Raw genomic sequence first — 85,419 nt, 5'->3', positions numbered from 1 at the left:
TTTGCCGGGCCGCAGGCGCAGCACCCCCTCGGGGGGCAGCGCATTACACGAAGTCGAAGACGCAGTGAAAAGCGTGGGGGCTCAATTACTCAGAGCGGGTTTGTGTAATGGAGGCTGCCGCCAGCAGCTGGGTCCTCACACCCACGGCAAGCTGCTTGAACAGCGGCATGGAAGCCGCGGCGACCGGGATGGCCTCGCTTTGTTTGGCGATCATCATCGGGTCCTGGTGCACGCCGTTGACGCGGAATTCAAAATGCAGGTGCGGGCCGGTGGCCCAGCCAGTGCTGCCGACCAGGCCTATGGTCTGGCCCTGGCTCACGTTCTGGCCTTTTTGCACCATGAGTTTGCTCAGGTGGGCATAGACGGTTTCGTGGCCGTTGCGGTGCCGGACGAAAACCACGTTGCCATAGCCGTTCTGCACGCCGGAGAATTCGACCACGCCGTCGCCGACGGTGCGCGCGGGCGTGCCGGTGGGAGACGCGAAATCGGTGCCCAGGTGGGCGCGCCACTTTTGCAGGATGGGGTGAAAGCGCATCGAAAAGCCGCTGCTGATGCGCGAGAACTCGACCGGCGAGCTCAGGTAGGCACGGCGCAGGCTCTGGCCGTCGAGCGTGTAATAGCCGCCCTTGTGGGCGGCGCCGTTGGCGTCCAGCCCCGGGGGCTGGAACCACATGGCCTGGTAGGGCCTGCCGGCGTTGACGAATTCGGCCGACAGCACGCGGCCGGTACGCAGCGGCTCGCCGTCGGCTTCCAGGGACTCATAGACCACGTTGAAGCGGTCGCCCTTGCGCAGCGCGCGGCGGAAATCGATGTCGCTGGAGAAAATTTCGGCGATCTGCACGGCCACGCCGTCGGGGATGCGGGCATCGTCGGTGGCGGCGAACAGCGAGGTCTGGATGCTGCCGCTGGACAGGCGCGCGGTGGCGACGTACGGCGCGGTTTCAACGCGGGAGGTAAAGCCGGTGGCGCCGCGCTCGACGACCAGGCGCTTGAACGTCGTTTCGTCGTCGGTGGGCCAGCGCATGCTGAGCTTGAGCAGTTGCTGGCTGTCGCTGGCTTCGGCCGTCACGTTCTTGCCGGCGCGGCCCGACAGCAGCAGGCGCGCATTGGCGTCGCTGCGCAGGAAGGCGGCGGCCGCGCTGTCGTCGATGTTCAGGCGCTTGAGCAGGGAGTCGGCGGTGTCGCTGCTGCGCGTGCTCTCGGTGCGGAACAGCTTGAAGCGGAAATCGGTCAGGGAATCGGTCTGGACCTGTGTGGGCAGGGACTCCACCGCTTCGAGCACCTGGCGCACCGGCAGGTCGGCGGCGTCGGGTGCCATGGGCGCCACACCGAAGGCCGTGACGCCCGTGCCCAGCAACAGGACTGCGAGGCTGGCGGCAACACGCTTGGGGTGGCGGCGAAGGCTGTGGGCGGCGGGAAGCAGTATCTGGGAAGGGGTTGGCAGTTTCAAGACAAAATTCCCAACAAAAATGCATCGGGCGCTGCGGAGCGCCGGACTGCTGTATAAAACAATGGAGAGCTTTGATGGCCAGCCCTGGATTGAAGGGGTGGGGCCTGAGCCATCCAGACGATGTGGTTCCTGATCAGCAATTTGCAGGCCAACTAAAATGGCGCGCTGGATGCAGGAGAGCCGCCAGTATATCTGTCGGACAATCCCCCGACATGTGAAAAACCCTTATGAATCAAGCGCTTGTTACAAAATACCCCATCACCGACCGTGTAAAGATGGGCCTCGCAACCACCCTGAGAGGCTGCGAAGAACTGATCCCGGAAAACGATTGGATACAAAAACTGGCCAAATCCGAGGCCACCGGGGTTCCGCTGCGCATCAAGCTGGGCCTGGATCCGACCGCGCCTGACATTCATGTCGGCCACACCGTGGTGCTGAACAAAATGCGTCAGCTCCAGGATTTGGGCCATACAGTCATTTTTCTTATAGGCGACTTCACCAGCCTGATCGGCGACCCTTCGGGCCGCAACAGCACGCGCCCGCCGCTCACGCCCGAACAGATCAAGGTCAATGCCGAGACCTACTACCGCCAGGCCAGCCTGGTTCTGGACCCGGCCAAAACCGAAATCCGCTACAACAGCGAATGGAGCGAGCCGCTGGGCGCCACCGGCATGATCCAGCTGGCCTCGCGCTACACCGTGGCCCGCATGATGGAGCGCAACGACTTCCATGACCGCTTCAAGGCCGGCACGCCCATCAGCGTGCATGAGTTTTTGTACCCGCTGATGCAGGGCTACGACTCGGTGGCGCTCAAGAGCGACCTCGAGCTCGGCGGCACCGACCAGAAGTTCAACCTCCTGATGGGCCGCCACCTGCAGCAGGAATACGGGCAGGAGCCGCAGTGCATCCTGACCATGCCCTTGCTCGAAGGCCTGGACGGCATTGAAAAAATGTCCAAGAGCAAGAACAACTACATCGGCATCAGCGAGGACGCCAACACCATGTTCGCCAAGGTGCTGTCGATCTCCGACGTGCTGATGTGGAAGTGGTACACGCTGCTGTCCTTCAAGAGCGAAGCCGACATCGCGGCCCTCAAGGCCGAGGTCGACGGCGGGCGCAACCCCAAGGACGCCAAGGTCGCGCTGGCCAAGGAAATCACCGCGCGCTTTCATTCAACCGCCTCGGCCGAGGCCGCCGAGCAGGACTTCATCAACCGCAGCAAGGGCGGTGTGCCCGACGAGATTCCCGAGGTGTCGCTGACCGGCGCACCCATGGGCATTGGGGCGCTGCTGAAAGCCGCGGGCCTGGCGCCTTCGGGCAGCGAAGCTACGCGCCTGATCGACGGCGGCGGCGTGCGCGTGGACTCCAGCGTGGTCAGCGACAAGGCGCTCAAGCTGGCGGCCGGCACCTATGTGCTGCAGGTCGGCAAGCGCAAGTTCGCGCGCGTGACGCTGGGTTGATTGAGCCCGGCGGGCGGGCGCACTGGAGGAGAGCGAAAATCGCCTGCCCGCTAATTGGGCCGCCCAGGTTTTTCCTTGATTTCATCGCTTTCGGCAATCGGGGGGACAACCGTCTCCTTGAGAGCCACGCATTCCGGAATCGGCTGTAAGCCAGCTTGACCCAGCTCAACAAAGCCTTTCTCTATAGAGGCCGCCGGGGCGGTTATAGAAACGCAGGTATTGACGCCAAATACCTCTTTCGCCGCCAGGTACAGGGTGCGCCCAGACTCTGTGTGGATCACGTATTGGCTGTGGGCGGCTGTTCCCATCAGGTCGGCCAACAGCAAACCAAAAAGCCCGCCCATGGCTTGGGTGTAGTCCTGGTTGATCACAAAGCGGGACTGCTTTGCCACGTCGTTACGTTCAGCGATCCGTCCTGTCACGGTTGCTGCGGACTCTTGAGCCCCAGCGTCAGCAGAGTAGATCCATGCTGCGACCAGCATGCCCATCACGACGGCGCCAACGCCCGTTTTTTTACGGATCTGCGTCGGGTCCATCAGCGAACCTCGATGGTGACGCGCCGGTTGCGCGGCTCGTCGACCTCATCGGCCGTCGGCACGGCAAGCTCGCGCTCACCCCGGCCCGCGGCCTCAATGCGCGCCGCCGGGAACTGGCGATCAGCCAGCATCTGGCGCACCTGCTGCGCGCGCTGGGCCGAGAGGGCGTCGTTGCTGGCGCCCGAGCCCACGGTGTCGGTATGGCCGGTGATCACCATGTCACCGCCGCTGCGGGCCAGCGCCGCGGCCAGCACCTGTTCCAGCACCAGTTGCGATTCGGCCGTGAGCACCGTGCCGCCGGCGTCGAAATACAGCGTGTAGCGCTGCGGCCGGGGCGGCGCCATGTCGAACAGCGAGCGGTGTTCGGCCAGTACCTTGGCCGGGTCGGCCTGATCCAGCCGCGGCGCACCGCCGGCGCCCGATGCCGCGGTGGCGCGCTGGTAGGGCTGGGACACGGTGGTCTCGGCGCCGGCGCCCGCCTTGGCGCGCACCACCACGGCGGACGGCGCACCGCCTTCCTGCGGCAGCAGCACAACGCGGGTGCTGGGAGCCGAACAGGCCGCCAGCAGCAAGGCGAGCGTGACGGGGATCAAAAGGCCAGGACGGCCGCTCATGGCTGCTCGTCCGCCTGCACGATGAAGTCCGTCCCGCGCACGCCGACAAAGGCGAATTGCGTCTCGATGCGCACCGCTTCCGGGTGCGACTTGCCGAGCAGGCCGGTGATCATGCGCAGCGAGCCCTTGAGCAGCGAGGCCAGCAAGTTGCCTTCATGGGTGGTGGCGTCAAAGCTGAAGGCCGTGAGCTCCATTTGCGAAGACGGCCCGAGCACCAGCGTGCTGCCGTCGCGCAGCACCACGCTGGCGGCGGAGTCGGGGCCGGTCGTGATGCGCCCGCCGGGCAGCAGCGCGTCGCCGGCCTGCGCCGCCCGCGCCGCCTCGCCCGGCGCTTGCAGTAACTGAACGCCGCCTTTGAGCGTCTTGAGGAAGCCGGCTTGCCGGATGGCGGCTTCAACAGGGGCGGCCGGGACGGCCGCAATACCTGGGGGTTCGGTGATGGGGGATGAGGTGCTTGCCGACGGGGCCTGCGCGTGCGCGCCGGCCGCAGCCAGCGCCAGCGCGGTGGCTGCGATCAGATGCGGATAGGACATTGTTGTTTTTACTCCGGCGGCCATTGTCGCATTGGCGACCGGAGCTTGCGGCGCCCGGGCGGCGCCGCCTGCCGCGCGGGCTCAGGGTGCGGGCGAGGCCAGCGGCTTGCCTTTTTCGACGACGTAAACGCCGACCAGCTTGATGGGCGCATTGGTGGTGTTGTGGGCATCGTGCACCACACCGGCCGGAATGACGAAGGACTCGCCCGCCTTGACCTGGCGCGGCGGCTGGCCGTCGATCAGCAGGGTGGCCTCGCCTTCGAGCACATAGCTGATTTCGTCGCCGGGATGGGTGTGGCGGCCGGCCTTGGCGCCGGGCGCCACGTCGACGCGAGCCACCACGGCCTCACGCCCGGGCACGGACACGTCGGCTTTGCCGACAAGCGTGCGCGTCAGGCCCGAGGCCTGCGCGAACAAGGCGCCGGCCGACATGGCCAGCACGGTGCCCAGCACCAGGGCGACGCTGCGTTTCTGGATCTTCATGGGTGTTTCCTCAGGAGTGGTTCATTGTGTTTGATCACGCGCGGCAATTGCGGCGCGCACCCATGCTAGCGGCCGCGCCGGGTGCCGGCCTTGGGAACAACCCTTGGCGCCATCACCCTCGTACACAATAGCGCCATGAACTCGACCACCTTCCAGGCCCTGACGCCGCAGCGCATGCTGCTGGCCTCGGTGGCCGTCGCGGTGCTCACCATCGCGCTGAAGACCACGGCCTGGTACATCACCGGCTCGGTGGGGCTGTTGTCGGATGCGATGGAGTCCTTCGTCAACCTGGCCAGCGCACTGTTCGGCCTGGCCATGGTCACCATCGCGCAGCGGCCCGCCGACGACGACCACCCCTACGGCCACCACAAGGCCGAGTATTTTTCCTCCGGCTTTGAAGGCGCGCTGATCATAGGCGCGGCGGCGGCCATCATCTGGGCCGCGGCCCACCGCATCCTGAACCCGCAGCCGCTCGAAAAAATGGGCTGGGGCCTGGCGCTGGCTGTGGGCAGCTCGGCCCTCAACGGCCTGCTGGCCTGGGTGATGTTCCGCGTGGCCAGGGCGCACCGCTCGATCGCGCTGGAGGCCGACGCCAAACACCTGGTGACCGACGTCTGGACCTCGGCGGGCGTGGTGGTCGGCATAGGCGCGGTGATCGCGACGGGCTGGCTCTGGCTGGACGCCGTGGTCGCGATAGGCGTGGCCATCAACATTCTGTGGGAAGGCTGCCAGCTGGTGTGGCGCTCTTCTCAAGGCCTGATGGACGAAGCCGTGGAGCCCGAGGTGATGGCCGAGATCCAGAAAGTGCTGCAAGACTTCGGCCATCCCACCATCCGCTTTGACCACCTCAGCACGCGCCGCGCCGGCCAGCGGCGTTTTGTCGATCTGCACATGCACATGCCGGCCAGCTGGTCGCTGGGACGGGCCGCGGCGGTACGCGCCAGCGTCGAGCAGGCCCTGATGAGCGCTGTGCCCGGCCTGCGCGCCACCATCCAGTTGCTGCCCAGCGACGTGGAAGCGCATTTTGACGACGAGGCCGATCTGATCTAAAGGCCGGCATCTGCCTCGATAATTTCCCAGCCCTTTTTCGCCCAGGAGCTTTCATGAAACGCATCTTGCTTCCCGCCCAAGCCCTTGCCTGCGCTCTGTTGACCTTCACAGCGCACGCAGCGGACATCGCAGTCCTCAGTGCCGGCGCCATCGAGCCGGGCCTGAAGGCCGCGGCCGCCGCGTTTGAAAAGCAGACCGGCCACGGCGTGAAGATCACCTTCAACACCGCGCCCGAACTCAGAAAACGCATGGAATCCAACCCGGCCTTTGACGTGGTGATCGCGCCGCCCGCCGTGATCGGCGAATTCGCGTCGGCCAGCAAGCTGGCCGAAACACGCGCCAACGTCGGCCGTGTCGGCATGGGCGTCGCCGTGCGCGAAGGCGCGACCGCGCCCGACATCAGCAGCGCCGAGGCGCTGAAGCGCTCGGTGCTGGCCGCCGATTCGCTGGTGTTCAACCGCGCGTCCACCGGCCTGTACCTCGAAGGCCTGCTCAAAAAGATGGACGTCTATGCGCAGGTCGAGGGCAAAACCACGCGCTATCCCGATGGCGCCGCCGTGATGGAACACGTCATCAAGGGCAAGGGCCAGGAGATCGGCTTCGGCGCGATCACTGAAATTCTGCTCTACCAGGGCAAGGGCCTGAAGTTCGTCGGCCCGGTGCCGGCCGAGGTGCAGAACTACACCTCTTACACCGCCGCGCCGCTGGCATCCGGCAAGCAGCAGGAACTGGCCCAGCAGTTCGTGAGTTTTCTCGCGGGGCCGGTGGGCAAGCCGCTGTTCGTCGCGGCCGGCGTGGGCGACTGATGAAAGCCTTGCTGCAGCGTGTGGCCGAGGCCCGCGTGGTGATTGAAGGCGAGACCGTCGGCCGGATCGGGCCCGGGCTGCTGGTGCTGGTATGCGCCGAGCGCGGCGATGGCGAAGCGCAGGCCGACAAGCTGCTGGCCAAGATACTCAAGCTGCGCATCTTTTCCGACGAGGCCGGAAAAATGAACCTGTCGGTGCAGGACGTCCAGGGCGGCCTGCTCGTCGTCAGCCAGTTCACGCTGGCGGCCGACGCCTCGGGCGGCAACCGGCCCAGCTTCACCGGCGCGGCGGCGCCCGAAGAGGGCCGCCGGCTCTACGACCATTTTGTGGCACAGGCGCTGGCACTGCACCCCGAGGTGCAAACCGGGCGGTTTGCCGCCGACATGAAGGTGCACCTGGTCAATGACGGGCCGGTGACCATTCCACTTCAGATTGACCCGGCCGCCTGACAAGGAAAGGCTGAGGTATAAACCGGCAAGTGAATCCGGCGGCAGCTAATGTCTCGCGGCCGACTCAGCTCGCACACTCTTTAGGCTGCCCATGATCCGTTTTGTCGTCGCCACGCGCTCCAGTTTTGACAACTTCTTCACTGAAACCGCGCTGGGCCGCTCGCTGGCCCTCTATTACCCGCTGGGCGGCATACAGGTGCGGGTATTTGAAAGCAATACCGCCGGCCTGCCCTCCGTCTACAACCAGGCCATCGAGGAGGCGCGGGAGCAGCCGGCATTGCTGGTTTTTTGCCATGACGACCTGCACCTTTGCGACTTTTTCTGGGCCGACCGCTTGCGGGAAGGCATCCAGAAATACAACATTGTCGGCCTAGCCGGCAATTTGCGCCGCGTGCCGCGCCAGCCAGGCTGGGCCTTTATTGATGAAAAACTCACCTGGGATGCACGCGAAAACCTGAGCGGCGTGGTGGGCCACGGCGATGGCTTCCCCTCCTCCAACCTCAGCGTCTTTGGCCCGTCGGGCCAGCCGGTCAAGCTGCTGGACGGTTTGTGGCTGGCCTGCGAGAGCCAGCTGCTGATCGACAAAGGCCTGCGCTTTGACGAGCGTTTCAATTTCCATTTTTACGACCTCGACTTTTGCCGTGAAGCCGAGAAGCTGGGGCTCAGCATGGGCACCTGGCCGATTTCCGTGGTGCACCAGAGCAGTGGCGTCTTCGGCACCCCGTCCTGGCGCGCCGGTTACGCGGCCTATATGGACAAGTGGAAGTCCTGAGAATCTGTTCGCGGCCTCAACGGGGCCGGAACCTCAGCGATAGGGGTTCTTGAAACCCAGCCCCGCGAGGATGCGGATTTCCTCCGCCTCCATGGCTTCGGCGTCTTGCTCGCCGGTCTCATGGTCCCAGCCCTGGGCGTGCAAGGTGCCGTGCACCAGCAAATGGGCGTAGTGGGCCTGCAGCGTCTTGCCGTTGTCTTTCGCCTCTTTGGCCACCACGGGCGCGCACAGCACCAGGTCGGCCGTCACGACGGGCGCCTGTGTGTAGTCAAAGGTCAGCACATTGGTGGCGTAGTCGCGCCGGCGGTAGCCGCGGTTCAGCGCCTGGCCTTCCTCGGCATCCACGATGCGCACGGTGATCTCGCCGTCATGCGCGAGCGCATGGCGTATCCAGCGGGCCACGCTGTGGCGCGGCAGGGCCGCGCGATGGCGCGCGGCATTCTTCAGCTCGCCGAACTGCAGCGACAGGCTTAATTGCTTAAGAGCCATTACGGCTCCTTGCGCTGGCGCGGCGGGCCGGCGCCGCCACCGGTTCAGCGACGCCCTCCTCCGCGAGGGCCGGCCGACCCGGTGATTTGTCATACGCATCGACGATGCGCGCCACCAGCGGGTGACGTACCACGTCGGAACTGGTCAGGCGGGTAATGGCAATGCCCTTGACGCGCCTGAGCACGCGCTCGGCATCCACCAGGCCGCTGAGCTGGGTGCGCGGCAAGTCGACCTGGCTCACATCGCCCGTCACCACCGCCTTGCTGCCGAAGCCTATCCGCGTGAGGAACATCTTCATCTGCTCGGGCGTGGTGTTTTGCGCCTCATCGAGGATGACAAAGGCGTGGTTCAGCGTGCGGCCGCGCATAAAGGCCAGCGGCGCGATCTCGATCTGCTGGCGCTCAAACGCCTTTTGCACGCGCTCAAACCCCATCAACTCGTGCAGCGCGTCGTACAGGGGGCGCAGGTAGGGGTCGACCTTCTGGCTCAGGTCGCCCGGCAAAAATCCCAGGCGCTCGCCGGCCTCGACCGCGGGGCGCGTCAGCACGATGCGCTGCACGGTGCTGCGTTCCAGCGCATCGACCGCGCAGGCCACGGCCAGGTAGGTCTTGCCGGTGCCGGCCGGGCCGATGCCGAAGGTGATGTCGTGCGTGGCGATGTTTTCCAGGTAGGTGCCCTGGTTGTTGGTGCGGGCGCGCAGGTCGGCGCGCCGGGTCGACAGCGTGATTCCGCCGTCGGGCGCGGTGCTCAGGGCCGTGTCGCCGGCCAGCATCAGCTGCACGGTTTCGGGCTCTATGGGCCGCTGGGCGATTTCGTACAGGGCCTGGAGCACCTCCAGCGCCAAAGTCGCCTTGACTTTGGTGCCGTCGATCTTGAACTGCTCAAAGCGGTGCGCGATCGTGACATCCAGCGCCGCCTCTATGGTGCGGATATGGCTGTCCATGGGTCCGCACAAGTGACCCATGCGGGTGTTGTTGGGCGGCGTGAAGGTGTGGCGAAGGATCAAGGCGGTGGATTTCCTGAAAAACTCAAAACACCGGCGCCGGGCACCGGTCAAAACCTAATTGTCCGCCCAAACGGACGCCCGCGCCTGACTGATAAGATTTGCCCATGATTGGAAGACTCTCAGGCCAGCTGGCCGAAAAAAATCCCCCGGAGATCCTGGTGGACTGCAACGGCGTCGGCTATGAGGTGCTGGTGCCCATGAGCACCTTCTACAACCTGCCCGGCCTGGGCGAAAAAGTCAGCCTGCTGACGCACTTCGTGGTGCGCGAAGACGCGCAAATCCTCTACGGCTTCGGCAGCGCCACCGAACGCGCCGCCTTCCGCCAGCTGATCAAGATCTCCGGCGTGGGCCCGCGCACCGCGCTCAGCGTGCTCAGCGGCATGAGCGTCGAGGAACTCTCGCAGGCGGTGACCCAGCAGGAAGCCGGACGCATCATCAAGGTGCCCGGCATCGGCAAAAAAACCGCCGAGCGCCTGCTGCTCGAACTCAAGGGCAAGCTGGGCGCCGATATCGGCGTGCAGGTCAGCGTGGCCAACGACGCCCAATCCGACATCCTGCAGGCCCTGGTGGCGCTGGGCTACAGCGACCGCGACGCCGCGCTGGCGCTCAAGGCCCTGCCCAAGGACATCGGCGTGAGCGACGGCATCAAGCTGGCGCTGAAGGCATTGGCGAAATAGTCCCGGTAAGCCAGCATGACCATTCAGACAGACGACTTCTCCTCCGGCGACTTTCCGCCGCCCAAGCGCGTGATGTCGGCCGCGCCGGCCTCGCCCGGCGAGGAGGCCATAGAACGCGCCTTGCGCCCCAAGCTGTTTGACGAGTACGTGGGCCAGTCCAAGGTGCGCGACCAGCTCGAAATCTTCATAGGCGCGGCCAAAAAACGCAGCGAGGCGCTGGACCATGTGCTGCTGTTCGGCCCGCCCGGCCTGGGCAAGACCACGCTGTCCCACATCATTGCGCACGAACTCGGTGTGAACCTGCGGCAGACCTCGGGCCCGGTGCTGGAAAAACCCAAGGACCTCGCGGCACTGCTGACCAACCTCGAAAAGAACGACGTCCTGTTCATCGACGAGATCCACCGCCTGAGCCCCGTGGTGGAGGAAATCCTCTATCCCGCGCTGGAGGACTACCAGATCGACATCATGATCGGCGAAGGCCCGGCGGCGCGCAGCATCAAACTCGATCTGCAGCCTTTCACCCTGGTGGGCGCCACCACGCGCGCCGGCATGCTGACCAACCCGCTGCGCGACCGCTTCGGCATCGTCGCGCGGCTGGAGTTCTACACGCCCGACGAGCTGGCCCGCATCGTGCGGCGCAGCGCCAAGCTGCTCAACGCGCCCATGGACGAGGAAGGCGGCTTTGAGATCGCCCGCCGCTCGCGCGGCACGCCGCGCATCGCCAACCGCCTGCTGCGCCGCGTGCGCGACTATGCCGACGTCAAGGGCAGCGGCCACATCTCGCTGGACATCGCCAACAAGGCGCTGGCCATGCTGGACGTGGACCCGCAGGGCTTTGACGTGATGGACAGGAAGCTGCTCGAAGCCGTGATCCACCGCTTCGACGGCGGACCGGTGGGCCTGGACAACATCGCCGCCAGCATAGGCGAGGAGCGCGACACGATTGAAGACGTGATCGAGCCCTATCTGATCCAGCAGGGCTATTTGCAGCGCACGCCGCGCGGGCGTATCGCCACGTTGGCCGCCTACCGCCACCTGGGCGTGGCGCCGCCGGCCAGCGGCAACGACATGTTTAACGCCTGAACATGGGGCGGTGGGTGGCCTTGTCCGCGGCTGCGGATCCCAAGGCGGCCTGGACGAAGGCCAGCGCCGAACAGCGCTTCTTCAATTCAACGGGGCTGGGCCTGACGGTGGCCGTGCTGCTGGCCTATGCCTTGGGTGGCGTGGTGTTCGGCTACCTGCCGGTGTTTGTGCTGGAGGGCTTCGCCGTGCTGCAGGGAATGGCCGCATGGCTTGGCGCGGCCGGGACCACCATCCTGGCAGCGGGATGGGCCGCGCACCTGGTGCAACGCCACTGGTCGAGTGCCTCGCCGACCGCCTGCACGACGTTTCGCCATATCTGCTATGTCGCCGTGGCCACCTGCGTGTGCGTCATCGTCCTGGCGGAGGTGTCGGGCGGCGCCCTCTCCGGGCTGCGGTGGGGCGGGCTGGCACCCGCGTCCGAATGGCTGCTTGCGCCTTTGCCCTGGGTATGGCGCGAACTGCTGCCGCTGGGTTCGCCCAAAGTGACGGGAAAGCTTTTTCTCACGGGCGGCGCGGCCTTTGCGCTGGCATTGCTCTTCCTCAAAGGCTTCAAGTGGCCGAGGGCATTTATGTTTTTCCTTGGGGCGACGGCCTGCATCGCGGGATTTTATTTTCTCGGCGATGCCGCGCTTGACTACGGCGCGGCACGTGGCCTGCCCGGCGCGTCGCCGGACTATGCCAAGGAACTGAAAGCCAACCCGGGCCGCTACAACGCCTGGAACTTTCTGACCTGGCTGGGAGCGCTTGCCTGCCTGGCCTATGGGGTGCTCATGGTGTCCATATCCCTTGCCATCCCGGCCCGTGACTTCGAAGCCATGGCCGCACGATCATGACTCTGCGGTTTTGTTTCAGGCTTTGTTGCCAGATCCCGGGCCGCACGCCTGCCCCTCAGCGGATGGCGGCTGCCGCCCTTCTGGGCCTGTGCTGCATGCTGGCGGGCTGCTCAGCCCCCGGCAACCCGCCCACACCGCGCACGCCCAACCCGGCCGTGCCACTGGCCGCCACCTCCAGCCTGCCGGAATTCCCCGAGCTGTTCAAGCAGATGAGCAAGCTCTACGCCGACCACCCGCAGGCGCCCAGGATGCAGGACGGCGACGGCATGGGGCAGAAGATTTCCGTCGCGCGCGTGCGCAAGCCGGGCACACTGGATGCGCTGCGGGCTTACCGCGAGCAGGGCCTGCACGGCCGCGTCGTGGTGGTTGCGCTGCTGGATGCCGAGGGCAAGCTGCTCGATGCGCGCGTGCTGTCATCCACACATGCCGAGCTCAATGAGGCGGTGCTGCAGTCGGCGCGCGAGGCCGAGTACCGCGGCGGGCGCGTCAACGGCGCGGCTGCGCCCATGTATGCCGTTTACGGCGTGAATTTCTAGCGAAAAACCGGCGGCTCAGGTCAGCGCGCCGCGCGCGTCGACCCGGAAGATACGCTGCACGGTGCCGTTGCGCAGGCCGCCCGTCACACCAATCATGAAGTCGTGCAGGTTCACGGTCGGGTCGCAGTGCCCCGGGATCAGCCACAGCATGCGGCCCAGGCCGGGCAGGCGCTTGCTGTCGCCGGCAGGCCGCAGGATGCCGTGCTCGTCGCCGCCGTTGAAAAACTCGAGTTCGCTCTCGGTGTCGAAGGCATGGACCAGCGGCAGGCCGGAGTCGATCGCGTGGCTCTTGTGGCCGGCGTCGCACACCGCGTGGCCGCCATGCGTGCTGACGACCTGGGTCTTGACGAAAAGCGCGTGCTCAAACTGCGGCTGGGCCGGGTCTCGCTCGTTCTTCGCGTAGTCGGCATCCATGAACATGAAGGAGCCGGCCTGCAGCTCGCCGTAGACGCCGCTGGCCGCTTCCAGCATCAGGCTGCCGGTGCCGGCGCCGGTCACCAGGTCCACCGTGATGCCCTGGGCTTCGACCAGCTTGCGCGTGAGCACCACGGCCTCGACGGCCTTGGCGATGGCGTCGCGCCTTTCGTGCGCGCTGCGCATGTGCTGGGCCTTGCCGTGGTAGGCCTGCAGGCCGGCAAAACGCAGGGCCGGGTGCTTGCGGATTTCCAGCACCAGCGTGACGGCGGCGGCGCCGGGCTCGACACCGCAGCGGCCCTGGCCGACGTCGATTTCGACAAACACGTCGATCACGGTGGCCACGCCGGTGGCGCTGCGCGCCTCGGTCATGGCCTGCGCCAGGCGGATCACGCCCTCGGTGCTGTCGACCGCGATGGCCAGGTGGCCGCCCTGGGCCGCAAGCTTTTGCGCGAGCGCCGCCACGCGCGCCAGCTTGGCCGGGGCGATGACCTCATTGCTGATGTAGATGTCGGTGACGCCGCCGGCCGCCATGATTTCAGCCTCCGAGGTCTTCTGCACGCAGACGCCGACCGCGCCGGCGCGTACTTGCATCTTGGCCAGCGAGGCGCTCTTGTGCAGCTTGGCATGCGGGCGCCAGCGGACGTTGTGTTTTTTTGCGAATTCGGCCATGCGCGCGAGATTGCGTTTCATCGCGTCCATGTCGATGACCAGGGCGGGGGTATCGATATCGTTGACCGGCTTGCCTATCAGTTCGGCCAGGCGGGAGGGCATGGTACTCATGAGGTGCGTCTTATCTCTTCTGATATTTGTGATTGCGCGCTCAGCGGGTCCAGCGAGCCGCCGGCAATTGCGCTGTCGTCCAGTGTGCCATCGTCCAGGTGCTGGGTGTCGGCCCAGCCGACGAGCGTAAAGCCTTCGGGTGTCCAAAGGAGGCGGTTGATGGCTGCATTGCCGAGTTCCCAGGTGCGCGGCGCCTGGATGTCCAGCCGCGTCGCGGCGCGGTACAGCACGTCCATCACGCCGCCATGGCCGACCAGTGCGATCAGCTCGCCCGGATGCGCGGCCGCCAGGCGCTCGGCGGTGGCAACCACGCGGCTGCGCAGGGCGATCAGCGATTCGCCGCCGGCGGGCGCGAATTCGGGGTCGCGCTTGCGCCAGCGCATGGACTGGTCGGGCAGCAAGGCCTCGATCTCGGCAAAGGTCTTGCCCTCGAAGTCGCCAAAGCCGCGCTCGCGCAGGCCTTCCTCGCGCGTCACGTCAATGTCCTGGACGCGGGCCAGGTACTGCGCGGTTTCCCACGCGCGGGTCAGGTCGCTCGCGTAGATGGCGCTGATGGGCTCGTCGGCCAGCGCCCGCGCCATGCGCTCGGCCTGCCTGCGGCCGGTTTCGTTGAGCGGGATGTCCAGGTGGCCCTGGATGCGGGTGTCCACATTCCATGTCGTTTCACCGTGACGAATGGCGATGATGCGCGTTGGTTCCATGCTCACCTGGGTATTTCAACGTTGATGCGGCGTGTGCCGGCGGGTGGTTGCGGGAACCCGCGCAGGGCCGAGTCCAGCATGGCGGGCAGCACGGCCAGCGTGTCGCCCCAGACGCCGTCGTGCAGGGCGCGTGTTTCAAAGCTGACCTGGTTGGTGCGCAAATCGCGCATCACGATGCTCAGCTCGCGCTTGAAATAAGGCGGCTCGGCAATCCCGCCGCCGATCGGAAACGACAGGCCGACCGAAGCCCCGCGGCTGCCGCCGCCCACAAACACACCGCTTCCGAAGCCAAAGCCGCCGTAGGGGCTGTAGCCATAAGGCCCGCGGTCGACGATCTGGGTGCTGGCCGTGATCTGCACGCTATAGCGCGCGGCGGGCGGGTTGAGCTCCATCCCCACCTTGGCCAGGGCGGTGCGCGCCAGGCCTTCCACATGGTCCTGCTGGCTGCCCGCGGCCTGCTGCGAGGGCAGGCGCTCAAAGCGATACGGCGTGGCCGGTGCGGGGGGCGGGCCGTTCCAGTTGTAGAAGGCGGTGACATCGCTGTCGACCACGCGCACGGTGGAGCAGCCCGCCATCAGCAAGGCCATGGCGGCGATGGAAAAGATCACTGCGAATGGGCGTTTCATAAGCTTCCCGGAATCAGCGGTTGAAGGAACACTCCCTCAGCGCGAAGTGATGCCCACGACGGACAGCCCCGGCAGCGCCGGCTCGCGGAACTCCTCGGGGTCAAAGGCCTTGTCGCCGTCGGCATCGGCCACGCCGGTGGCCTTGATGGCCTTGAAGTCGTGGCGCTTGTTGTCCATCAGGTGCGAGGGCACGATGTTCTGCAGCGAGGCGAACATGTTCTCGAGCCGGCCGGGGAATTTTTTCTCCCATTCGCGCAGCATGTTGCCGACCTGCTTGCGCTGCAGGTTTTCCTGGCTGCCGCACAGCGTGCACGGGATGATGGGGAATTCGCGCACCTGGGCCCAGCGCGTGAGGTCTTTTTCGGTGACGTAGGCCATGGGGCGTATCACCACGTTCTTGCCGTCGTCGCTGACCAGCTTGGGCGGCATGCCCTTGAGCTTGGCCGCGAAGAACATATTCAGGAAAAAGGTCTGCAGCATGTCGTCGCGGTGGTGGCCCAGCGCGACCTTGGTGCAGCCGAGCTCGCCGGCGACGCGGTACAGGATGCCGCGGCGCAGCCGCGAGCACAGCGAGCACAGCGTCTTGCCCTCGGGGATGACGCGCTTGACGATGCTGTAGGTGTCCTGGTTTTCGATGTGGAAGGGCACACCCAGCTTGCTCAAATATTCGGGCAGAACATGCTCGGGAAAACCGGGCTGCTTCTGGTCGAGGTTCACTGCCACCAGCTCGAAGTTGATGGGCGCGCGCTTTTGCAGCTTGAGCAGGATGTCGAGCATGGCATAGCTGTCCTTGCCGCCCGAGACGCAGACCATGACCTTGTCGCCCTCTTCAATCATGTTGAAGTCGACGATCGCGCGGCCGACCTCGCGGCACAGGCGTTTTTCAAGCTTGTGGTCCTCGCGCTCTATCTTCATGCTGTTCTGCACGCGCGCCGAGCTTTCCTGCTGCTCGTATTCCGCCACGGCTTCTTCCCAGACTGCGCTCATGTCGTTCGCTTCCATATCGTTCACCACTGTCCCGTCTCGATGCGAATGGCCACTTCGCAGTCGTCAAAAATTTCAAGCTTGGCGATCTTCACGCGCACGCCGAGCACGCCGGGCAGCTGCATCAGCCGGTGCGCCAGCTTGCCGATCAGGCTCTCCAGCAGGTTCATGTGCTCGGCCGTGCACTCGCTGATGATGATCTGGCGCACCTTGCGGTAGTCCAGCACATGGTGGATGTCGTCGTCATGCGGCAGCAGCGGCTGCGTGCCCAGGTTCAACTCGGCATCGACCTGGATGGGCTGCGGTGCGGTTTTTTCATGGTCCAGAATGCCCAGGTTGGCGTCAAAACGCAAGCCGCTGAGGTTCAGGGTCTGGGTTCCGCGGGTGTTGTACATGGCGCCAGTCTGTGATGTGTGGGTGGGGCAAGCGGCGGCTGCGGCTTACATCAGCGAAAAATCGCGCTCGAACTTCATCAGGTGCTGGCCGCCGTCCACCAGCAGCGTGGTGCCGGTGATGGAGCGGTTTTCCAGCGCGAATTTAACCGCGGCCGCGACGTCGGCGGGGGTGGAAGAGCGGCCCAGCGGCGACAGCTTGTGCCTGGCCTGGAACTGCTCGTCGCTCAGCAGATGGCTGGTCAGCGTGAGGCCCGGCGCCACGCCGACCACGCGCACCAGGGGCGCGAGCGCCAGCGCCAGCATGGTGCCGGCCGCTTCGAGTGCGGCTTTGGAGAGGGTATAGCTGAAAAAATCCGGGTTCTGGTTCCACAGCTTCTGGTCCAGCAGGTTGACCACGGCGCCTTGGGCACCCTCTCCGCCGCGCGCCGCGATGTGGGCGTGCAGCGCCTGCGCCAGCAACACGGCGGCGCCGGTGTTGCTGTGCAGGTGCTTGTCCAGGGCCGCAAAGCCGAAGCTGGCGGCGCTGTCCTCTTCAAAGGTCGAGGCGTTGTTGACCACCGCATCGACCCGGCCCATACGCGCGGCCACGGCCGGCAGCAGGGCGCGCACAGCGGCCTCGTCGCCCAGGTCGGCCTGGAAAGCCGCCGAGTCGCCCGACAGCCTGGCGCAGTCGGCAACGGTTGCCATGGCTTCGGTTTCGGAGGCGCGGTAATGCACCGCCACCTGCCAGCCGCTGGCCGCCAGCGCCAGCGCGATCTCGCGCCCCAGCCGCCGCGAGGCGCCGGTCACGAGGACCACGGGTGGGGAGGACGGAGCTGGGTTCATGGGTGGGCGTCGGGACTCAAAAGGAAGCAAAAAAAGGGGGTTGGAGCGCGGGGTGAAGAGGCTGTGGGGATCGCCGACAATGGCGGCTGGTGCCCCATGACCCCGACGACCGATACCCCTATTTTACCGACCGGCCTCGCCGCCCACATTGCCAAGGCCATTGAGGCCGCCGGCGGCTGGCTGGGTTTTGACGAATTCATGGCCCTGGCCCTCTACACCCCGGGCCTGGGCTACTACGCCAACGATTCGCGCAAATTTGGCCTGATGCCGGGCAGCGGCAGCGATTTTGTCACCGCGCCCGAGCTCTCGCCGCGTTTCGGCCAGGCCCTGGCGCGCCAGGCGGCCCAGGCCCTGGAGGCCACCGGCACGGCCGAGGTCTGGGAGTTCGGCGCGGGCACGGGCGCGCTGGCGCAGCAGGTGCTGCAGGCACTGGGGCCCAAACTGGGGCGCTACACCATCGTGGACCTCTCGGGCAGCCTGCAGGCGCGCCAGCGCGAACGGCTGGCCGCCTATGGCGACAAGGTGCAATGGGCGGCGGAATTGCCGCCCAGGATGCGCGGTGTGGTGCTGGGCAACGAAGTGCTGGACGCCATGCCGGTCAAGCTGCTGGCGCGGCTGCAGGGCAGCTGGCATGAACGCGGCGTGGTGGTGCACAAGGGCGGCTTTGCCTATGCCGACCGGCGCACCGCGCTGCGGCCGCCCGTCGAGGTGGAGGGCACGCATGACTACCTCACCGAAATCCACCCCCAGGCCGAGGGTTTTGTCGCCACCCTGGCCGACCGGCTGGAGGCCGGTGCGGTTTTCCTGCTCGACTACGGCTTTCCCGAGCACGAGTACTACCACCCGCAGCGCAGCATGGGCACCGTGATGTGCCACCGCGGCCACCTGGCGGACGCCGATGCGCTGGCCGATGTGGGCGGCAAGGACATCACCGCCCACGTCAACTTCACCGGCATCGCCCTGGCCGGCCAGGAGGCCGGACTGGAAGTACTGGGTTACACCAGCCAGGGGCGCTTTTTGCTGAACTGCGGCCTGGTTGATGGCATGGAGGGCGCGCCGCTGGAGCAGCGCGCCATGGTGCAAAAACTGGTCGCCGAGCACGAGATGGGCGAGCTGTTCAAGGTGATCGCCTTCGGGGCCAAAGGCCATCCGGTCTGGGAGCCTATCGGCTTTGCCGCCGGCGACCGCATGCATACGCTCTAAACTGCCTTCATGATCCGCTGGTTTATCGTCATCTTTCTGGCCCTGATGCTGATCAGCTGGTTCAGCCCGCTGCTGCAGAAGCTGGGTTTCGGCAAGCTGCCCGGCGACCTGCGTTTTCGCCTGTTCGGGCGTGAATGGTTCATTCCGCTCACCACCACCATCCTGCTGAGCTTTATCGCCAGCCTGGTTGCCAAAATTCTTTGAGGAAGCACTGCCCACCATGAAAGCCTGCGTCGACCTGGGAGGCACCAAGATCGCGGTCAGCCTGATAGAAGCCGCGCAGGACATCAGCCTGGCCCAGGCCTCGCTGGCCCTGCAGTCCCGTCGCGTGGAGCCCACCGAAAAAGCCGGCCCGCCCGACACCGTCGCGCGCCAGGTGCTGCGCATGCTGGACCAGGCTTGCGAGGCCGCCGGCGTCCGCGAGCAGGACATCACGGCCGTCGGCGTGTCGTCCTGCGGTCCCTTTGTCGCCGTGGACGGCATGCTGGAGATTTCCAATCCCAACATCTGCGGCGGCATGGCTGGCCCGGCGCGCGGCCTGCCCAACGACTGGGTCAGCGTGCCGCTGGAAGCGCCGCTGCGCGGCCGCTTCGCCGAAAGACTCCGCCTCGAAAACGACGGCATTGGTGCCCTGCAGGCCGAGCGCCGCTGGGGCGCGCTGCAAGGCTACAGCCACTGCGCCTACGTGACCTGGAGCACCGGCATAGGCTTCGGCCTCTGCGTGGACGGCCGCATCCTGCGCGGCAAGCACGGCAACGCCGGCCACGCGGGCCACACCTTTGTCAGCGACCACAGCGACGCGCTGTGCGGCTGCGGCAACAGGGGCGACCTGGAAGGCGTGGTGGCCGGCAACGCGATCGCAAGGCGCTTCGCCGGCGCGGGCTACCCCGGCGCCTCCGCGCTGTTCGCCGCCGCGCAAGCCGGCGACACGGCCGCGCAGGCCATCGTCGACGAGCTGTGCCGCGTGCTGGGCCGCGGCCTCTACAACATGGTCGCCACCCTGGACCTGGAACGCATCAGCCTGGGCGGCGGCGTATTCTGGAACCACCGCGAGTACTTGCTGCCTCGCCTGAGCGCGCAGATCCATGGCAAGCTGCCCGCGCTGACGGATGCGTTTGAGTTGGTGGAGGCTGGTTTGGGGGAGAGGGTTGGGGATTTTGGGGCGCTGGCCTTGGTGAGCTGAGTTGGCCGGGTCCTGCTCCGGCGGGCGCGCTCTTCTGTTCTCTAATTTCCCCGGTTCTCTTGCTGAGGGCGGCTGGCCGGGAGTGGCCCGGCCAAAACTACCCTTGTCCCGAAGCCTCGGAAGCTTCAGCCTTCTTCACCACCCTCACCTGCGGCGAGAGCTGCCAGAAGATTCCCGCCGATGCCAGGGTGATCAGCCCCATCGCGGCAAAGGTCGCCTGAAAGGCGTGCAGGGTTTGCTGCGCTTCGCCGGCGCCGAAAAAGCCCGTGAAGGCGGCCAGTACCGCGCCGGCGGCGGCCACGCCCATGCTCATGGCCAACATTTGCACCATGGACAGCAGGCTGTTGCCGCTGCTGGCCATGCCGCTGTCGAGGTCGCGCAGGGTGACCGTGTTCATCGCGGTGAACTGCATGGAATTGACAGCGCCGAAGCAGGCCAGCTGCAGGATGTGCAGCCACAGCGGCTGGGCCGGCGTGACGAGCGCGAAACTTGCCATGGTGAAGCCCACCAGCGCGGTGTTGGTCACCAACACCCGACGGTAGCCGTAGCGTGTGATCAGCGGCGTGGTGACGCGCTTGACCAGCATGCTGGCCACGGCGACGGGCACCATCATCATGCCGGCCTGCAGCGGCGAATAGTCCAGGCTGACCTGCAACAGCAGCGGCACCAGAAAAGGCATGCATGAGCTGCCCAGGCGCGAGAACAGATTGCCCAGCAGGCCTATGCTGAGCGTGGGGACGGAAAACAGCTTGGGCGAAAACAGCGGATCGGGCCGCCTGGCCGCGTGCAACCAGTAGGCTGTGAGACTGGCCAGGCCGAACACCAGCAGCACCAGCACGCCGGCCTGCTTCAGGCCCAGGCCCGACAGCCCATCGACCGCGAGCGAGACGGCCACCATGCCGAAGGCCAGGAACAGGTAGCCCGGCAGGTCAAAGCGCGGCACATGCGGCCGCGGGTTGTCCTGCATGTAGAACACCGTCGCCACCGCGCCCAGCAGACCCACCGGGATATTGATCAGGAACACCCAGTGCCAGGTGGCTACCTCGACCAGCCAGCCGCCCAGGGTAGGGCCGATCAGCGGGCCGACCAGGCCTGGAATCGCGATAAAACTCATGGCCTGCAAAAAACGCTCGCGCGGAAAGGCGCGCAGCACGGCCAGCCGGCCCACCGGCAGCAGCAGCGCGCCGCCCATGCCCTGCACCACGCGCGCGACCACCAGCTGCATCAGGTTGCCAGACAGCGCGCAGGCGATGGAGCCGAGGACAAACAAGGAAATCGCCCCCACGTATACGCGGCGCGTGCCGAAACGGTCGGCGATCCAGCCGGATGCGGGAATCAGCATGGCCATGGTGAGGGAATAGGCCACCACCACCGACTGCATGCGCAAGGGGCTTTCGCCGAAGCTGCGAGCCATCGCCGGCAACGTGGTGTTGACGATGGTGGCGTCCAGGGTCTGCATGAAGAAGCCTATGGCCACCAGCCAGAGCAGCACGCGCAATGATTTTTCTTCTGCCTGCATGGATGAGAGATGGGAAATGGCGGACTTGGTTCACCGCATGGAACAAGGCAAGGAAATCGCCGGGCAGCAAAAAGCCGCCTCGAGGGCGGCTTTTAAAGCGGGAGCGTGGGAAGCGCCTCAGGCCGAGAAACTGGAGCCGCAGCCGCAGGTGCTGGTGGCGTTGGGGTTCTTGATGACGAACTGGGCGCCTTCAAGGTCGTCCTTGTAGTCGATCTCGGCGCCCACCAGGTACTGGTAGCTCATGGCGTCGATCAGCAGGGACACACCGTTCTTGGTCATGGTGGTGTCGTCTTCGTTGGTGATTTCATCGAAGGTGAAACCATACTGGAAGCCGGAGCAGCCGCCGCCCTGCACGAACACACGCAGCTTCAGGTCGGGATTGCCTTCCTCGGCGATCAGCTCGGCCACCTTGGACGCGGCGCTGTCGGTGAAGACAAAGGGCGCGGGCATGTCGGTCTGGATATTTTCGGCTACGGCACTCATGGGGACTCCAATTGATCATCAGGGCGAACAGCGTTCGCGATTCAGGGCTCAGGCTCTGGCGGCGCTGATGGGCAAATAGTACAGCAATTCAATCAACCATAACGCCCATGCGTGTTAGGCCGCACCGCCCTACTTGTGAGCGCTTACTCGCCAAACTGGGCCCACTGGCTCAGATATTGTTGGCTGCCAGCTTGAGCGTGGGTTTTTCTTCCAGCTCGGGGTGCGTGGTGGGGCGCAACTGTCCAAAGATGACGGCGCCCTGGTGCATTTCAAGCGCCTTGTACGAAACGTCGCCCTCGATCCTGGCCTTGGGCTGCAGCTCCAGCAGCTCGGAAGCATGGACGGGTCCCATGACGCGGCCGTTGATGATGACGTGGTCGGCGTGGATGTAGCCGGTCACGGTGGCGGATTCGCTGATCACCAGGATGCTGGAGCCGCCCTCGGCGGCGCGGATGTCGCCTATGACCTCGCCGTCTATGCGCAGGCCGTCGGTGAATTTCAGGTTGCCTTCAATACAGCTGCCCTGGGCAATCAGGCTTTTGATGGGCGGCTGTTTCTTTTTTCCAAACATACAAAGATTCCTGTGCTGGGTCGGTGTGGCGGTGGGTGAAATGGCGGGGGGAATTCAAAGCTTAAAGGTCTGGGCAGATCTGACTGTTGTTCCTTCAATGACCTTAGCTGTAACAGTTTGTACCACGGCTTGGGGGGGCAAGTCGAGGACACCCTCCACACGTCGGTACTGTTTGAACTGTAAAGTTTGCGGACCTCCGGGCAAAGTCATGCTCCAGGGCTTGCCGGCCTGGGTTCCATGGACGGTCAGGTCCAGTTTTCCATTGAAATTCGGGGCGGATTTTTCGGCCTGGATCACCAGCACCTGCCACCTGAGCTGGGTGTCCGACAGCTTTTCGGCCTGCAGACTGCGAATGGTGGCGACTTCGGCGCTACCGGCCGGCAGCAGCTTTTCAAAAAAGCCGAGATCGTCGCGCAGGCCGCGGTTGTCGGCCTCCAGCTGCCGGATCTGGCTCATCATTTTTTCCTGGGCGGCTTTTTCGGCGGTCAGCAGGCTGCCCGAGGTGTTGGCGATGGACTGGGCCTTGTCGCGGTCCGCGCGCAGATTGGCCACCTCCCGCCGCAGCAGGAGCAGTTCCTCCTTGGTGCCGTTGTCCGTCCCGGTGATGTCCTTGCCGAACTCAAAGGCCCACAACGCGATGGCGCCCGAAAATCCCAGCATCAGGGCGCCGGCGATCCAGCGCAAAGGCCAGGGAAGCGAGCTGCGCACCGACATGCGCGGAGAACTGATGGTCAGGCGGCGGCGAAACAGGCGAAATTTCAAAAAAGGCCCTGCAGTTTTCGGTTCGGGGGGAATGCATTGTGCACGCAGACAGGGCCCGCATCGAGTATTAACCCGGCAAACCGAGGTAAGGGTTTGCATCCGGGTGTTTTGCCCGTCCACACGCCTTAACGGCAAGCGGACAGATGAAACAGCCCCAAAAACCGCTTGGGCCATAAAAAAAGCCGCCTGGCGCAAACCAGGCGGCTTTTTCGGGGATGAAGCGGATTAGCGTTTGCTGAACTGCTTGCGGCGGCGAGCAGAACGGAAACCGACTTTTTTACGTTCGACTTCACGTGCATCGCGCGTCACAAAGCCGGCCTGGCTCAGAGCCGGCTTCAGCGTTGCGTCGTAATCGATCAGCGCACGGGTGATGCCGTGGCGCACCGCGCCGGCCTGGCCGGACTCGCCGCCGCCGTGGACGTTGACCATGATGTCAAACGTCTCGACGTGGTTCGTCAGAAACAGGGGCTGGCGGCAGATCATGATCGAGGTTTCACGACCGAAGAACACCTGGATGTCACGATCATTGATCGTGATCTTGCCGGTGCCTTTTTTGATAAACACACGGGCGACGCTGGATTTGCGACGGCCGGTGCCATTGTTCCATTCACCAATCATCAATGGCTCCTTAGATGTCCAGCACTTTGGGCTGTTGGGCGGTATGCGGGTGCTCTGCACCACCGTACACCTTGAGTTTCTTGATCATGGCGTAGCCGAGCGGGCCCTTGGGCAGCATGCCCTTGACGGCTTTTTCCAAAGCGCGGCCGGGGTGCTTGGCTTGCATGTCGCGGAAGTTGGTGGCGGTGATGCCGCCTGGATATCCGGAATGGCGATAGTAGATCTTGTCGGTCGACTTGGCGCCGGTGACGCGCAGCTGGGCTGCGTTGATGATGACGATGAAGTCACCGGTATCGACGTGAGGCGTGTAAATGGCCTTGTGTTTGCCGCGCAAACGGAGAGCAACTTCGCTGGCTACTCGTCCGAGGACCTTGTCGGTCGCGTCAATCACAAACCACTCGTGCGTCACGTCAGCGGGTTTTGCGCTGAACGTTTTCATGAGTTTTCTTTCGAAAAAATGGTTTGTCGGGTTCTTTTCTGCGGTCGGTGTTCTTCTGGTGAGAACCTCTTAGGCAGTATTTGCTAGCCCTGCCGCGGAACCACTAGGCGCTGCAGAGCCCACGATTATATGAAAAATCAAGGACTTGCGTCAATATTCGGCTGGTTTTAGGGCATTTCCCCCCGTCAAGAAGGTAGGATAGGCCATGTTTTCCTATCGCCACGCCTTTCACGCAGGCAACCACGCCGACGTGCTCAAGCACACCACGCTGATCGCGTTGATGAAGTACCTGACCCAGAAGGACACGGCGCTGACCGTGATCGACACCCACGCGGGCGCGGGCCTGTACCGGCTGGACGGCGATTACACCGAAACCAGCGGCGAAGCCCAGGAAGGCATTTTCCGCCTGCTGTCCGAGCCCAAAGCGGCTCCAGCCCCCGCCAAAAAAGCGCCAGCCGCTCCTAAAACCGTAGCGCCCGCAGCCCCTGCCTGGGCGCCGGCGCTGCAGGACTATATAGACCTGCTGCGCGGCCTGAACCCGCAGTTCGCCGAAACCGGCGATATCGCCCACCTCAAGATCTACCCGGGCTCACCTTTTATCGAGCAGCAATTCCTGAGCGGCCGCGACAAGCTCAAGCTGTTCGAGCTGCATCCCACCGATTTCAAGTCGCTTTCCGGCAACATCGAGCAGCTGGGCGTGGGCCGCCAGGTTGCCGTTGCCCGCGAAGACGGCTTTGAGGCCCTGAAAACCTTTTTACCGCCGCCGGCCCGCCGCGCCATGGTGCTGTGCGACCCCAGCTATGAAATGAAAAGCGACTACGGGCGCGTGACGGCCTGCATGGCCGACGCTCTCAAGCGTTTTGCCACCGGCACCTATGTGGTCTGGTACCCCATCATCCCGCGGCCCGAAGCGCACGATTTGCCGCGCAAACTCAAAACCCTGGCGGTCAAAAGCAGCCGCAGCTGGCTGAATGTCACTTTAACGGTGAAATCAAGCAAATTAACGACAGATACAAGCGGCGAAGTCGTTCGCCCCGGGCTTCCCGCGAGCGGCATGTTTGTCATCAACCCGCCGCACACGCTCAAGGCCGGGCTGCAGGCCGCCCTGCCGCAAATGGTCGCCTTGCTGGGCCAGGACCGCAACGCGGGCTTCACGCTCGAGCACGGCGGCTGAGGCCCCCAGGAAAACGGCCCGCGCGCCGCCTAGCCGGTTTGCGCCATGCGGCGCGCATGTTTTCCTGTCTTTACCGCCGCAATGAGTTGTGGCAAGGTTGGCCGTACCCCTGCCCCGCATTCCAGCTATCCCCACCGACCCAATTTCCCACCGGCGCTTCGCGATCTTCCATGCCCGCCCAGGCCCATCCAAGCTCATCCGCCACCACGGCCGCACCCGGCCGCGGGCGAAGCGTGCAGAAAGAGGATGACGTGGAAGCCGAGATCGAGCGCCGGGTCGCGCTGCGCACGCGTGAGCTGAGCGCCTCGCTGGCGCGCTACCAGACCATGGTCGACCTGGCGACCGAAAACATCTGCGTCGGCCAGGACGGCCTGCTGCGCTTTGCCAATCCGCCCTGCCTGGCCCTGCTGGGCACGCAGGCCGAGACCATGGCCGACCGGCCCATGATCGAGTTCATCCATCCGCAAGACCGCGACTTTGTTTCCGGCAAGCACAAGCTGCGCGCGGCCGGCAACGTCGTTCCGGCCTTTGAGGCGCGGTTCCAGCGCGACGACGGCACCGTCTCCTGGGTGGAAATCAACGGCGTGCTGGTGGACTGGGAGGGTGCGCCAGCGGATCTCTTTTTCCTGAAGGATGTCACCGAACGCAAGAGGCTGGAGGCCCTGACGCGCTCGGCCGCCGAGCGCTACCGCGCCGTGGTGGAAAACGTCAACGACACCATCCTGGTGGTGCAAAAAGGCATAGTCCGCTTCGCCAACGCCAGCGCGCAGTCGCTGTTCGGCGGCCTGCTCATAGGCCTGCCTTCCATGCACCTGATCCATCCCGACGACCGCCTGATGGTGCAGCAGCGGCGCGAGCTCATGCAGTCGGGCACCATGGTCAATGCCTATGAGGCCCGCTTCATCACCCCGCCGCGCGAGACCATGGCGCCCTCGCTGCGCACCGGCTGGGCCAGCATCTACGGCACGCGCATCGAATGGGACGGCGAGCCGGCCCTGCTGGTGCTGATGTCCGACATCAGCGAACGCCGCCGCCTCGACGAGGAACTCAAAAGCGCGCTGGTGCAGCGCGAGGCCATCCTGGAAACCACCGCCGTCGGCGTCACCTTCCTGAAGGCGCGGCGCCACCAGTGGCTCAACCGCACGCTGGCCGCCATGCTGGGCTACAGCCCGGCCGAACTGCTGGGCCAGGAAACCCGGGTGCACTACCCGAGCGACGAGGACTTCGAACACCTGGGCGCGCTGGCCTACGCGCAGATCACGCAGACCGGCTTGTTCTCGGCCGAGGCGCGCATGCGGCGCAAGAACGGCGAGCTGATCTGGGTGCAGCTGGACGGCTCGGCGCTGGACCGCAGCCGGCCCGAGGAGGGCTCCGTCTGGACCTATGTGGACATCACGCGCCGCAAGGAGGCCGACGAGGAAACCCGGCGCGCGCTGGTGCGCGAGCGCGAACTCGGCGAACTCAAGACCCGCTTCGTCTCGATGGCCTCGCACGAATTCCGCACGCCGCTGGCCACGATTCTTTCCTCGGCCGAACTCATCGAGCATTACGGCGAAAAAATCACGCACCGCGAGCGCCAGGACATCATGGCCGACCTGGTTGTGGCGGTAAAGCGCATGCAGGGCATGCTTGAGGACATGCTGACCGTCGGCCAGGCCGATGCCGGCAAGCTCAGGCTCAACGTGCGACCGCTGGACATCGCGGCACTGTGCCGCAAGCTGGTGACCGAGGTGCACACCAGCGATGCCGGGCAGCACGCCATCGAATTCGAGGCGCCGGTCGGCCACGATGCGTTTTCGCAGCTGGTCATGCTCGACGAGCGGTTGGTGCGCCACATCTGCACCAACCTGCTGACCAACGCCTGCAAGTATTCGGCCCCCGGCAGCGTGGTGGTGCTGACGCTGGACCGCCGGCAAAACCCCTCCGGCGACGAGCTGATCCTGCAGGTCGGCGACGAGGGCATAGGCATACCGGCGTCGGACCTTCCGCGCCTGTTCGAGAGCTTCCACCGGGGCTCCAACGTGGGCAACCGGCAGGGTTCCGGCCTGGGCCTGGCCATCGTGAAACATGCGGTCGACCTGCACCACGGCAAAATCGAGGTGGCGAGTACGCCAGGCGCGGGCACCCGGTTCACGGTCAGCCTGCCCATCTCCTGAGGATAGACATGACCCTGATCCTGATCGTTGAAGACGACGACGCCATCCGCAGCAACATCGTGCGCCTGCTCAAGCTCGAAGGCTTTGAGACCGCCTCCGCGCCCGACGGCCTGCAAGGCCTGGCGCTGGCGCGCGCCAGCCGGCCCGACCTGATCATCTCCGACGTCGGCATGCCCGGCATGAACGGCTTCGAACTGCTGGCCACCGTGCGCGCCGACCGCGAACTGGCCAACACGCCCTTCATGCTGCTCACCGCGCTCGACGACCGCGACAGCATGCGCCGCGGCATGACGGCCGGCGCCGACGACTACCTGTCCAAGCCCTTCAGCCGCGCCGAGCTGCTGGACGCGGTGAACGCCCAGTTCAAGAAAAAAGCGCGTGTGCGCGAAGCCATAGATTCCGAGGTGGCGGCCGGCGAACAGCGCTTGCGCGCGGCCTTTTCCCACCGCATCAGCGGCGACCAGCCCGACTCCATCCCCATGGACATCCCGGCCACGGCGCAGACCGAGGAGCTCTCCAGCGCCACCGTGCTGGTCGCCAGCATACGCAACTTCACCTCCATCGCCGAAAAACTCAGCGCCGCCGAAGTCTCGCAACTCCTCACGGAGTACTTCGAGCGCGTCTCCGAACCCGTGCTCAAAAACAGCGGCCGCCACATCAAGTTCATAGGCGACGGCCTGATGGCGGTGTTTTCCGACAGCATGACCGGCTCGCCGCTGCCGGCCCCGCGGCGCGCGATTTCCGCCGCCCTGGCCATGGCGCTGGCCACGCATGAATTCCGCGACTGGCTCGACGAACGCTTCGGCGCGCGCGCCCTGCCGCCCTTTGCCATGGGCGTGGGCATCCACAGCGGTGCCGTCACGCTGTGCCAGCTCGGTACGCAGCAGAACAAGGAAGTCACGCCGGTCGGCGAAACCGTGACCCTGGCCGCGCGCCTGGAAAGCGCGTCCGAGGAAATGGGCTGGACGGTGATGGCCAGCGAGGAGGCCCTGGCTCTCGCCGGGACCGGCATACAGACGGGAACCCATACCTCGCTGGTGGTACCGGGCAAGAACCTCGCCATCGACGTGGCCGAAGTCACGGGCCTGGTCACCACCATGGAAGACAAGATCCACGGCATGGCCAGCCTGACCGAGCGCGCGCGCGAGATCAGCGACGCGGTGCGCGCCAATTCCGACATCACCGCGCGCGCCGTCAAGGGCGCGCTGGACTCCAAGCTCTCGGCGCTCAAGGATTTGCGTTTCGACGCCGGCAGCGAGCCGGTGCGCCTCAAGGGCTACCGCATCACGCGCAAGATAGGCGCGGGCGGCATGACCGAGGTCTACCTCAGCGAGCGCGAATCCGACGGCCTGCCCATCGTGCTCAAGGTGCTGGATTCGCGCGGCAAGGAGGCTTCCGAGCACCTGGTGCGCTTCATCCAGGAATACGCCCTGCTCTGCAAGATAGACCATCCGCATGTCATCAAGATCTATGACCAGGGTTTTACCGACGAGCACGCCTACATCGCGATGGAATACTTCGAGCGCGGCGACCTGCGCAGCCTGTTCGGCCCCAGCCTGATGCGCCCGCAGGCGCTGACGGTCGCGCGCGAGGTCGCCCAGGCCCTGTCGGCCATCCACGCGCACGGCATCGTGCACCGCGACATCAAGCCCGAAAACGTCATGCTGCGCGCCGACGGCAGCGTGGCGCTGGCCGATTTCGGCATCGCCAAGTCCATCATGCAGTCGCAAAGCATGGGGCTGACGCAAACCCACCACGGCGACGTGGTGGGCACCCCTTACTACATGAGCCCCGAGCAGGCCACCGGCCGCAAGGTGACGGCACAGTCCGACCTCTACAGCCTGGGCGTGATGCTGTTCGAAATGCTGGCCCACCGCAGGCCTTACATCGCCGAGTCGCTCGAGTTGCTGCTGGCCAAACACCTGAACGCCGAAACGCCCCCGCTGCCGGCCGAACACGCCATACTGCAAGGCGTCGTCAACAAGCTGATGGCCAAGAACCCCGAACAGCGCTACGAATCGGCCGAGGCCTTTTTACTGGAGCTGGAATCCATAGCCCCCGCGCCCGAGATCAGCCTCTAAACAACGACTGAAGGGAGAGCCTCTTCACCAGCAGGGGCCGCGGAACCGGCTTTGCCGGGCCGCAGGCGCAGCGCCCCCATACGTGAGGAAAGGGGCAGCGCGCCGCAGGCTCGCAGTGGGGAGCGTGGGGGCTCAATACTTCAAAGCGGTGCTCTTGCCCCAGAACACGCGATAGGCAAATACCGTGTAGCCGATGATCATGGGCAACACCACCGCCGCCCCGGCCAGGATCACGCCCATGGCTTCCGGCGCGGCAGCCGCTTTCCAGATGTCCAGGCTGTCTATCACCAGCCATGGGAACAGGCTGTAGGCCAGGCCGTAGAAGGCCAGCAAAAACACGCCCACCGTGGCGCCGAAGGGCACCCAGGCGCCGTATTCATTGCCCTGCGCCAGGCGCACCGGCAGGCGCTGCAGGCTGCGGTAAATCACACCGAACAGCACCAGCGTGGCGGCGGGAATCGGCAGCAGCAGCACGATGTTGGGGAAAGAGAACCACTTGTTAAAAATGCTGTGGCTGACCAGCGGCGTGGCGATGGAGATCGCCGCCACCCCGGCCATGGTGAACCACAGGCTGGCGCGCGCCCAGCGCACCGCACGCAGCTGCAGCTCGCCCTCGGACTTGATGATGAGCCAGCCCGCGCCCAGCAGGCAATAGGCCGCGACCAGCGCCAGGCCTATGACCGCGTTGAACAAGATGGTCCACCAGGTGGCGGCAAAGCCGGTGATCAGCGAGCCCAGCATATAGCCCTGCGACCAGCTTGCGAGCAGCGAGCCGGTATAGAACATGCGGTTCCACAGCGGCTTGTGGCTGGCGCGCGCCTTCACGCGAAAGTCAAAGGCCACGCCGCGCAGCGTGAGGCCTATCAGCATGAAGGCCACCGGCAGGTACAGCGCGCCCAGAATGACGCCGTGCGCCAGCGGGAACACCGTGAGCAGAATGCCCACGCCCAGCACCAGCCAGGTTTCGTTGGCGTCCCAGAAGGGGCCTATGCTGGCGATCATGGTGTCCTTGTCGTCGTCACTGGCGCGGCGCATCAGCACGCCCACGCCCAGGTCGTAGCCGTCCAGGATCACATAGGCCAGCATCGCCAGCCCCATCACCACCAGGAAGACGATGGGCATCCAGCCGGCGGCTTGCGTCAGGTCGGGGGCAAGGTCAAGCATGGGGAGCTCCTTCCTTTTCGGGATAGTTCACGACATTGAGTTCCTTCTCGGTCTCGCCCGCGCTGTGGTCCTCGCCAAAGGGCTTGTCCGCATGCTTTTTGTGACGCGCCAGGTAGAACACCACCGACACATAAGATGCCAGCAGCACCGCATACAGCGCGAGGTAGAGGGACAAGGTCAGCGCGATGCGCGGCGCCGGCACTTTGGAGGCCGCGTCGGCCGCCGTCAGCACGCCCGTCACCAGCCAGGGCTGGCGGCCGATTTCGGTCACATACCAGCCGGCGACCAGGGCAATCCAGCCCGCGAAGGTCATGGCCACCAGCACGCGCGCGTGCCAGACCGTCAGCGTGCGCGCCGGGTCTTTCTTCCAGGGCGCCAGCTGCAGCACGCTGGCCCAGCTGACCAGCAGCATCAGCACGCCCACGCCGACCATGATGCGGAAGGTCCAGAACACCGGCGCCACGGGCGGGTGTTTGCCCTCGAACTGGTCCAGGCCCTTGACCTCGCCGTCCAGCGAATGCGTGAGGTAGAGCGAGGCCAGCTTCGGGATCGCGATCTCGTAGCGGTTTTCCCTGGCCTTTTCGTCCGGCAGGGCGAACAGGATCGCGGGCACGCCTTTTTCGGTTTTCCAGATGCCTTCCATCGCCGCCAGCTTGGCCGGCTGGTGCTCCAGCGTGTTCAGGCCGTGCTGGTCGCCCGCGACGATTTGCAGCGGGATCAGCATCGCGGCCATATAAATGCCGGTCTTCAGCCCGGCCATTACCTCGGCCCCGCGGTCCTCGCGCAGCCAGCGGTAGGCCGACACGCCCGCCACCAGGAAGGCCACCGTGAGCCCCGAGGCCAGCAGCATGTGTACGAGGCGATAGGGGAAAGACGGGTTGAAGATGACTTGCAGCCAGCTCACGACATGCGCCTGGCCGTTGATCATTTCAAAGCCCGCGGGCGTCTGCATCCAGGAGTTGAGCGCCAGGATCCAGAAGGCCGACAGCGTCGTGCCGCCCGCCACCAGCAGGGTGGCCACGGTGTGCATGGTTTCGCTGACGCGTTCGCGCGCGAACAGCATCACGCCCAGCATGGTGGCCTCCAGGAAGAAGGCCGTCAGCACCTCATAGGCCAGCAAGGGCCCGGCGATGTTGCCGACCTTCTGCATATAGCCCGGCCAGTTGGTGCCGAACTGGAAGCTCATGGTGATGCCGCTGACCACACCCAGCGCGAAGGTCAGCGCGAAAATCTTCACCCAGAACTGGTAGGCGTCCATCCAGAATTGGTCCTGGCTTTTGACGAAGCGCAGCTTGAAATACAGCAGCACCCAGCCCAGCGAGATGCTGATGGTCGGGAACAGGATGTGGAAAGTGATGTTGGCCGCGAACTGCATGCGGGCCAACAGGAATGCGTCAAGTCCGTCCATCGTCAACTCCTGGTGTCATCGGGAAGGTTGGCGGGCAGTGCCGCAGGTTCGGCGCGGGGAGGTTCCGTCGCCACTGTGGGGGATGCGGCCCGGCCTGTCAAACCGGCCTTCATGCTGCCGGCGACCTTGTTTTTCATCTCCAGCAGCTTCTGCACCTTGGCGCCCATCTTCATGAGGCTCACCAGCGTGGCCGAGTCCATTTTCTGCACGTCGGCCAGCCAGCCCGTCATGAGCTCGATCAGGTCGTGCATCTGCTTCATGCGCGCCTGGGCGTGGATGTCGTCCGCGTGCGAGGGGTGCTCCATCAGAGCATCGCGCAGCATGGACAGCGTCGGGTCGATCTCGCGCTTGCGGCGCTCCTCGGCCAGGGTGCGGAAGATGGCCCAGACGTCTTCGGGCGCCTGGAAGTACTCGCGCCGGTCGCCCGGCAAGTGCTGCAGGCGCACCAGGTTCCACGACTGCAGCTCCTTGAGCCCCATGCTGACGTTGGAGCGCGAGAACGCCAGCGCCTCACCGATCTCATCGGCATTCAGGGCCCGCGGGGACACATAAAGAAGGGCATAAATCTGCCCCACGGTGCGGTTGATGCCCCAGCGGCTGCCCATTTCACCGAAATGCAGGACAAAGCGCTGGGTCAAGGGAGGAAGATTCATGGCACTGGGCCTCTTTGATTTATTGAATTTTCAGGAATTACTGAAATTCTAATAAATTGAAACCCCTTTTGCGGGCGCCGCTGCTGATTAACCCTGCGAGCTGGTCGGCCGGACCCGGCTTATGACAGGTTCAGCGCCGGCTGGCGGGCGAAGCGCGGCGCGGCTTGCGCACCGGCTTTCGGGCCGGCGGCGGTATCACCGCCACCTCGGGCGTGGACTCCGGCACCATCAGCACCACCTCCTTGAAGCCCAGGCCCAGCATGCCCAGCTCTTCGGCCGCGGCGCGGCTCAGGTCGATGATGCGGTTGCCGGCATAGGGGCCGCGGTCGGTGATGCGCACGTCCACCTCGCGGCCGTTGACCAGGCTGTGCACGCGCACCAGGGTGCCGAAGGGCAGCGTGCGATGGGCGGCGGTGAACTCGCGCATGTCAAAACGTTCGCCGCTGGCGGTGCGCCTGCCGTTGAAGCGCGGGCCGTACCAGGAGGCGGTGCCGCGTTGGAATTCGCGCGGCACCTCGCCGCCCAGCAGTTCGGGGCGGGGCCGCTCGGTGAGGGGGACGGTCGCCGGCACTTCATCGACGGCCTGGCCGGGCGCGTCATGCTGTGGCGCCGGGGCGGGCCGGGACGCAGCCGCGCGGGGGCCGGACGGCGCGGTCGGCGCCGTCGTACAGGCCGCCAGCATGGCGATCAGGGCTGCCGCACCGGCGACACGAGCACTGCGGATCACACCCTCGCGCATGGGTGGCCGGGCTCAGGCCCGCTGCAGCCGCCCGATGATGTCGGTCGTCGCCGCGGCCTGGTTCATCGTGTAGAAGTGGATGCCGGGCACGCCCGCGGCGTAGAGCTGCTCGCACAGGCCGGTGACCACATCCAGGCCGAAGCTCTTGATGGAGGCGGTGTCGTCACCAAAGCCCTGCAGGCGCAGGCGTATCCAGCGCGGGATCTCGGCGCCGCAGGCGTCGGAAAAGCGCATGAGCTGCGTGGAACTGATGACGGGCATGATGCCCGGCACGATGGGCAGGTCCACGCCCAGGGCTTGCGCATCGTCGACGAAACGGAAATAGGCGTCGGCGTTGAAGAAATACTGCGTGATCGCCGAATCGGCGCCGGCCTTGACCTTTTTGACAAAGGCCTGCAGGTCGGCGTCGGCCGAGCGGGCCTGGGGATGGACTTCGGGGTAGGCCGCCACCTCGATGTGGAAGGCGTCGCCGGTTTCCTCGCGGATAAAGGCCACCAGGTCGCTCGCGTAATGGAACTCGCCGCCGGCGCCGTAGCCGCTGGGCAGGTCGCCGCGCAGCGCCACCAGGCGCTTGACGCCCATGGCCCGCAGCTCGGCCAGCTGTTTGCGCACCGTGGCCTTGGTCGCGCCCACGCAGGAGAAATGGCAGGCCGCGGCGACGCCTTCGTCCAGGATTTCCTTCACGGTGCCAAAGGTGCCCTCTTGCGTGGAGCCGCCGGCGCCGAAGGTGACCGAGCAGAACTCGGGCTTGTGCGCATACAGCGCCTGGCGCGCCACACGCAGCTTGGCCGCGCCTTCCGGCGTCTTGGGGGGGAAGAATTCAAAACTCAGGGGCAGGTTCATCGCTGATCTCACTCGTCGTTGATTCGTCGTTACTCGTCGGTATCGGTTTTCTTGTCGCGCCGCTTGCCGCGCGCCGGTCCGGGCTGGCCGGCATGCGCAAGTTCGGAGTCTTCGTGCGGCGCGCGGGAGGCACGCAGTTCGGCACGCGGCACGCGCTTGGCGACCTTGCGCTGCGGCGCGGCCGGCAGCGGCTGGTCTTCGCCGGCCACGTCGCGGCCCTTGACGGCCTGGATAAAAAACTCGCGGTTGCCGTCGCCGCCTTCAATCGGCGAGTCCAGCCAGGCTTTGACCTCCAGCCCCAGGGCCACGCAGGCATCACGCAAGCGCTTTTCCACAAACGCGAAATGCGCCGGGTCGCGCACGATGCCGCCCTTGCCCACCTGGCCGGGCTGCAGCTCGAACTGCGGCTTGACCAGCATCAGCAGATCGCCGCCGGGCTTGAGCAGGCGCACCACGGCGGGCAGCACCAGCGTGAGCGAGATAAAGGACAGGTCGCCGGTCAGGAAGTCGAAGTTCGCTTCAATGGCCGGGGCCTCTTCGCCATCTTCGCCCTCATCTTCATCATCGAAGTCATCAGCAAAGTCCATGTCGCCGCTGTCGCCCGCATGGCCGGCCACCAGGTCGGCGGCCGTCATGGAACGCGCATTGAGGCCTTCGATGCAGACCACGCGCGGGTCACCCCGCAGGCTGGCATGCAGCTGGCCGTGGCCCACGTCCACACCCACCACCTGCACGGCGCCGTGCTGCAGCAGGCAGTCGGTGAAGCCGCCGGTGGACTGGCCTATGTCCAGGCAGCGCAGGCCGGCCACCTTCAGGCCGGTGGCCTTGAGCGCGCCTTCAAGCTTGAGCCCGCCGCGCGAGATGTACTTGGCTTCGGTGGTGTCCAGCAGTTGCAGCTCGGCGCCTTCGGGAATCTCGTCGCCGTTCTTGGCGACTTTTTTCCAGGGGGCGTCCGCCTCCGCGCGCCACTGCACGCCCGAGGCAATCAGGCGCTGGGCCTGGGAGCGGGTGGCGGCATGGCCGTGGTCGACGAGGAATAGGTCAGCGCGCATGGTGCTCCGTGGAATGGGCCTCTCGCCTGAAACCATCCAGGCGGAGTCCTTGTCTTGTTCCCTCTCCCAGCGGGAGAGGGAGGAATACCGCCGCTACTAATTAATAGCGGTAGGTATTTGCCTTGTACGGGCCTGCCTTGCTGACACCGATGTACGCGGCCTGCTCGTCGCTCAGCTCGGTCAGCACCGCGCCGACCTTCTTGAGGTGCAAACGCGCGACCTTCTCGTCGAGGTGCTTGGGCAGCACATAGACCTTGCCGACTTCGTAAGCCTCTTTCTTGGTGAAGAGCTCGATCTGCGCGATCGTCTGGTTGGCGAAGCTCGACGACATCACGAAGCTCGGGTGGCCGGTTCCGCAGCCGAGGTTCACGAGGCGGCCCTTGGCCAGCAGGATGATGCGCTTGCCGTCCGGGAAGATCACGTGGTCGACTTGCGGCTTGATCTCTTCCCAGGTGCACTTCTCGAGCGAGGCGACGTCGATTTCGTTATCGAAGTGGCCGATGTTGCAGACGATGGCCTGGTCTTTCATCGCGGCCATGTGAGCGTAGGTGATGACGTTCTTGTTGCCGGTAGCGGACACAAAGATGTCGGCCTTGTCGGCGGCGTATTCCATGGTCACGACCTTGTAGCCTTCCATCGCGGCCTGCAGGGCGTTGATCGGGTCGATCTCGGTCACCCACACCTGGGCGCTCAGCGCGCGCAAGGCCTGGGCCGAGCCCTTGCCCACGTCGCCGTAGCCGGCCACCACGGCGACCTTGCCGGCCACCATCACGTCGGTGGCGCGCTTGATCGCGTCGACCAGGGATTCGCGGCAGCCGTACAGGTTGTCGAACTTGGACTTGGTCACCGAGTCGTTGACGTTGATGGCGCGCAGGGCCAGCGTGCCCTTGGCCGACATCTCATTGAGGCGCAGCACGCCGGTGGTGGTTTCCTCGGTCACACCGATGATGTTCTTCAGGCGGCGGCTGTACCAGGTCGGGTCTTGCGCGAGCTTGGCCTTGATCGAGTTGAACAGGCAGGTTTCTTCTTCGCTGGTGGGCTTGGAGATCAGGCTGGCGTCTTTTTCGGCCTTGCTGCCCAGGTGCATCAGCAGCGTTGCGTCGCCGCCGTCGTCCAGGATCATGTTGGGGCCTTCTTCAGGCGTGCCCTTGGCGCCCTTGAATTCAAAGATGCGGTGGGTGTAATCCCAGTAGTCGGCCAGGGTTTCGCCCTTGATGGCAAACACCGGTGTGCCCGCGGCGGCGATCGCCGCGGCGGCGTGGTCCTGCGTGGAGAAGATGTTGCACGAAGCCCAGCGCACGTCGGCGCCCAGGGCCTGCAGGGTCTCGATCAGCACGCCGGTCTGGATCGTCATGTGCAGCGAGCCGGTGATGCGCGCGCCCTTCAGCGGCTGCGCCTTGGCGAACTCTTCGCGGATGGCCATCAGGCCGGGCATTTCGGTCTGGGCGATGTTGAGTTCCTTGCGGCCCCAGGCGGCAAGCGAGATGTCGGCAATGATGTGGTCGGTGGAAGGCTTCAGGACGGCGCTCATACGGTTCTCCAAAAATCAAACGTAGTAACTGGGCAAAATCGCCACGGGCACGGCATTCAAGGTGAGGGGGAATTCAGTCATTCACCCGGCTTGAGAAAGCACATGCGGGTGAGCGTGGTTGCAATGAAGTCCTGAGCCTGGTCCACGTGGTGTGGCTTGCAACGCTCCTCAGGAAGCCGCCATTGTACCCAAGCTGTCCGGGGCTGCCCAGTCCTGGAAAATCCCCGGCCAGGGCCATGCGAAAATTTCACCATGCAAGAATCCACAGCGCGCCGTCTCCGAGACCCTTTCGTCAGTGCATTCCCGGGTCCCGGAGCCAGGTGATGCGGCGCCGTTTTTTTCGCGTGTGCTGTGCCCTCTCGCTGATTGGCGGCATCGGGCTGAGCGTCGACTTTGCACTGAAGGCTTTTCGGGCCTGGCAAACCCTCGATTGGGAAGAAGGCAGCGCCGAGATGCTTTCTTCCGGCGCGGGAGCCCCAGACGGCCCGCGATCCAGGTGTTATCCGCCGCGTGCCGCCTACAGCTACAGCGCGGAAGGCAAGCAGTTCACCGGCCAGCGCGTCCGCCCAACAGACAGCTGCATGTCGGGAAATGAGCTCAGGGAGTTCCAGGCTGAGTTCAAGAAAGGCGAGACGGTGGACGTGTATTACGATCCTGCACGCCCTTCCGAAGCCGTGCTCCAACCCGGAAGGCTCTGGTACAACGATTGGGTTCAGGCCTGCTTCGGCCTGCTCCTCATGGGCTTTGGCATCGTGACGGGCATCAGAATCCTCAGAAAGCAACGATGAAAGACCTCCTATCCTGGCCGCTCACCGAGCGTGCACAGATCACCGGCCTCTTCACCGACATCGACGACACCCTGACCACGGAAGGCGAAATCACCGCCGATGCGCTGACGGCCTTGGGGGAATTGAAAGCCGCCGGGCTGAAAGTGGTAGCCATCACCGGCCGCCCAGTCGGCTGGAGCGAACCCTTCGCGGGGCGCTGGCCGGTCGATGCCATCGTGGCGGAAAACGGTGCGGTGGCGCTGCTGCCGGATGCCGGAAGCGCCGCGCCGCGGCCCTTGTCAAAGATTTACCAGCAGGATGCGGCCACGCGCGACGCCAACTTCGCGCGCATGCAGGCGGTGCTGGCGCGCATAGAGCGCGAACTGCCGGGCGTGACGCGCGCCACCGATTCGCCGGGCCGCGAGACCGACATCGCCATCGACCACAGCGAGTTCACCCGGCTCAGCGACGCGCAGATCGCCGCCGTGGTGGCGCTCATGAAAAGCGAGGGCATGCATGCCACCGTGAGCAGTATCCATATCAACGGCTGGTACGGCGACCACAACAAGCTCGAAGGCGCGCGCTGGATCGTGCGTGAGCTCTGGCAGCGCGACCTGGATGCCGAAATGAACCAATGGGTCTATGTGGGCGATTCGACCAACGACCAGCTGATGTTCAAGACCTTTGCCAACAGCGTGGGCGTGGCCAACATCGCGCGCTTTGTGCCGCAGCTGGCGCACCTGCCGCGTTATGTGACGCGCGGCGAGCGCGGCGCGGGTTTCAACGAAGTGGTCCGCTCCCTGCTGGATTAATTGACAGCCGGTGCACCCGCGCGGCGCACCGAGCCCCAACGCAGCCAGGCACCCAACGCGGCCACGGCCAGCACCAGCGTGGCATAAGCTTCCACTGTGGCCGGCAGGCCCAGCGGCGCGATCAAGCGGCCGGCCAGCATGGCCGGCACGCTGAAGGCCAGGTAGCTGACGGCATACAGCGCAGAAAACAACTCCGCCCGCTGGTGTGGCTGTGCTATCGGCGCCAGCGTCTGCACCTGCGCGGAGAAGGCCGAGCCGCCACCGAAACCTGCCAGTGCCGTTCCCACAAAAAACAGCGCCACGGAACGGGTTGCCAGCGACATAGCCACCAGGCCCGCGCCCACGGCGAGCAAGCTCATCCCGATGGCGCTCATGCGCACCGGCGACAGTTTTTTCAGCAAGGTTGGCGAGGCCGCGCCCAGGCCGAAAAAGGTGGCAATCGCCAGGCCGTTGACGATGCCGTCATGGATGCCGAAGATTTGCTGCAGCACAGAAGGCACCAGCGACAGGTACAGGCCCGCCAGCGACCACACCGCCAGCATCGTCGGCACGCCGCGCACGAATTCAGAGCGCGCCTGCACCGGCACCGAGACGCGCGGCACCAGTGAAGCCAGTGCGCCGGGGCGCGGCGTGACGCTTTCGGGCAGGAACAGCGTGGCCACCGCACCCACGACGCAGATGGCGGCCAGCACACCGAACACCAGCGGCACCGGGTGCAAGGCGAACTTGACGGCGATACCGGTGAGCACCGCGCCCACGGCCAGTCCCGCCAGCGGCGAGACGCTGCCTATCATCGCGCCCAGGCGTTTTTGCGCGGCCGGGGCGGCTTCCACCACCGCTGCCGTCAGCGCGCCGCCGACCATGCCGGTCGCGATGCCCTGCACAACGCGCGCGGCAATGATGCCGTTGATGCCCTCGGCCAGCAGAAAAGTCAGCATCGCGCCGGCCTGCAGCAGCAAGGCGACAAACACCACCGGGCGCCGGCCTATGTGGTCGGACAGCGAGCCCGCCACCAGCAGCGAGGCCAGCAGCGCAATCGCGTAAATCGCAAACGCCACCGTCAGCAGCGCCGGCGAAAAACCCCACTGCTGCTGGAACACCACAAACAGCGGCGAGGGCGCGCTGCCCGCCACAAAAAACGCGAACAGCAGGACGGCCAGCAGCGGGAAGGCGGCCGCGGGCGGCAGTTGCCAACGCGGCGCCGTCGTGGCGGAAGAGGCGTGCAAAGAGGAGGCGGCGGGAGTGCTCATGGGAAACGCTCAACTTTCTTAAAGCAAATTTATTTGCGTTTGAGAATTCTACGCCGACATTTAAATTAACGCAAATATCATTGCTTTAAGCTAGAATCGTGCCATGAACACCCCTCTTCCCAGTCAGGCCAAGCGCCCCGGTGGCCGCAGCGCCCAGGTGCAGGCCGTGGTGCGCAAGGCGCTCGAAGAACTGATTGCCCAGGAAGGCCGCGACAAGGTCACCGTACCGGCCGTGGCCGAGCGCGCCGGCGTCAGCGCCTCCAGCATTTACCGGCGCTGGGGCGACGTGAATGGCCTGCTCGATGAAACCGCCACGCACCGGCTGGACCCCAACCGGCCCCTGCCTGAAACCGGGGATTTGAAAGCCGAACTCACGGCTTGGGCGCTGGAGCTGATCAACCACCTCAACAAGCCCGGCAACGCCTCCCTGCTGAAGGCCGCGGCCGCGCTGGCCGGCACCGAAGAAACCAACTGCCTGAAAAACCGCCGTAACGAAGCCACCGTGCTGGTCAAGCGCGCCCAGGCGCGCGGCGACACCACACCCACTGTGCAACAGGTGCTGGACCACATGATGGCCCCCATCATTTACCGATTGATTTTCGGCGCCGGCGTCGAGCCAGCGCTGGCGGAACAACTCGCCGACGAGCTCTTCGTACTAGCCGGCGTCCAGCCCGCTAGTTGGGTTTAGCTAAGCCTAGCTTGTCGATCAAGGCTTTTTCGCGCACCACCGTGTCCTGCGCAAACTTCGTGTAGTCGGCCGAACTCAGGTAGTTGGGCAGCATGTCGTAACGGCCCAGCGCCGCCACATAACTCGGCTCTTCCATGGCCTTCTTGAAGGCGTCGTGCAGGCGCTTGACCACCTCGGGCGGCGTGCCCTTGGGCGCACCTATGCCAAAGGGCGAGTTCTGCACGATGTCATAGCCCAGCTCTTTCAGCGTGGGCGCGTTCGGGAATTTGTCGAGGCGCTTCTCGCCCCAGGTATTGAGCACGCGCAGCTTGCCGGCCTCGACCTGCGGCGCAAAGCCGGTGCTGTCGGCGCCGGCCATCAACTGGCCGCTGACCAGCGCCAGCATCAAATCGGCGCTGCCTTTGTAAGGCACATGCTGCAATTCAATCCCGGCTTTCTGCGCAACGAGTTCCGTCGTCAGGTGCGGGCTGGTCAGCGTGCCGGTGGAGCCGTAGGTCAGCTTGCCGGGGTTGGCCTTGGCATAAGCCACAAAGTCGGCCCAGGTCTTGAACGGGCTGTCGGCCGGCACCACGATGCCGAAGGCGTAACCCGTCACATTGATCACATAGCTGATGTCCTTGACCGGGTCCCAATTGATCTTGGTCGTGTAGCCCAGGCGGAACACGCCCAGCGGGATCTGCGCCAGCGTGTAGCCGTCGGCCGGTGCGCTTTGCAACTGCTGGGCCGGCAGGGTGCCGCCCGCGCCGGGCTTGTTCTCCACGATCACCGCCTGGCCCAGGATTTTCGAGGCGTTGTCGGCCAGCGAACGCATGGTGATGTCGGTGGGCCCGCCGGCCGGAAACGCGATCACCAGCTTGATGGGTTTGGCCGGAAAGGTCTGCGCCTGGGCCGGCATGGCGCCCGCGGCGATCAAGGCCAGGGCGGCGGCGGTGTGCAGAAAGGGTCGGCGTTGCATGGGGTGTCTCCTGGTCGGTTGGCGGGCAGCCCACATCATGCGTGCCGCCGGCGCCCGCCGCATCAGGGCAACACCTGAAGGGCTGTCGCGCTGGCGTCAGCGCCCGAATGTTCCATTTCTTCGTCGAATGCAAATATTCGACGAATAATTGGAACAAATTCGACTCATATTCACACCCGGGTCAATACGCTTTTCAAGGCCTTCCCGGTATGCGTCCCCAGCTTGACCACGGCCTCCGGGGGCGCGGACGCCACCACACGCCCGCCGGCATTGCCGCCGTCCGGGCCCAGGTCAATCACCCAGTCGGCTTCGGCGATGACGTCCAGGTCGTGCTCGATCACCACCACGCTGTGGCCGCCGTTGACCAGGCGATGCAGCACGTGGATCAGCTTTTCGACGTCGGCCATGTGCAGGCCCACCGTGGGCTCGTCCAGCACATAAAGCGTGTGCGGCGCCTTCTGGCCGCGGCGCGTGATGTCGTCGCGCACCTTGCTGAGTTCCGTCACCAGCTTGATGCGCTGCGCCTCGCCGCCCGACAGCGTGGGTGACGGCTGGCCCAGCGTGAGGTAGCCCAGGCCCACGTCTTTCAGCAGCTGCAGCGGATGGCTGATGTTGGGCATGGAGGCGAAGAAGTCCACCGCCTCGTCCACTTCCATTTTCAGCACGTCGCCGATGTTCTTGCCGCGCCAGGTCACGGCCTGGGTTTCGGGGTTGAAGCGCGCGCCGTGGCAGGTTTCGCAGAGCACCTTCACGTCGGGCAGAAAGCTCATGCCTATGGTGCGCACGCCCGCGCCTTCGCAGGTCGGGCAGCGGCCCTCGCCGGTGTTGAAGGAAAACCGCCCGGCGCCGTAACCGCGCGCGCGGGCCTCCAGCGTGTCGGCAAACAGCTTGCGTATGGTGTCCCAGAAGCCGATGTAGGTGGCCGGGCAGGAGCGCGGCGTCTTGCCGATGGGCGTCTGGTCGACTTCCAGCACGCGGTCCACCGCGGCATACCCTTCGATGCGTTCGCAGCCGGTCCAGTCGGGCGTCTTGCCCTTGTCGTCGGCGTCGCGCCCCGACTTGGTGGAGCGCTGCGTCACGCCCGCATGCACATTGGTCAGCAGCACGTCGCGCGCCAGCGTGGACTTGCCGGAGCCCGACACGCCCGTCACCGCCACCAGGCGGTACAGCGGCACGGTGACCGAGACGTCCTTGAGGTTGTGCAGGTCGGCATTGACCACCGTGAGCCAGGAAGTGAAAGGCCCTGCCGCCACCGGCGCCGCGTTGTGCAGCGCACTCGCGCTGGCCGCGGCGGCTTTCAGGGCCGCGGCCTTGAGCGTGGCCGCCTTCTGTTTGCTCACGGGCCTGGCATCAGCAACAACGGTGGGCTCCTTCACCGCGGCCGCCTGCGCCGCGCCCTTGCGCGTTTCGCGCCGCGCATGCAGCGGGTGTATCAACGGGTTCGCCAGGTAGCGGCCGGTCAGCGATTCCGGCACGGCCGACAGCTGCGCCGCCGTGCCCTGCGCCACCAGCGTGCCGCCGCGCTTGCCCGCGCCCGGGCCGATGTCGATGATGTTGTCGGCGCGGCGTATCGTGTCTTCGTCATGCTCGACCACCACCAGGGTATTGCCGCGGTCGCTGAGCTTGCCTAAAGCGCCCAGCAGGATCTGGTTGTCGCGCGGGTGCAGGCCGATGGTCGGCTCGTCCAGCACGTAGCAGACGCCCTGCAGGTTGGAGCCCAGCTGTGCCGCCAGGCGTATGCGCTGCGCCTCGCCGCCGGATAACGTGGGCGCGCCGCGGTCCAGGGTGAGGTAGCCCAGGCCCACGTCCTCGAGGAACTCCAGCCGGCTTTTGATTTCAGGGATCAGGTCGCGTGCGATGCCGGCCTCGCGGCCCAGCAGCGCGAGTTTTTCGACCCAGCGCCGCACGTCGGTCACCGACAGCGCCGCGATGTCGGCAATGCCGACGCCGGCGAACTTCACCGCGCGGGCCGTGGCATTGAGCCGCGTGCCTTCGCAGGTCGGGCAGGCGGTGCCGGCGACGTCTTCCACCTCGGGCTCGGCAAAGCTCTGCTCGCGGCCCTTGTTGTCGTCGTCCATCACCGAGTCGTCGAAGACCTTGCGCTGCTCCTTGGTGAGTTTGACGCCGGTACCCACGCAGTCAGGGCACCAGCCATGCTTGCTGTTGTAGCTGAAGAGGCGCGGGTCGAGCTCGGCATACGAGGTCGCGCAGACCGGGCAGGCGCGCTTGGTCGAAAACGCAATCAGCTTGCCGATGTTCTTCGCGCTGGCGCCGGCCATCATCGCGCCGCGCAGGCCGTCCAGCGGCGCCAGCACATGGACCACGCCCTTGCCGTGCTCCAGCGCGGTCGCCAGCGCGGCGCGCAAGGCGGCCTCGTTCTCGGGCGACACGCGGATGTCGGCCACCGGCAGCTCCACCGTGTGTTCCTTGAAACGGTCTATGCGCGGGAAGCCCGTGGTCGGCAAAAACTCACCGTCTATGCGCAAATGCGTGTAGCCGCGCGGCCGCGCCCAGTCGGCCAGCTCGGTGTAAACGCCCTTGCGCGCGATCACCAGCGGCGCCAGCAGGCCGATGTGCTGGCCGCGGTAGGTCTTGAGCAACTGCGCCGCGATGCTTTCGGGGCTTTGCGGCATCACGGCCGCGCCTTCCTTGGTGCAATGCTGTATGCCCAGCTTCACATACAAAAGGCGCAGGAAATGCCAGACCTCGGTGGTGGTTCCCACGGTGGACTTGCGCCCGCCACGCGACAGGCGCTGCTCGATGGCCACGGTGGGCGGGATGCCGTAGACGGCGTCCACCTCGGGCCGGCCCGCCGGCTGCACGATGCTGCGCGCGTAGGCGTTCAGCGATTCGAGGTAGCGGCGCTGGCCTTCGTTGAACAAAATGTCAAAGGCCAGCGTGGACTTGCCCGAGCCCGAGACACCGGTCACCACATTGAACTTGCCGCGCGGAATGTCGACCGACAGGCTCTTGAGGTTGTTTTCCTTGGCGTTGACGATCTGGATCAGGTTGGAAAAGGCCGGGCGCGTGGCCCACACCTTGGGCCGCGACTCTTCCACGCCGTGCACCTTGCCCATGGCCTGCTCGTACTCGCGCAGCGCCAGCGCCGTGTGCGAGGTCGGGTGCTGGCGTACCTCCTCGGGCGTGCCCTGGGCCACCAGCAGGCCGCCGGCCTCGCCGCCTTCGGGCCCCAGGTCTATCAGCCAGTCGGCCGAGCGGATCACGTCGAGGTTGTGCTCGATCACGATCAGCGAGTGGCCGGCCTCCAGCAGCTTGCGCAGCGCGCGCATCAGCTTGGCGATGTCGTCGAAGTGCAGGCCGGTAGTCGGCTCGTCGAACAAAAACAGCGTACCCCGGCCCGGCTGCCTGAGCGCCAGCGCCTGCTTGCTCGTGCTAGCGGTCTTGCTGGCATTGGCCAGGAAGCCCGCGAGCTTGAGGCGCTGCGCCTCGCCACCCGACAGCGTGGGCACGGGCTGGCCCAGCTTCACGTACTCCAGGCCCACGTCCACGATGGGCTGCAGGGAACGCACCACCTCGCGGTCCTGCGCAAAAAGCGCAATCGCCTCGCTGACCGTGAGGTCCAGCACGTCGGACACATTGAGCAGGCGCGGCTTGAGGTCGCCCACGGCCTTGCGTTCAATCGTCACCTCGAGGATCTCGGCGCGGTAGCGCTTGCCGTCGCAATCGGGGCAGCGCAGGTAGACGTCGCTCAAAAACTGCATCTCCACGTGCTCAAAGCCCGAGCCGCCGCAGGTCGGGCAGCGGCCGTCGCCGTTGTTGAAACTGAACTTGGTGGCGGTGTAGCTGCGCTGTTTGGCCAGCGGCGCCAGCGCGAACAGGTCGCGCACCGCGTCCCAGGCGCCCACATAGCTGGCCGGGTTGGAGCGCGCCGTCTTGCCGATGGGCGACTGGTCGACAAACACCACGTCCGTCAGGTGGTCGGCGCCCATGAGGCGGTCGTGCAGGCCCGGCGTTTCGGTCGCCTTGCCGAACTGGCGCAGCAGCGCCGGCGCCAGGATGTCCTGCATCAGCGTGGACTTGCCGGAGCCGCTGACACCGGTCACGCAGACCAGGCGCTGCAGCGGGAAGTCCACCGTCAGGTTTTTCAGGTTGTGGTCGCGCGCCCCTTCGAGGATGAGGCGCGGCGTGTTGTCCGTCACCGCGCGCTTGAAGCCCATGCCCACCTGCTTGCGCGAGCCCAGGTAGGCGCCGGTCAGCGTGTCGGCATGTTTGAGGTCTTCGGGCGTGCCGTCGAACACGATCTGGCCGCCCTTCTCGCCCGGGCCCGGGCCCATGTCTATCATGCGGTCGGCCGCCAGCATCACCGCCGGGTCGTGCTCGACCACCACCAGGGTATTGCCGGCGTCGCGCAGACGGTGCATGGCCTGGGTGATGCGGTTCATGTCGCGCGGGTGCAGGCCGATGGAGGGCTCGTCGAGCACAAACAGCGTGTTGACCAGCGAGGTGCCCAGCGCCGTCGTGAGGTTGATGCGCTGCACCTCGCCGCCCGACAGCGTGCGGCTTTGCCGGTCCAGCGTGAGGTAGCCTATGCCGACGTCGCACAGGTACTTCACGCGCGTCTGGATTTCCTCGAACAGCGACTTGAGCGCCTGGATCTCGGCGTCGTCGCCCATCACGTTGAGCGACAGGCCGCTGAAAAATTCGCGCAGCCTGTCGATGGGCAGGCGCATCAGGTCGTGCAGCGCCAGGCCCGGCAAGGCCTCGAGCTGCTCGCGGCTCCACTGCACACCCACCGGCATGAAGCGCTGGACCGGCGGCAGCACCGCGTCGGCGGCCTCCTTGGAGCCCAGGTGCCAGAGCAGCGACTCCAGCTTGAGGCGCGCGCCGCCGCAGGTTTCACAGGGCGTGTAGCTGCGGTACTTGGACAGCAGCACGCGGATGTGCATCTTGTAGGCCTTGCTTTCGAGGTACTCGAAAAAGCGCTTGATGCCATACCACTGCTTGTTCCAGTTGCCGTCCTTGTAGCCCGGCGTGCCGTTGATGACCCAGCCCTGCTGCTCGGGCGTGAGCTTGTACCAGGGCGTGTCGCGCGGTATGCCGGCCGCTTCGGCGTGGCGCATCAAATCATCCTGGGCCTCCTTCCAGGCCGGGGTCTGTATGGTCTTGATGGCGCCGGCGCGCAGGGTCAGCTTGTCGTTGGGAATCACCAGGCCGTAGTCCACGCCGATCACGCGGCCGAAGCCGCGGCAGGTTTCGCAGGCGCCCATGGCCGAGTTGAAGGAAAACAGCGAAGGCGTGGGGTTGGTGTAGCGCAGGTCGCTGTCGGGGCAATGCAGGCCGGTGGAGAAACGCCACATTTGATCGGGCTGCCCGTCCTCGGCGTGTTGCACATAGATATTCAGCCTGCCGCCACGCTTGAGCGCCGTTTCAATGGCATCCATGACGCGGGACTTTTCCACCGCATGGGTGCGAAAGCGGTCGGCCACCACATCCAGCAGCTTGTGCGGGCCGGCCGGCGTGGCCACGTCGCGCTGCGCATGCACGCGCGTGAAGCCGCTCACCGACAGCCACTGCTCGACCTGCTCGGCGCTGGTGTTGCCGGGCAGCTCGACCGGGAAGGTCAGCACCACGCGGGGGTCGCCTTCCTTGGTGCGCGCCATCAGCTCGGCATAAATCGATTCGGGCGTGTCGTGGCGCACGTTCTGCGCGGTCTGTTTGTCGAAGAGCTGCGCGGCGCGCGCGTAAAGCAGCTTCAGGTGGTCGTTGAGCTCCGTCATGGTGCCCACGGTGGAGCGCGAGCTGCGCACCGGGTTGGTCTGGTCGATGGCGATGGCCGGCGGCACGCCCTCGACCTTGTCGACGGCCGGCTTGTCCATGCGGTCCAGGAACTGGCGCGCATAGGCCGAGAAGGTCTCCACATAGCGGCGCTGGCCTTCGGCGAACAGGGTGTCGAACACCAGCGAGGATTTTCCCGAGCCGCTGGGGCCGGTGACCACCGTCATTTCACCGGTGCGAATGTCAAGGTCGAGGTTTTTGAGGTTGTGCTGGCGCGCGCCGCGGATGCGGATGGTTCCCTGGGACATGAGTGCGGTCTTTCCTGAAGAGGTCAAACATTCTAGGCAAAGCATCCGCCTGTGCAGGATGTAGGGATTAAGGGTCTTTTCTCCTGCTTTTTCCCCGCTTTTCAGCGCGCCAATTAGGGCACATTCTGGTTTCCCTGCTCGCTGTTTTCATGCTTTCGTGTTTAACTTTAGCGACCTGGGATCGATTTAAGGAGACAGACCATGTCAACAACAAAACGTTGGTGCGCGGCCTTCGCGCTGGCCGCCCTGGGCCAGCTGGGCCACGCACAGATACTCGTCGGGCAAACCGCGGGCTTCACCGGCCCCGTGGGTGCCGGCGTCAAGGAAACCACAGAGGGCGCCAAGCTCTACATCGATGCCGTCAACGCCAAGGGCGGCGTGAACGGGCAGAAGGTAGAGCTTATTTCAGTCGACGACAAGTTCGAGCCCAAGCTCGCGGCGGAAAACGCCCGCAAGCTGGTGGAAGAGCAAAACGTGGTGGCCCTGTTCCTCACGCGCGGCACGCCGCACACCGAAGGCATCATCCCCCTGCTCGACAAACACGGCGTGCCGCTGGTGGGCCCGTCCACCGGCGCCATGGTGCTGCACCAGCCCGTGAGGAAACATGTGTTCAATGTGCGTGCCACCTACCAGCGCGAAGCCGAAAAAGCGGTCACCCACCTCGCCTCCATGGGCATCACGCGAGTCGGCATCGTCTATGCCGACGACAGCTTCGGCGCCGACGGCGTCATGGGCGCGCAAAAAGGCCTGGCCACGGCCAAGCTGCAGCCGGCCATCCTCGAAAAATTCGACCGCAGCAAGCCCGACTTCGGGCCCATCGCGCCCAAGGTCTACCAGTCGAATGCGCAGGCCGTCATCATGGTCGCCTCGGGCCAGGCCGTGGTCGACGGCGTCAAGGCCTTCCGCGCGGCCGGCTCCACGGCGCAGCTCGTCACGCTGTCGAACAACGCCTCGGGCGGTTTTGTGAAAAGCCTGGGCGACAACGCCCGCGGCGTGATCGTGACCCAGGTCTTTCCGTATGAGCGCTCCATCGCCTTCCCCATGGTCAAGGAAGCCCAGGAGCTGGCCAAGGCCAAGGGCCAGGCCGACGTGAGCCCCGCCATGCTGGAAGGTTTTGCCGCGGCCAAGGTGCTGGTCGAGGGCCTGCGCCGCGCCGGCGCCAAACCCACGCGCGAAAAACTGCAGGCGGCGCTGGAAGGCCTGCGCAAGTACGACATCGGCGGGCTGGAAGTGAGCTACAGCCCCGAAGACCACACCGGCCTGGACTTCGCCGACCTGTCCATCATCGGCACGGACGGCAAGTTTAAAAGGTAGCCCCCCTGCTGACGCTCACTTCGTGTAGCGTCCCCTCCCCCCAGGGGGGACAGGCGCCTTGCGCCCGGCGGAGCCGGATCGCGGCCCCTGCTCGCGAATGCGCAAACCTGAGGCATCACAAGCCGTGCAGTTTGCTCAGAAGTAGAGGGCGTTTTCCAGTTCCTTGAACTTCTCGGGGCCTACGGCTTCCTTGATCTTGGGGGCGAGCTCTTTGAGTTTATCGATGTCGGTCGCGGCTTCCACCGCGAGGTTGAGCCGGAAACCGCGCAAGCCCAGGCCGGCCGTGAGCCGCGTGGCAATCGGGTAGGCCCTGGAATAGTGTTCCTGCGCGCTCAGCGTGGGTGAGCCGTCGGCGTTGTGCGCGGACACCGCGGGCGCCGGTGCGGTGGGCGGGGCCGGCGGCTGCACCGCGGCGGGCGCCAGCAGGCCCAGCGACAGCAAGTGGGAAATATCTTCAGCCGTGACGCCCAGGCCCGCGGTGGCCTTGACCACCTCTTCCATGCTGCGCTTGCCGTCAAACATGATGAAGGCCGAGCGTTGCCTCGGTGTCATCGGGATGGAACGGTCTTGCAATGCGGATTGGCCCAATTCCGTCTTGGTGTAAATCATCAGCGGGTCTCCAGTAAGTACGCCAGGGGGAACGCAGACTGCTGTGCGTAATGCAGAGACATTTGTGACACTTTTTTGTTGCCCCTGATTCAATTTACCCCATTTTTAGCGCCAACGCACCTTTTTGGGCACGGTCGCGGCCCTGTCCTGCAACTGGATACACCTCTTGCGGCAATAGATCACACCCAAGGGGCCGCGGCGGCAACCGGCGCGGGCAAGGCGCCATGCTTTTCACCGCTGAGGTCTATGTCCCCACCCTTGTTCAAAAGGAACAGGGCCAGGCCTGCGATCACGATAAATCCGAGCACGAGTTTCCACATTTTTCACTTCTCCAAAAAAAACAAAAAAAGGCCAAAAAAAAAGCCCCCGGCACATGGATGACGAGGGCCTGCAAATATCACAAGGCTTTTCAGCCTCAAGAACCGGCGCGGGCCGCTGGGTCCGCCCGGCGATCACAGCAATCAGTCGTTGGCGTAAATATCCACGTCCTTGGTTTCCTTGATGAACAAGGTGCCTATCACCAGCGTCATGCCGGCGACGATGATGGGGTACCAGAGGCCGTTGTACATGTTGCCGGTCTGCGCCACGATGGCGAAGGCGGTCGTCGGCAGCAGGCCGCCGAACCAGCCATTGCCGATGTGGTAGGGCAGGCTCATCGAGGTGTAGCGGATGCGGGTCGGGAACAGCTCGACCAGCATGGCGGCGATCGGGCCGTAAACCATGGTCACCAGCACCACCAGGTAGAACAGGATGATGGTGACCATGACCTTGTCGACCTTGGCCGGGTCGGCCTTGCTGGGGTAGCCGGCGGCCTTCAGGTCGTCCGCGACGAGCTTCTTGAACTCGGCGTCCTTCTTCTTGGCGTCGTCGGCGCTCAGGCCCTTGGCGTTGTAGCTGGGGATCGCGGCCTCACCGATCTTGATGGTGGCCACCGTGCCGGCGGGTGCGGCGACGTTGTCATAGCTCACCGAAGCGCCTGCCAGCACCTGCTTGGCGATGTCGCAGGAGCTGGTGAACTTGACGGTGCCGGTCGGGTTGAACTGGAACGAGCACTCTTTCGGGTCGGCGGTCACGATCACCTTGTTCTTGGCTTGCGCGGCGGCGAGGTCGGGGTTGGCGGCCTTGGTCAGCGCGGTGAACACCGGGAAGTAGGTGACCACGGCCAGCAGGCAGCCCGCCATGATGATGGGCTTGCGGCCGATCTTGTCGGACAGCGTGCCGAAGATCACAAAGAAAGGCGTGCCCAGGATCAGCGAGTAGGCCACCAGGATGTTAGCCGTGGGGCCGTCGACCTTGAGCGCCTGCGTCAGGAAGAACAGCGCGTAGAACTGGCCCGAGTACCAGACCACGGCCTGGCCGGCGGTCAGGCCGATCAGCGCCAGGATCACGATCTTCAGGTTGCGCCACTGGCCGAAGGACTCGGACAGCGGGGCCTTGGAGGTCTTGCCCTCGGCCTTCATCTTCTGGAAGGCGGGGGATTCGTTCATCGACAAACGGATGTAGACCGACACGGCCAGCAGCAGGATGGAGACGATGAACGGAATGCGCCAGCCCCAGTCGGCGAAAGCGGCTTCGCCCATGGCGGTGCGCACACCCAGGATCACCAACAGGCTCAGGAACAGGCCCAGCGTGGCCGTGGTCTGGATCCAGGAGGTGTAGGCGCCGCGCTTGCCCTGGGGCGAGTGCTCGGCCACGTAGACGGCGGCACCGCCGTACTCACCACCCAGCGCCAGGCCTTGCAGCATGCGCAGCGCGATCAGGATCACCGGCGCGGCGACACCGATGGACGCGTAGTTGGGCAGCAGGCCCACGATGAAGGTCGACAGGCCCATGATCACGATGGTGACCAGGAAGGTGTACTTGCGGCCGATCATGTCGCCCAGACGGCCGAACACCAGCGCGCCGAAGGGGCGCACGATGAAGCCGGCGGCGAACGCGAGCAACGCGAAGATGAAGGCCGAGCCCGAGTCCAGTCCGCTGAAGAACTGCTTGGCGATGATGGCGGCCAATGAACCGTAGAGGTAGAAGTCGTACCACTCGAATACCGTGCCGAGCGAAGAGGCGAAGATCACCTTCTTCTGCTCGGCGGTCATGGGTCTGTTGTCGACGGCTGTTGCCATGATGTGTGTCTCCAAATAGTGAAGGCCTCCGGTATGGAAGCTGCACTGATTATTTTTGGAGTCCCTGACCTAGCTCTGACGTGAAAATAACAGGAGCTTGCGTGAAACTTATGCGTGGCTGACAACCCAAGGGGAAACCCTTGAGAAACTTTTCAGCATACGAAGCCACTCCGGGAAAACGCCTAGAACCTTCTTACGCGCCGCGTAAAACTCGCTTACGCGCCCAAACGCCCGCTTACGCCTTGCGCGCAATACCCACGGCCACCTTGCGCACGCCGTTCCAGTCCTCGCCCTCAAACCAGGCATTGCCCAGCAGGTACTCACGCAGCATGGGCAGCGCGTCGAAGCCCCAGAAAATTTTGCCGTCGACTTCCATCGCGGGCACGCCGAACACATCGCGCGCGACGGCTTCGTCGGTGTTCTTCTTGAGCTGCGCTTTGGCTTCGCCGTCCTTCAGCGTGTGCTGCGGCGCAAGCTGCGCCGTGAGCGCCGCAAGCCGCTGCGCATCCGCGGCCTCGCCCCCGCCCTGCCAGACATGGCGAAAAATCGTTTCGCAGACATAGCGGTTGGGGCTTGCCGGGTCGTCGGGCGTGCCGCAGGCGCTGGCCAGCCGCAGCAGCGGCAAGGGGTTGAAGGGATGGCTGGCCGGCATCTGCATGGCGATGCCCTTGCTGTGCGCATGCCACAGCACCTGCCGGTAGGTCCAGTCGCGCTTGGGCGCGATCTCGGCCGGGCCCAGCTGGCCGTGGTGCTTGAGCAGGGCGGCGAAAAGCACCGGCCGGTAGCTGACGCTGTAGCTCAGGCCCTTGAGGGCTTCAGGCAGCTGTTCGAAGGCGAGGTAGGCATAGGGAGAGATGAAATCAAAGTAGAAAGTGATGTGCTTCATGAAACTCTCTCCGTTCTATGGCTCAGTTGTTCAAGGGTCAGGCCCGTACCGCCGCCATGCGCTGGCCTATGGTGCGCCAGAGTTCGCGCTGCGCCTCGGGGCCGGAGCGCGCCCAGGCCGAGATCTCGCCCAGCGTGCGAAAGCAGCCTTCGCACAGCCCGCTGTCGGCATTCACGCGGCACACCGAGATGCAGGGCGAAGGCACCACATCGCCCGCGGCCTCCACCGTGCGGCCGCGCTCCGTCACCCGGGCGACGGCCTGCTCGCGCGCGATGGCCTCCTCGCCCAGGTCCACGGCCACGTCGACCACGGGCGCGCCGGTCAGCAGTTCCAGCTCCTGCGGCATCAGCTTGAACACCGCATGCGGATGGCCGGCCGCGGCCCAGACCTCGTCAAAACGCATCAGGCTCAGGTCCACCAGCACCACGGCCTGGTTGATATGCCCCACGGGAGACACGCCCCCTATGGAAAAACCGGTTTTGCTTTTCACGAAATCCGCGTCGGCCCGGCCCACGCGCTTGCCGTCAGTACAGACCAGCGCCTCGACCTTGCGTTCATCGACCCGCCTGTCGCCCGAGGTCACGACCAGCACGGCGGCATCGTCCGACTTGCGGCGAAAAATGATGCTCTTGGCGATCTGCCCCAGGCGCACGCCCAGCGCATCGGCCGCCTGCTGCGCGGTGCGCGCCGCATCGTCCAGCATCACGGGCATATGCGGATGGCCGCATTCGCGCAGCACAGCCGCCACTCGTTGAACACCCTCGGGCAAGGCTTTTAACTCGGCACCACACATATCAATTCGCTCGCTTGTTCAAAAGCGCCGTCGCGGCGCGGGAATTCGGTTTGCGTCCCAGGAAGTCGCTGATGAATTTTCCGGCATCGATGAGCTTGTCCAGATCTATGCCGGTTTCAATGCCCATGCCGTGCAACATGTACACCACGTCTTCAGTGGCTACATTGCCGGTCGCGCCCTTGGCAAAAGGGCAGCCGCCCAGGCCGGCCGAGGAGGTGTCGAACTGCCAGACGCCCATCTGCAGCGAGGCCAGGGTGTTGCCCAGGGCCTGGCCGTAGGTGTCATGGAAATGGCCCGACACGTCGTTGAGGTCGAAGTGCCTGAGCGTCGCGTCGAGTGCGCGCTGCACCTTGAGCGGCGTGCCCACGCCAATCGTGTCGGCCACGCCCACGTGCTGCACGCCTATGCCCTTCATCAGTCCGGCCAGCATGTCCACGCGTTCAGGCGCGATCTCACCCTCGTAAGGGCAGCCCACGGTGCAGGACATCGCGCCACGCACATAAATACCCTTCTCGCGCGCGGCTTCCACCACCGGCCTGAAGCGCTCAATGCTCTCGGCAATCGAACAGTTGATGTTCTTCTGGCTGAAGGCCTCGCTGGCCGCGCCGAACACCACGATCTCGTCGGGCCACAGCTCGCGCGGCGACGCAATCGCGGCTTCAAAGCCCTTCATGTTCGGTGTCAGCACCGAATAGCGCACACCGGGCTTGCGCCGTATGCCCGCCATCACCTCGGCGTTGTCGGCCATTTGCGGCACCCATTTGGGCGACACAAAACTCGTGACCTCGATCTCGGTCAGGCCCGCGTCCTGCAGCCGGTGCACCAGCTCTATCTTGACGGCGGCCGGCACCTGGGCTTTTTCATTCTGCAGCCCGTCGCGGGGGCCGACGTCGACAAGCTTGACTCTGGAGGGTAGTTTCATAGTGTGTCCTGCAAGCCGCCTTCAGGAGGGCGGCGAATGGCCAGTCAGTATCCCTTTTTCGGATCAACCACGCCGGCTAGGCTGGCAATCGGCGCACCGCCCGCCAGGCTGCGTATCTTCCCGGCGATCTGGGCAATGCTTTCCTCGCGCAGGGTGCGGGCCGAGGTATGCGGCGTGATGGTGACCTTGGGATGTTTCCAGAAGGCATGCTCCGCCGGCAGCGGCTCGGTGCGGAACACATCCAGCGTCGCGCCGGCCAGCTGGCCGCTGTCGATCAGCGCCAGCAGGTCCTCCTCCACCAGGTGGGCGCCGCGCGCCACATTGACCACATAGCCACCCGCCCGCAGCCGCGACAGCGTGTCGCGGTTCATGATGCCCTGGGTGTCCGGCGTCAACGGCAGCAAACAGACCAGGATGCGGCTGGCCGCCAGGAAGTCCTGGAAGCCCGCACTGCCCACCTCGCCTGAAAAGCACCGCACGCCTTCCACCGCCTTGGGCGAGCGGCTCCAGCCATTCACCGGGAAATCAAATTGCGCGAGTGCCCGGCTCACGCGTTCACCGAGCACGCCCAGGCCCATCACGCCAATCGGATAGTCCGTGCGCAGGCGCGGCTTGCGGTAGGACCACTTGCCCGCTGCAATGTCGGCCTCATAGCCGTCCAATTCGCGGAAATGGCGTATCACCGCATGGCAGACAAACTCGGCCATCTGGGCCGACATGCCGGCATCGTCCAGCCGCACCACTGGCACACCGGCCGGCAGATTCAGCTTCATGAGCGCATCGACGCCCGCGCCTATATTGAAAATGCCCTTGAGCGCTTGCTGCTCGTCAAAAAATTGCTGGGGTGGCTGCCAGACCACCGCATAGTCGGCCGGCACAGCGCCCGCGGACCATAGCGTCACATCGGCCTCGGGGAAGGCGGCCTTGAGGCCGTCCACCCAGGGCTGGGGTTTGGTGTCGGAGCAGCAAAAACTGATGCGCATTGAAAGAATCCCGCTGAAATTACGTTTGGAGCCAAAACAAACTCAAACGGCTATTTTCAACAATTCCGCGCCCTCGTTGACCTGGTCGCCCGGCGCATAGAGCAATTCCTGCACCGTGCCGTCGGCGGGGGCCGCGATCGTATGCTCCATCTTCATGGCCTCCATCACCGCCAGCGGCTGGCCCTTGCTCACTTTGTCGCCGGCCTTGACGGCAAAGGACACGACCTTGCCCGGCATGGGCGCCGTCAGGCGGCCGCCCTCGGCCTGGGCCTCGCCCGCATGGGCCAGCAGGTCTATGGAGAGGATTTGCGTCGCGCCCCTGGCCGTGAACACGTGGTCCAGCTCGCCCTGCGCATACACGGCCGCCGTCATGCGCTGGCCTGCGAATTGAATCTCTATGCCCTGCGCGGTTTCGGTGAACAACAGCGGCCCCGCGACATCGCCCAAAGCAAGGTGCAGCGCGCCGTCATGCCCGTAGGTCAATGCGGCCTTGGCCGGCTCGCCGTGGAATTCAAACTCAAAGCGCCGCTGCACCACGCCATGCGAGCGCCAGCCGTCGCGGCGGCTGAAAGGGTCCGCACCCGCCAGGGCCCGCTCGTCCAGCAGCTGCCTGGCCACCGCCGCGGCGGCCGCCATGGCCAGGCCCACGGGCTCCTGCTTGAAGAGCACGGCTTCTTCGCGCTGTATCAGCGCGGTGTCCAGGTTGGCCTTGGCAAACGAAGGGCTGCGCACCACGTAACGCAAAAACTGCACATTGGTGCTCAGGCCCACGATGCGGGTCTGCGCCAGCGCATCGTCCAGCCGGGCCAGCGCCTCTTCGCGCGTGGCGCCGTGCACGATGAGCTTGGCCACCATGGAGTCGTAGTAGGGCGAAATCGCATCGCCCTCGCGCACGCCGTCGTCCACACGCACCTGCCCTCGTTCAAAGGCCGTGTGCGCCGGTTTTTTGTAGACATGCAGGCTGCCGGTGGCCGGCAGGAAGTTGTTGTCCGGCGTTTCGGCGCAGATGCGCGCCTCGATGGCATGGCCGTTGATGCGCAGCTGCTCCTGCGCCAGCGGCAGCTTTTCGCCCGAGGCCACACGCAACTGCCATTCCACCAGGTCCAGGCCGGTGATGGCCTCGGTCACCGGGTGCTCCACCTGCAAGCGCGTATTCATCTCCATAAAGAAGAAGTTCATGGAGCCATCGCTGCGCTGCTCGACAATGAACTCGACCGTGCCGGCGCCCACGTAGTTCACGGCGCGCGCGGCCGCCACCGCCGCCTCGCCCATCTGCTGGCGCATGGCTTCCGTCATGCCGGGGGCCGGCGCCTCTTCCAGCACCTTCTGGTGGCGGCGCTGCACCGAGCAGTCGCGCTCGAACAGGTAGACATAGTTGCCGTGGGTGTCGCCAAACACCTGTATCTCGATATGGCGCGGGCGCTGCGCGTATTTTTCGACCAGCACCGCGTCGTCGCCAAAGCTGTTGATGGCCTCGCGCTTGCAGGATGCCAGCGCGGCCTCAAAGTCTTCGCTCTTGTCCACCGCACGCATGCCCTTGCCGCCGCCGCCCGCGCTGGCCTTGATCAACACCGGGTAGCCAATGCGGTCGGCCTCACGCTTGAGCAGCGCCGGGTCCTGGTCGCTGCCGTGGTAGCCGGGCACCAGCGGTACACCGGCTTTTTCCATCAGCTGTTTGGACTCGGCCTTCAGACCCATGGCCTTGATGGCCGAGGCCGGCGGGCCGATAAAGACCAGGCCGGCAGTGGCGCAGGCCTGGGCGAACTCCTCGTTCTCGCTCAGAAAGCCGTAGCCCGGGTGGATCGCCTCGGCGCCCGTGGCCTTGGCCGCTTCGATGATGCGCTCCCAGCGCAAATAACTGTCCTTGGGCGCGCTGCCGCCTATGTGCACGGCCTCGTCGCAAAAGCCCACATGCTTGGCGCCCGCATCGGCGTCGGAATACACGGCAACGGACTGGATGGCCATGCGGCGCGCAGTCGCAGCCACGCGGCAGGCTATTTCACCGCGATTGGCAATGAGGATTTTTTTAAACATCGTTAACTTTCGCGGTGAAATACCCTGCGCACGCTTCGCGTGCCATGCAATTTAGCTTCGCTGCTGCGCGGCTTTGCCGCTGGTCGCCCCGATTTGCAATAAGGATTTTTTTAAACATGGTCGTTCTTTGAAAAGGGAGACTTCAAGGTAAAAGCGGCGGCAGTGCCAGGATCCGGCTTGCCGCTGAAAATGCGCGCCACGCGCACAAACAGCTGACGCAAGAAGCGCCAGCAAAGGCGTATCAACCAGACACTGAGCACCAGCACCAAGGCCAGCAGCACCACAAAAACCAGGGGATGCACAATCGCCAGCCACAGGCCCAGCGGCACCAGGCCGTCCTCCAGCAGCGAGGCGCCGATATTGCTGAAAGGTTCGGGCGAGGTATTGATGGCCGCGCGCGTAGTGGCCTTGGCGGCAAAGCTGGTGGCCGCCAGGGTGCCGCCCAGCAGGGCCGCCACCAGCGCGCCCAGGCCGTTGTCGCCGCCAAACACCGCGGCCGCCAGCGCCGCGCCGGCCGGGATGCGGATCACGCCGTGCACCACATCCCACAAAGAATCCAGGCCCGGAATCTTGTCGGCAAAAAATTCCACAAACACCATAAAACCGCTGATGCCCAGCACCACCGGGTGGGCCAGCAGCTGCAGGCCGGACGGCAGCTGCACCCAGCCCATAAAACCCGCCAGGCCGGTCAGCAACACCACCAGGTAAAGGCGCACGCCGCTGGCCCAGCCCAGCGCACCGGCCAGGGCGATCAGTTGTGCGGTGTCCAGGGTGTTCATGGCTTCAGTCTGGCTTGGAAGGCAACCAGTCGGGCTTGCGCTTTTGCAAAAACGACTGAACGCCCTCACGGCCTTCAGGGCTCACGCGCACGTCGGCAATCGCCTGCACCGTCATCTGCGTGAGTTCGTGTGTGATGGCCTGCCCCGCCACGTCCTGCACCAGCTTTTTGCACAGCTTCACGGCCTCGGGGCCGGCATTGACCAGGGTTTTCACAAGCTCGGCCACTTTGGCGTCCAGCGCGTCGGCCGCCACGAGCTCGTGCACAAAGCCTATGCGCAGCGCCTCGGCCGCGTCAAAGCGCTCGGCCGTCAAAAAGTAACGGTGCGCCGCGCGCTCGCCCATGGCGCGAATCACATAGGGGCTGATGGTGGCCGGGATCAGGCCCAGCTTGACTTCGCTGAGGCAGTAGCCGGCGGTATCGACGGACACAGCCATGTCGCAAGCCGCCACCAGGCCCATGCCCCCCGCGTACACATCGCCCTGCACGCGGGCAATGACGGGCTTGGGGCATTCATACACGGCCTGGAGCATGGTCGCCAGGCGGCCCGCGTCCTCCAGGTTCTGTTTGTAGGTGTAGTCGGCCATGCTGCGCATCCAGTTCAGGTCCGCACCCGCGCAAAAGGCCGGGCCCTGGGCCGCCAGCACCACGCATCGCAGGTCATCGCGCAGGCCCAGCTCGACAAAAGCCTGGGTCATCTCGGCGATCACCTCCTCGTTAAAGGCGTTGCGCACCTCGGGGCGGTTCAGGGTGACGGTGGCGACGTGCCCGGTGACGTCTATCAATAAATGGTTCATGGTCCTGCTTCCCTTAATACCGTTTGGCCACTTCTTCCAGCATCACTTCGGTCGCGCCGCCGCCTATGCCCAGCACGCGCGCGTCGCGCCACAGGCGCTCGATCGCCGTCTCGCGGATAAACCCCATGCCGCCGTGGAACTGCTGGCAGGTCTGCAACACCTCGTTGACGAGTTCACCCGTCAGCGCCTTGAGCATGGAGACCTCCTGCACGATGTCGCGCCCTTGCGTGACCGACCAGGCGCAGTGGTACATGAACTGCCGCGCCGCGCGCGTCTTGGCGTCCAGCATGGCGATGCGCTGGCGAATCGTCTGTTTGTCCCACAGCGTGGCGCCAAAGGCCTGGCGCTGGCGCACGTAGTCCAGCGTCATCCTGATGGCCTGGGTGCAATGGCCCACCGCCATGGCCGCGAGGGCGATGCGTTCGGTCTGGAAGTTTTTCATGACCGAATAAAAACCCTTGCCCTCCTCGCCCAGCAGGTTGCCGGCCGGGATGCGCACGTTGTCGAAGACCAGCTCGGCCGTGTCGGACGAGAGCCAGCCGGTCTTCTTGAGCGCGCGGCCCACGCTAAACCCCGGCGTGCCTTTTTCGACGATGAACATGGACACATCGTGCCGTGCCGAACCGGTCTTGGCCGCGATGAAATACAGGTTCGCATGCACGCCGTTGGTGATGAACATCTTGGTGCCGTTGAGCACCCATTCGTCGCCTTCGCTTCCCTTCTCGAGCTTGGCCGTCATGCGCATGCCCGCCACGTCGGAGCCCGCGCCGGGTTCGGTGATACCGACCGCGGTGATCGTCTTGCCGGCAATCACGTCCGGCATGTAGCGCGCCTTCTGCGCCGCATTGCCCGCGTGGAACAGATGCGGGCTGGCCATGTCGGTATGCACCAGCACCGTGATGATGAAGCCGCCAAAGGTCGACTGCGACAGCGCCTCGGCAAACACCAGGTTGCTCAGCGCATCGGCCTCGGCGCCGCCGTAGTCGGCCTCATACATCAGGCCCAGCAGGCCGGCCTCACCCAGCTTGCGCAGCACCTCGCGCGGCACGCAGCCTTCTTCTTCCCAGGCAGAGGCAAAAGGCTCGACCTCGCGCGCGATAAAGCGCGCGACCTGCTCGCGCAGCAGCTCGTGCTCGGGGGTGATGTAGATGTTGTCCATGGCCGGTTTGGTGGCTTACCCGGATTTACATGCGGAACACGCCGAATTTGGTCTCGGGAATCGGCTGGTTCAGCGTGGCCGAGAGGCCCAGCGCCAGCACACGCCGCGTGTCGGCCGGGTCTATCACGCCGTCGTCCCACAGCCGCGCGCTTGAATAGTAGGGATGCGACTGGTGACCGAACTGGTCCAGCACCGGCTGCTTGAAGGCGGCCTCTTCCTCGGCGCTCCAGCTGCCGCCCTTGGCCTCGATCGCGTCGCGCTTCACAGTGGCCAGCACGCCGGCCGCCTGCTCGCCGCCCATCACGCAGATGCGCGCATTCGGCCACATCCACAAAAAGCGCGGCGAATAGGCCCGACCGCACATGCCGTAGTTGCCCGCGCCGTAGCTGCCGCCAATGATGATGGTGAACTTGGGCACCTGGGCCGTGGCCACCGCCATCACCATCTTGGCGCCGTGGCGCGCAATGCCCTCGGCCTCATACTTCTTGCCGACCATAAAACCCGTGATGTTCTGCAAAAACACCAGCGGGATCTTGCGCTGGCAGCACAGCTCGATGAAGTGCGCGCCCTTTTGCGCCGATTCGCTGAACAGAATGCCGTTGTTGGCGATGATGCCCACCGGCATGCCCTCGACATGCGCAAAACCGCAGACCAGGGTGGCGCCGTAACGCGCCTTGAACTCGGCAAACTCGCTGCCGTCCACAATGCGCGCGATGATTTCGCGCACGTCATAAGGCTTGCGTGTATCGGTCGGAATCACGCCATACAGTTCTTCCGCCGGGTACAGCGGCGGCACCGGCGTGCGCAGCACCTGCCCGGGCTGCTTTTGCCGGTTCAGGTTGGCCACGGCGCGGCGCGCCAGGGCCAGCGCATGCGGGTCGTTCTGCGCCAGGTGGTCGGCCACGCCCGACAGCCGCGTGTGCACGTCGCCGCCGCCCAGGTCTTCGGCGCTGACGATTTCGCCAATCGCCGCCTTCACCAGCGGCGGGCCGCCCAGGAAGATGGTGCCCTGGTTCTTGACGATGATGGTCTCGTCGCTCATGGCCGGCACATAGGCGCCGCCGGCCGTGCAGCTGCCCATGACCACCGCGATCTGCGCAATGCCCTGGGCGCTCATATTGGCCTGGTTAAAAAAGATGCGGCCGAAATGGTCGCGGTCGGGAAACACCTCGTCCTGGTTGGGCAAATTGGCGCCGCCCGAATCGACCAGGTAAACGCAAGGCAGGTTGTTCTGCTGCGCGATCTCCTGCGCGCGCAAATGCTTTTTGACCGTCATCGGGTAATAGGTGCCGCCCTTCACCGTCGCGTCGTTGCACACAATCATGCAGTCCACGCCGCTGATGCGGCCTATGCCGGCGATCACACCCGCGCAGGGCGCGCTGTCGGTGCCGTCGCGGTCCGGGTACATCGCATACGCGGCCAGCGGCGAAAGCTCCAGGAAAGGCGTGCCCGGGTCCAGCAGCATCTGCACCCGGTCGCGCGGCAGCAGCTTGCCGCGTGAGGTGTGCCGCGCACGGGCCACATCGCCGCCACCCTGGGCGGCCTTGGCGACCTTGGCCGTCAGGTCATCGACCAGCGCGCGCATGGCGGCGGCATTGGCCTGGAAGTCGGCGGAACGGGCATTGAGCTGGGTCTCAAGAGCGGACATGGATTTTTTCCTGATGGGGGCGCTGAACGGACGCCGGAGGGCGTACCAGCCCTACCTTAGCGCCAAACAGCCAGCTTAGCGAAAACCCGCGCCCTGCAGGCCGCCAACAAGGTTGCAAATCCTGCCAACGGCACCGAGAATGGCCGCATGCCCGCCCGCAGCCCCGCCAACCCGCCCGTCGCCGCCACGCCCATGGCCTTTGCCAGAAGCATCACGGCCGCCTACAAGCGCTACGGCCAAAGCCCCGACCAGGCGTTAAAACTGGCACAGATCACGCCAAACCAGCTCAAACAGGCCAATGCCCACATCACGGCCCGCCAGATGGAAGTCCTCTCAGGCGCCGCCATGCAGGAACTGGGTGACGAAGGCCTGGGCGCCTTCAGCCGCAAACTGCCCTGGGGCAGCTACGGCATGCTGGCCCGCGCATCGATCAGCTCGCCCAATCTGGGCATCGCCCTCAAACGCTGGTGCCGACACCATGCGCTGATTGCCGACGACATCACGCTGCGTTTAACGACCAGCGGCGATACGGCCGCGATCACGGTGGAAGAGAAAACGCCCGGCCGGGTTGGCGAGTTTGGCATCGTCCACGTGCTGCGCAATATCCACGGCCTGGCCTGCTGGTATGTGGATTCGCGCATTCCCCTGCAAGGCGCCCGCTTCCCCTTCGAAGCGCCGGCCCATGCGGAGGCCTACACGTTGATGTTCCCCGGCCCGGGCCTGCAGTTCAAGGCCGCGCAGGCCGAGATCCGCTTTGATGCGCGTTACCTGGCTTTGCCGCTGCGCCGTGATGAAAAGGCCTTGCAGCAGATGCTGCAGCGGGCTTTACCCTTGACGGTGTTGCAGTACCGGCGCGATCGTTTGCTGGTGGAGCAGGTGCGGCAGGCACTGGCGAATCCTGCAGTGCTGTCCCATAACGCCGAGACTTTGGCGGCGGCCCTGAACATGTCGCCGCGCTCCCTGCACCGCCAGCTTCAGGAGGAAGGAGCTTCGCTGCAACAGCTCAAGGATGAGGTGCGCTTTGAGAAAGCCAAGGACTTGTTGCTGCGGACGTCGAAACCGATCAAGCAGGTGGCCGAGGCTTCGGGGTTCCGGAATGAGAAGAGTTTTACGAGGGCGTTCCGGGAATGGAGCGGCCAGTCACCCGCGGAGTTTCGACAGGGAAACCAGCCACTGGCCTGATTTGCCCCTTTCGTGGCAGGACTTGTGACGCGCGCCCCCCTAGACTCTGCGCATGATCACCCTTCACCACTGCGTCAGCGCCCGCTCGTTCCGCCCCTTGTGGATGCTCGAAGAGCTGGGCTTGCCCTACACGCTGCGCATGCTGCCTTTTCCGCCGCGTGCGCTGGCCCGCGAATTCCTGGCGGACAACCCCCTGGGCACCGTGCCGCTGCTGGTGGACGGCGACACCCGCATGACCGAATCCGCGGCGATATGCCAGTACCTTGCGGCACGGCACAGCCCCGGCCAGCTGGATGTGCCGCTGGCGGACCCGGCCCATGGCGCTTACCTGAACTGGCTGCACATGGGCGAAGCCACGCTGACCTTTCCGCAAACCCTGGTGCTGCGCTACACCCACTTCGAACCCGAGGCGCGCAAACAGCCCCAGGTCGCGGAAGACTACAGCCGCTGGTTCCTCGCCCGGCTGAAAGCCATGGACGCCGCCCTGCAGCCACAACAACAGGAATTTCTCTGCGCCGGCCGCTTCACCGCGGCCGATGTGTCGGTGCATTACGCCCTCATGCTCGCCAAGCACCTGGGCCTGGCCACACAATTTCCCGATGCCGTGCGCCGTTACCACCAGCGGCTGGAGCAACGCCCGGCATTCCAGCGCGCCCTGCAAGCACAGCACCAGGCCGCGTTGGACCAGGGCATCCCCACCACGCCGGCGCCGGACATGCGGCCGGGCCAGTGACAGGAAGAGGGGGAAATTACCCGCAGGGGTTCCTGCAGCAGCTCAAGGATGAGGGGCGGTTTGAGAAGGCCGGGGACTTGTTGCTGCGGACGTCGAAACCGATCAAGCAGGTGGCTGAGGCTTCGGGGTTCCGGAATGAGAAGAGTTTTATTCGGGCGTTTCGGGAGTGGATAGGAAATTCACCGCCAGGATTTCGCGTATCCGCGCACGGAAGCAAATGTCCTTTTTGCTGAGGAACTTCGCCCTTTATGCATGCCTAGTGCGAAATCGCTGCTCGATGACAGAGCATCGACCATGCGCACGATGCCGACCCCCTTAACAGGCGATACTCGTTTCATGCAGACTAATCATCAACATCACGACAACGATGCCGACTATGAAGCACTCTTGGATGTGTGCGTTGAAATGGTCGAGGCGCAACGTGGACAACCTATCGAGCCGGGGCAGGGGTGGACCAATGACAGGCAAGCGCTAGCAAAAAAACTGATCTATCACTTATCAACGATCCGATCACTAAGAATGGGGTCGGCGTTGTTTGCAGGGGGACAGGAACATCGTTTTATCGATCATGGCTCCGTGATTATTCTTGTCCGCGCCGTCGTCGAAAATTTTATTGTGTTTGCCTGGATCTTCGGCGGCGAAAGTTCAGAGATCGCGAAATTCAGGCACTCCGTTTGGCGCTACGCCGGATTGCGCGACCGCCTCGAGCGCCAAGCCATCACGAAAGAAGCCCGCGCCGTTCAAGCCCGCGAAGGCCCCGACGCCGAGAGATTGCTCACCGATATAAAAGCACACCCCGCGTTCAAAGCTCTATCCAACGGGCAGCAAAAAGCAATCACTGGACGAAGCGATTGGAAGCTCGGAAAACCCTGGGGAGAATTGGCTGTCGAGGTCGGTTTAAGCGCAGGTTACTTCAGGGCCGTTTATAGCTACCTATGTGATTACTCTCATACATCCTACGCAGCAACTCTTCAAATCGCTCAAGCGGATGTCGAAGCTCAGTCAAGCATGGCAAAAAGCATGATGGGGGTAGCCAACCTCTGCATGGCACACTTCGCCACTATTTATGCGGCACTGTTCGTGTCTGCACAAGAGCTGCTTGACGCAAGCTCTTCCAAGCTCATTGTCGGCAAATGGAATTCCACCACTGCCGGAATGAACGAGATCTATGGAAAAAATATCTGACTTCCGCCATACCTATCAGCGCCTTCAATTCAGTTAGATTGATAAGGTGCCAAGGCTAATCTTTGACTACAAAGTGCTGGCAGGAAGAGCTTTGCACTCTCATCTAAAGCATCCCCAAGCAAGGGCCGGCCTCAAGAACAGTAATTCCGAAAGAATCACTTAAATCGCGCCGCTTGGCCGGTGAGAAGTCCTCAAAATCGTGAGATACGAGAGTTCTTCCTACAGAGTTCGCTGAAACTTTTATAAAGGTCCGATCACGCGGTTTCGCAACCATCTGATTTAGTTTTTTAGAAAGTTGTGGCGTTAGTTTGGTTTTAAACATTGAGATACGACCACCCAATGCTAGCGACGTGAGCAAGGCGCTCGGCAAGCTTCCGGGAACAATCTTGTTTAGATACTCAGATCCAATAAGACTCTTATTGAGTGCTGAATCGAGAGAGAACCCCTCATCAATAGCAAGATTTGTAGTGCAACTAAGCAGGTGTTGTACCAAATTCAATGAATCTCCATGCCTAAGTTCAATGTTATTGCAAGAGTGAAGAAACACATTCGTATCGATTGTCAGGTCAGGAAGCGGCATGTGTACCTCGCTTTCTTGCTGGCCCGCTTTTAGCTGGAGTTTTTTTAGTCTCTGTTTTTTTGAGAATGGGAGCTTTCTTTGCTTTCGCTTGCGCAGAAGCCAATGCTAGAGCCTCTCGAAGTCCATCATCAAAGAATCCGTGAGGCCAAGCATCGCGCTGGATTGAACCGTCATCTCCAATTGCAATTGATCGAATAATTGAGACGCCCTCGTTCTTTTCGACGAAATAGAGAGCTACGTCTTGAGCTGAAATCTTCCCTTCAGCGACCAAGCGCCGCAGTCTTACGATAAGGTGCTCGCTATGCGTCTCCACAATCACTCGGTGGCCTGAAGTTGCCATCTCAACAAACAAATCGGCCAACACGCATTGCAGCCTAGGATTTAGGTGAATTTCCGGTTGCTCCGCTAACGTCAAACTGTCATGAGGTGCCGCCGCAGCTTGAACAATAAGTGGCAACACCTGCGAAGCGCCAAACCCTGCATCCGCTACATTGGTCTTTTGCCCACCTGTTATGAATTGCAATTGAAAGAGATCGTCGGTAAGGTCTATTGACTGTAGCGATTGACCGAAATCAAATCGCTTTACCCACACATCAACATCGGCTCGAAGTTTTGCAGTTCCTCGACGGAATAAATTTGCAGCATGCTCCCCCTGAGAACCCACCGTGTCAGGGAGTTCGGGAGACACCCGATAGAAACGTTTGAGCTTCGCCCGAAGAGGTCCAACGTAACTTAGCTGGCTGAATAGAGCTCGAACATTGGCATGGGTAAATCCAATCGCCCGGAGATAGTGAGAGAGTTCAGAGGAGAATGGAGCCGACTTTAACTCCTCGCCTTTGGAAGACTTCTTGTCTAAGGACTTCTTATCTAGCTCGAAAAATACGTCGTTAGGCGAAAATAAAAAATTTTCTGGTGCCGCCCCAGCTAGGGCCTTCCTTTCTTCGGCAGTCATTTTTCCCAGAGACATTGCGCCTTCAAGAGAAAAACCTGTCTTGCTTGCCACACGTGAAAAGTATGAGCTTGAAAATGTCCGTAACTTCAAATCGCTTTAAGCTCATTCGCTCAGGCGTTGAACCAGCGGAAAAAGTAAGCTCAATACCACCCGGAGGATAGGTGCCTACTTTTTTGATTTTGGAAGATGTCGAATGTGAATGAAACCGCATCCCGAAAAATAACTCCCTATTGACGTCATGCGTATGAACAAAGTCCTTGTACGTACCCAAGTCAATCAGGGGACCAAATGGCAATAACGGTACTTCGCTATCCTTAGACTCAAGCGTCTGAGAAAGAAGCAGGAGCGGCGAAATAATGCTGCTCTTTCCTGCATTGTTTGAACCCAGCAGTATGGTCAGCGGTTTTAACTCTACCCACCCGGTGTCTTCAAATCTACGGAAGTTTTTCCAGCGAATTTCATAGTTACTATGTAACTTGGTAGCCATATCCCCTCCGATTTAACGACAACTTTTCGCCGAATGTAACGAGTGTCACTGGGGAAAACACGAGGGTTTTACCCCTAATTCCGTCGTGAATATTTCCATGGCGATTGGAGTTCACGCTCGCTTTGGCTGCTTAAGCGCTGGTTAGACTTCCTCCCAAGCCTCTTCTTGCCCTGAGATGTGCATGCGGTGCGCCCGCAGAACCCGCGAAATCGATTCACAGCAAAATCTCGAAGTCGGGTTTTTCGTCGCTTTGCGAATTACCCAGCCTCTTACGAATCTTCACCTGTTCAACCGCGTAAAAATCCGTCACGCGTTTAATCACATGGAACGCGGTTGTGCGTCCTCCACGTTTCGTCAATAGATCCTTCAATTGCAGAATTTTCCTCATACCAAGCAGGCTCCCGGGGAAATATCCTACGTTTGTAGGATTTTTAAACTCAGGCCAGAGCCTCCGCAACCTTCGGTCCCACCCCAATCCGCTCCAAAGCCCCCGCCAGGCTAGCCACCGTCCGGTCCACGTTGTGCCACTTCTCCAGCCCAAACAGCCCCACACGGAAGGTCTTGAAGTCCGGCCCTTCGTCGCACTGCAGCGGCACGCCGGCGGCGGTTTGCAGGCCTTCGGCCAGAAACTTCTTGCCTGACTGGATGTCGGGGTCGGTGGTGTAGCTGACGACCACGCCTGGGGCCTTGAAGCCTTCGGCGGCCACGCTGGGCAGGCCGCGGCTTTCGAACAGCTGCCGCACCTTGCGGCCCAGCTCTTCCTGCTCGCCCTTCACTTTGGCAAAGCCGTAGTCCTGGGTTTCCCTCATCGTCGCGCGCAGGCGTGTGAGGGCGTCTGTGGGTAGCGTCGCATGGTAGGCGTGGCCGCCTTTTTCGTAGGTCTCCATGATCTGCAGCCACTTCTTCAGGTCGCAGGCAAAGCTGGAGCTCTGGGTGGTTTCGATCGCGGCGCGGGCGCGTTCGCTGAGCATGACCATGGCGCAGCAGGGTGAGCTGCTCCAGCCTTTTTGGGGGGCGGAGATCAGGATGTCGACGCCGGTGGCTTTCATGTCGACCCACATGGCGCCGGAGGCGATGCAGTCGAGCGCAAACAGCCCGCCGACGGCATGCACTGCTGCCGCTACGGACTGGATATAGCTGTCGGGCAGCATCATGCCGGAGGCGGTTTCAACGTGCGGGGCAAAGACTAAAGCGGGCTTTTCTTTGGCGATGGCGGCGACGACGTCGGCCACCGGTGCGGGCACCCACGGCGCCTGGGCGCCGGCGCCCGTCTTGCGGGCCTTGAGCACGGTGTGGGAGGCGGGGATGTTGCCCATCTCGAAGATCTGCGTCCAGCGGTAGCTGAACCAGCCGTTGCGGATGACCATGACGTGTTTGCCGGCGGCGAACTGGCGCGCGACGGCTTCCATGCCGTAGGTGCCGCTGCCGGGCACGAGCGCGACCGAGTGCGCGTGGTAGACCTCTTTGAGGATGGCGGAGATGTCGCCCATCACGCCCTGGAAGCTGCGCGACATGTGGTTGAGCGCGCGGTCGGTGTAGACGACTGAAAATTCGAGCAGGCCGTCGGGGTCAACGTTGGGGAGCAATCCGGGCATGGTCTCACCTTTATTTTTAAAAGTCGGGCTGGCAGCTTAGCACCGCGGCCCGATTCGTGACAGCCTCGGCCCGGGGAAACCGCTTCAGCCCTGGGGAGGCTGGTCTTTCAGCGCCCGGGCCGGTGCCCGGGTGCCGCGTTCAGGCCGCCTTGCCTTCGTACTGCTCAAAAAAGCCGATGGGATGCATGTCTATGTACCAGCCGACCTGTTCGCCCAGCGTGGCGGCCGGGTGGATGGAGGCCAGGCGCACGGCCTCGTCGCGGCTGTCGGCCTCGATGATGAAAAAGCCGCCGACCAGTTCCTTGACTTCGGTGAAGGGGCCGTCGGTGACTTTCGGCTTGCCGCCGCGCGGCTGGATGCGAATGGTCTGCTCGGGCTCGCCCAGCGAGGCGCTCAGGCGCAGCTGGCCGGTGGCCTTGAGTTCCTTGTCCTTGGGCGGGCACTGGCTGACCAGGGCCTGGACGTCGGCGGGCGCCATGGCGGCGAAGTCGGCGGGGTTGTAATAGGCGAGGCAGAGGTATTTCATGGTGTTTCCTTCGAAAAGTGGTTGATGACACCTTGACGACGAGCGAGGCAGGCCGGAATCGACACGCCGGCCTGGAAAAATTTCAGCTTAACAAGGCCGCCAGCTCCGCCATGTCGGTAAACACCTGCGATGCGCCGCTGGCTTTGAGCGCATTGGGCGCGTCATGGCCCATTTCAGACGGGCTGTAACCGAACACCGTGCAGCCGGCCGCGACGCCGGCGGTGACGCCGGTGACGGTGTCTTCCACCACGGCGCAGCGTTTGGGGTCCACGCCCAGGGCCGCGGCGGCGGCCAGGTAGACGTCGGGAAAGGGTTTGGAGCGCGGCAGCTCGTGGCCGCTGAAGATGCGGCCCTTGAAGAAGGGCATCAAACCGCACTTCTCCAGCTGCAGCTCGACCTTGAAGCGGTCGGCACCGGAGGCGCAGGCGATGCGGCCCTGGTAAAGCGCGTGGACCTTGGCGATGGCATCGACGGCGCCGCTGATGGCCTTGAGGTCGCGCATCAGGCCTTGGTTACGGCGTTCACGAAATTTGACCATCCACTCTTCGGTCACGGGGCTGCCGGTGTTGGCGGCGATCAGCGCGGCTTCGTCCTTGACGGCCTTGCCGACAAAGATGCGCATGCATTCGGCGGGGCTGAGCTTCCAGCCGCGCTCTTCGAGCATGTCGCGCAGCACGCCGTTGGTAATGGGTTCGCTGTCGACCAGCACGCCGTCACAGTCGAATAACACCGCGTCGAATTTCATGGTTCCGCTTTCATGTCCAGTTCAGGTTTTGCCGGGGCGGCGAGCGTGAACATCACCCATTCCGGCCGCATGTTGAAACGCACGGGCAGGATGCTGACGCCCAGGCCGCTGGTGATGTACATGCGATTGTCGCCGTGCTCGACCCAGCCGTAAGCCCAGTCGCGCGGGCCGGCGCCGGGCACCACGGGCGAGCCTATGAAAGGCAGGCTGACCTGGCCGCCGTGGGTGTGGGCGGCCACAACAAGGCCGCGCACGGGCGGCAGCTCGAACAGGCTGGCCGGCTCGTGCATGAAGACCAGGGCCTGCGCGCCCCTGGGCACCCCGGCCATGGCGCGCACCGGGTCGGAATGGCCGGTATGGTCGTCGCCCACGCCCACCACCCACAGGGCGGTGCCGGGCAAGGGCACGGCCTGGTTCTCCAGCACCTGGATGCCGGCGCGCTGGAAGGCGGCCGTGAACTTCGCGCCGTCGTGCCACCAGTCATGGTTGCCCATGACGGCGTAGACGCCCAGCCGGGCCTTGAGCCCGCCCAGCACCTGGGCAATCTCGTCTTCGGGCGTGGCGGCGATCTCGGGCTGGTAGTCGCGGTCGGCAAGGAAGTCGCCGGGCAGCAGGATGACGTCGGGTTGCGCGGCATTGATCTCGGCGACGATGGCGCGGGCGCGCTCCAGCGTCATGACGCGCCACAGCGGGCGTTTGGTGAAATGCCAGTCGGAGGCGACGGCCACCTTGAGGCCGGGCAGGCCTTTCCAGTTTGGGACGGTCTCGCGGATGTCTCGCTGGGCGACCCAGCGCGGCTCTATCAGCACGGCCCAGATGAAGAGCAGCACCGCCAGCAGCCACAGGGACCAGGCGGCGATTTTCCAGCGGCGGCTCAAACGGTTTCCTTGAACAACATGGACGCCCTCTCCCCTCTTCTCGTTTGCCTAGGCGATGTCGCCGTCCACATAGTACCAACGGCCCTCCTCGTGCACAAAGCGGCTGCGCTCGTGCAATCGAACGGCCGGGCCACCGGGACTCTTCTGGCGTGCGACAAACTCGACTTCGGCGTGGGCGGCGTCAAGCTGGCGGTGGTTGCGCACTTCGAGGCCCAGCCATTTGGTGCCGGGGTCAAAGTCAATCGACGCCGGCCTGTGGGAGGCGTGCCAGGTGGCGAGCAGGTAGTGGCCGCGCTCAAGCACAAAAGCGCTGTAGCGCGAGCGCATCAGAGACTCGGCATCGGGCGCGGGGGTGGTCTCGAAGTGGTCCAGGTAGCGGCCGCAGCAGTTGGCATACGTCAACGCCCGCTTGCCGGCCTGGCGGCCGCAGGGGCAGGCTTGCGAGGCGGTGGGCTGGGGCATCTGCGCCATCAGCCCTTTTTGGCCTTGCGTTTTTCCCTGTCTTCCAGCGTTTCCGTGGGCGCGCCCTGCTTGACCCATTCGGCATAGCCGCCGTCGATGTGGGCAACATTGCGCATGCCCATGTCCTGCAGGGTCTTGGTGGCCAGGGCGCTGCGCCAGCCGGCGCCGCAGAACAGGATGAACTCCTTGCCCTCGTCGGCGAACAGGGGCTTGTGGTAGGGCGAGGCCGGGTCCACCCAGAACTCCAGCATGCCGCGCGGCGCGTGGTAGCTGCCGACGACGGTGCCGGCCGCGAGTTCGCGCACGTCGCGGATATCGACGATCTGCACTTTCGGGTCGGCCAGTTTTGCCTTGGCCTCTTCGACGCTGTAGGTTTTGACCTGGGCCATGGCCTCGTCGACCAGGGCGCGGAATCCTTTGGTGATGGGCATTTGTTGTCTCCTCAGGCCAGGGCCCGCTGGATGATGATCTTTTGCACGTCGGAGGTGCCTTCGTAGATCTGGCAGACCCGCACGTCGCGGTAAATGCGCTCGACCGGGAAGTCGTTCACATAGCCATAACCGCCCAAGGTCTGGATCGCCACGCTGCAGACCTGCTCGGCCATTTCGCTGGCGAACAGCTTGGCCATGGCGGCTTCCTTGAGGCAGGGCAGGCCGGCGTCGCGCAGGCTGGCGGCATGCCAGATCAGCTGGCGCGCGGCCTCGATTTTGGTGGCGCATTCGGCCAGGCGAAAACCCACGGCCTGGTGGTTGAAGATGGCGGTGCCGAAGCTCTGGCGCTCCTTGGCGTAGTCGAGCGCGAACTCGAACGCGCTGCGCGCCATGCCCACGCTTTGCGCGGCGATGCCTATGCGCCCGCCCTCAAGCGCGCCCAGGGCGATCTTGTAGCCCTCGCCTTCACTGCCTATGAGATTCTCGGCCGGGATGCGGCAGTTGTCGAAATTGATTTGCGCCGTGTCGCTGGAATGCTGGCCCAGCTTGTCTTCCAGCCGCGCGACCACATAACCGGGCGCACTGGTGGGCACGATAAAGGCGCTCATGCCTTTTTTGCCGGCGCCCTTGTCGGTCACGGCGATGACGATGGCGGCGTGTCCATTTTTTCCGCTGGTGATGAACTGCTTGACGCCGTTGAGCACATACTCGTCACCCTCTTTGACGGCGGTGGTGCGCAGCGAGGACGCGTCGCTGCCGACGTGCGGCTCGGTCAGGCAGAAGACACCCAGCATCTCGCCTTGCGCGAGCGGTGTGAGCCACTGCTTTTTCTGCTGGGCATTGCCGTAGCGCATGAGGATGGCGTTGACGGGGCAGTTGGTGACGCTGATGGCGGTGCTGGTGCCGCCGTCGCCGGCGGCGATTTCTTCCAGCACCAGCGCGAGCGTGAGGTAATCGAGGTTGGCACCGCCGAACTCTTCAGGCACGCAGATGCCGTAGGCGCCCAGCGCGGCCAGGCCCTTGTGCGCCTCGATGGGGAAGTGGTGCTCCTTGTCCCAGCGCGCGGCATGGGGCCAGAGTTCTTCTTTGGCGAACGCGCGGACCGCGTCGCGGATCATTTCCTGGTCCTGGTTGAGCAGCATGGTGTGCCTTGCGATGAAAGTGAAAAAAAGAAGCCGCGAAAGGCTTACCAGGCGCCGAAGCGGCGGCCGTCGTGGTCGAGGAAGGCGCCCTTGTGTTCGGGCTTGAGCCCGGCCAAGGTAGCGCGCATGGCGGTCACGCTTTGCGCTGTCGTGAGCGGCGCGCCGGGGCCGCCCATGTCGGTCTGCACCCAGCCGGGCGACAGGGCTACCAGGATGGCCTTGGGGTAGTCGTGCTGGGCCGAGGCGACCACCATGTTGAGGGCGGCCTTGCTGGCGCGGTAGACCCAGCCGCGGCTGCTGTCGACGCCGTCTATTTTTGCCATGGCGCTGCTGATGAACGCAAAGCGCCCGCCGCCGCCGCGCACCGCCTCGACCAGGGGCGCGACCTGCGGGATGGCCTGCATGGCGCCCAGCACATTGGTGTGCATGGCATGGTCAAAGGCCTCGCGCGTGGGCGGGGCCAGCGCGTCGCCGTGCGGGAAGACGCCGGCCACGTAGAGGGCAATGTCGATTTCCTCGCCGTCGAGCAGCCAGGCCAGGCCGCTGATGCTGGCGGGCTGGGCCACGTCCAGGCGCAAGGCCTTGGCGCCCAAGCCCTTGAGGCGCTGCAGGCCTTCGTCATCGCGCGCGGTGGCAATAACCTGCGCGCCTTCCGCCAGGTACTGGCGGGCGAATTCAAGCCCTATGCCGCGCGATGCGCCTATGACGAGGACTTTCATGGCTAGCCCGCGAACTCGAAGTAGCGGGACCACGAGGGGTCGAACTCGCTGGACAGCTCGCTGTCTGCCAGGAAGGCGGCGCGCACGCCGGCCTCTATCAGTTCCAGCGCGGCCGGTAGGTCGCCGACGTAGTAGTTGGCCATGCGCTCGCCGTTGCGCAGCATGGTGTGCGACAGGATGCCGGCATGCTGGACTTCGAGGCGGGTGGCGATCTGGTCCTGCAGGTCGCGGGCGGCGTCCAGCGTCGCGTGGTCGTGCGCGGGCAGGCGCAGTTCGACGGCATGGCCGAGGTCGGGCCGCGCGGCCACGGCATTGGCGCTGTTGTTGACGGAAACGATCGAATGGTTGCCTTCGCCATCGCTTTCAAAGGCGATGGTCAGCGTGGTCCAGTTGTCCTCACCGCTGGGGAACAGGCCGGTGTGCCCGAGTTCGCCGGCCCAGAAGCCGTCAAGCACGGGGGCGAACTGGTGCAGCGGCGTGGAATGCAGGACTTCGCCGGAGAAGCCCTCGACAAAATCCACCGCACCCACCTTGATCGCGAAGTCGTATTCACCGAGCACATGGTCCAGCATGATGAAGGCCATGTTGCGGGCGTGGTCCTGCATGTCGCTGGGCAGCTCGCGGTCGAACATGACCTCGATGCCGACCTGGCCCTCGTCGGCGAAATGGCCTATCAGGATGTCGGAGGTCGCGAGCTCAAAGTCGCCCATGCGCATGGGGAAGTCGGGTTTCTCCGTGCGCGTGCGGAAGGCGCTGAGGCTGTAGTGCTGCAAGGGCGGCGCGCACTTCACAAAATCCATGAGCAGCGGGAAGCGCTCCTTGGCGCCATGGGCGGTGGCGATCATCTCGACCTGCTGGTCGCCGTCTTCGGCCATCATTTCGAGGGCCAGGCCTTCCAGATGCGCTTCCAGCACCTCGTTGATTTCTTCGACCTGCTCGCGCACCGGCTTGAGGACCAGCGCCGCCTCGCCTTCGCGAAAGCGCAGCCAGAAGCTGTCTATGCGCCGGGCAAGCTCGGCGGGCGAGAGCTCAGGCTGGTCCTCGCTCACACCAGCTCCACCGCCATGGCCGTGCCTTCGCCGCCGCCTATGCACAGCGTGGCGACGCCCTTCTTGAGGCCGCGGGCCTTGAGCGCATGGATCAGCGTGACGATGATGCGGGCGCCGGATGCACCAATCGGGTGGCCCAGCGCGCAGGCGCCGCCGTTGACGTTAACGATGTCGTGGCTGATGCCGAGTTCCTTCATCGCGGCCATGGGCACGACGGCAAAGGCTTCGTTGACTTCCCACAGGTCCACATCCTTGACGCTCCAGCCGATTTTTTTGAGCAGCTTGTTGACGGCGCCCACGGGCGCGGTGGTGAACCATTCGGGTTCCTGCGCGAAGGTGGCATGGCCGACGATGCGGGCAATGGGCTTGGCGCCCAGCTCTTTGGCGGTGGACTCGCGGGCCAGCACCAGGGCGGCGGCGCCGTCGTTGATGGAGGAGCTGGAGGCGGCGGTGATGGTGCCGTCTTTCTTGAAGGCGGGCTTGAGCGTGGGGATCTTGTCGAGCTTGACCTTGCCTGGGCCTTCGTCGATGGAGATCACGGTTTCGCCGCTGCGGCCCTTGACGGTGACGGGGGTGATTTCGGCCTTGAAGGCGCCGGACTCGGTGGCGGCCTTGGCGCGGTTGACGCTGGCGGTGGCAAAGGCGTCCTGCGCTTCGCGCGTGAACTTGTACTTGTCGGCGCATTGCTCGCCGAAAGTGCCCATGGCGCGGCCGGGTTCGTAAGCGTCTTCCAGGCCGTCCAGCATCATGTGGTCAAAGATGCGGTCATGACCGATGCGGATGCCGCTGCGGCCCTTGAGCAGCAGGTGCGGCGCGTTGGTCATGCTTTCCATGCCGCCGGAGACCATGACATCGCGGCTGCCGGCCAGCAGCTGGTCGTGGGCCAGCATGGTGGCTTCCATGCCGGAGCCGCACATCTTGGACAGCGTGACCGCACCGACGCTGGCGGGCAGGCCGCCCTTGAAGCCGGCCTGGCGCGCGGGCGCCTGGCCCTGGCCGGCCATCAGGCAGTTGCCGAACAGCACTTCGTCGACTTTTGCGGGCGCGATGCCGGCGCGCTCAATGGCGGCCTTGATGGCTGCGCCGCCCAGGTCGTGGGCCGAGAGGCTGGTGAAGTCGCCCTGGAAGCCGCCCATGGGGGTGCGGGCCGCGCCGAGGATAACGATGGATTCAGACATGAGGGAGTCCTTTCAGGTTGGGTGTGTGTTTAAGGGGTCAGGCCGCTGAGGCCTGTTAAAGCAGGTTCGGGTGGCAGCTGTGTGAGCACCTCGTCGTGGGGAGCACCGGGGCTGTGCAGCACGATGAAGCGCTTTTCGCGCTCGTAGGGGAACACGTCGTGCACATGGCCGGCCTGGATGCGGGCCTGGTGTTTTTGCCAGAAGTCGGCATCCAGCAGGTTGGCGTGGTGCTTCATGAAGACTTCGCGCACCGCGTCGTTGCCGAGCAGAAAGGGCTCGAAGGTTTCGGGGAACACGTCCTTGGGGCCGACGGAATACCAGACCTCGCCGCTCATCTCGTCTTCCTCGTTGCGGGGGGCGGGCACCTTGCGGAAGTTGCAGTCGGTGATGTATTCGATCTCGTCGTAGTCGTAGAACACGACCTTGCCGTGGCGCGTGATGCCGAAGTTCTTCCAGAGCATGTCGCCGGGAAAGATGTTGGCGGCCACCAGGTCCTTGATGGCGTTGCCGTACTCGACGACGGCGCGCTCTATCTGGTCCTTGGCGGCGGGCTCGGTGACGCCGGCGTCGAAGGCTTCCTGCAGGTAGATGTTGAGCGGGATCATGCGGCGCTCGATGTAGACGTGCTTGATGATGACCTCGGTCTGGCCGTCACCGTCGCGGTCGCTGATCTCGAGCTGGCTGGGCGCGAATTTTTCGATCTCGGCGATGAGCTCGTCGTCGAAGCGGTCGCGCGGGAAGGCGACCTCGCTGTATTCCTGGGTGTCGGCCATGCGGCCCACGCGGTCGTGCTGCTTGACCAGCAGGTACTTGCCCTTGATCTGCTCGCGCGTGGTGTCTTTCTGCGGCGGGTAGTAGTCCTTGATGACCTTGAAGACGTAGGGAAAGGACGGCAGGTCGAACACCAGCATGACCATGCCCTTGATGCCGGGCGCGATGCGGAACTTGTCGGTGGAGTGCCGCAGGTGGTACAAAAAGTCGCGATAGAACAGCGTCTTGCCCTGCTTGGCCAGGCCCAGCGCGTTGTAGATTTCGGCGCGCGGCATGTGCGGCATCATGCTGCGCAGAAACTGCACGTAAGCCGAGGGAATGCCCATGTCGACCATGAAGTAGGCGCGCGCGAAGCTGAAGAGGATCAGCAAATCGTCTTCGCCGAACAGCGCGGCGTCTATGACCAATTTTCCTGACTTGTTATGCAGCACGGGCAGCGCGAAGGGCACTTCGTTGAAGCCGTTGATGATCTTGCCGACGACGTAGGCGCCCTTGTTGCGAAAGAACAGGCTGGTGAGGACCTGGATCTGGAAGTTGGCGCGCAGCTTGACGTCGGCAAAGCGCTCGCTGATGGCCTCGAGCACATAACCGGCGTCGCGCTCCAGGTCGTCGAAGGGCAGGCGCAGGTCGAAGTCGCGCACCAGCTGCAGCAGCACGTCGCGCATATTGTCGCGCGTGGGGTAGTAGGCGCGGTAGGTGGGCTGGGCCGTGGGTTCTTCGTTTTCGATGTACTCGGTGCTGACGGCCGGGCGCACGAAGATGAAGTCGTTCTGGAAGTAGCTGCGGTGCAGTATCTTGGTGGTGACCGAGTTGAAAAAGGTCTCGGCGAGTTCGGGCTGGTGGTGGTTGACCAGGAGGCCTATGTAGTGCAGCTTGACCTGCTGCCAGACGTCCATGGGCTGCTCGCCGGCCTTGAACTCGCGCTCCAGCCGGGTGGAGGCCTCGCGCACGCGCAGGTCGTAGAACTCGATGCGCTCGCGCTGGGCGCGCTGCTGGCCGTGCCAGTCGGCCGTTTCAAAGCGGTGCTTGGCGCGCGCGGATTCGGTGCGGAACAGCTGGTAGTGGCGGTTGAAGCCGTCCATCATCGCCTTGGCGATGTCGTAGGCGATGCTCGAGTCCAGGCGCTGGGGAAACATGGCTTGCGGCCCTACACCAGTTGCTGCTGCGTGCCGCCGCCCACGCGGGCCATCCACACGTCCCAGACGCGGTCTATGGCCTTGCTGTAGAGCATGTCGAGCTGCTCGGGCCCGGCGACGCTCATCTGCAGGTCCTGCAACAGGCCGTCGTGCACGCCGAAGGCCCAGCCGTGCACGGTGACCTCCTGGCCGCGCGCCCAGGCGTCGACCATGACGGTGCTGACCGAGACGTTGACGACCTGCTCGATGACGTTGATGTCGCACAGGGCCTGGGCGCGCACGTCCTCGGGCAGGCTGTCGAGCAGCTGGCGATGCCGGTGGCGCACGTCCTGGATGTGGCGCAGCCAGTTGTCGGCAAGGCCGATGCGCGCGCCTTCGAGCGCGGCCTGCACGCCGGAGCAGCCGTAGTGGCCGACGACCATGATGTCCTTGACCTTGAGGCGCTCGACGGCGAACTGGATGGCCGAGAGTGCGTTGAGGTCGGAGTGCACGACGATGTTGGCGACGTTGCGGTGCACAAACACCTCGCCGGGCTCCAGGCCTGTGATCTGGTTGGCGGGAACGCGGCTGTCGGAGCAGCCTATCCACATGTACCTGGGCGTCTGCTGCTTCACCAGGCCGGTGAAGAAGCCGGGCCGTTCGGCCTCCATCTGCGCGGCCCAGGCGCGGTTGTGGGCAAAGAGGTCTTGGAGAGAGGTGGTCATGGGCGTATTTTCACCTGCCCGGCTCACATCGTCTCGGCGAACAGTTCCCGCCCTATGAGCATGCGGCGGATTTCGCTGGTGCCGGCGCCAATTTCATAGAGCTTGGCGTCGCGCCAGAGGCGGCCCAGGGGGTATTCGTTGATGTAGCCGTTGCCGCCGTGGATCTGCAGGCCCTCGCCGGCCATCCAGGTGGCTTTTTCGGCGCACCAGAGGATGACGGAAGCGCAGTCCTTGCGGACCTGGCGCACGTGCTCGACACCCAGCAGGTCGAGATTTTTGGCGACGGTGTAGGCGAAGGCGCGGCCGGCCTGCAGCACGGTGTACATGTCGGCGACCTTGCCCTGGATGAGCTGGAACTCGCCGATGCTCTGGCCGAACTGCTTGCGGTCGTGGATGTAGGGCACGACGCTGTCCATGACGGACTGCATGATGCCCAGGGGGCCGCCGGTGAGCACGGCGCGCTCGTAGTCCAGGCCGCTCATGAGCACCTTGGCGCCGCTGTTGAGGCCGCCCAGGATCTGGCTGGCCGGCACCTCGACGTTGTTGAAGACCAGCTCGCCGGTGTGGCTGCCGCGCATGCCCAGCTTGTCGAGCTTTTGCGCGACGGAAAAGCCCTTCATGCCTTTTTCGATCAGGAAGGCGGTGACGCCGCGCGCGCCGAGTTCGGGTTCGGTCTTGGCGTAAACCACCAGGGTGTCGGCGTCGGGGCCGTTGGTGATCCACATCTTGCTGCCGTTGAGCAGGTAGTAGCCGCCCTTGTCCTCGGCTTTCAGCTTCATGCTGATGACGTCGCTGCCGGCGCCGGGCTCGCTCATGGCGAGCGCCCCCACATGTTCGCCGCTGATGAGCTTGGGCAGGTATTTCTTGCGCTGCTCGTCGCTGCCGTTGCGCTTGATCTGGTTGACGCAGAGGTTGCTGTGCGCGCCGTAGGACAGGCCCACGGAGGCGCTGGCGCGGCTGATCTCTTCCATGGCGATCATGTGGGCCAGGTAGCCCATGTTGGCGCCGCCGTATTCCTCGCCCACGGTGATGCCCAGCACGCCGAGCGCGCCCATCTTGGGCCAGAGGTCCATGGGGAACTGGTCGCTGCGGTCGACCTCGGCCGCGCGCGGGGCGATCTCGGCCTGGGCGAATTCGCGCACCGCGTCGCGCAGGGCGTCTATGTCTTCACCGAGCTGGAAGTTGAGTCCGGGCATGTTGGTCATGGTGGGCGTCCTTTTGAAGGCTGGATTGTTGGGATGGCTGGAATAGAGGCTCAGTAGGTCTTGGGCACGGGCACCAGGGTCTGCTGCATCAGGGCGCAGGCGCTTTGTTTGCCGTCCGGGGCGAGGTGCGTGACCTCGGCGGTGGTGACGATGATGCGCTTGCCGGCCCTGGCGACGCGGCCCAGGGCGCGCAGCTCGCCGTCCCGGAAGGCGGCCATGAAGTTGATCTTGTATTCGACCGTGGTGACTTCGCTGTCTTCGGCGGCCACGGTGAGGGCCGCATAGCCGCCGGCGATGTCGGCCAGCGCGCCCATGGCGCCGCCGTGGAAGCTGCCCTGCTGCTGGGTCACGTTTTCCGACCAGGGCAGCGCCACTTCGCACAGGCCCGGCTCCACACGCAGCAGGCGCGCGCCCAGGTGCTGCATCATGCCCTGGCGCAGGAAGCTGGTTTCGATGCGGCGGAACAGCGCGGAAGGGGCGGCGGGTGCGTCCATGGGGTAGCCCTTTGCAGGATGGGAGGCGGTGAGGTGTCGTTTTTTTGATTGACGTTTACGTAAACGTCAATTATGGCGTATTTGCGGGCCGGCCGGCTTTTGACCCGGCCCGGCCAGGGGCCAAAGCGGCGCCAGACCCCTAAGGCTTGCCGGCCTTGGCCTTCTCGGTTTTCGCGAGCAGGGCCTTGGCTTCTTTTTCGTGGGTGCGGATTTCGTCGAGGTTGGCCTGCAGGTCCAGCATCTGGGCTTCCAGTTTCTTGCGGTGCTCCGTCAGGATGGCCAGGAATTTCTTGAGCTGCGGCGCGGTGTCGCGCGGGCTGTCGTAGGAGTCGATGATTTCCTTGGCTTCAACCAGCGACAGCCCCAGGCGCTTGGCGCGCAGCGTGAGCTTGAGCCGGGTGCGGTCGCGCGCGGTGTAGACGCGGTTGCGGCCGCCCGCCCCTTCGCGTTGGGGTTGCAGCAGGCCCATGTCTTCATAGAACCGCATGGCGCGCGTGGTCAGGTCAAACTCTTTTGCCAAGTCGCTGATGGTGTAAGTGGTGGCCATGGTGGTGGGTGAAGTCCTGTGCAAACGGGGGCGACAGCGCGAAACAGGCGCGGTCCCTACAATGGCTGAACATGACGTTTACGTAAACGTCAAATATACCGTGAATATTGCCATGAACCTCCTTGAACAGCAACTCCACTACCCCTTCGGCGACACCCTGCCCGCCGCGGGCGCGACGCTGGAGGTGGCGCCCGGCGTGAAGTGGATTCGCATGGCGCTGCCCTTCGCGCTGGACCACATCAACCTGTGGCTGCTGCGCGACGAGATGGACGACCCGAACCAGGGGGGCGCGAAGATCCAGGGCTGGACCATCGTCGACTGCTGCATCAGCCGGGAGGAGTCCAAGGCCCAGTGGGAGGAGATTTTCGCTACGCAGCTCGAAGGCCTGCCGGTGCTGCGCGTGATCGTGACCCATATGCATCCCGACCACATCGGCCTGGCGTACTGGCTGTGCGAGCGCTGGGCTTGCCGTTTGTGGATCAGCGCCACCGACTACCACTCGGCGCGCATAGGCTCGCAAAGCACCACGGGTTTCGGCGGTGAGAGCGCCGCGCGCTTTTTTGCCTCGCACGGCCTGGTGGACCCGGAGGCCATCGAAAAAATCCGCGGCCGCGCCAGCTACTACCCCGGCATGGTGCCCGCGGTGCCGGCCAGCTACGTGCGCATCATGGACGGGATGACGGTGCGCATAGGCGGGCGCGACTGGCGCTGCATCAGCGGCTACGGCCATGCGCCCGAACACATCGCGCTGCATTGCCAGGAGACCGGCACGCTGATCAGCGGCGACATGGTGCTGCCGCGCATTTCCACCAATGTGAGCGTCTACGACCTGGAACCCGAGGCCAATTCGCTCACGCTGTTCCTGGACTCCATCGATAAATTCCTGCCGCTGGACCCGGACACGCTGGTGCTGCCCTCGCACGGCAAACCCTTTCGCGGCCTGCACACACGCGTAGGCCAGCTGCACGACCACCACCGCGACCGCCTCGCCGAAGTCATGCAGGCCTGCGAAGCAGCCCCCTGCAGCGCAGCCGACATCCTGCCCATCATGTTCCCGCGCAAGCTGGACCTGCACCAGACCACCTTCGCCATGGGCGAGGCGGTGGCGCATTTGCATGCGTTGTGGTTTCAGAAAAAGCTTGCGCGCCGGCTAGGCAGCGACGGAATTTACCGCTTCAGCACCGCCCCAGCGTAGCTGGGCCCAAACCTTAGCAGGGGGCTCTACAAACCAGCAGGGGCCGCGGAACCGGCTTTGCCGGGCCGCAGGCGCAGCGCCCCCTCGGGGGGCAGCGGCTACACGCAGTGAGCAAGCGTGGGGGCTAATGCCTCCACTTGCGGTTGGCAGTCACCAGCGCCGTGACATAACCATGCAGCCAGTCAAAGTTGATCGGCTTTTGCAGCAGATGGGCTTCGGGCGGCAGGCCGCCGCGGGCTTTGACGGCTTCGGGCGCCAGGCCGCTGATGACCACGATCTGCATGTCCGCGAGCTGCAGGTTGCGCTTGCAGGCCTTGAGCATTTCTATGCCGTCGACGCCGGGCATGGACAGGTCGGTGATCAGCAGGTCGGGCCGCATGCTCGCAATGTCCATCATGGCTTCGAGCGCCGACGGCATCCAGGTGCAGTCGACCGGCAGGTCCCAGTCCTCGAACTGGCAGCGATAGAGCTCGCGGGTGTTTTCGTCGTCTTCCACCATCAGCACGCGCAGGCGGTGCTTGGGGTCGGTGTCGGCCCGCGAGAGTTGCGGGCTGTTCTTGGCCAGGTAGGCATTGATGGACTGCAGCGCAATGCGCCGATGGCCGCCCAGCGTTTTCCAGGCCTCGATCTCGCCTTTTTCCACCAGCGATTGCACGGTGGCGACGGACAGGCCCAGCAGCTTGGCCGCGTAGCTGGTACCGCAGTAATCCTCGCTCGAGAAATCCGAAGCGGTGATGGCGGCCTCGAAAGACTTGGGTTCACGCATGATCAGTCTCGTAAAGGATTGTTTTTGGCATTTTTCGCATTTTAATCAATTCGATGTATTAAACCCTATTAAAAACAGCAGAAAAGACGTTAAAACAGACTTCAACCAAGGTAATTAATCCCGCCGAAGACACATTGCGTCACATCAGGACACATCAGGACGTGTGCGGGGTTTTCGGCAGGGTGAAGAAGAAGGTCGCGCCGTGGCCCGGCGAGGACTCTGCCCACAGCCTGCCGCCGTGGCGCTTGATGACCCGGCTGGAGGTGGCCAGGCCTATGCCGGTGCCGGGAAACTCCGACGCGGCATGCAGGCGCTGGAAAGGGTTGAAGAGCTTGTCGGCATACGCCATGTCAAAACCGGCGCCATTGTCGCGCACGAAGTACACGGGAAGCCCCGCTGCGTCCTGCGTGTGGCCGACGGTGATCTCGGTCACCCCCTCGTGGGAGCTGAACTTCCAGGCATTGCCGAGCAGGTTTTCCATGACCACGCGCACCAGCCGCGCGTCGCCGTGCGCCCTCAGGCCTTTTTCGATGGTGATCACCGCCTTGCGGTCGGGGTCGCGCGCCTGCCAGTCGTCCATGATGCCGTGCGCCAGGGCCGACAGGTCCACCGACTTGTTGCTCAGCGGCGCGCGCGAGACCTGCGCCAGCGACAGCAGGTCTTCGATCAGTTGCCCCATCTGCGCCACCCCGGCCTGGATGCGCGACAGGTAGTGCGAAACCTTGTCGCCGGCATTGGCGCCCAGCTGCTTGGCCAGCAGGCGGCTGAAGCCGTCCACGGTGTTGAGCGGCGAGCGCAGGTCATGCGACACGGAATAGGAAAACGCCTCAAGCTCGTGGTTGGACAGCCGCAGCGCGGCCTCGATGGCCTTGATCTCGGTGATGTCGGCGTCTATGCCCACCCAGAAAGCCACCCGGCCGTGCTCGTCGATGACGGGCGAGGCGCGGTAGGACATGGTGTGGCAGCTGCCGTCGCGGGCCAGCACGCGGCGTATGCCCATGAAGGGCAACTGCGCGGCCCTGGCGGTCTCCCAGGTGGCCTTGACCTCGGGAAGGTCCTCGGGGTGGATGACGGAGAACCACTGCGTGCCGGTCCAGTCCTCGAGCTTGCCGCCCACCAGTTCGAACCAGGCGCGGTTGAAATAGGTGGCCGCGCCGTCGGGGTTGATGGTCCATACCACCTGGGGCGCCTGCTCGGCCAGCCCGCGGAACAGCGCCTGCTGGCGCTCCAGTTCCAGCGTGCGCTCGGCCACCTTGCGCTCCAGCCCGGTGTTGAGCTGGCTGACCTCCTCCAGCAGGCGGGCGTTCTCGATGGCGATGGAGGCCAGCTGGGCCAGCTCAAGCGCGACGTATTCGTCCTGCTGCGTGAACTCGCCTTCGTATTTGTCGGACAGCTGCAGCAGACCGATGTTGCGGCCGTCGCGCCCGGTCAGCGGCACGGCCAGCCAGCCGCGCATGGCGGGATGCTTGTCGGCATAGCTGCCGAAACCGCGCCAGCGCGGATGGGCTTCGAGCTCGGCCTGCGTCATGCGCATGGAGCGGTTGGTCTGGCAGACCATGGCGTAGATGCCGGTACCGTCGGGCGGCTCGACCAGGTCGCGGTACTTCGCGTATTTGTCGGACAGGGACAGGGCGTTGATGGCCTGCTTCCAGTCGCTGTTGACGGTCAGGCTGACGATGGACTGGTGGGCGCCCACCACACCCCTGGCCTGTTCGGCCACCTCGTGCATGGTGCCTTCCAGCGTCTGGTGCCAGGTGATGGCCTGGGCGGCGTCGGCCGCGCGCTGCAGGGTGAAAAGGTGCTCCTGCACGTCGCGCTCGGCCTTGAGCTGGGCCGTGACGTCCATCGCCAGCACAAAGCGCGCGGGCACGCCGGCGTACTGGATGGGCCGCGACACCGCATGGGCGGAAAAGATCGAGCCGTCCTTGCGGCGGTGCTGCCAGGAGCCTTTTCTTTCGACCGAGTTGTCGCTCAGCGCGCGCTCCAGGCGCGCGTGCTCGGCCTCGGGGCGGATGTCGAACAGGGTCATGCCCAGGAACTCCTCCACCGAGTAGCCGTAGCTGTCCACCGCCGCCTTGTTGACGTTGAGGAAACGCGAGGTGGCGACGTCATACACCCACATGGGCACCGGCGCCATCTCGAACAGGGCGGCGTAGCGCTGCTCGCTGTCCACCAGTGCCTGCTCGGCCCGCTTGCGCTGCGTGATGTCGCGCTCGACCGCCACCCAGTGCGTGTACCGGCCCTTGGCGTCGGCGATGGGCACGATGTCGAGGTCCAGCCAGAACTCCTGGCGGTCCTTGGTGTAGTTGATCAGTTCGGCGCGTACCGGCTGCCATGACTGCAGCGCGGCGCGGATGCGCTCCAGTTCGGCCCGCTGCGTCCTGGGGCCCTGAAGCAGGCGCGGCGTGCGGCCCAGCACTTCTTCGCGGGTGTAGCCGGTGCGGCGCTCGAACGCATCGTTGACAAACACGATGCGCGGGCCCGGCGCGTCGATGGGCCCGGCCTCGGTGATCAGCACGATGTCGTTGAGGCGGGCGACGCAGGACTCCAGCAGGCGCAAGTGCTCCTGGGCCTGGTGCTGCTCGGTGATGTCCTGCAGCACGCCGACCAGGCTCACGACCTTGCCGTCCCGCAGCAGGGCGCGGCCGCGCGTGCGCACCCAGATGCGCCGCCCTTTCTCGGTGATGAGCGGCAGCTCCAGGTCCCATGGCGTGCCGTGAAGAAAAGCGGCTTCGGCCGCGGCCCTGACGATGGGCTGCGCTTCCGGCGCATAGGACCGGATCGCGTGCCCTATGCTCAGCCTGGCCCCGGGCTCCATGTCATGGATGCGGTAAATTTCCTGGGACCAGTAGGGTGCCATGGTGTCGGCCTGGACTTCCCAGCCGCCGATTTTCGCGAGCTCGCCGGTGCGATTCAGCAATTCGGTGCCGCGGGCGATTTCGAGTTCCGCCTGCTTGCGGTCGGTGATCTCCTGGATCACGCCGGAGCGGCGCGGCGCCTGGCCCTGCTGGCCGTCCTCGTGGGCGCGGCCCACCAGGTGGATCCAGCGCAGCTCGCCGGCGGCGGTGACGATGCGGAACTCGACGTCCAGCGGCAGGCCGGCCGCCACGGCGG

At 64.6% G+C, this 85,419-nt stretch carries 85 protein-coding genes and 1 riboswitch; of the genes, 24 read left to right on the top strand and 61 right to left on the bottom strand.

Going from position 1 to position 85,419, the window contains the following annotated elements:
• Nucleotides 1-85: 85 nt before the first annotated feature.
• Nucleotides 86-1,450 carry a M23 family metallopeptidase gene (locus PMI15_RS10035; RefSeq protein ID WP_007867648.1) on the bottom strand — a complete coding sequence of 455 codons (1,365 nt, stop codon included), beginning with the start codon at nucleotides 1,448-1,450 and terminating at the stop codon, nucleotides 86-88.
• 227 nt (nucleotides 1,451-1,677) lie between these two features.
• On the opposite strand from PMI15_RS10035, the gene tyrS reads away from it, so the two are divergent.
• Nucleotides 1,678-2,910 (top strand): tyrosine--tRNA ligase, encoded by a 1,233-nt coding sequence (gene tyrS, locus PMI15_RS10030; protein WP_007867646.1) that lies wholly within the window; start codon nucleotides 1,678-1,680, stop codon nucleotides 2,908-2,910.
• 50 nt (nucleotides 2,911-2,960) lie between these two features.
• Here the strand turns inward: tyrS and PMI15_RS10025 are convergent, their stop codons facing one another.
• From PMI15_RS10025 to PMI15_RS10010, 4 genes are all read right to left on the bottom strand, one after another.
• On the bottom strand, nucleotides 2,961-3,446 hold the full coding sequence (locus PMI15_RS10025; protein ID WP_007867642.1) for a hypothetical protein: 486 nt from the start codon (nucleotides 3,444-3,446) through the stop codon (nucleotides 2,961-2,963).
• A complete protein-coding gene (locus tag PMI15_RS10020) occupies nucleotides 3,446-4,060 on the bottom strand; it encodes an OmpA family protein (protein WP_007867639.1) in 615 nt (204 codons plus the stop codon). The genes PMI15_RS10025 and PMI15_RS10020 overlap by 1 nt, the downstream gene beginning before the upstream one ends.
• The gene (locus PMI15_RS10015; RefSeq protein WP_007867637.1) at nucleotides 4,057-4,593 is read right to left on the bottom strand and encodes a FecR domain-containing protein; all 537 of its coding nucleotides are present in this window, start codon (nucleotides 4,591-4,593) and stop codon (nucleotides 4,057-4,059) included. Before PMI15_RS10015 ends, PMI15_RS10020 begins: the two co-directional genes overlap by 4 nt.
• 81 nt (nucleotides 4,594-4,674) lie before the next feature.
• A complete protein-coding gene (locus tag PMI15_RS10010) occupies nucleotides 4,675-5,025 on the bottom strand; it encodes a cupin domain-containing protein (RefSeq protein ID WP_238541100.1) in 351 nt (116 codons plus the stop codon).
• A gap of 186 nt (nucleotides 5,026-5,211) precedes the next feature.
• Here PMI15_RS10010 and PMI15_RS10005 point away from each other — a divergent pair, with 186 nt between their 5' ends.
• The 4 genes from PMI15_RS10005 (at nucleotide 5,212) to PMI15_RS09990 (ending at nucleotide 8,153) form a co-directional block, all read left to right on the top strand.
• Nucleotides 5,212-6,126, top strand: coding sequence for a cation diffusion facilitator family transporter (locus PMI15_RS10005; RefSeq protein WP_007867632.1), 915 nt, complete (start codon nucleotides 5,212-5,214; stop codon nucleotides 6,124-6,126).
• Nucleotides 6,127-6,179: 53 nt separating this feature from the next.
• On the top strand, nucleotides 6,180-6,932 hold the full coding sequence (locus tag PMI15_RS10000) for a substrate-binding domain-containing protein (protein ID WP_007867629.1): 753 nt from the start codon (nucleotides 6,180-6,182) through the stop codon (nucleotides 6,930-6,932).
• The gene (dtd, locus tag PMI15_RS09995) at nucleotides 6,932-7,381 is read left to right on the top strand and encodes a D-aminoacyl-tRNA deacylase (protein WP_007867626.1); all 450 of its coding nucleotides are present in this window, start codon (nucleotides 6,932-6,934) and stop codon (nucleotides 7,379-7,381) included. Before PMI15_RS10000 ends, dtd begins: the two co-directional genes overlap by 1 nt.
• 91 nt (nucleotides 7,382-7,472) lie before the next feature.
• Entirely contained in the window at nucleotides 7,473-8,153 is a 681-nt protein-coding gene (locus PMI15_RS09990) for a glycosyltransferase (RefSeq protein ID WP_007867624.1), read from the top strand.
• A 33-nt stretch (nucleotides 8,154-8,186) separates the two neighbouring features.
• Here the strand turns inward: PMI15_RS09990 and ybeY are convergent, their stop codons facing one another.
• Complete coding sequence (gene ybeY / locus PMI15_RS09985; protein WP_007867622.1) at nucleotides 8,187-8,642, bottom strand: rRNA maturation RNase YbeY; 456 nt, start codon at nucleotides 8,640-8,642, stop codon at nucleotides 8,187-8,189.
• Complete coding sequence (locus tag PMI15_RS09980) at nucleotides 8,632-9,648, bottom strand: PhoH family protein (RefSeq protein WP_007867619.1); 1,017 nt, start codon at nucleotides 9,646-9,648, stop codon at nucleotides 8,632-8,634. Before PMI15_RS09980 ends, ybeY begins: the two co-directional genes overlap by 11 nt.
• A 104-nt stretch (nucleotides 9,649-9,752) precedes the next feature.
• On the opposite strand from PMI15_RS09980, the gene ruvA reads away from it, so the two are divergent.
• From ruvA to PMI15_RS09960, 4 genes are all read left to right on the top strand, one after another.
• Nucleotides 9,753-10,325, top strand: a complete 573-nt coding sequence (gene ruvA, locus PMI15_RS09975; protein WP_007867616.1) for a Holliday junction branch migration protein RuvA — start codon at nucleotides 9,753-9,755, stop codon at nucleotides 10,323-10,325.
• A gap of 15 nt (nucleotides 10,326-10,340) precedes the next feature.
• Nucleotides 10,341-11,408 carry a Holliday junction branch migration DNA helicase RuvB gene (ruvB, locus tag PMI15_RS09970; protein WP_007867612.1) on the top strand — a complete coding sequence of 356 codons (1,068 nt, stop codon included), beginning with the start codon at nucleotides 10,341-10,343 and terminating at the stop codon, nucleotides 11,406-11,408.
• Nucleotides 11,409-11,410: 2 nt separating this feature from the next.
• Complete coding sequence (locus PMI15_RS09965) at nucleotides 11,411-12,241, top strand: hypothetical protein (RefSeq protein WP_007867609.1); 831 nt, start codon at nucleotides 11,411-11,413, stop codon at nucleotides 12,239-12,241.
• 62 nt (nucleotides 12,242-12,303) lie between these two features.
• Nucleotides 12,304-12,777, top strand: coding sequence for an energy transducer TonB (locus PMI15_RS09960; protein ID WP_036838315.1), 474 nt, complete (start codon nucleotides 12,304-12,306; stop codon nucleotides 12,775-12,777).
• Nucleotides 12,778-12,792: 15 nt separating this feature from the next.
• On the opposite strand, the gene PMI15_RS09955 is transcribed toward PMI15_RS09960, so the two are convergent.
• The 6 genes from PMI15_RS09955 to PMI15_RS09930 are packed head-to-tail and all read right to left on the bottom strand — an operon-like array spanning nucleotide 12,793 to nucleotide 17,505.
• Nucleotides 12,793-13,974, bottom strand: coding sequence for a DSD1 family PLP-dependent enzyme (locus tag PMI15_RS09955; RefSeq protein WP_007867603.1), 1,182 nt, complete (start codon nucleotides 13,972-13,974; stop codon nucleotides 12,793-12,795).
• A complete protein-coding gene (locus PMI15_RS09950) occupies nucleotides 13,971-14,675 on the bottom strand; it encodes a histidine phosphatase family protein (protein WP_007867600.1) in 705 nt (234 codons plus the stop codon). The genes PMI15_RS09955 and PMI15_RS09950 overlap by 4 nt, the downstream gene beginning before the upstream one ends.
• Before the next feature lie 2 nt (nucleotides 14,676-14,677).
• Nucleotides 14,678-15,301 (bottom strand): DUF4136 domain-containing protein, encoded by a 624-nt coding sequence (locus tag PMI15_RS09945; protein WP_007867598.1) that lies wholly within the window; start codon nucleotides 15,299-15,301, stop codon nucleotides 14,678-14,680.
• 36 nt (nucleotides 15,302-15,337) lie between these two features.
• On the bottom strand, nucleotides 15,338-16,288 hold the full coding sequence (gene ttcA, locus PMI15_RS09940; protein WP_036838311.1) for a tRNA 2-thiocytidine(32) synthetase TtcA: 951 nt from the start codon (nucleotides 16,286-16,288) through the stop codon (nucleotides 15,338-15,340).
• Between the two features lie 20 nt (nucleotides 16,289-16,308).
• Nucleotides 16,309-16,680, bottom strand: coding sequence for a dihydroneopterin aldolase (locus PMI15_RS09935; protein WP_007867594.1), 372 nt, complete (start codon nucleotides 16,678-16,680; stop codon nucleotides 16,309-16,311).
• A 45-nt stretch (nucleotides 16,681-16,725) separates the two neighbouring features.
• Nucleotides 16,726-17,505 carry an SDR family oxidoreductase gene (locus PMI15_RS09930; RefSeq protein WP_007867591.1) on the bottom strand — a complete coding sequence of 260 codons (780 nt, stop codon included), beginning with the start codon at nucleotides 17,503-17,505 and terminating at the stop codon, nucleotides 16,726-16,728.
• 96 nt (nucleotides 17,506-17,601) lie between these two features.
• On the opposite strand from PMI15_RS09930, the gene PMI15_RS09925 reads away from it, so the two are divergent.
• From PMI15_RS09925 to PMI15_RS09915, 3 genes are read left to right on the top strand one after another with little or no spacing between them, the layout of a single operon-like run.
• On the top strand, nucleotides 17,602-18,708 hold the full coding sequence (locus tag PMI15_RS09925) for a class I SAM-dependent methyltransferase (RefSeq protein WP_007867588.1): 1,107 nt from the start codon (nucleotides 17,602-17,604) through the stop codon (nucleotides 18,706-18,708).
• Between the two features lie 9 nt (nucleotides 18,709-18,717).
• Nucleotides 18,718-18,912, top strand: a complete 195-nt coding sequence (locus PMI15_RS09920) for a DUF2905 domain-containing protein (protein WP_007867585.1) — start codon at nucleotides 18,718-18,720, stop codon at nucleotides 18,910-18,912.
• Nucleotides 18,913-18,928: 16 nt separating this feature from the next.
• Nucleotides 18,929-19,891, top strand: coding sequence for an ROK family protein (locus PMI15_RS09915; RefSeq protein ID WP_007867582.1), 963 nt, complete (start codon nucleotides 18,929-18,931; stop codon nucleotides 19,889-19,891).
• 97 nt (nucleotides 19,892-19,988) lie between these two features.
• Here the strand turns inward: PMI15_RS09915 and mdtD are convergent, their stop codons facing one another.
• The 6 genes from mdtD to rplM form a co-directional block, all read right to left on the bottom strand.
• On the bottom strand, nucleotides 19,989-21,410 hold the full coding sequence (mdtD, locus tag PMI15_RS09910; protein WP_007867579.1) for a multidrug transporter subunit MdtD: 1,422 nt from the start codon (nucleotides 21,408-21,410) through the stop codon (nucleotides 19,989-19,991).
• A 117-nt stretch (nucleotides 21,411-21,527) separates the two neighbouring features.
• Complete coding sequence (erpA, locus tag PMI15_RS09905) at nucleotides 21,528-21,893, bottom strand: iron-sulfur cluster insertion protein ErpA (RefSeq protein ID WP_007867577.1); 366 nt, start codon at nucleotides 21,891-21,893, stop codon at nucleotides 21,528-21,530.
• A gap of 169 nt (nucleotides 21,894-22,062) precedes the next feature.
• The gene (locus PMI15_RS09900; RefSeq protein WP_007867575.1) at nucleotides 22,063-22,464 is read right to left on the bottom strand and encodes a polymer-forming cytoskeletal protein; all 402 of its coding nucleotides are present in this window, start codon (nucleotides 22,462-22,464) and stop codon (nucleotides 22,063-22,065) included.
• A 54-nt stretch (nucleotides 22,465-22,518) separates the two neighbouring features.
• Nucleotides 22,519-23,226 carry a DUF6776 family protein gene (locus PMI15_RS09895; RefSeq protein WP_007867572.1) on the bottom strand — a complete coding sequence of 236 codons (708 nt, stop codon included), beginning with the start codon at nucleotides 23,224-23,226 and terminating at the stop codon, nucleotides 22,519-22,521.
• A 225-nt stretch (nucleotides 23,227-23,451) separates the two neighbouring features.
• Complete coding sequence (gene rpsI, locus PMI15_RS09890; RefSeq protein ID WP_007867568.1) at nucleotides 23,452-23,844, bottom strand: 30S ribosomal protein S9; 393 nt, start codon at nucleotides 23,842-23,844, stop codon at nucleotides 23,452-23,454.
• Nucleotides 23,845-23,854: 10 nt separating this feature from the next.
• On the bottom strand, nucleotides 23,855-24,283 hold the full coding sequence (gene rplM, locus PMI15_RS09885) for a 50S ribosomal protein L13 (protein ID WP_007867557.1): 429 nt from the start codon (nucleotides 24,281-24,283) through the stop codon (nucleotides 23,855-23,857).
• 205 nt (nucleotides 24,284-24,488) lie between these two features.
• On the opposite strand from rplM, the gene PMI15_RS09880 reads away from it, so the two are divergent.
• The 3 genes from PMI15_RS09880 (at nucleotide 24,489) to PMI15_RS09870 (ending at nucleotide 29,694) form a co-directional block, all read left to right on the top strand.
• The gene (locus tag PMI15_RS09880) at nucleotides 24,489-25,457 is read left to right on the top strand and encodes a 23S rRNA (adenine(2030)-N(6))-methyltransferase RlmJ (RefSeq protein ID WP_007867553.1); all 969 of its coding nucleotides are present in this window, start codon (nucleotides 24,489-24,491) and stop codon (nucleotides 25,455-25,457) included.
• A 170-nt stretch (nucleotides 25,458-25,627) separates the two neighbouring features.
• Nucleotides 25,628-27,613 (top strand): PAS domain-containing sensor histidine kinase, encoded by a 1,986-nt coding sequence (locus PMI15_RS24015; protein WP_007867552.1) that lies wholly within the window; start codon nucleotides 25,628-25,630, stop codon nucleotides 27,611-27,613.
• Between the two features lie 8 nt (nucleotides 27,614-27,621).
• A complete protein-coding gene (locus tag PMI15_RS09870) occupies nucleotides 27,622-29,694 on the top strand; it encodes a protein kinase (RefSeq protein WP_007867550.1) in 2,073 nt (690 codons plus the stop codon).
• A 132-nt stretch (nucleotides 29,695-29,826) separates the two neighbouring features.
• Here PMI15_RS09870 and PMI15_RS09865 read toward each other — a convergent pair whose 3' ends face one another.
• The 7 genes from PMI15_RS09865 to ahcY form a co-directional block, all read right to left on the bottom strand.
• The gene (locus PMI15_RS09865) at nucleotides 29,827-30,858 is read right to left on the bottom strand and encodes a cytochrome d ubiquinol oxidase subunit II (protein WP_007867548.1); all 1,032 of its coding nucleotides are present in this window, start codon (nucleotides 30,856-30,858) and stop codon (nucleotides 29,827-29,829) included.
• On the bottom strand, nucleotides 30,851-32,266 hold the full coding sequence (locus PMI15_RS09860; RefSeq protein ID WP_007867546.1) for a cytochrome ubiquinol oxidase subunit I: 1,416 nt from the start codon (nucleotides 32,264-32,266) through the stop codon (nucleotides 30,851-30,853). Before PMI15_RS09860 ends, PMI15_RS09865 begins: the two co-directional genes overlap by 8 nt.
• 2 nt (nucleotides 32,267-32,268) lie before the next feature.
• The gene (locus tag PMI15_RS09855) at nucleotides 32,269-32,919 is read right to left on the bottom strand and encodes a GbsR/MarR family transcriptional regulator (protein WP_007867544.1); all 651 of its coding nucleotides are present in this window, start codon (nucleotides 32,917-32,919) and stop codon (nucleotides 32,269-32,271) included.
• Between the two features lie 130 nt (nucleotides 32,920-33,049).
• Nucleotides 33,050-33,658 carry a septal ring lytic transglycosylase RlpA family protein gene (locus PMI15_RS09850; protein ID WP_007867541.1) on the bottom strand — a complete coding sequence of 203 codons (609 nt, stop codon included), beginning with the start codon at nucleotides 33,656-33,658 and terminating at the stop codon, nucleotides 33,050-33,052.
• Between the two features lie 12 nt (nucleotides 33,659-33,670).
• Nucleotides 33,671-34,501: a methylenetetrahydrofolate reductase [NAD(P)H] gene (metF, locus tag PMI15_RS09845; RefSeq protein ID WP_007867539.1), complete on the bottom strand. Its 831-nt coding sequence runs from the start codon at nucleotides 34,499-34,501 to the stop codon at nucleotides 33,671-33,673.
• A 29-nt stretch (nucleotides 34,502-34,530) separates the two neighbouring features.
• The gene (locus PMI15_RS09840) at nucleotides 34,531-35,553 is read right to left on the bottom strand and encodes a TlyA family RNA methyltransferase (RefSeq protein ID WP_036838306.1); all 1,023 of its coding nucleotides are present in this window, start codon (nucleotides 35,551-35,553) and stop codon (nucleotides 34,531-34,533) included.
• 100 nt (nucleotides 35,554-35,653) lie between these two features.
• The gene (gene ahcY / locus PMI15_RS09835; RefSeq protein WP_007867533.1) at nucleotides 35,654-37,084 is read right to left on the bottom strand and encodes an adenosylhomocysteinase; all 1,431 of its coding nucleotides are present in this window, start codon (nucleotides 37,082-37,084) and stop codon (nucleotides 35,654-35,656) included.
• 103 nt (nucleotides 37,085-37,187) lie between these two features.
• Nucleotides 37,188-37,260: riboswitch (S-adenosyl-L-homocysteine riboswitch) on the bottom strand.
• 147 nt (nucleotides 37,261-37,407) lie between these two features.
• Between ahcY and PMI15_RS09830 the strand changes: the two genes are divergently transcribed.
• Both PMI15_RS09830 and PMI15_RS09825 read left to right on the top strand, forming a co-directional pair.
• Nucleotides 37,408-37,872, top strand: a complete 465-nt coding sequence (locus tag PMI15_RS09830) for a DUF3592 domain-containing protein (protein WP_007867530.1) — start codon at nucleotides 37,408-37,410, stop codon at nucleotides 37,870-37,872.
• Complete coding sequence (locus tag PMI15_RS09825) at nucleotides 37,869-38,663, top strand: HAD-IIB family hydrolase (protein WP_007867526.1); 795 nt, start codon at nucleotides 37,869-37,871, stop codon at nucleotides 38,661-38,663. The genes PMI15_RS09830 and PMI15_RS09825 overlap by 4 nt, the downstream gene beginning before the upstream one ends.
• Here the strand turns inward: PMI15_RS09825 and PMI15_RS09820 are convergent.
• Nucleotides 38,660-39,913 (bottom strand): MFS transporter, encoded by a 1,254-nt coding sequence (locus PMI15_RS09820; RefSeq protein WP_007867523.1) that lies wholly within the window; start codon nucleotides 39,911-39,913, stop codon nucleotides 38,660-38,662. The genes PMI15_RS09825 and PMI15_RS09820 overlap by 4 nt on opposite strands.
• A gap of 103 nt (nucleotides 39,914-40,016) precedes the next feature.
• Here PMI15_RS09820 and PMI15_RS09815 point away from each other — a divergent pair, with 103 nt between their 5' ends.
• Nucleotides 40,017-40,601: a TetR/AcrR family transcriptional regulator gene (locus PMI15_RS09815; protein ID WP_007867508.1), complete on the top strand. Its 585-nt coding sequence runs from the start codon at nucleotides 40,017-40,019 to the stop codon at nucleotides 40,599-40,601.
• Here PMI15_RS09815 and PMI15_RS09810 read toward each other — a convergent pair.
• Nucleotides 40,588-41,556, bottom strand: coding sequence for a tripartite tricarboxylate transporter substrate binding protein (locus tag PMI15_RS09810; protein ID WP_007867506.1), 969 nt, complete (start codon nucleotides 41,554-41,556; stop codon nucleotides 40,588-40,590). The genes PMI15_RS09815 and PMI15_RS09810 overlap by 14 nt on opposite strands.
• Nucleotides 41,557-41,726: 170 nt before the next feature.
• Nucleotides 41,727-47,600 carry an excinuclease ABC subunit UvrA gene (uvrA, locus tag PMI15_RS09805; RefSeq protein ID WP_007867503.1) on the bottom strand — a complete coding sequence of 1,958 codons (5,874 nt, stop codon included), beginning with the start codon at nucleotides 47,598-47,600 and terminating at the stop codon, nucleotides 41,727-41,729.
• A 201-nt stretch (nucleotides 47,601-47,801) separates the two neighbouring features.
• On the opposite strand from uvrA, the gene PMI15_RS09800 reads away from it, so the two are divergent.
• Nucleotides 47,802-48,914, top strand: a complete 1,113-nt coding sequence (locus tag PMI15_RS09800; protein WP_007867494.1) for an ABC transporter substrate-binding protein — start codon at nucleotides 47,802-47,804, stop codon at nucleotides 48,912-48,914.
• Between the two features lie 135 nt (nucleotides 48,915-49,049).
• Here the strand turns inward: PMI15_RS09800 and PMI15_RS09795 are convergent, their stop codons facing one another.
• The 12 genes from PMI15_RS09795 to PMI15_RS09745 form a co-directional block, all read right to left on the bottom strand.
• Complete coding sequence (locus PMI15_RS09795; RefSeq protein ID WP_007867492.1) at nucleotides 49,050-49,523, bottom strand: hypothetical protein; 474 nt, start codon at nucleotides 49,521-49,523, stop codon at nucleotides 49,050-49,052.
• 179 nt (nucleotides 49,524-49,702) lie between these two features.
• A complete protein-coding gene (locus PMI15_RS25080) occupies nucleotides 49,703-49,843 on the bottom strand; it encodes a hypothetical protein (protein WP_007867489.1) in 141 nt (46 codons plus the stop codon).
• A 141-nt stretch (nucleotides 49,844-49,984) separates the two neighbouring features.
• The gene (locus PMI15_RS09790; protein WP_007867488.1) at nucleotides 49,985-51,643 is read right to left on the bottom strand and encodes an MFS transporter; all 1,659 of its coding nucleotides are present in this window, start codon (nucleotides 51,641-51,643) and stop codon (nucleotides 49,985-49,987) included.
• A gap of 235 nt (nucleotides 51,644-51,878) precedes the next feature.
• Nucleotides 51,879-52,529, bottom strand: a complete 651-nt coding sequence (locus PMI15_RS09785) for a 2-hydroxychromene-2-carboxylate isomerase (RefSeq protein WP_007867486.1) — start codon at nucleotides 52,527-52,529, stop codon at nucleotides 51,879-51,881.
• Between the two features lie 37 nt (nucleotides 52,530-52,566).
• Nucleotides 52,567-53,298 carry a YbaK/EbsC family protein gene (locus tag PMI15_RS09780; protein ID WP_238541099.1) on the bottom strand — a complete coding sequence of 244 codons (732 nt, stop codon included), beginning with the start codon at nucleotides 53,296-53,298 and terminating at the stop codon, nucleotides 52,567-52,569.
• 25 nt (nucleotides 53,299-53,323) lie between these two features.
• Nucleotides 53,324-54,244: a hydroxymethylglutaryl-CoA lyase gene (locus tag PMI15_RS09775; protein ID WP_007867482.1), complete on the bottom strand. Its 921-nt coding sequence runs from the start codon at nucleotides 54,242-54,244 to the stop codon at nucleotides 53,324-53,326.
• A 44-nt stretch (nucleotides 54,245-54,288) separates the two neighbouring features.
• On the bottom strand, nucleotides 54,289-55,227 hold the full coding sequence (locus PMI15_RS09770) for a glyoxylate/hydroxypyruvate reductase A (protein ID WP_007867480.1): 939 nt from the start codon (nucleotides 55,225-55,227) through the stop codon (nucleotides 54,289-54,291).
• 42 nt (nucleotides 55,228-55,269) lie between these two features.
• Nucleotides 55,270-57,261 carry an acetyl/propionyl/methylcrotonyl-CoA carboxylase subunit alpha gene (locus tag PMI15_RS09765; protein WP_007867478.1) on the bottom strand — a complete coding sequence of 664 codons (1,992 nt, stop codon included), beginning with the start codon at nucleotides 57,259-57,261 and terminating at the stop codon, nucleotides 55,270-55,272.
• A gap of 110 nt (nucleotides 57,262-57,371) precedes the next feature.
• Complete coding sequence (locus PMI15_RS09760) at nucleotides 57,372-58,040, bottom strand: DUF4126 domain-containing protein (RefSeq protein ID WP_007867476.1); 669 nt, start codon at nucleotides 58,038-58,040, stop codon at nucleotides 57,372-57,374.
• A gap of 4 nt (nucleotides 58,041-58,044) precedes the next feature.
• On the bottom strand, nucleotides 58,045-58,836 hold the full coding sequence (locus tag PMI15_RS09755; RefSeq protein ID WP_007867472.1) for an enoyl-CoA hydratase/isomerase family protein: 792 nt from the start codon (nucleotides 58,834-58,836) through the stop codon (nucleotides 58,045-58,047).
• Nucleotides 58,837-58,849: 13 nt separating this feature from the next.
• Complete coding sequence (locus PMI15_RS09750) at nucleotides 58,850-59,995, bottom strand: acyl-CoA dehydrogenase family protein (RefSeq protein ID WP_007867468.1); 1,146 nt, start codon at nucleotides 59,993-59,995, stop codon at nucleotides 58,850-58,852.
• Between the two features lie 25 nt (nucleotides 59,996-60,020).
• Nucleotides 60,021-61,643, bottom strand: a complete 1,623-nt coding sequence (locus tag PMI15_RS09745) for a carboxyl transferase domain-containing protein (RefSeq protein ID WP_007867466.1) — start codon at nucleotides 61,641-61,643, stop codon at nucleotides 60,021-60,023.
• A gap of 147 nt (nucleotides 61,644-61,790) precedes the next feature.
• On the opposite strand from PMI15_RS09745, the gene PMI15_RS09740 reads away from it, so the two are divergent.
• The 4 genes from PMI15_RS09740 to PMI15_RS09730 all read left to right on the top strand — a co-directional run bounded on the left by PMI15_RS09740 (nucleotide 61,791) and on the right by PMI15_RS09730 (nucleotide 64,743).
• A complete protein-coding gene (locus PMI15_RS09740) occupies nucleotides 61,791-62,825 on the top strand; it encodes an AraC family transcriptional regulator (protein WP_007867463.1) in 1,035 nt (344 codons plus the stop codon).
• Between the two features lie 52 nt (nucleotides 62,826-62,877).
• Nucleotides 62,878-63,558, top strand: a complete 681-nt coding sequence (locus PMI15_RS09735; protein ID WP_007867461.1) for a glutathione S-transferase family protein — start codon at nucleotides 62,878-62,880, stop codon at nucleotides 63,556-63,558.
• Nucleotides 63,555-63,791: a helix-turn-helix domain-containing protein gene (locus PMI15_RS24725; RefSeq protein WP_369751953.1), complete on the top strand. Its 237-nt coding sequence runs from the start codon at nucleotides 63,555-63,557 to the stop codon at nucleotides 63,789-63,791. The genes PMI15_RS09735 and PMI15_RS24725 overlap by 4 nt, the downstream gene beginning before the upstream one ends.
• Nucleotides 63,792-63,852: 61 nt before the next feature.
• Complete coding sequence (locus tag PMI15_RS09730) at nucleotides 63,853-64,743, top strand: DUF5677 domain-containing protein (RefSeq protein WP_007867458.1); 891 nt, start codon at nucleotides 63,853-63,855, stop codon at nucleotides 64,741-64,743.
• A 103-nt stretch (nucleotides 64,744-64,846) separates the two neighbouring features.
• Here PMI15_RS09730 and PMI15_RS24720 read toward each other — a convergent pair whose 3' ends face one another.
• The 18 genes from PMI15_RS24720 to PMI15_RS09655 all read right to left on the bottom strand — a co-directional run bounded on the left by PMI15_RS24720 (nucleotide 64,847) and on the right by PMI15_RS09655 (nucleotide 80,344).
• On the bottom strand, nucleotides 64,847-65,323 hold the full coding sequence (locus PMI15_RS24720) for a hypothetical protein (protein WP_157214586.1): 477 nt from the start codon (nucleotides 65,321-65,323) through the stop codon (nucleotides 64,847-64,849).
• Nucleotides 65,310-66,326, bottom strand: coding sequence for a DUF3696 domain-containing protein (locus tag PMI15_RS24335; RefSeq protein ID WP_157214585.1), 1,017 nt, complete (start codon nucleotides 66,324-66,326; stop codon nucleotides 65,310-65,312). Before PMI15_RS24335 ends, PMI15_RS24720 begins: the two co-directional genes overlap by 14 nt.
• The gene (locus tag PMI15_RS24330; protein WP_081499584.1) at nucleotides 66,298-66,762 is read right to left on the bottom strand and encodes an AAA family ATPase; all 465 of its coding nucleotides are present in this window, start codon (nucleotides 66,760-66,762) and stop codon (nucleotides 66,298-66,300) included. Before PMI15_RS24330 ends, PMI15_RS24335 begins: the two co-directional genes overlap by 29 nt.
• A gap of 437 nt (nucleotides 66,763-67,199) precedes the next feature.
• Nucleotides 67,200-68,357 (bottom strand): aminotransferase class V-fold PLP-dependent enzyme, encoded by a 1,158-nt coding sequence (locus PMI15_RS09725; protein ID WP_007867447.1) that lies wholly within the window; start codon nucleotides 68,355-68,357, stop codon nucleotides 67,200-67,202.
• Nucleotides 68,358-68,496: 139 nt separating this feature from the next.
• Nucleotides 68,497-68,883 (bottom strand): YciI family protein, encoded by a 387-nt coding sequence (locus PMI15_RS09720; RefSeq protein WP_007867444.1) that lies wholly within the window; start codon nucleotides 68,881-68,883, stop codon nucleotides 68,497-68,499.
• Between the two features lie 82 nt (nucleotides 68,884-68,965).
• Nucleotides 68,966-69,628 carry an HAD family phosphatase gene (locus PMI15_RS09715; protein WP_007867441.1) on the bottom strand — a complete coding sequence of 221 codons (663 nt, stop codon included), beginning with the start codon at nucleotides 69,626-69,628 and terminating at the stop codon, nucleotides 68,966-68,968.
• Nucleotides 69,625-70,506, bottom strand: coding sequence for a metallophosphoesterase (locus PMI15_RS09710; RefSeq protein ID WP_007867432.1), 882 nt, complete (start codon nucleotides 70,504-70,506; stop codon nucleotides 69,625-69,627). Before PMI15_RS09710 ends, PMI15_RS09715 begins: the two co-directional genes overlap by 4 nt.
• A 48-nt stretch (nucleotides 70,507-70,554) precedes the next feature.
• A complete protein-coding gene (locus PMI15_RS09705) occupies nucleotides 70,555-70,977 on the bottom strand; it encodes a YchJ family protein (RefSeq protein WP_007867424.1) in 423 nt (140 codons plus the stop codon).
• On the bottom strand, nucleotides 70,977-71,399 hold the full coding sequence (locus PMI15_RS09700) for a rhodanese-like domain-containing protein (RefSeq protein ID WP_007867422.1): 423 nt from the start codon (nucleotides 71,397-71,399) through the stop codon (nucleotides 70,977-70,979). Before PMI15_RS09700 ends, PMI15_RS09705 begins: the two co-directional genes overlap by 1 nt.
• 11 nt (nucleotides 71,400-71,410) lie before the next feature.
• Nucleotides 71,411-72,541 carry an acyl-CoA dehydrogenase family protein gene (locus tag PMI15_RS09695; RefSeq protein WP_007867420.1) on the bottom strand — a complete coding sequence of 377 codons (1,131 nt, stop codon included), beginning with the start codon at nucleotides 72,539-72,541 and terminating at the stop codon, nucleotides 71,411-71,413.
• A 44-nt stretch (nucleotides 72,542-72,585) separates the two neighbouring features.
• The gene (locus tag PMI15_RS09690; protein WP_007867418.1) at nucleotides 72,586-73,260 is read right to left on the bottom strand and encodes an SDR family oxidoreductase; all 675 of its coding nucleotides are present in this window, start codon (nucleotides 73,258-73,260) and stop codon (nucleotides 72,586-72,588) included.
• A 2-nt stretch (nucleotides 73,261-73,262) separates the two neighbouring features.
• Nucleotides 73,263-74,309 carry a hypothetical protein gene (locus PMI15_RS09685; protein WP_007867408.1) on the bottom strand — a complete coding sequence of 349 codons (1,047 nt, stop codon included), beginning with the start codon at nucleotides 74,307-74,309 and terminating at the stop codon, nucleotides 73,263-73,265.
• The gene (locus PMI15_RS09680) at nucleotides 74,306-75,487 is read right to left on the bottom strand and encodes an acetyl-CoA C-acyltransferase (protein WP_007867407.1); all 1,182 of its coding nucleotides are present in this window, start codon (nucleotides 75,485-75,487) and stop codon (nucleotides 74,306-74,308) included. The genes PMI15_RS09685 and PMI15_RS09680 overlap by 4 nt, the downstream gene beginning before the upstream one ends.
• A gap of 29 nt (nucleotides 75,488-75,516) precedes the next feature.
• The gene (gene aceK / locus PMI15_RS09675) at nucleotides 75,517-77,394 is read right to left on the bottom strand and encodes a bifunctional isocitrate dehydrogenase kinase/phosphatase (protein WP_007867404.1); all 1,878 of its coding nucleotides are present in this window, start codon (nucleotides 77,392-77,394) and stop codon (nucleotides 75,517-75,519) included.
• An 11-nt stretch (nucleotides 77,395-77,405) separates the two neighbouring features.
• The gene (can, locus tag PMI15_RS09670) at nucleotides 77,406-78,098 is read right to left on the bottom strand and encodes a carbonate dehydratase (protein ID WP_007867400.1); all 693 of its coding nucleotides are present in this window, start codon (nucleotides 78,096-78,098) and stop codon (nucleotides 77,406-77,408) included.
• Nucleotides 78,099-78,121: 23 nt separating this feature from the next.
• On the bottom strand, nucleotides 78,122-79,303 hold the full coding sequence (locus tag PMI15_RS09665) for an isovaleryl-CoA dehydrogenase (RefSeq protein WP_007867398.1): 1,182 nt from the start codon (nucleotides 79,301-79,303) through the stop codon (nucleotides 78,122-78,124).
• A gap of 50 nt (nucleotides 79,304-79,353) precedes the next feature.
• Complete coding sequence (locus tag PMI15_RS09660) at nucleotides 79,354-79,797, bottom strand: PaaI family thioesterase (RefSeq protein WP_007867396.1); 444 nt, start codon at nucleotides 79,795-79,797, stop codon at nucleotides 79,354-79,356.
• A gap of 139 nt (nucleotides 79,798-79,936) precedes the next feature.
• Nucleotides 79,937-80,344: a MerR family DNA-binding transcriptional regulator gene (locus PMI15_RS09655; RefSeq protein WP_007867394.1), complete on the bottom strand. Its 408-nt coding sequence runs from the start codon at nucleotides 80,342-80,344 to the stop codon at nucleotides 79,937-79,939.
• A gap of 112 nt (nucleotides 80,345-80,456) precedes the next feature.
• On the opposite strand from PMI15_RS09655, the gene PMI15_RS09650 reads away from it, so the two are divergent.
• Nucleotides 80,457-81,539, top strand: a complete 1,083-nt coding sequence (locus PMI15_RS09650) for an MBL fold metallo-hydrolase (RefSeq protein ID WP_036838329.1) — start codon at nucleotides 80,457-80,459, stop codon at nucleotides 81,537-81,539.
• A gap of 124 nt (nucleotides 81,540-81,663) precedes the next feature.
• On the opposite strand, the gene PMI15_RS09645 is transcribed toward PMI15_RS09650, so the two are convergent.
• Together PMI15_RS09645 and PMI15_RS24010 are read right to left on the bottom strand one after the other, a co-directional pair.
• Complete coding sequence (locus PMI15_RS09645) at nucleotides 81,664-82,305, bottom strand: response regulator (RefSeq protein WP_007867389.1); 642 nt, start codon at nucleotides 82,303-82,305, stop codon at nucleotides 81,664-81,666.
• Between the two features lie 154 nt (nucleotides 82,306-82,459).
• A partial coding sequence (locus PMI15_RS24010) for a PAS domain S-box protein (RefSeq protein ID WP_007867387.1) occupies nucleotides 82,460-85,419 on the bottom strand: 2,960 nt, incomplete at its 5' end.

The sequence above is a fragment of the Polaromonas sp. CF318 genome (assembly GCF_000282655.1).
In the GTDB taxonomy this organism is placed as follows: domain Bacteria; phylum Pseudomonadota; class Gammaproteobacteria; order Burkholderiales; family Burkholderiaceae_C; genus Polaromonas.
The sequence above is the reverse complement of the archived record's forward strand: the minus strand, read 5'-3'. Positions and strand labels throughout refer to the sequence as shown.

Excerpts from the sequence above, each read along its gene's own strand:
- PMI15_RS10015 (WP_007867637.1), bottom strand. The coding sequence starts at position 4,593 with ATGTCCTATCCGCATCTGATCGCAGCCACCGCGCTGGCGCTGGCTGCG.
- PMI15_RS09920 (WP_007867585.1), top strand. The coding sequence starts at position 18,718 with ATGATCCGCTGGTTTATCGTCATCTTTCTGGCCCTGATGCTGATCAGC.
- PMI15_RS09750 (WP_007867468.1), bottom strand. The coding sequence starts at position 59,995 with ATGGACAACATCTACATCACCCCCGAGCACGAGCTGCTGCGCGAGCAG.
- PMI15_RS09705 (WP_007867424.1), bottom strand. The coding sequence starts at position 70,977 with ATGGCGCAGATGCCCCAGCCCACCGCCTCGCAAGCCTGCCCCTGCGGC.
- PMI15_RS09810 (WP_007867506.1), bottom strand. The coding sequence starts at position 41,556 with ATGCAACGCCGACCCTTTCTGCACACCGCCGCCGCCCTGGCCTTGATC.
- PMI15_RS10010 (WP_238541100.1), bottom strand. The coding sequence starts at position 5,025 with ATGTCGGCCGGCGCCTTGTTCGCGCAGGCCTCGGGCCTGACGCGCACG.
- PMI15_RS09660 (WP_007867396.1), bottom strand. The coding sequence starts at position 79,797 with ATGGACGCACCCGCCGCCCCTTCCGCGCTGTTCCGCCGCATCGAAACC.
- tyrS (WP_007867646.1), top strand. The coding sequence starts at position 1,678 with ATGAATCAAGCGCTTGTTACAAAATACCCCATCACCGACCGTGTAAAG.
- PMI15_RS09880 (WP_007867553.1), top strand. The coding sequence starts at position 24,489 with ATGTTTTCCTATCGCCACGCCTTTCACGCAGGCAACCACGCCGACGTG.
- ruvB (WP_007867612.1), top strand. The coding sequence starts at position 10,341 with ATGACCATTCAGACAGACGACTTCTCCTCCGGCGACTTTCCGCCGCCC.
- aceK (WP_007867404.1), bottom strand. The coding sequence starts at position 77,394 with ATGTTTCCCCAGCGCCTGGACTCGAGCATCGCCTACGACATCGCCAAG.
- PMI15_RS25080 (WP_007867489.1), bottom strand. The coding sequence starts at position 49,843 with ATGTGGAAACTCGTGCTCGGATTTATCGTGATCGCAGGCCTGGCCCTG.
- PMI15_RS09745 (WP_007867466.1), bottom strand. The coding sequence starts at position 61,643 with ATGTCCGCTCTTGAGACCCAGCTCAATGCCCGTTCCGCCGACTTCCAG.
- PMI15_RS10025 (WP_007867642.1), bottom strand. The coding sequence starts at position 3,446 with ATGGACCCGACGCAGATCCGTAAAAAAACGGGCGTTGGCGCCGTCGTG.
- rplM (WP_007867557.1), bottom strand. The coding sequence starts at position 24,283 with ATGAAAACGTTCAGCGCAAAACCCGCTGACGTGACGCACGAGTGGTTT.
- PMI15_RS09925 (WP_007867588.1), top strand. The coding sequence starts at position 17,602 with ATGACCCCGACGACCGATACCCCTATTTTACCGACCGGCCTCGCCGCC.
- rpsI (WP_007867568.1), bottom strand. The coding sequence starts at position 23,844 with ATGATTGGTGAATGGAACAATGGCACCGGCCGTCGCAAATCCAGCGTC.
- PMI15_RS10000 (WP_007867629.1), top strand. The coding sequence starts at position 6,180 with ATGAAACGCATCTTGCTTCCCGCCCAAGCCCTTGCCTGCGCTCTGTTG.
- PMI15_RS09725 (WP_007867447.1), bottom strand. The coding sequence starts at position 68,357 with ATGCCCGGATTGCTCCCCAACGTTGACCCCGACGGCCTGCTCGAATTT.
- PMI15_RS24330 (WP_081499584.1), bottom strand. The coding sequence starts at position 66,762 with ATGGCTACCAAGTTACATAGTAACTATGAAATTCGCTGGAAAAACTTC.
- PMI15_RS10005 (WP_007867632.1), top strand. The coding sequence starts at position 5,212 with ATGAACTCGACCACCTTCCAGGCCCTGACGCCGCAGCGCATGCTGCTG.
- erpA (WP_007867577.1), bottom strand. The coding sequence starts at position 21,893 with ATGAGTGCCGTAGCCGAAAATATCCAGACCGACATGCCCGCGCCCTTT.
- PMI15_RS09740 (WP_007867463.1), top strand. The coding sequence starts at position 61,791 with ATGCCCGCCCGCAGCCCCGCCAACCCGCCCGTCGCCGCCACGCCCATG.
- PMI15_RS09720 (WP_007867444.1), bottom strand. The coding sequence starts at position 68,883 with ATGAAATACCTCTGCCTCGCCTATTACAACCCCGCCGACTTCGCCGCC.
- ybeY (WP_007867622.1), bottom strand. The coding sequence starts at position 8,642 with ATGGCTCTTAAGCAATTAAGCCTGTCGCTGCAGTTCGGCGAGCTGAAG.
- PMI15_RS09655 (WP_007867394.1), bottom strand. The coding sequence starts at position 80,344 with ATGGCCACCACTTACACCATCAGCGACTTGGCAAAAGAGTTTGACCTG.
- PMI15_RS09790 (WP_007867488.1), bottom strand. The coding sequence starts at position 51,643 with ATGGCAACAGCCGTCGACAACAGACCCATGACCGCCGAGCAGAAGAAG.
- PMI15_RS09915 (WP_007867582.1), top strand. The coding sequence starts at position 18,929 with ATGAAAGCCTGCGTCGACCTGGGAGGCACCAAGATCGCGGTCAGCCTG.
- mdtD (WP_007867579.1), bottom strand. The coding sequence starts at position 21,410 with ATGCAGGCAGAAGAAAAATCATTGCGCGTGCTGCTCTGGCTGGTGGCC.
- PMI15_RS09645 (WP_007867389.1), bottom strand. The coding sequence starts at position 82,305 with ATGCGTGAACCCAAGTCTTTCGAGGCCGCCATCACCGCTTCGGATTTC.
- PMI15_RS09760 (WP_007867476.1), bottom strand. The coding sequence starts at position 58,040 with ATGAACACCCTGGACACCGCACAACTGATCGCCCTGGCCGGTGCGCTG.
- PMI15_RS09965 (WP_007867609.1), top strand. The coding sequence starts at position 11,411 with ATGGGGCGGTGGGTGGCCTTGTCCGCGGCTGCGGATCCCAAGGCGGCC.
- PMI15_RS09735 (WP_007867461.1), top strand. The coding sequence starts at position 62,878 with ATGATCACCCTTCACCACTGCGTCAGCGCCCGCTCGTTCCGCCCCTTG.
- PMI15_RS09795 (WP_007867492.1), bottom strand. The coding sequence starts at position 49,523 with ATGATTTACACCAAGACGGAATTGGGCCAATCCGCATTGCAAGACCGT.
- PMI15_RS09960 (WP_036838315.1), top strand. The coding sequence starts at position 12,304 with ATGGCGGCTGCCGCCCTTCTGGGCCTGTGCTGCATGCTGGCGGGCTGC.
- PMI15_RS09830 (WP_007867530.1), top strand. The coding sequence starts at position 37,408 with ATGCGGCGCCGTTTTTTTCGCGTGTGCTGTGCCCTCTCGCTGATTGGC.
- PMI15_RS09825 (WP_007867526.1), top strand. The coding sequence starts at position 37,869 with ATGAAAGACCTCCTATCCTGGCCGCTCACCGAGCGTGCACAGATCACC.
- PMI15_RS09860 (WP_007867546.1), bottom strand. The coding sequence starts at position 32,266 with ATGGACGGACTTGACGCATTCCTGTTGGCCCGCATGCAGTTCGCGGCC.
- uvrA (WP_007867503.1), bottom strand. The coding sequence starts at position 47,600 with ATGTCCCAGGGAACCATCCGCATCCGCGGCGCGCGCCAGCACAACCTC.
- PMI15_RS09800 (WP_007867494.1), top strand. The coding sequence starts at position 47,802 with ATGTCAACAACAAAACGTTGGTGCGCGGCCTTCGCGCTGGCCGCCCTG.
- can (WP_007867400.1), bottom strand. The coding sequence starts at position 78,098 with ATGACCACCTCTCTCCAAGACCTCTTTGCCCACAACCGCGCCTGGGCC.
- PMI15_RS09690 (WP_007867418.1), bottom strand. The coding sequence starts at position 73,260 with ATGAAAGTCCTCGTCATAGGCGCATCGCGCGGCATAGGGCTTGAATTC.
- PMI15_RS09770 (WP_007867480.1), bottom strand. The coding sequence starts at position 55,227 with ATGCGCATCAGTTTTTGCTGCTCCGACACCAAACCCCAGCCCTGGGTG.
- PMI15_RS09700 (WP_007867422.1), bottom strand. The coding sequence starts at position 71,399 with ATGCCCATCACCAAAGGATTCCGCGCCCTGGTCGACGAGGCCATGGCC.
- PMI15_RS09680 (WP_007867407.1), bottom strand. The coding sequence starts at position 75,487 with ATGTCTGAATCCATCGTTATCCTCGGCGCGGCCCGCACCCCCATGGGC.
- PMI15_RS09865 (WP_007867548.1), bottom strand. The coding sequence starts at position 30,858 with ATGCTTGACCTTGCCCCCGACCTGACGCAAGCCGCCGGCTGGATGCCC.
- PMI15_RS24015 (WP_007867552.1), top strand. The coding sequence starts at position 25,628 with ATGCCCGCCCAGGCCCATCCAAGCTCATCCGCCACCACGGCCGCACCC.
- PMI15_RS09900 (WP_007867575.1), bottom strand. The coding sequence starts at position 22,464 with ATGTTTGGAAAAAAGAAACAGCCGCCCATCAAAAGCCTGATTGCCCAG.
- PMI15_RS09775 (WP_007867482.1), bottom strand. The coding sequence starts at position 54,244 with ATGAAACTACCCTCCAGAGTCAAGCTTGTCGACGTCGGCCCCCGCGAC.
- PMI15_RS09815 (WP_007867508.1), top strand. The coding sequence starts at position 40,017 with ATGAACACCCCTCTTCCCAGTCAGGCCAAGCGCCCCGGTGGCCGCAGC.
- ttcA (WP_036838311.1), bottom strand. The coding sequence starts at position 16,288 with ATGAGCGCAGTCTGGGAAGAAGCCGTGGCGGAATACGAGCAGCAGGAA.
- PMI15_RS09950 (WP_007867600.1), bottom strand. The coding sequence starts at position 14,675 with ATGGAACCAACGCGCATCATCGCCATTCGTCACGGTGAAACGACATGG.
- PMI15_RS09695 (WP_007867420.1), bottom strand. The coding sequence starts at position 72,541 with ATGCTGCTCAACCAGGACCAGGAAATGATCCGCGACGCGGTCCGCGCG.
- dtd (WP_007867626.1), top strand. The coding sequence starts at position 6,932 with ATGAAAGCCTTGCTGCAGCGTGTGGCCGAGGCCCGCGTGGTGATTGAA.
- metF (WP_007867539.1), bottom strand. The coding sequence starts at position 34,501 with ATGAACCTGCCCCTGAGTTTTGAATTCTTCCCCCCCAAGACGCCGGAA.
- PMI15_RS09855 (WP_007867544.1), bottom strand. The coding sequence starts at position 32,919 with ATGAATCTTCCTCCCTTGACCCAGCGCTTTGTCCTGCATTTCGGTGAA.
- PMI15_RS09955 (WP_007867603.1), bottom strand. The coding sequence starts at position 13,974 with ATGAGTACCATGCCCTCCCGCCTGGCCGAACTGATAGGCAAGCCGGTC.
- ruvA (WP_007867616.1), top strand. The coding sequence starts at position 9,753 with ATGATTGGAAGACTCTCAGGCCAGCTGGCCGAAAAAAATCCCCCGGAG.
- PMI15_RS09870 (WP_007867550.1), top strand. The coding sequence starts at position 27,622 with ATGACCCTGATCCTGATCGTTGAAGACGACGACGCCATCCGCAGCAAC.
- PMI15_RS09850 (WP_007867541.1), bottom strand. The coding sequence starts at position 33,658 with ATGCGCGAGGGTGTGATCCGCAGTGCTCGTGTCGCCGGTGCGGCAGCC.
- PMI15_RS09930 (WP_007867591.1), bottom strand. The coding sequence starts at position 17,505 with ATGAACCCAGCTCCGTCCTCCCCACCCGTGGTCCTCGTGACCGGCGCC.
- PMI15_RS09820 (WP_007867523.1), bottom strand. The coding sequence starts at position 39,913 with ATGAGCACTCCCGCCGCCTCCTCTTTGCACGCCTCTTCCGCCACGACG.
- PMI15_RS09755 (WP_007867472.1), bottom strand. The coding sequence starts at position 58,836 with ATGAACCATTTATTGATAGACGTCACCGGGCACGTCGCCACCGTCACC.
- ahcY (WP_007867533.1), bottom strand. The coding sequence starts at position 37,084 with ATGAGCGCCGTCCTGAAGCCTTCCACCGACCACATCATTGCCGACATC.
- PMI15_RS09650 (WP_036838329.1), top strand. The coding sequence starts at position 80,457 with ATGAACCTCCTTGAACAGCAACTCCACTACCCCTTCGGCGACACCCTG.
- PMI15_RS09715 (WP_007867441.1), bottom strand. The coding sequence starts at position 69,628 with ATGAAATTCGACGCGGTGTTATTCGACTGTGACGGCGTGCTGGTCGAC.
- PMI15_RS09765 (WP_007867478.1), bottom strand. The coding sequence starts at position 57,261 with ATGTTTAAAAAAATCCTCATTGCCAATCGCGGTGAAATAGCCTGCCGC.
- PMI15_RS09990 (WP_007867624.1), top strand. The coding sequence starts at position 7,473 with ATGATCCGTTTTGTCGTCGCCACGCGCTCCAGTTTTGACAACTTCTTC.
- PMI15_RS10020 (WP_007867639.1), bottom strand. The coding sequence starts at position 4,060 with ATGAGCGGCCGTCCTGGCCTTTTGATCCCCGTCACGCTCGCCTTGCTG.
- PMI15_RS09665 (WP_007867398.1), bottom strand. The coding sequence starts at position 79,303 with ATGACCAACATGCCCGGACTCAACTTCCAGCTCGGTGAAGACATAGAC.
- PMI15_RS09840 (WP_036838306.1), bottom strand. The coding sequence starts at position 35,553 with ATGCGCGCTGACCTATTCCTCGTCGACCACGGCCATGCCGCCACCCGC.
- PMI15_RS09945 (WP_007867598.1), bottom strand. The coding sequence starts at position 15,301 with ATGAAACGCCCATTCGCAGTGATCTTTTCCATCGCCGCCATGGCCTTG.
- PMI15_RS24720 (WP_157214586.1), bottom strand. The coding sequence starts at position 65,323 with ATGCCGCTTCCTGACCTGACAATCGATACGAATGTGTTTCTTCACTCT.
- PMI15_RS09785 (WP_007867486.1), bottom strand. The coding sequence starts at position 52,529 with ATGAAGCACATCACTTTCTACTTTGATTTCATCTCTCCCTATGCCTAC.
- PMI15_RS09935 (WP_007867594.1), bottom strand. The coding sequence starts at position 16,680 with ATGTACAACACCCGCGGAACCCAGACCCTGAACCTCAGCGGCTTGCGT.
- PMI15_RS09730 (WP_007867458.1), top strand. The coding sequence starts at position 63,853 with ATGCGCACGATGCCGACCCCCTTAACAGGCGATACTCGTTTCATGCAG.